Annotated in this window: 108 protein-coding genes and 2 tRNA genes (1 of these 110 running past the window's edge); 44 read left to right on the top strand and 66 right to left on the bottom strand. The window is 32.6% G+C overall.

From position 1 onward, the window contains the following. A protein-coding gene (locus tag IEW40_RS00550; RefSeq protein ID WP_188616126.1) for a BlaI/MecI/CopY family transcriptional regulator crosses the window boundary here: on the bottom strand, positions 1-325 show its 5' portion. 35 nt of this gene lie to the left of the window's left edge; 325 of the gene's 360 nt are visible here — the first part of the coding sequence; it begins with the start codon at positions 323-325; its stop codon lies off the left edge, out of view. 177 nt (positions 326-502) lie between these two features. After that, positions 503-1,915, bottom strand: a complete 1,413-nt coding sequence (locus IEW40_RS00545; RefSeq protein ID WP_188616125.1) for a CotH kinase family protein — start codon at positions 1,913-1,915, stop codon at positions 503-505. Between the two features lie 225 nt (positions 1,916-2,140). On the opposite strand from IEW40_RS00545, the gene IEW40_RS00540 reads away from it, so the two are divergent. From IEW40_RS00540 to IEW40_RS00495, 10 genes are all read left to right on the top strand, one after another. Then, positions 2,141-2,213 (top strand) — tRNA-Met (locus IEW40_RS00540). Between the two features lie 52 nt (positions 2,214-2,265). Continuing rightward, positions 2,266-2,505: a GIY-YIG nuclease family protein gene (locus IEW40_RS00535; protein ID WP_229663339.1), complete on the top strand. Its 240-nt coding sequence runs from the start codon at positions 2,266-2,268 to the stop codon at positions 2,503-2,505. 108 nt (positions 2,506-2,613) lie between these two features. Continuing rightward, positions 2,614-3,225, top strand: a complete 612-nt coding sequence (locus tag IEW40_RS00530) for an L-threonylcarbamoyladenylate synthase (protein ID WP_188616123.1) — start codon at positions 2,614-2,616, stop codon at positions 3,223-3,225. Between the two features lie 862 nt (positions 3,226-4,087). After that, complete coding sequence (locus IEW40_RS00525) at positions 4,088-4,609, top strand: hypothetical protein (protein ID WP_188616122.1); 522 nt, start codon at positions 4,088-4,090, stop codon at positions 4,607-4,609. Beyond that, on the top strand, positions 4,602-5,087 hold the full coding sequence (locus IEW40_RS00520) for a DUF4365 domain-containing protein (RefSeq protein ID WP_188616121.1): 486 nt from the start codon (positions 4,602-4,604) through the stop codon (positions 5,085-5,087). The genes IEW40_RS00525 and IEW40_RS00520 overlap by 8 nt, the downstream gene beginning before the upstream one ends. Before the next feature lie 162 nt (positions 5,088-5,249). Then, positions 5,250-5,831 (top strand): hypothetical protein, encoded by a 582-nt coding sequence (locus IEW40_RS00515; RefSeq protein WP_188616120.1) that lies wholly within the window; start codon positions 5,250-5,252, stop codon positions 5,829-5,831. A 1,010-nt stretch (positions 5,832-6,841) separates the two neighbouring features. After that, the gene (locus IEW40_RS00510) at positions 6,842-7,411 is read left to right on the top strand and encodes a hypothetical protein (RefSeq protein ID WP_188616119.1); all 570 of its coding nucleotides are present in this window, start codon (positions 6,842-6,844) and stop codon (positions 7,409-7,411) included. Positions 7,412-7,504: 93 nt separating this feature from the next. Beyond that, positions 7,505-8,266 carry a peroxide stress protein YaaA gene (gene yaaA, locus IEW40_RS00505; protein ID WP_188616118.1) on the top strand — a complete coding sequence of 254 codons (762 nt, stop codon included), beginning with the start codon at positions 7,505-7,507 and terminating at the stop codon, positions 8,264-8,266. A 36-nt stretch (positions 8,267-8,302) separates the two neighbouring features. Continuing rightward, positions 8,303-9,151 (top strand): peptide chain release factor N(5)-glutamine methyltransferase, encoded by an 849-nt coding sequence (gene prmC / locus IEW40_RS00500; RefSeq protein WP_188616117.1) that lies wholly within the window; start codon positions 8,303-8,305, stop codon positions 9,149-9,151. A gap of 478 nt (positions 9,152-9,629) precedes the next feature. Then, the gene (locus IEW40_RS00495; protein WP_229663338.1) at positions 9,630-12,503 is read left to right on the top strand and encodes an alpha/beta hydrolase family protein; all 2,874 of its coding nucleotides are present in this window, start codon (positions 9,630-9,632) and stop codon (positions 12,501-12,503) included. A gap of 62 nt (positions 12,504-12,565) precedes the next feature. On the opposite strand, the gene IEW40_RS00490 is transcribed toward IEW40_RS00495, so the two are convergent. The 5 genes from IEW40_RS00490 to IEW40_RS00470 all read right to left on the bottom strand — a co-directional run bounded on the left by IEW40_RS00490 (position 12,566) and on the right by IEW40_RS00470 (position 19,542). Continuing rightward, positions 12,566-13,231, bottom strand: a complete 666-nt coding sequence (locus IEW40_RS00490) for a rhomboid family intramembrane serine protease (RefSeq protein WP_188616116.1) — start codon at positions 13,229-13,231, stop codon at positions 12,566-12,568. 96 nt (positions 13,232-13,327) lie between these two features. Then, a complete protein-coding gene (locus IEW40_RS00485) occupies positions 13,328-15,904 on the bottom strand; it encodes a DNA gyrase/topoisomerase IV subunit A (RefSeq protein WP_188616115.1) in 2,577 nt (858 codons plus the stop codon). Continuing rightward, positions 15,904-16,404: a hypothetical protein gene (locus IEW40_RS00480; RefSeq protein ID WP_188616114.1), complete on the bottom strand. Its 501-nt coding sequence runs from the start codon at positions 16,402-16,404 to the stop codon at positions 15,904-15,906. Before IEW40_RS00480 ends, IEW40_RS00485 begins: the two co-directional genes overlap by 1 nt. Positions 16,405-16,423: 19 nt before the next feature. Further along, positions 16,424-18,301, bottom strand: coding sequence for a DNA topoisomerase IV subunit B (locus IEW40_RS00475; RefSeq protein WP_188616113.1), 1,878 nt, complete (start codon positions 18,299-18,301; stop codon positions 16,424-16,426). 98 nt (positions 18,302-18,399) lie between these two features. After that, entirely contained in the window at positions 18,400-19,542 is a 1,143-nt protein-coding gene (locus IEW40_RS00470) for a geranylgeranyl reductase family protein (RefSeq protein WP_188616112.1), read from the bottom strand. 104 nt (positions 19,543-19,646) lie between these two features. Between IEW40_RS00470 and IEW40_RS00465 the strand changes: the two genes are divergently transcribed. Then, positions 19,647-21,893 (top strand): FUSC family protein, encoded by a 2,247-nt coding sequence (locus tag IEW40_RS00465; RefSeq protein WP_188616111.1) that lies wholly within the window; start codon positions 19,647-19,649, stop codon positions 21,891-21,893. Between the two features lie 38 nt (positions 21,894-21,931). Here IEW40_RS00465 and IEW40_RS00460 read toward each other — a convergent pair whose 3' ends face one another. The 3 genes from IEW40_RS00460 to purU all read right to left on the bottom strand — a co-directional run bounded on the left by IEW40_RS00460 (position 21,932) and on the right by purU (position 24,951). Continuing rightward, positions 21,932-22,720, bottom strand: coding sequence for a TIGR00266 family protein (locus IEW40_RS00460; RefSeq protein ID WP_188616110.1), 789 nt, complete (start codon positions 22,718-22,720; stop codon positions 21,932-21,934). A 110-nt stretch (positions 22,721-22,830) separates the two neighbouring features. Further along, positions 22,831-23,922, bottom strand: coding sequence for a redox-regulated ATPase YchF (gene ychF / locus IEW40_RS00455; RefSeq protein WP_188616109.1), 1,092 nt, complete (start codon positions 23,920-23,922; stop codon positions 22,831-22,833). Positions 23,923-24,114: 192 nt separating this feature from the next. Next, positions 24,115-24,951, bottom strand: coding sequence for a formyltetrahydrofolate deformylase (gene purU, locus IEW40_RS00450; RefSeq protein WP_188616108.1), 837 nt, complete (start codon positions 24,949-24,951; stop codon positions 24,115-24,117). A gap of 192 nt (positions 24,952-25,143) precedes the next feature. Between purU and IEW40_RS00445 the strand changes: the two genes are divergently transcribed. Beyond that, entirely contained in the window at positions 25,144-26,670 is a 1,527-nt protein-coding gene (locus IEW40_RS00445) for a hypothetical protein (protein ID WP_188616107.1), read from the top strand. Between the two features lie 23 nt (positions 26,671-26,693). Here the strand turns inward: IEW40_RS00445 and IEW40_RS00440 are convergent, their stop codons facing one another. The 7 genes from IEW40_RS00440 to IEW40_RS00410 form a co-directional block, all read right to left on the bottom strand. Then, positions 26,694-28,001: a M48 family metalloprotease gene (locus tag IEW40_RS00440; RefSeq protein ID WP_188616106.1), complete on the bottom strand. Its 1,308-nt coding sequence runs from the start codon at positions 27,999-28,001 to the stop codon at positions 26,694-26,696. 111 nt (positions 28,002-28,112) lie between these two features. Further along, a complete protein-coding gene (gene typA, locus IEW40_RS00435; protein WP_188616105.1) occupies positions 28,113-29,915 on the bottom strand; it encodes a translational GTPase TypA in 1,803 nt (600 codons plus the stop codon). A 178-nt stretch (positions 29,916-30,093) separates the two neighbouring features. Next, positions 30,094-30,825, bottom strand: coding sequence for a T9SS type A sorting domain-containing protein (locus IEW40_RS00430; protein WP_188616104.1), 732 nt, complete (start codon positions 30,823-30,825; stop codon positions 30,094-30,096). Between the two features lie 197 nt (positions 30,826-31,022). Further along, positions 31,023-32,117: a 6-phosphofructokinase gene (locus IEW40_RS00425; protein WP_188616103.1), complete on the bottom strand. Its 1,095-nt coding sequence runs from the start codon at positions 32,115-32,117 to the stop codon at positions 31,023-31,025. 392 nt (positions 32,118-32,509) lie between these two features. Further along, positions 32,510-33,313 carry a hypothetical protein gene (locus IEW40_RS00420; protein WP_188616102.1) on the bottom strand — a complete coding sequence of 268 codons (804 nt, stop codon included), beginning with the start codon at positions 33,311-33,313 and terminating at the stop codon, positions 32,510-32,512. A gap of 136 nt (positions 33,314-33,449) precedes the next feature. Next, positions 33,450-33,896, bottom strand: a complete 447-nt coding sequence (locus IEW40_RS00415) for a hypothetical protein (RefSeq protein ID WP_229663337.1) — start codon at positions 33,894-33,896, stop codon at positions 33,450-33,452. 182 nt (positions 33,897-34,078) lie between these two features. Next, on the bottom strand, positions 34,079-34,624 hold the full coding sequence (locus IEW40_RS00410; protein ID WP_188616100.1) for a hypothetical protein: 546 nt from the start codon (positions 34,622-34,624) through the stop codon (positions 34,079-34,081). A gap of 521 nt (positions 34,625-35,145) precedes the next feature. On the opposite strand from IEW40_RS00410, the gene IEW40_RS00405 reads away from it, so the two are divergent. Beyond that, positions 35,146-37,269 carry a Tex family protein gene (locus IEW40_RS00405; RefSeq protein WP_188616099.1) on the top strand — a complete coding sequence of 708 codons (2,124 nt, stop codon included), beginning with the start codon at positions 35,146-35,148 and terminating at the stop codon, positions 37,267-37,269. Positions 37,270-37,441: 172 nt separating this feature from the next. Here IEW40_RS00405 and IEW40_RS00400 read toward each other — a convergent pair whose 3' ends face one another. Next, complete coding sequence (locus tag IEW40_RS00400) at positions 37,442-38,395, bottom strand: D-2-hydroxyacid dehydrogenase (protein ID WP_188616098.1); 954 nt, start codon at positions 38,393-38,395, stop codon at positions 37,442-37,444. 192 nt (positions 38,396-38,587) lie between these two features. Here IEW40_RS00400 and idi point away from each other — a divergent pair, with 192 nt between their 5' ends. Then, complete coding sequence (idi, locus tag IEW40_RS00395; protein WP_188616097.1) at positions 38,588-39,097, top strand: isopentenyl-diphosphate Delta-isomerase; 510 nt, start codon at positions 38,588-38,590, stop codon at positions 39,095-39,097. A gap of 95 nt (positions 39,098-39,192) precedes the next feature. After that, positions 39,193-40,272, top strand: coding sequence for a glycine cleavage system aminomethyltransferase GcvT (gene gcvT, locus IEW40_RS00390; RefSeq protein ID WP_188616096.1), 1,080 nt, complete (start codon positions 39,193-39,195; stop codon positions 40,270-40,272). 55 nt (positions 40,273-40,327) lie between these two features. Here the strand turns inward: gcvT and IEW40_RS00385 are convergent, their stop codons facing one another. Together IEW40_RS00385 and IEW40_RS00380 are read right to left on the bottom strand one after the other, a co-directional pair. Then, positions 40,328-40,648: a hypothetical protein gene (locus tag IEW40_RS00385; protein ID WP_188616095.1), complete on the bottom strand. Its 321-nt coding sequence runs from the start codon at positions 40,646-40,648 to the stop codon at positions 40,328-40,330. 17 nt (positions 40,649-40,665) lie between these two features. Then, the gene (locus IEW40_RS00380) at positions 40,666-41,016 is read right to left on the bottom strand and encodes an arsenate reductase family protein (RefSeq protein ID WP_188616094.1); all 351 of its coding nucleotides are present in this window, start codon (positions 41,014-41,016) and stop codon (positions 40,666-40,668) included. Between the two features lie 68 nt (positions 41,017-41,084). On the opposite strand from IEW40_RS00380, the gene IEW40_RS00375 reads away from it, so the two are divergent. Then, complete coding sequence (locus IEW40_RS00375) at positions 41,085-41,549, top strand: acyl-CoA thioesterase (RefSeq protein ID WP_188616093.1); 465 nt, start codon at positions 41,085-41,087, stop codon at positions 41,547-41,549. Positions 41,550-41,609: 60 nt separating this feature from the next. On the opposite strand, the gene rny is transcribed toward IEW40_RS00375, so the two are convergent. The 6 genes from rny to IEW40_RS00345 all read right to left on the bottom strand — a co-directional run bounded on the left by rny (position 41,610) and on the right by IEW40_RS00345 (position 46,326). Beyond that, on the bottom strand, positions 41,610-43,181 hold the full coding sequence (gene rny, locus IEW40_RS00370; protein ID WP_188616092.1) for a ribonuclease Y: 1,572 nt from the start codon (positions 43,179-43,181) through the stop codon (positions 41,610-41,612). Between the two features lie 281 nt (positions 43,182-43,462). Next, positions 43,463-43,750, bottom strand: coding sequence for a cell division protein ZapA (locus tag IEW40_RS00365; protein WP_188616091.1), 288 nt, complete (start codon positions 43,748-43,750; stop codon positions 43,463-43,465). Next, entirely contained in the window at positions 43,750-44,052 is a 303-nt protein-coding gene (locus IEW40_RS00360; protein WP_188616090.1) for a hypothetical protein, read from the bottom strand. The genes IEW40_RS00365 and IEW40_RS00360 overlap by 1 nt, the downstream gene beginning before the upstream one ends. Before the next feature lie 176 nt (positions 44,053-44,228). After that, positions 44,229-44,987: a type IX secretion/gliding motility protein PorT/SprT gene (porT, locus tag IEW40_RS00355; RefSeq protein WP_188616089.1), complete on the bottom strand. Its 759-nt coding sequence runs from the start codon at positions 44,985-44,987 to the stop codon at positions 44,229-44,231. 7 nt (positions 44,988-44,994) lie between these two features. After that, positions 44,995-45,711, bottom strand: coding sequence for a bifunctional demethylmenaquinone methyltransferase/2-methoxy-6-polyprenyl-1,4-benzoquinol methylase UbiE (ubiE, locus tag IEW40_RS00350; protein WP_188616088.1), 717 nt, complete (start codon positions 45,709-45,711; stop codon positions 44,995-44,997). Between the two features lie 48 nt (positions 45,712-45,759). Continuing rightward, on the bottom strand, positions 45,760-46,326 hold the full coding sequence (locus tag IEW40_RS00345; protein WP_188616087.1) for a hypothetical protein: 567 nt from the start codon (positions 46,324-46,326) through the stop codon (positions 45,760-45,762). 108 nt (positions 46,327-46,434) lie between these two features. On the opposite strand from IEW40_RS00345, the gene IEW40_RS00340 reads away from it, so the two are divergent. Together IEW40_RS00340 and IEW40_RS00335 are read left to right on the top strand one after the other, a co-directional pair. Then, positions 46,435-47,508 carry a 3-oxoacyl-ACP synthase III family protein gene (locus IEW40_RS00340; protein WP_188616086.1) on the top strand — a complete coding sequence of 358 codons (1,074 nt, stop codon included), beginning with the start codon at positions 46,435-46,437 and terminating at the stop codon, positions 47,506-47,508. Next, on the top strand, positions 47,508-48,719 hold the full coding sequence (locus tag IEW40_RS00335; RefSeq protein ID WP_188616085.1) for a metallophosphoesterase: 1,212 nt from the start codon (positions 47,508-47,510) through the stop codon (positions 48,717-48,719). The genes IEW40_RS00340 and IEW40_RS00335 overlap by 1 nt, the downstream gene beginning before the upstream one ends. A 4-nt stretch (positions 48,720-48,723) precedes the next feature. Here IEW40_RS00335 and IEW40_RS00330 read toward each other — a convergent pair whose 3' ends face one another. Together IEW40_RS00330 and IEW40_RS00325 are read right to left on the bottom strand one after the other, a co-directional pair. Next, positions 48,724-49,482 carry a polysaccharide deacetylase family protein gene (locus IEW40_RS00330; protein ID WP_188616084.1) on the bottom strand — a complete coding sequence of 253 codons (759 nt, stop codon included), beginning with the start codon at positions 49,480-49,482 and terminating at the stop codon, positions 48,724-48,726. A gap of 143 nt (positions 49,483-49,625) precedes the next feature. Continuing rightward, positions 49,626-50,588 (bottom strand): NAD-dependent epimerase/dehydratase family protein, encoded by a 963-nt coding sequence (locus IEW40_RS00325; protein WP_188616083.1) that lies wholly within the window; start codon positions 50,586-50,588, stop codon positions 49,626-49,628. A gap of 177 nt (positions 50,589-50,765) precedes the next feature. Here IEW40_RS00325 and ggt point away from each other — a divergent pair, with 177 nt between their 5' ends. Next, positions 50,766-52,454 (top strand): gamma-glutamyltransferase, encoded by a 1,689-nt coding sequence (gene ggt / locus IEW40_RS00320; RefSeq protein WP_188616082.1) that lies wholly within the window; start codon positions 50,766-50,768, stop codon positions 52,452-52,454. A gap of 38 nt (positions 52,455-52,492) precedes the next feature. Here the strand turns inward: ggt and IEW40_RS00315 are convergent, their stop codons facing one another. The 8 genes from IEW40_RS00315 to ribA are packed head-to-tail and all read right to left on the bottom strand — an operon-like array spanning position 52,493 to position 59,143. Next, on the bottom strand, positions 52,493-53,920 hold the full coding sequence (locus IEW40_RS00315; protein ID WP_188616081.1) for an SDR family oxidoreductase: 1,428 nt from the start codon (positions 53,918-53,920) through the stop codon (positions 52,493-52,495). Then, on the bottom strand, positions 53,917-54,423 hold the full coding sequence (locus tag IEW40_RS00310; RefSeq protein ID WP_188616080.1) for an SRPBCC family protein: 507 nt from the start codon (positions 54,421-54,423) through the stop codon (positions 53,917-53,919). Before IEW40_RS00310 ends, IEW40_RS00315 begins: the two co-directional genes overlap by 4 nt. Positions 54,424-54,426: 3 nt before the next feature. Continuing rightward, positions 54,427-55,152, bottom strand: a complete 726-nt coding sequence (locus IEW40_RS00305) for a lycopene cyclase domain-containing protein (protein ID WP_188616079.1) — start codon at positions 55,150-55,152, stop codon at positions 54,427-54,429. A gap of 51 nt (positions 55,153-55,203) precedes the next feature. Next, on the bottom strand, positions 55,204-55,671 hold the full coding sequence (locus IEW40_RS00300; RefSeq protein ID WP_188616078.1) for a sterol desaturase family protein: 468 nt from the start codon (positions 55,669-55,671) through the stop codon (positions 55,204-55,206). A 3-nt stretch (positions 55,672-55,674) separates the two neighbouring features. Next, on the bottom strand, positions 55,675-56,133 hold the full coding sequence (locus IEW40_RS00295; RefSeq protein ID WP_188616077.1) for a hypothetical protein: 459 nt from the start codon (positions 56,131-56,133) through the stop codon (positions 55,675-55,677). A gap of 12 nt (positions 56,134-56,145) precedes the next feature. Further along, positions 56,146-56,988, bottom strand: a complete 843-nt coding sequence (locus IEW40_RS00290; protein ID WP_188616779.1) for a phytoene/squalene synthase family protein — start codon at positions 56,986-56,988, stop codon at positions 56,146-56,148. Positions 56,989-57,048: 60 nt separating this feature from the next. Then, a complete protein-coding gene (gene crtID, locus IEW40_RS00285) occupies positions 57,049-58,527 on the bottom strand; it encodes a bifunctional phytoene desaturase/3,4-desaturase (RefSeq protein ID WP_188616076.1) in 1,479 nt (492 codons plus the stop codon). Between the two features lie 19 nt (positions 58,528-58,546). Continuing rightward, positions 58,547-59,143 carry a GTP cyclohydrolase II gene (gene ribA, locus IEW40_RS00280; protein WP_188616075.1) on the bottom strand — a complete coding sequence of 199 codons (597 nt, stop codon included), beginning with the start codon at positions 59,141-59,143 and terminating at the stop codon, positions 58,547-58,549. Between the two features lie 94 nt (positions 59,144-59,237). On the opposite strand from ribA, the gene IEW40_RS00275 reads away from it, so the two are divergent. The 9 genes from IEW40_RS00275 to IEW40_RS00235 all read left to right on the top strand — a co-directional run bounded on the left by IEW40_RS00275 (position 59,238) and on the right by IEW40_RS00235 (position 67,404). Continuing rightward, the gene (locus tag IEW40_RS00275; RefSeq protein ID WP_188616074.1) at positions 59,238-59,894 is read left to right on the top strand and encodes a TetR/AcrR family transcriptional regulator; all 657 of its coding nucleotides are present in this window, start codon (positions 59,238-59,240) and stop codon (positions 59,892-59,894) included. Further along, positions 59,894-61,210 (top strand): ABC1 kinase family protein, encoded by a 1,317-nt coding sequence (locus IEW40_RS00270; RefSeq protein ID WP_188616073.1) that lies wholly within the window; start codon positions 59,894-59,896, stop codon positions 61,208-61,210. Before IEW40_RS00275 ends, IEW40_RS00270 begins: the two co-directional genes overlap by 1 nt. Position 61,211: 1 nt before the next feature. Continuing rightward, entirely contained in the window at positions 61,212-61,367 is a 156-nt protein-coding gene (locus IEW40_RS00265; RefSeq protein WP_188616072.1) for a DUF2256 domain-containing protein, read from the top strand. Beyond that, a complete protein-coding gene (locus IEW40_RS00260) occupies positions 61,319-62,626 on the top strand; it encodes a DASH family cryptochrome (protein WP_188616071.1) in 1,308 nt (435 codons plus the stop codon). Before IEW40_RS00265 ends, IEW40_RS00260 begins: the two co-directional genes overlap by 49 nt. 231 nt (positions 62,627-62,857) lie before the next feature. Then, positions 62,858-64,327, top strand: coding sequence for a cryptochrome/photolyase family protein (locus IEW40_RS00255; protein WP_188616070.1), 1,470 nt, complete (start codon positions 62,858-62,860; stop codon positions 64,325-64,327). Further along, entirely contained in the window at positions 64,324-64,602 is a 279-nt protein-coding gene (locus IEW40_RS00250; protein ID WP_188616069.1) for a TIGR03643 family protein, read from the top strand. Before IEW40_RS00255 ends, IEW40_RS00250 begins: the two co-directional genes overlap by 4 nt. Before the next feature lie 130 nt (positions 64,603-64,732). After that, the gene (locus tag IEW40_RS00245) at positions 64,733-65,431 is read left to right on the top strand and encodes an SDR family NAD(P)-dependent oxidoreductase (protein ID WP_188616068.1); all 699 of its coding nucleotides are present in this window, start codon (positions 64,733-64,735) and stop codon (positions 65,429-65,431) included. An 8-nt stretch (positions 65,432-65,439) separates the two neighbouring features. Further along, positions 65,440-66,084 carry a MarR family winged helix-turn-helix transcriptional regulator gene (locus IEW40_RS00240; RefSeq protein ID WP_229663336.1) on the top strand — a complete coding sequence of 215 codons (645 nt, stop codon included), beginning with the start codon at positions 65,440-65,442 and terminating at the stop codon, positions 66,082-66,084. Positions 66,085-66,102: 18 nt separating this feature from the next. Continuing rightward, the gene (locus IEW40_RS00235; RefSeq protein WP_188616067.1) at positions 66,103-67,404 is read left to right on the top strand and encodes a cryptochrome/photolyase family protein; all 1,302 of its coding nucleotides are present in this window, start codon (positions 66,103-66,105) and stop codon (positions 67,402-67,404) included. 2 nt (positions 67,405-67,406) lie between these two features. Here IEW40_RS00235 and IEW40_RS00230 read toward each other — a convergent pair whose 3' ends face one another. Together IEW40_RS00230 and IEW40_RS00225 are read right to left on the bottom strand one after the other, a co-directional pair. Beyond that, positions 67,407-68,255, bottom strand: a complete 849-nt coding sequence (locus tag IEW40_RS00230) for a diacylglycerol/lipid kinase family protein (protein ID WP_188616066.1) — start codon at positions 68,253-68,255, stop codon at positions 67,407-67,409. Positions 68,256-68,274: 19 nt separating this feature from the next. Beyond that, entirely contained in the window at positions 68,275-69,075 is an 801-nt protein-coding gene (locus IEW40_RS00225; protein ID WP_188616065.1) for a DUF3298 and DUF4163 domain-containing protein, read from the bottom strand. A 127-nt stretch (positions 69,076-69,202) separates the two neighbouring features. On the opposite strand from IEW40_RS00225, the gene IEW40_RS00220 reads away from it, so the two are divergent. Next, positions 69,203-69,439 carry a TM2 domain-containing protein gene (locus IEW40_RS00220; RefSeq protein WP_188616064.1) on the top strand — a complete coding sequence of 79 codons (237 nt, stop codon included), beginning with the start codon at positions 69,203-69,205 and terminating at the stop codon, positions 69,437-69,439. Between the two features lie 53 nt (positions 69,440-69,492). Here the strand turns inward: IEW40_RS00220 and IEW40_RS00215 are convergent, their stop codons facing one another. The 7 genes from IEW40_RS00215 to IEW40_RS00185 all read right to left on the bottom strand — a co-directional run bounded on the left by IEW40_RS00215 (position 69,493) and on the right by IEW40_RS00185 (position 82,982). Next, the gene (locus IEW40_RS00215) at positions 69,493-71,385 is read right to left on the bottom strand and encodes a DUF3858 domain-containing protein (protein ID WP_188616063.1); all 1,893 of its coding nucleotides are present in this window, start codon (positions 71,383-71,385) and stop codon (positions 69,493-69,495) included. A gap of 55 nt (positions 71,386-71,440) precedes the next feature. Then, positions 71,441-73,375 (bottom strand): DNA topoisomerase (ATP-hydrolyzing) subunit B, encoded by a 1,935-nt coding sequence (gyrB, locus tag IEW40_RS00210; RefSeq protein ID WP_188616062.1) that lies wholly within the window; start codon positions 73,373-73,375, stop codon positions 71,441-71,443. Between the two features lie 189 nt (positions 73,376-73,564). Further along, a complete protein-coding gene (locus tag IEW40_RS00205; protein ID WP_188616061.1) occupies positions 73,565-74,308 on the bottom strand; it encodes a hypothetical protein in 744 nt (247 codons plus the stop codon). Positions 74,309-74,449: 141 nt separating this feature from the next. Then, on the bottom strand, positions 74,450-75,877 hold the full coding sequence (locus IEW40_RS00200) for a glutamate synthase subunit beta (protein ID WP_188616060.1): 1,428 nt from the start codon (positions 75,875-75,877) through the stop codon (positions 74,450-74,452). Positions 75,878-76,047: 170 nt separating this feature from the next. Further along, positions 76,048-80,535, bottom strand: coding sequence for a glutamate synthase large subunit (gene gltB / locus IEW40_RS00195; protein WP_188616059.1), 4,488 nt, complete (start codon positions 80,533-80,535; stop codon positions 76,048-76,050). Positions 80,536-80,763: 228 nt separating this feature from the next. Beyond that, entirely contained in the window at positions 80,764-82,461 is a 1,698-nt protein-coding gene (gene lysS, locus IEW40_RS00190; RefSeq protein WP_188616058.1) for a lysine--tRNA ligase, read from the bottom strand. 131 nt (positions 82,462-82,592) lie between these two features. Then, entirely contained in the window at positions 82,593-82,982 is a 390-nt protein-coding gene (locus IEW40_RS00185; protein WP_188616057.1) for a c-type cytochrome, read from the bottom strand. Positions 82,983-83,193: 211 nt separating this feature from the next. Here IEW40_RS00185 and lipB point away from each other — a divergent pair, with 211 nt between their 5' ends. Beyond that, the gene (gene lipB / locus IEW40_RS00180) at positions 83,194-83,907 is read left to right on the top strand and encodes a lipoyl(octanoyl) transferase LipB (RefSeq protein ID WP_188616056.1); all 714 of its coding nucleotides are present in this window, start codon (positions 83,194-83,196) and stop codon (positions 83,905-83,907) included. A 65-nt stretch (positions 83,908-83,972) separates the two neighbouring features. Here lipB and IEW40_RS00175 read toward each other — a convergent pair whose 3' ends face one another. Beyond that, positions 83,973-84,263, bottom strand: coding sequence for a putative quinol monooxygenase (locus IEW40_RS00175; protein ID WP_188616055.1), 291 nt, complete (start codon positions 84,261-84,263; stop codon positions 83,973-83,975). Positions 84,264-84,392: 129 nt separating this feature from the next. On the opposite strand from IEW40_RS00175, the gene IEW40_RS00170 reads away from it, so the two are divergent. The 9 genes from IEW40_RS00170 to IEW40_RS00130 all read left to right on the top strand — a co-directional run bounded on the left by IEW40_RS00170 (position 84,393) and on the right by IEW40_RS00130 (position 90,603). Continuing rightward, on the top strand, positions 84,393-85,715 hold the full coding sequence (locus IEW40_RS00170; RefSeq protein ID WP_188616054.1) for a dihydrolipoamide acetyltransferase family protein: 1,323 nt from the start codon (positions 84,393-84,395) through the stop codon (positions 85,713-85,715). Between the two features lie 215 nt (positions 85,716-85,930). Beyond that, positions 85,931-86,539, top strand: coding sequence for a hypothetical protein (locus IEW40_RS00165; RefSeq protein ID WP_188616053.1), 609 nt, complete (start codon positions 85,931-85,933; stop codon positions 86,537-86,539). A gap of 3 nt (positions 86,540-86,542) precedes the next feature. Next, positions 86,543-87,019: a GNAT family N-acetyltransferase gene (locus tag IEW40_RS00160; protein WP_188616052.1), complete on the top strand. Its 477-nt coding sequence runs from the start codon at positions 86,543-86,545 to the stop codon at positions 87,017-87,019. Positions 87,020-87,211: 192 nt separating this feature from the next. Beyond that, the gene (rpsF, locus tag IEW40_RS00155) at positions 87,212-87,553 is read left to right on the top strand and encodes a 30S ribosomal protein S6 (protein WP_188616051.1); all 342 of its coding nucleotides are present in this window, start codon (positions 87,212-87,214) and stop codon (positions 87,551-87,553) included. Positions 87,554-87,579: 26 nt separating this feature from the next. Further along, complete coding sequence (gene rpsR, locus IEW40_RS00150) at positions 87,580-87,882, top strand: 30S ribosomal protein S18 (protein ID WP_188616050.1); 303 nt, start codon at positions 87,580-87,582, stop codon at positions 87,880-87,882. A gap of 73 nt (positions 87,883-87,955) precedes the next feature. Next, positions 87,956-88,438 (top strand): 50S ribosomal protein L9, encoded by a 483-nt coding sequence (rplI, locus tag IEW40_RS00145; RefSeq protein ID WP_188616049.1) that lies wholly within the window; start codon positions 87,956-87,958, stop codon positions 88,436-88,438. A gap of 139 nt (positions 88,439-88,577) precedes the next feature. After that, complete coding sequence (locus tag IEW40_RS00140; protein ID WP_188616048.1) at positions 88,578-89,249, top strand: DUF4197 family protein; 672 nt, start codon at positions 88,578-88,580, stop codon at positions 89,247-89,249. Between the two features lie 70 nt (positions 89,250-89,319). Next, positions 89,320-89,628 carry a DUF493 domain-containing protein gene (locus IEW40_RS00135; protein ID WP_188616047.1) on the top strand — a complete coding sequence of 103 codons (309 nt, stop codon included), beginning with the start codon at positions 89,320-89,322 and terminating at the stop codon, positions 89,626-89,628. 75 nt (positions 89,629-89,703) lie between these two features. Next, entirely contained in the window at positions 89,704-90,603 is a 900-nt protein-coding gene (locus IEW40_RS00130) for a TIGR01777 family oxidoreductase (RefSeq protein ID WP_188616046.1), read from the top strand. A gap of 29 nt (positions 90,604-90,632) precedes the next feature. Here IEW40_RS00130 and IEW40_RS00125 read toward each other — a convergent pair whose 3' ends face one another. The 13 genes from IEW40_RS00125 to IEW40_RS00065 all read right to left on the bottom strand — a co-directional run bounded on the left by IEW40_RS00125 (position 90,633) and on the right by IEW40_RS00065 (position 106,266). Then, a complete protein-coding gene (locus IEW40_RS00125) occupies positions 90,633-90,977 on the bottom strand; it encodes an ArsC/Spx/MgsR family protein (RefSeq protein ID WP_188616045.1) in 345 nt (114 codons plus the stop codon). A gap of 36 nt (positions 90,978-91,013) precedes the next feature. Beyond that, the gene (locus tag IEW40_RS00120; RefSeq protein ID WP_188616044.1) at positions 91,014-91,628 is read right to left on the bottom strand and encodes a deoxynucleoside kinase; all 615 of its coding nucleotides are present in this window, start codon (positions 91,626-91,628) and stop codon (positions 91,014-91,016) included. Positions 91,629-91,691: 63 nt separating this feature from the next. After that, positions 91,692-92,444 carry a hypothetical protein gene (locus IEW40_RS00115; RefSeq protein WP_188616043.1) on the bottom strand — a complete coding sequence of 251 codons (753 nt, stop codon included), beginning with the start codon at positions 92,442-92,444 and terminating at the stop codon, positions 91,692-91,694. Positions 92,445-92,545: 101 nt separating this feature from the next. Further along, positions 92,546-93,568 (bottom strand): glutaminyl-peptide cyclotransferase, encoded by a 1,023-nt coding sequence (locus IEW40_RS00110; RefSeq protein ID WP_188616042.1) that lies wholly within the window; start codon positions 93,566-93,568, stop codon positions 92,546-92,548. An 85-nt stretch (positions 93,569-93,653) separates the two neighbouring features. After that, positions 93,654-94,079, bottom strand: coding sequence for an SRPBCC family protein (locus IEW40_RS00105; protein ID WP_188616041.1), 426 nt, complete (start codon positions 94,077-94,079; stop codon positions 93,654-93,656). Positions 94,080-94,140: 61 nt separating this feature from the next. Next, the gene (locus IEW40_RS00100; RefSeq protein WP_188616040.1) at positions 94,141-94,584 is read right to left on the bottom strand and encodes a VOC family protein; all 444 of its coding nucleotides are present in this window, start codon (positions 94,582-94,584) and stop codon (positions 94,141-94,143) included. A 25-nt stretch (positions 94,585-94,609) separates the two neighbouring features. Beyond that, complete coding sequence (locus tag IEW40_RS00095) at positions 94,610-95,062, bottom strand: VOC family protein (protein ID WP_308421277.1); 453 nt, start codon at positions 95,060-95,062, stop codon at positions 94,610-94,612. A gap of 48 nt (positions 95,063-95,110) precedes the next feature. Continuing rightward, entirely contained in the window at positions 95,111-95,566 is a 456-nt protein-coding gene (locus IEW40_RS00090; protein ID WP_188616039.1) for a DUF1569 domain-containing protein, read from the bottom strand. 102 nt (positions 95,567-95,668) lie between these two features. Further along, positions 95,669-96,229, bottom strand: a complete 561-nt coding sequence (locus IEW40_RS00085; RefSeq protein ID WP_188616038.1) for a Crp/Fnr family transcriptional regulator — start codon at positions 96,227-96,229, stop codon at positions 95,669-95,671. Between the two features lie 95 nt (positions 96,230-96,324). Next, on the bottom strand, positions 96,325-97,524 hold the full coding sequence (locus IEW40_RS00080) for an ABC transporter permease (RefSeq protein WP_188616037.1): 1,200 nt from the start codon (positions 97,522-97,524) through the stop codon (positions 96,325-96,327). Between the two features lie 26 nt (positions 97,525-97,550). Beyond that, complete coding sequence (locus IEW40_RS00075) at positions 97,551-98,510, bottom strand: HlyD family secretion protein (protein ID WP_188616036.1); 960 nt, start codon at positions 98,508-98,510, stop codon at positions 97,551-97,553. A 26-nt stretch (positions 98,511-98,536) separates the two neighbouring features. After that, complete coding sequence (locus IEW40_RS00070; RefSeq protein ID WP_188616035.1) at positions 98,537-99,943, bottom strand: TolC family protein; 1,407 nt, start codon at positions 99,941-99,943, stop codon at positions 98,537-98,539. A 380-nt stretch (positions 99,944-100,323) separates the two neighbouring features. Then, positions 100,324-106,266 carry an alpha-2-macroglobulin family protein gene (locus IEW40_RS00065; RefSeq protein WP_188616034.1) on the bottom strand — a complete coding sequence of 1,981 codons (5,943 nt, stop codon included), beginning with the start codon at positions 106,264-106,266 and terminating at the stop codon, positions 100,324-100,326. A gap of 18 nt (positions 106,267-106,284) precedes the next feature. On the opposite strand from IEW40_RS00065, the gene IEW40_RS00060 reads away from it, so the two are divergent. Genes IEW40_RS00060 through IEW40_RS00045 form a run of 4 tightly spaced genes read left to right on the top strand, consistent with a single transcriptional unit; the run spans position 106,285 to position 108,979 of the window. Continuing rightward, a complete protein-coding gene (locus IEW40_RS00060) occupies positions 106,285-107,103 on the top strand; it encodes a UbiA prenyltransferase family protein (protein ID WP_188616033.1) in 819 nt (272 codons plus the stop codon). Then, positions 107,104-108,186, top strand: coding sequence for a DNA replication/repair protein RecF (gene recF, locus IEW40_RS00055; RefSeq protein ID WP_188616032.1), 1,083 nt, complete (start codon positions 107,104-107,106; stop codon positions 108,184-108,186). It abuts the gene before it with no gap. Positions 108,187-108,220: 34 nt separating this feature from the next. Continuing rightward, positions 108,221-108,655 (top strand): hypothetical protein, encoded by a 435-nt coding sequence (locus IEW40_RS00050; RefSeq protein WP_188616031.1) that lies wholly within the window; start codon positions 108,221-108,223, stop codon positions 108,653-108,655. A 33-nt stretch (positions 108,656-108,688) separates the two neighbouring features. After that, entirely contained in the window at positions 108,689-108,979 is a 291-nt protein-coding gene (locus IEW40_RS00045; RefSeq protein WP_188616030.1) for a hypothetical protein, read from the top strand. On the opposite strand, the gene IEW40_RS00040 is transcribed toward IEW40_RS00045, so the two are convergent. From IEW40_RS00040 to IEW40_RS00030, 3 genes are all read right to left on the bottom strand, one after another. Next, positions 108,957-110,990: a transporter-like protein gene (locus IEW40_RS00040; RefSeq protein ID WP_188616029.1), complete on the bottom strand. Its 2,034-nt coding sequence runs from the start codon at positions 110,988-110,990 to the stop codon at positions 108,957-108,959. The two genes, IEW40_RS00045 and IEW40_RS00040, sit on opposite strands and share 23 nt — an antisense overlap. A gap of 3 nt (positions 110,991-110,993) precedes the next feature. Beyond that, the gene (gene mtgA, locus IEW40_RS00035) at positions 110,994-111,641 is read right to left on the bottom strand and encodes a monofunctional biosynthetic peptidoglycan transglycosylase (protein WP_188616028.1); all 648 of its coding nucleotides are present in this window, start codon (positions 111,639-111,641) and stop codon (positions 110,994-110,996) included. A 64-nt stretch (positions 111,642-111,705) separates the two neighbouring features. Continuing rightward, entirely contained in the window at positions 111,706-112,752 is a 1,047-nt protein-coding gene (locus tag IEW40_RS00030; RefSeq protein WP_188616027.1) for an ABC transporter substrate-binding protein, read from the bottom strand. Positions 112,753-112,802: 50 nt separating this feature from the next. Between IEW40_RS00030 and IEW40_RS00025 the strand changes: the two genes are divergently transcribed. Continuing rightward, positions 112,803-112,876, top strand: a tRNA-Arg gene (locus IEW40_RS00025). A 44-nt stretch (positions 112,877-112,920) separates the two neighbouring features. On the opposite strand, the gene IEW40_RS00020 is transcribed toward IEW40_RS00025, so the two are convergent. The 4 genes from IEW40_RS00020 to IEW40_RS00005 all read right to left on the bottom strand — a co-directional run. After that, a complete protein-coding gene (locus IEW40_RS00020) occupies positions 112,921-113,388 on the bottom strand; it encodes a PEGA domain-containing protein (RefSeq protein WP_188616026.1) in 468 nt (155 codons plus the stop codon). 24 nt (positions 113,389-113,412) lie between these two features. Beyond that, complete coding sequence (locus IEW40_RS00015) at positions 113,413-113,796, bottom strand: hypothetical protein (RefSeq protein WP_188616025.1); 384 nt, start codon at positions 113,794-113,796, stop codon at positions 113,413-113,415. 81 nt (positions 113,797-113,877) lie between these two features. Continuing rightward, the gene (locus tag IEW40_RS00010; RefSeq protein ID WP_188616024.1) at positions 113,878-114,810 is read right to left on the bottom strand and encodes an SPFH domain-containing protein; all 933 of its coding nucleotides are present in this window, start codon (positions 114,808-114,810) and stop codon (positions 113,878-113,880) included. Positions 114,811-114,853: 43 nt separating this feature from the next. Beyond that, the coding region (locus IEW40_RS00005; protein WP_188616023.1) for a hypothetical protein at positions 114,854-115,343 on the bottom strand (490 nt) is incomplete at its 5' end.

Here is a 115,343-nt window from a genome sequence, read left to right as displayed (position 1 = left end):
CTTCTACGCTCATTTCGTTTTTTTCAATCAAAAAAGAAACCGCATTTCTATACGAACCCTCAAAATAGTTTTTCACCAAACTTTTGATCGATTTACCACTGTATGTTTCCTTAGAAATTAGAGGAAAATACTCGTGTTGTCTTCCGTGAACTTTGTGCCCTACAAATTCTTTTTCCATCAAAATTTTTAAAATCGTGGAAACGGTATTGGTATGAGGTTTTGGCTCAGGGAAAAGTTCTAAAATATCTTTCAGGAAACCACTTTCTATTTCCCAGAGATACTGCATTACTTGTTCTTCTGCTTTGGTAAGGGTCTTTGTCGCCATATTTTAAATCATTATTGAGATTAGAAAATCAATTACTTCTAACATCAAAGTTAATAAAAAAGAAATCATAACTAATTATTTAGTGATACAAATTTAGTAAAAAAACTAATCTATCACTAAAACATTAGTTAAAGTTTTGTTAAAAATAATTAATCCTCTGATTTTCAGGGCAAAAATCTAATTCTTTGGAATACTTGAAGCTTTTCTTATGAAATAATTATCATCTGCACTGCTGCCCCTTAGTCTATAAAAACCACAATTTCCCCAGTTGGCCGGCACATCTTTTATCTCCATATCTTCACCGGTATCATTAGAAACATAAGAAGCGATGCTATTTTGCCAATTCTGAATTCTTTGTTGAGCATAATTGACATAAAAAAGGTCATACTTCTTATCCATCAAATCATTAAGGTATTTGATATACTGCGTTCTATATTCTGGAATAGATAAAACCTTAGCCACTAAAGGATGCTCCACATTATTTCCCCAATTAAGTGGATCTTGAATGCCAGAATCTTTCATCATCAAAGAAGTACCCAGCGTGTTATCATAATCATAGGGTATGAAATAAAACTTACCCGCTGCATCAAAATAAAAATAGAAATTATTAGAATTACTCCAATAATCATCCCACATACCTACCGTAACGTTCACTGCATAGGTTTTTAAGAATAGGTTGACATCCATTTTTTGGGAAATATAATTTTTAAAATCATCACCTGTTTTAGAATTTACTTGGGTAATAAAATCAGACAATTGAGTTTTAGCAGCTGCTAGATTAGATTTACTGCCCTTGTAGTCATAAATTGGAGTATAATTAGAAGTTAAAGTAATGTTTTCTATCCCCATATTTGATTGAGATGGATCTTTGAGGGTAGCTCCCCAATTGGCTTTCCAAAGATTTCCTGTGGTCGTAAAAAAACTCGTTCTATTGTTTAGATAGGTATCATCTACAGGCTCAATCATTTGATAGACCCCAAAATAAGCTGCTTTAGCTCCTCCGGCTACTTTAATTGTAAGTCTACAATAGCTGGATTGTGGTGCCGTCCAAACGCCAAATTTCTCAAATAAATCATAAGAAAAAACTTCTCTAGCGTACATAGCATCGTCTTTAAACCATTTTAGAATCAGTTTTTCTGATTGATGAAACAATTGTGTTTTATTAAATTTCTTAAAACTCACTGTAAAACTAGCATGGTGCCAATCTGGATTGGTCGCATTATGCATTTCGCCACGATTTCCTTCTGGCCTTCTTCTGCTGGTATTTCCTCTTAGTCTGAAACCAATATTGTCTAAAGTCTCTGTAGTTCCGTTTTTTATAAATGCAAACTTTCCTGAAACATATTCTTCATTATCAGGATTTTGATCGTAATAACTTAAAAATTTATTCCATTCTGTAAGTGGTACTTCAACGGTAATTTCAGGCAAAGCAGCATTGTCGTAAATAAATTTCTGAGAATCTGTAAGAAGGTAAGGCTTTTCATAAGGCTGTTGTACTTGTTCTGGAACTGGTGGAGTAACTACCACCTCATTATAATCTCTACAACCGATGAGTAAAACTAAAACTGAAAAAAAGAATAGTCTTTTCATTATATAAAATTTTTGCTAAGGTATAACATACAAACCAGACCATAAAACATTATTAAATGACATTTAACCATCTTTAACGTAATTACTATAAGTCTAAACAAACCAAAAAACCATTTGTAACAATTGCATTTATATATTTATCTAACTGATTAATAAAGCATTAACGTGAAATTCAAATAAATATTTGCAAATTAAAAAAATAGTAGTATCTTTGCACCACAATATCGCGAGATGGAGCAGTAGGTAGCTCGTCGGGCTCATAACCCGAAGGTCACAGGTTCGAGTCCTGTTCTCGCTACAAAGACAAGAGGATTAATTATTTAATCCTCTTTTTTATTATGGATAATTTTGTGGTTTACATACTGTTTTCAGAAAAGTACAGCAAAACTTATGTTGGCTGTACTTCTAATCTTATTGAGAGGTTTAAGTCACATAATTATCTTTCAAAAGATGGTTATACAAGAAAATTTAGACCATGGTCTGTAATTCATGTAGAATTTTTTGAAGACAAAAAAGAAGCCTTAGCTAGAGAAAAATATTTAAAAACTGGTAAAGGTAGAGAATACATCAAAGGGCTCATATTCGCCTAGGCGAACACAGGTTCGAGTCCTGTTTCGCTAAAGCGAACACGTCTCGCTACTAAATTATAAGAGAATCAAATATTTTGATTCTCTTTTTTTATTCCTTAACTTTGAAGTATGGCAAAAATCCTAAAAATATACCCCAATAATCCTCAGGAGAATTATATCAATGAGGTGATTAAAACTTTAGAAAACGGTGGATTAATCATCTATCCATCAGACACGGTGTATGCTTTGGGATGCGATATCAACAATATAAAAGCCATGGAAAAATTGGCCAAACTAAAGCACACTAGTTTAGACAAAGCCCAATTTTCTATTATTTGTAACAATCTGAGCCATCTTTCGGAGTTTACTAGGCCTATAGAAACTTCTACTTTTAGATTGCTTAAAAGTAAAATCCCAGGTCCTTTTACCTTTATTCTAGAAGCCAACAAAAACTTACCTCTCGCTTACAAAGGCAAAAAAACAGTAGGAATCCGTGTGCCAGACCACCCTATTCCGCAGTTGATTGTAGAAAAGTTGGGGCATCCTATCGCTTCTACCTCTATCAAGGATGACGACGAGGTGGTAGAATATTCTACAGACCCTGAGTTGATTGCCGAAAAATATGACCATCTGGTCGATATCGTCATCGATTCTGGTTATGGAGACAATGTAGCCTCTACCATAGTAGATTTAACTAGTGGTGAACCAGAAATCCTAAGAGAAGGAAAGGGTGAGTTGTAAGTAAATTCTTATTTTTAGTGGCTTCTAGCGTGTATACTATTACTTCTACCCTCTCTTATTTTATATTCTAGAGTTTGTATAAAGTTAAGTACGCTAAAGATTATCCTTTATTACTATGGCTTTCATTTTATTGGTGTCTTCCTTTATGGGTACCACCCACATCTGAAGTCTGTAGATGATCTTCTTAATTTTTAATTGTTTACGCTACCTTTTTAATTGGCTTTGACTATTAGAAGACATGACTTTGACTTTAGCTTGACTAGACTTTAGTATACTACAACTATACTACAACCCTTCTTTTGATGTGACTCTAATTAGCCTATGAGATGGGACGATGGGTGATGAGTGATGAATGATGAATGATGAGGTGTTGGTTGCTGGGTACGAGGTGCGAGACACGAGATACTAGGTGCGAGATGCGAGATGCGAGATGCAGGATGTAAGGTGCAAGGTAAGAATTACAAAAAACAGCATTTTGTAATGCAAAGAAGGCTAATTAAAGGATAGAATAAAATCTTATTTAAAAGTAAAAAAGTGAAATTTTAGAAAAGTAAAATATGACAGATACAACAAAATAAATACATCACCTTACAAAAAACCGTATTGTTATCTTAAAAAAAATAATTACATTTGATTTAAAATACAAGCAAAGAAAAAATAGTAATAAAAAACATTTGCGCAAAAAAATATTTATAGTTGCGTAAAAAAATATTTTTAATTGCGTAGAAAAAATATTAATAACCCAAAAACAAGTATAACTCACAATATATCAATCTTTTAAAATTACTCAAAAATACTTTGGCTTTTCCTAGAGTTGCGTATATTTGAGAGTTATGTGGCATTTTAAAGACCGACACCACGAATGATAATTGAAGCAGAAATAATAAGTCAACCATACTCTGGAGAATACACCGAAAGAATTTACGACAATGAAAGTGCGTGGAATTCTCAAAGTTGGACTTTTATAAAATTTACCAATGACGACTATACGGAATGGTGCGGACAATTTCGTGGGTTTCCAAGACAAGTTGCTATCTCGACTTTTAAGAGTATTATATTGGTTTTGACTTCGGACTACCTATATCAGCTTGACAGAGAAACAGGAAACTTAACAGATTTTGAAGACCAACCTCAATACCAAAATTTGACAGTTGCACCAAATGGAGATTTTATACTTGCTGACTATTACAATTTTGAAAAGGTAATTACAAGTATCAAACATAAGACATCAATTGAAAGCCCAATCCAAATGGACATTATAGAGTTCAAAAATTGGGAAAACTCAAAACTCGAATTTACTTGTGACGAATTTCTAAATTGGGACAGACATTTAGTAATGACATACGATAGTCAAACAAACAAAATTGAAATTAAGAATGGCTAAAAAATTTCCAATACGACACGAAAACCATACACTTGAAGAAAAATCAATCATTTTTTTTCGTAACTATTTACCGAATGATTGGAACGTAAACTCAATTGATAGAGATTACGGACAAGATTTGAATATAGAAATTGCGGAAGATGGAGTTTACAAAGGGCTTGAGTTTATAGTGCAACTTAAGAGTTCTCATTTGCCTGATATAAATGGTGATGACGAAAGACAAACGTTAAGAGTTGCGACTTACAATTATCTATGGGATAATTTAAGAGTTGTGCTACTTGTAAAGTTTGTTGAAGAAGAAAACGAAGCTTATTGGATTTTATTGAAAGACGTTCCTGAACCAAGCCAAGACAATGAAACATTTACAGTCAGGATACCAAGACAAAACAGACTTACAGAACTTAATTGGAATGAAATTGCTGACTATGTTAGAACAATAACACATAGAAAACTAAGAGCTGCTAGACCGAATGAATAGAAAAACGCCACATAACAAGGTATTGCCAAAAGCGGGGCTGAACGGCTTCTATTGGGCATTTGTACAAGGTTCAACACTTGTTCTTCGATTGAACTTTTGTACTAAAAATCCCCGCCTTCGGCAATACCCAAACCGTTATCTGCAATACAAAAAAAAACGCTAATGAAAATAAAATTTATTTTATCAACCATTTCTTTAATTATGACAGTATTAACTTATGGTCAGCAAAAAAATAGATATCATAATGATAAAATTGAATGGACAATTTCTTTTCCGGAAAGTTTTAAAGATATGAACTTTAACAAACAACCTGTTCAAATTGTCGTAGCTGAAAATACGACTGAACAAAAACCAAAAATCTCTAATAAAAAAAATGAGATTGAAGAAATCACATATCAAGGTTCAAAATATAACTTTTTCTATACAATAATTGAAAACAACAAAGAAAATATTGACCTTAAGAAAAAAGCCGAAGACCAAAATAAATCATTAATTGAAGCGTTAAAAGTTTCAAATCCAAAAACAAAATTTGAAACTAAATACTCAACTGAAAAAATTGATAATGTAAATTTTTACAAATCTGAGTTGACTATGGATTTAGGAAATAGTATTTCACAGCATTTCATAATATATTTTGCAAAAATTAAAAATTATTACGCTAATTTTTCTATTGTTTATGCAAATGAAAATGATGAAACAAAAGAAATAATTGCGGCTTTTAAAAATTCTAAATTTGCAAAATAAAAGTGCTGCAGATAATAACTAGAGTTTAGCTTCGCTCAGTTCGGCTATCGCCTCATGTCGTCTTGTCCGAAGGACACGAGATGAATTGAAAATCGACGAAGTCAAACTCCTGTTGAACCCTTCGACAAGCTCTGGGCAGGCTCGCTTTGGGAGCTCTTTTCAGGAGTTATGGGGTTGTCGTAAAATTTTTAAATGATATTTCAAAGAGAACTGGTGGTTCTCTTTTTTTTTTAGAAAAATTAGTTGAGTTTATAAGATACTTTGATGATTTCTGAACCAAACCTTTCTGCGTTACTATTTTTGTGGTTAGAACGCAAAAAGGGTAATCACCAAAAGCATTTTCTTCTTTTCCCCTGCTCTAAAGGGAGGAAGAAAATGGTCTTTAAAGCGAGGAACAGAAACAACCTCTAAAAGGTGCAGCGGCAATGACCTAAGAACCTTTTGGAGGTTAGGGGACTACTCTATTTTTTTAGTAAGAATTAGAAGTCGGATATCTTTAATTTTTAATAAGAAAAAAAACACCCCGTCATCCCGAGAATCGGGATGACACCCCTTTTTTAGAGGGGAATCGTTAAAAGACACTTCTTAATTTTTTTTACTCTGATTGTAAATTAGAAAGATTGATTGGTAAAAAAAACATTTTCTTCTTTTCCCCTGCCCTAAAGGGAGGAAAAAAAAATGGTTTTTGATTCCCGCAGATTTATGCAGATTATTGGGTGGTGGTATTGTTGTGTGAAGACTCACGGATTGAAAATCCGCGAGATCTGGTTAAGAGCATTAAGTTTCGCCTTTGGCGATGGTGGATGAAATGGATTGGAAATGATATTGTTTTTTTTCATTCTCGCGGATTTTGCGGATTATGCAGATTTTTAGGCGCGTTTGTTAGTAAAAATTAGGAATTGAAAACATTTTTCTTTACCCCAACCCTAAAGTTTTTATATTCGTTTAGTTTAAAAATTAGTTACATTGTGTACTTTTTTAAATGATTACTATCAAATTCAAAATAATTAATGGAAATTGAAAGAAAAAAATTAGTTAGGCTCAAAATACAAGAAAAATATACTAACGATATTTTAAGTCCATATTCCTATGAGGAAATTGAGAACATCAGTGATTCTAAATTCACAGATTACAAGCAAACAATTGGTTTAAAAATATCTGAAAGCAATTTTTTTCCAATTTTGTTTCTAATTTTATCTATTCTTTTTCTTTCTAAACTTCTATATGATAAAAAAGAAGTAATTAATGATAATCATCTAATTTCTTTTTTCTATTTGATAAATTTTTTCTTATTAATACACTCATTATATTCTATTTTTTTAAAAAAGAAGAAAACATTTTTAGAGGTTAAGGAAAATTCATTCGTGATTAATGAAAAAAGAGAAATAAAGTGGACTGATGTACTTGTTACCGGAAAATTAATAGGAGGAGGAAAATTTACAACATATTATTTGATTTTAGGATTATCAACATTAGAAATTCTTCGAATTGACATGAATGGAACTAAAATTTCAATCAATGATTTTATTAAAATTATCCATTTGAATCAAAAAAAATGTAAAAGCTCCTTTCTTTTATAGTCGGAGCGCAAGTTCCGTCTATTAAAGAAATAGGCTGTAAAAATCAAAATTTGTTTTATTTTTGAGGTTTCAAATTCAAACTTCAAATTTCCAATGAAAATCATTACTTCACCTGCTAAATTGATGAATGTAGAAAATTCTACAGAGTTTTTAAAATCAACTACTCCAAAATTTATAGAAGAAGCAACTCTGATACAATCTTATCTCAAGGAAAAATCGCCTAAATATTTATCAGAATTGATGGAAATTTCGTCCAAATTAGCAGATGAAAACTGGCAACGCAACCAAGTTTGGAAACCCAAACCAAGCGCCAAAGAATCTTGTCCAGCTCTTTTTGCCTTTACCGGTGAAGTTTACAGAGGTTTAGATGCCAAAACTCTTGATAAAAGTGCTGTCGATTATTTACAGAAAAACCACAGAATACTTTCTGGTCTCTATGGATTGCTAAAACCATCTGACAAAGTAATGCTTTACCGATTAGAAATGGGTAGAAATTTTGAGTTTGAAAACTATAAAAACTTATATGAATTTTGGACAGATAAAGTAACCGAGCAACTCAATTCTGAGCTTAAGAAAAATGAAATATTGCTGAATCTTGCTAGTAATGAGTATGGAAAAGTTGTGAACAGAAAAAAAATCACAAATCCCATCATCGATTTTGAATTTTACCAAACTCAACCCGATGGAAAGTTGAAAACCATTGTGGTTTATACCAAACATGCGAGAGGTTTAGTGGCTAGATTTTGTGCAGAAACCCAAGCCAAAACCTTAAATGACGTGAAAGCTTTTAACTTGGAAGGTTATCTCATTAACGAAGAAAAATCTACCGAGAATAAATTGGTTTTTACACGATAATTTTCAATTCTCCATTTTCAATTTTTGATTCATCAAATGACCATTCTAGAATTTAAAAGACATTTCAAGGGTGAACTTTCGGCGCTATATACTGAGGCTGAAAGTGCCCAACTCTACTCTATTTTCTTGTATGAAAAAACAGGATTTGATAAGTTTCAGCAACGCAGGTTTGCGCATCAAGAACTTTTGATAAGCGATGAGGAAGAACTGAATGAAATTGTTCTAGAATTAAAAACAGGTAAACCATACCAGCAAATTTTGGGTTACACAGAATTCTACGGGAAGAAGTTTTGGGTGGATGAAAACGTCTTGATTCCGAGGCCAGAAACCGAAGAGCTGGTGGAATTGGCAATTAATACGTTACAAGTTGAGGGTTACGAGTTGCGAGGTTTAAAAATTTTGGATATTGGTACCGGTTCTGGAATTATACCGATTACTTTGAAGAAACATTTTAAAAATGTAGAAATCTCGGCGATGGATATTTCTGAAAAAGCATTGGAAATTGCCAAAAAAAATGCAGATTTTCATAAAACAGAAATTAATTTTATACAAAAAGATTATCTAAACACAGAACTTACCGAAAATTACGACATCATCATCTCAAATCCGCCATACATTGGCATCGATGAAAATATTGAAATCGAAGAATCTGTAAAAGGTTTTGAACCCAATATAGCTCTTTTTTCGCCTACTTCAGATGAGCTTATTTTCTATCGCAAAATCGCCAAAGATGGTGAACAATTCCTCAACGAAAACGGAATGATTTTTCTTGAAATCAATCAAAAATTAGGAAAGGAAACCTTGGAATTGTTTGGGAATTATTCTGAAGCTCATTTGATTAAAGATTTATCAGGGAATGACCGATTTGTAATGGCTAAAAAATAGCTTATATTTTCTTCAATTCATGAAAAAAAAAATTTTAAACTACAGCAAAGGAGACAAAAGAAATGATTGGAAATAGCATTTCAAAAGTAAAAAAAGAGGAATGTTTTGTTTTTCAATCTAATTGTAAGATAAAAATCTTTATTTTAAATCTAAGAAGCAATAGTTTATAAGTCTTAAAAAAATCGTTTTATGATATAGAGCCTGTTTAAATTATATCGAAAAAAAAGTTTATAACTCTTAAAAATTATCTTTACATTATTTTTTTGCTCTTTTAAGCCTATTTTTCACTTTTTATTTTTGATTTATCCCGATAAATCTGCAATTAAAAAGCAAAAAATCCTTCTTAAAATAGTTATAAAAAATAATTGTAATAAAATTTAAACAGGCTCATAAAAATAGACGGAATTTATGATTTAATTTTCTGTTTTTTTTGAAAGTTTTACTTATTTTTATGGCATCATCTTATAAAAATAGTATTATGCTGAAATTAAGACCCCTTATTCTTTGTACCTTTCTACTCATCATTAATTATATTTCTGCACAGAAAAAACCACTTGACCACAGCGTTTATGATGCTTGGCAATCTGTTGGGAGCAGATTAATGTCTAACGACGGAAAATGGTTAGGCTATTATGTAGACGTGCAGGAAGGAGACGGAAACCTCTATTTGTACTCTACCACCCAAAAAACTCAACAAAAATTCCCGAGAGCTAGCAAATTATTCTTCACCAGCGATTCTAAATTTGCGCTTTTCACGGTAAAACCATTCTACAAAGACATAAAGGCGGTAAAAGACAAAAAACTCAAAAAAGATAAACTGACCAAAGATTCTCTCTACATTGTGAATCTTTCTACCCAAAAAACAGAAAAATTAGCTAATATCAAATCTTATAAAGCGCCATTAAAAGGAGGTTCTTTTATTGCGTACCTCTTAGAAAATTTAAAAGACAAATCATCTGACGCTGCAAAAGACGATGACAAAGAAGATGCGAAAGAAGATGATGATAAAAATATAAAGCCATCTGAATTGGTGGTGGTGAATTTAGCCACCGGAAAGAAACAAAGTTTCCAGAATGTGGTAAAATATCAGTTCAGTGAAAATGGAAAACAATTGGCTTTTGTAACACAAAAACCAGAAGAAAAGAAAGACCCGAAAGATAAAGACAAGGAAAAAGACAAGCCCAAAGATAAATCTCAACCCAAGAAATATGCGCTGCAAAGTGTTAATTTGGTGAATTTAGAAAACTTTGGCGTCAATAAATTGATAGAAGAAGAAGGAAGTTTTGCACAATTGACTTTTGATCAATCAGGAACTCAATTTGCATTAACCGGTACTACTTCTGCTGAAAATGATTTGGTGAAAGATTATCACTTGTACTATTTTTCTAAAAACAAGAAAGCTGTCTTGAATCAAAAATCTCCAAAAATGCCAAAAGATTGGGTGATTTCTGAATATCAAGCGCCAAATTTCAGTAAAGACGGCAAACAATTGTACTTTGGAGTTGCACCAAAACCTATTGCCAAAGACACTGCGCTGATTGTGAATGACCATGCCATTTTAGATGTATGGAGCTATAAAGATGATTATCTAAAAACCATTCAGCTTAAAAATCTAAATAAAGATTTGAAAAAATCTTATGATGCTGTTCTTCAAACCGAAAAACCAGAAACGTTGACCGCGCTTTCTCACCCTAAAATGGATTCTATTGCCATTATTAATGAAGGAAACGCACCCTATTCACTTGGTATTTCTAATAATGATTCCAGAGCAGATTTTCAGTGGACCGGCGTAGAAAAGAAAACCTATTACCTTGTTAATAATATCTCTGGAGAAGCTACAGAATTTTTAAAAAACCATAACGGAATAATTTATCCTTCGCCATTGGGGAAATTTATGGTTTATTTTAACCGAGAAAATGGCAACTGGTACGCTTATGATATTGATAAAAAATCTACCACTCAACTGAATAAGGGTTTAGCCGTAAAATTCACAGACGAAGAATTTGATATGCCAGATTATCCCAATGCTTATGGATTGGAAGGATTTACAGACAAAGATTATTCCGTAATTATTAAAGACAGATATGATCTTTGGGAATTCTTTTTGGATGGAAAGACCGCTCCGAAAAACATTACCAATGGTTTCGGAAGGAAAAATAAAATTTCGTTTGACACCTATCAACTCGATAAAGACATTAGAAGTTTCAATAGAACTAATGACATGTATCTTTTTGCCTTTAACGAAGACAATAAACAATCTGGAATTTTCAAAACGAAGATTGCTACATCCAAAAATCCGGAATTATTGCAAATGGGCGATTTCTACGGCTATAAAAATTTAGTTAAAGCCAAAAATGCAGAAGTGTATACATACACCAAAGAAACGTATCAGCAAGCACCCAATGTTTACATTTCTGATCATTTCAAAACTGAAAATAAAATTTCCGATATTAATCCTCAACAAAGTCAATACAATTGGGGAAGCACAGAACTCATCTCTTGGACAACGCCAAAAGGTTACCCATCTAAAGGAATTCTGTACAAACCAGAAGATTTTGACCCAAATAAAAAATATCCGATGATTGTGTATTTCTACGAAAAACTTTCAGACGGATTGAACCGATATATTGCACCCGCTCCTACTCCATCTCGATTGAATATTTCCTATTTTGTGAGCAATGGATATTTGGTTTTTGCGCCTGATATTTCATATGAAGACGGACATCCTGGGCCATCTGCCGTAGAATACATTAATTCTGGAGTAGAATATTTAAAGAAAAATTCTTGGGTCAATGGCAAAAAAATAGGAATTCAAGGGCAAAGTTGGGGAGGTTATCAGGTTTCTTACCTCATCACGCAAAACGATTTATATGCCGCAGCATGGGCAGGTGCTCCTGTAGTCAATATGACCTCAGCGTATGGAGGAATACGATGGTCAAGTGGTATGAACCGTCAGTTTCAGTACGAGAAAAGTCAGAGCAGAATAGGGAAAACCCTTTGGGAAGCACCTGAATTGTATTTAGAAAATTCTCCGCTTTTTCATTTAGATAAAGTCACTACCCCTGTGGTAATTATGAGCAACGACAAAGATGGCGCAGTTCCTTGGTATCAAGGGATTGAAATGTTTACTGCATTGCGCAGATTAGACAAAAAAGTATGGTTACTGAATTACAATAATGACGACCATAACCTGACCAAAAGACAAAACAAAAAAGATATTCAAATCCGTGAACAACAGTTTTTTGATTATTATTTAAAAGATACCAAAGCACCCGTTTGGATGACCAGAGGAATACCTTCTACCCTAAAAGGCAAAGATTGGGGATTTGAATTGACGGATGAGAAGCCGTAGAAAAAACAGAAAGTCGGAATTTAGTTTCCGACTTTTTTTATTTTAAAATTGACATATAAAATTTACCCTATCCTTTTCTTCACAAAAACCTGATACGCCATATACAACAAAGGCAAAGACATTACGCCTAGAAAGTAAATATTGCTAAAGGCAACTTCAGGTTCTGTAGCTACCGCATAAACCAAACCAAAAGCAGCACCGCCCAAATGCGCAGCGTGACCAATATTATCATGCGGTTTAGGATTAAGCATCATATAAACGGAGTAGGAAAAATAGAGCAGCCCGAAAACAAATCCGGGAATACTAAATTCTGGTGGCAAAAAGATAATTCCAATACTACTCTGAACAGGATTCATTGCAACACTTGCAAAAACAATTCCAGAAACGCCACCACTTGCACCAATAGCAGAATACCACCCTTGATTTTTATAGATATACAAAGAAAATAAATTCCCTAATATAATTGCTCCAATATATGTTATCATAAAACCACTCACTCCAAAATAATAAAGTGCACCAAATGAGAATGAGTACAAAACATACATATTCAAAAACAAATGCATATAATCTGCGTGTAAAAAACCAGCAGAAAGTAGTCTGATGTATTCTTTTTTGTATTTGATGGCGCTAACATTAAATTTATATTTTTCAAATACAGAAATGTTTTGAAAACCTGCTAAACTGATAATGACGGTAATGGCTATAATTGCTATTAAAACTGGATGCATATTTTATTTGTTGATGGTTGATGGTTGATAATTGAAATTTAATTTTTTCAAACAAATATAAAATCATCAATCCAAAATCGTAATTCAAAAATTATTTTATTCTTCACTAGAGAACAAGTCACCTATTTGTCCTTCTTCTGGTATTTCGTCATCAGATTCTGGTGTTTCTTCTAATTCTGGTTCTTCTATTTCTTCTACAGGTTCTGGAACGGTAATATTGATGGTTTTCACTTTGTCTTTTACAAACTGATTTCCCATGGCTTTAATGCCTTTTATCGCAATAAATTCATCAATATTAATGGTTTCTGGTTCTTTTTCTTTGCCATTTTTATCTTTAGCAAAAATAATTTCTGCGGTGCAATTATCCGAAGTCCCCACAAATTCTATAAAAGATTTAGGATGTTCACTTGGCATAAAAGTCTGCACATTGGTGGTATTTTCTAGCAAGAAACGTTTGATGAAATAAATGCCTTTTTCTCCATCAAAATAGATACAAGAAACCGCTTGTTCTGGGTTCCATTTTTCTAAAATCAGGTATTCGTCATCAAATCTATTGCTAAGGTCAAAAGAAACCAATTTGGCTTCGCCGTTTTGATTGATGGTAAGAATTTTATCATCTCCTTTGAAACTTCCGAGAAGCGTACCTCTTCCATCAGCATTGAGACGGCGAACGGTATCATCAAACCATATTTTTCTAGGTGCTAAAGTAGAAACGCCTTCTTCTTTTAAATCTACTTTTTTCACCGCATATTTGGTTACTAAATTTCCTCTAGAATCACGCCCTTTAATTGCTAATTCTGAGAAATCGATATCAATTTTGCTTTTTCTTACTCTAGAATTCGGTTTTAATAGAACGGTTACCGTTTCTGCTTCCCCATTAGGATTGGCAGAAAAATACAACATTTCTGACCCTTTTTTATCCGAAGCCAACTTATAATCGGTATTTCTGGTGACACCCGTTACAGAGAAACGTTTCATATAATATGGTCCGTCTTTTCCTTCTCTATAAATCATATTGTAGACCGTGCGTTTGTCTCCTTTTTTGAAAACGCCTACGTGTTCTATATTTTTACCGATAAAGGTTTTGGCTTCTACTTTTACCACCTTCATGGTACCATCTTTTTGGAAGGTAATGATGTCATCAATATCAGAACAGTCAAATACATATTCATCTTTTTTGAGGGAAGTTCCTATGAAACCTTCTGCACGATTGACATAGAATTTTTCATTCGCCAAAACTACTTTGGTAGCGTCTATGGTATCAAAAATTCTAAGTTCAGTTTTGCGTTCTTTGTCCTTTCCGTATTTTTTCTGAATATTGGTGAAATAATCAATCGCATAAGCAATTAAGTTGGCCAAATGATGCTTCACTTGTTCCATTTTACCTTCTAGAGCCAAGATATTTTCTTCGGCTTTGTCTCTGTCATATCTAGAAATACGCATGAATGGAAGCTCTGTAAGACGAATAATGTCTTCTGTAGTAACCTCGCGTTTTAGATTTTTTGTAAATGGTTTTAATGCCTTATCAATGGCTGCATATACCTCTTCCTTAGAATTTTTACCTTTAATTTCTTGATAGATTTCGTTTTCTATAAAAATTCTTTCTAGGGAAGCAAAATGCCATTTTTCTTCGAGTTCGTTCAGTTCAATTTCTAGCTCTTTTTTAAGCAAAGAAACGGTGTGGTCTGTATTTCTTCTTAGAATTTCAGAAACGGTAAGAAACTCTGGTTTATCGCCTACAATTACACAAGCATTAGGCGAAATAGAAACCTCGCAATCTGTGAAGGCATAGAGTGCATCTATGGTTTTGTCTGGAGACACATCATTATTCAGCAGAATATTGATTTCTACTTTATCAGAAGTATTGTCTTCAATTTTTTTGATTTTGATTTTCCCTTTTTCATTGGCTTTGATGATGCTGTCTATCAATTCGCCAGTATTTTTAGAAAAAGGAAGTTCGGTAATGCAAAGGGTATGTTTATCTTTTTGGATGATTCTGGCTCTGGCACGCACTTTACCACCACGTTGACCCTCGTTATAATTGGTTACATCTAGCATACCAGCGGTTTGAAAGTCTGGATAAATTTCAAACTTTTTACCTTTCAGGTATTTAACAGAAGCTTCTAATAATTCATTGAAATTATGGGGAAGAATTTTAGTAGAAAGTCCTACCCCGATACCTTCTACGCCTTGCGCTAAAAGGAGTGGAAATTTCACAGGAAGGTCTATAGGTTCATTATTTCTACCATCATAAGACTTCGCCCAATCTGTAGTTTTGGGATTAAAAACCACTTCTAGAGCAAATGGAGTGAGTCTGGCTTCTATATAACGGGCTGCTGCTGCAGAATCTCCGGTGTAGATATTCCCCCAGTTTCCTTGGGTATCGATGAGGAGTTCTTTTTGTCCTATTTGCACCATAGCATCGGTAATAGAAGCATCACCGTGAGGGTGATATTTCATGGTATTACCTACAATGTTGGCCACTTTATTGTATCTGCCATCTTCCAGCTCGCGCATAGAATGCATAATTCTACGTTGTACTGGTTTGAAACCATCAAAAATAGACGGAATTGCTCTATCTAAAATTACATAAGAAGCATAATCTAAAAACCAGTCTTTATATAGACCAGAAACTTTTTTTAGGGATTCTTCTTTGTGGGTATGTTCTTCCATTATTGTCCTTGCGTTTTACCTTCTCTTTTTTCTTCTCTATTGGTTTTCACGATTTTATTTAGGGAAATTTTCAAGTCTTTAATTTCTTTTATCGTGAGGTAAGAAATATCATATTTCAATACAATTGCAGCATGGTCTTTCTTACTTTTAATTTTTATGTAAAGTCTTTTAAAAAAAATAGCATTTACCACTTCATAAGAAATCAACTTATACTTAGGAAATTCATCTCTGGCTTCTTTACTTAGAAATGGGATGATGTTCCTATTTTTAAAATTGATTGCTTCTCCGTCACTATCATATTCAAAAATTTGTCGGCCTCTGATTAAGAATAAAACCAACAATACAAATGGTATCAAGACAAAGAATAGTTCTTCGTTACCAAACATTGCCAATCTTGTTTTTTCTAAAATAAAAACAAAAACGCCAAGCACAATAAGCACGTTAATTAATGTAAGAATAAAATTATAATACGGGGCTTTGTTTCTATTGCTTAGTCTCATGTGTTTTTATTTTAGGTTATTAATCAGTAGCGTTTATTTCTTTGCTTTCAATATTTGCTTCTTCAACCACCAAATTTTCTAGAATAAACATTTGTCTATCTGGTGTATTTTTCCCCATATAAAATTCTAAAAGATTTTCTATGGTTTGGTCTTTCCCTAGAACCACAGGTTCTAATCTTATGTCTTTACCAATAAAATGTTTGAATTCATCTGGTGAAATTTCTCCCAAACCTTTGAATCTTGTAATTTCAGGATTTTTCCCAAGTTCATTCAGTGCTTTTACTCTTTCAGCATCACTATAGCAATAGCGAGTTTCTTTTTTATTTCTCACCCTGAAAAGTGGGGTTTGCAAAATATATAGGTGACCGTTTTTAATTAAATCTGGAAAAAATTGCAGAAAAAAAGTAATCATCAAAAGTCTGATGTGCATACCATCTACATCGGCATCTGTAGCAATCACCACTTGGTTGTAGCGCAAATCCTCCATAGAATCTTCGATATTGAGGGCTGCTTGTAAGAGGTTAAATTCTTCATTTTCGTAGACTACCCTTTTGGTAAGACCATAACAATTGAGTGGTTTACCTCTTAGAGAAAATACCGCTTGAGTTTCTACATCTCTAGATTTGGTGATAGAGCCCGAAGCAGAATCACCTTCGGTGATAAAAATCTGCGTTTCGGCTTTTCTAGGCGCTTTTTGGTCGTTGTAATGCTGTCTACAATCTCTGAGTTTTTTATTGTGAAGAGAAACTTTCTTGGCTCTTTCTCTCGCTAATTTCTGAATACCAGAAAGTTCTTTTCTTTCTCTTTCAGAAATGATTATTTTTCTTTGGATGGCTTCGGCTACTTCTGGATTTTTGTGTAAGAAATCATCTAGTTTTTTCTTTAGGAAGTCTATGATAAAAGTTCTTACCGTAGGGCCATTGGGGCTGATATCATTAGAACCGAGTTTTGTTTTGGTTTGAGATTCGAAAACCGGTTCTTCTACATTGATAGAAACCGCAGCGATGATGGATTTTCTAACGTCTGCTGCTTCAAAATTTTTATTAAAAAATTCTCTAATGGTTTTTACATACGCTTCACGGAAGGCATTGAGGTGAGTTCCTCCTTGTGTGGTATTTTGTCCGTTTACGAAAGAGAAATAGGTTTCAGTTTGAGATTTATCAGAATGGGTGATGGCTACTTCTATATCTTCGTCTCTTATGTGAATAATGGGATAGATAATTTCACCTTCTAGTTCTTCATTTAATAAATCTTTTAATCCGTTTTCAGAAAAATAGGTTTCGCCATTGAATATAATTTTCAAACCTGGGTTCAGGTAAGCATAATTTCTGAGCATACGCTCTATGTATTCTTTTCTGAATTTAAAATTTAAGAAAATATCTTGGTCAGGAACGAAGGAAATTTCGGTTCCGTTTCTATCAGAAGTATCATTTTCAGGAAAATTTTCTACAATATTACCTTTAGAAAACTCTGCTACTTTCATTTTACCATCACGAAAGGAACGCACTCTGAAATAATCTGAAAGGGCATTTACGGCTTTGGTACCCACTCCGTTTAGACCTACAGACTTTTTGAAGGCTTTAGAGTCATATTTACCTCCGGTATTCATTTTAGAAACAGCATCTACCACTTTTCCGAGTGGAATTCCACGTCCGAAATCTCTGATGGTCACTTTGCCTTCATCTACTTTAATTTCGATTCTTTTACCCGATTTCATACGAAATTCATCGATAGAGTTATCGATAATTTCTTTTAATAAAATGTAGATACCATCATCGGCAGAAGAGCCATCTCCTAACTTCCCGATGTACATTCCGGGACGAAGGCGAATGTGTTCTTGCCAATCTAGTGTGCGTATATTTTCTTCGGAGTAGTTTACTTGTAAATTCTCACTCATATTCCTTCTTTTGGCTTAAATGATTAAAAAAACCAACAACTCACAAATTTAACGAAACTAAAGTTATTTTAAAAATTTTGTGGATAAATAATGGTTGATTACATCCAAGAAAAAGTCATTTTCAGTTTTTCTTGCAATTTTTTCTTGTAATCTGAGGGGTAAGTAGCATTTCCTAGGAAAACTTCTGTTAATCTCTCTGCGGCTAAAGGGCCTAATTTTTTCAAAAATAAATTTCTAATGCTGGTATTTTCATAGAAAAACTTCGCCAGTTTTATTCCTATTTTAAGTTCTGGAATCAATCTCTCATTAACTTTTTGAAGATACACTTCTTTGGTTTTTTCTACCTCAGAATTACCTTCTGCTATGGCTTCCGCAATGATTTTACCACTTAACAAAGCGTTAGAAATACCTTCTGCTACGATAGGGTCTGCAAAACCTGCTGCATCACCTATCACAAAGCAATTGTCTTTTACCAAATCTGTTCTAGGCGTAATAGGAATAACAAAACCGTGTGCAGATTCAGAAATTATGGTATTAATTCCTAAATCTTTCATGTAAGTTTCGCAGTAATCTTTTAGTTTAACTTTTGCCTTGGTTTTAAGAACCCCTACTCCTACAGAAAGGTGATTATTTTTTGGGAAGCACCAGCCATAACCAAAAGGCGCTGCATCAATATCAAAACGAACCGATTTTGAGAGTTTTTCAAAATCTTCTTTGGGAACTTCTATTTCGTATTCTAAGGCAGGAATAAGCAATCTATCATCTTTGAAACCCGCCAATTTAGACACTGGGCTTAGCGCTCCATCTGCAATAACAATAATTTTCGCCTCAATTTCTAACTCTGAATTTGCAAATTTTAAAACTCCATTTTCTATGGATTTCACTTCGGAATTTTGTAAGAGTTCTGCACCAAATTCTTGGGCTTTTTTCACCAAAAGTTCATCAAAACTATCTCTCATCACCATGCTGATAACTGGCAGGTCTCTTTCTGGGGAGAAATGAACATCTTTGTCTTTTACAAAAATATCTACTTGATTAAATTGTCCTTCTAGAATTTCATCGATGTCAAAATCGAGCATTTTTCTGCCTCTGTAGACCAGACCACCACCACAGATTTTATATCTTGGCAATGTCTCCTTATCAATAACAACGGTAGAAATGCCTTTTTTAGCTAAGTTATAGGCTGCAAATGCACCAGACGGACCGGTTCCGATGATTGCTACTTCATAGTTCTTTTTCACAAACAGTTTTTAACAAAAATAGAAAAAAGTTTTTAAAAACATTTCTAAATACAATTTTCATCGTACTTATTTTTAGTTCATAAAACATTATTTATCTTTATCAAATGAATTATCAAACTGAAATTAAAAGATTTACCAACAGTCACTTCATCTATGCGGGGTTTAGAAATGCATTGGCTGTCATCTTTCCATCTATATTATTGGTATACACCGGAAGATTTCAAGATTATTTTTTATTTCCACTTGGCACCATCCTTATAGCTTATGCTGATATTACAGGCTCTTACAAGGAAAAAAGAAAATCATTTTTAAAAATATCAGTTTTATACTTTTTTGCAGCACTTGTCCCTAGTTTATTAAAAGACAATCTATTTTTCATCTACATAGAAATTATACTTTTTGGCATTATTCTAAGCATGTTAGGCGTTTTTGGCAAGTGGATGGATATTGTAGGTTCTCTTACACTTTTGGTATTTGCCATTTTTATAGATGGGATAGCAGGCAAACACTCTGCACTCTACAATGCTGTTGTTTTTTTCGCTGGCACGCTTTGGTTCATTTTGGTTTATGTAGTAGATTACCTATTGAGACCTCACCAACAAGCAAGGAGAATGATTGGTGAAAACTATATCGAAATATCGAAATATTTAAAAATTAAATCAAAATTTTACAATTCCAAAACTGATTTTGACGGAGTATTTAAGGAAATCATTCAGCAGCAAATAAAAATAAAGGAATACCAAGAGGCTACTAGAGATATCGTCTTTAAAACCAAAGAAATGGTAGAAGGAAACAAGCCTTCTCATGATTATCTGTTACAAGTTTTTTTATACAGTTTTGATCTTTATGAGAAAATAATTCTTACGACAACTGATTATAAAAAAATGCAAGAAACGTTCGCTGATAAAGGCATTTTAAACGATATAGAAAATTACCTTCTAATTTTTTCAGAGGAATTGAGAAAATTTGGAATTTCGATACAATCAGGAAAGAAGCCTCATAAAATACTTTATTTAAAAAATGAGCTTAAATCATTACAAAAACAATATTTTGATTTTGTAGAAAAAGAATTTCACCAAGACCGATTAGAAGACCTTCTGTCTATAAAACAAATCCTTCTGAGAATTACAGAAATTACAGAAGAATTCAGAAAGGTAATTAAACTAAATCCTATTTCTGGTCAAGATACAAACAATATCAAAAAAGATTTGCAATTGCATGAATTTATAGAATTTGACAGAACGTTTGATTTCAAATACTTGTTCAGTCAATTTAGTTTTAAAAACAACCACTTTAAGCACGCCATTAGAATTACATTTGCTCTTCTTATTGGTTATTCTTTAGCACAGATTTCAGCACTTCACATAGAGAGGCCATATTGGGTTTTAATCTCTATTTTGGCCATCATGAAACCCGCTTACAGCATTACTCAAAAGCGATATTTTTATAGATTGTATGGCACATTAGCTGGCGTAACAGGAGGATTTTTAATTATTTATTTTATAGACAATCATTACTTGTTGCTTTTCTTATTTCTCATCAGCCTTACATTTACCCTTGGCCTAATGCAAAAAAAATACTCTGTAGCGGTATTTTTTATGACCATTTTTGTTTTTATATTATTAGACTTAGCAGGTGCTGTACCGAATAAAGTAGACATTTTCAAAGAAAGACTATATGACACTCTTTATGGGATTTTTATTGGCTTCATTGTTTCATATTTAGTATTGCCAGCCTGGGAAATCAGAAAAACAAAATCTCATTCTACATCTTTGGTAGAAGCTATTAGAGATTATTTCAATATTGTAATTGACCTAATGTTAGAAAAAAAAGTCAACATTCACGAATATAAGCTCAAAAGAAAGAGTGCTTTAAATTCAATAGCTAATTTGGCAGATAACTTTCAAAAAATGTTTATTGACCCAAAATCAAAACAAAAAAACATAGACTATCTGTACCGATTTCTCAATAGTTCTAACTTACTAACCTCTTATATAGCCTCTCTCTATCAATATTCTAAAAATAATAATTCTTATTCAGAAATAGATTTTAAAATCTGGAAAGAAAAAATAAATCAAATTTTTGAGCACTCTATTTTGTGTATTAAAGATGAAATAGCTCATGAGCAAAAAGGTCAGCCCCTTATAGCGGAAGAATTTTTTGAAACAAAAAAGCAGTTGATTGAAGAGTGGAAAAACGAGTTATTGCATCAGCAACTTGAAGTCAATGAAAATCACGAAAAAAATTATTTTACCGAATTAAATAGTATCCAAGAGCTTTTAAAGCTTTTATACAGAGAGGCATCTGTGCAAAATCATCTTTCTATCAAAATATTTTCAAATAATCATTGAAAATATTTTGATAGCATCTCCTCATAAAAATCTTTTTTTTAAAACCTATCTCCATCCAGAAGGTTTCCTAATCCTCCAAGAATACTTCCTTCTTCTTTTCTACCTGCAGGGCTAGCATACTGTAAAACTCTACTGGCTAGTCTGCTGATTGGCAAAGTCTGAATCCACACTTTTCCTGGCCCTCTAAGTTGAGCAAAAAACAAACCTTCGCCACCGAAAATAGTGTTTTTAATTCCACCCACCAACTGAATATCGTAAGAAACGGTATTGGTAAAAGCAACGATACAACCGGTATCTACTTTCAAAATTTCGCCAGGTTGTAATTCTTTTTCCACCACATAACCACCGCTATGTACGAAAGCCATTCCGTCTCCTTCTAATTTTTGCATGATAAAACCTTCCCCCCCGAAAAGTCCGGTTCCTAATTTTCTTTGGAATTCTATACCAACAGAAACGCCTTTTGCAGCACAAAGAAAACTATCTTTTTGGCAAATGACCCTTCCGCCTAATTTTGATAAATCTAGAGGAATAATTTTACCAGAATAGGGAGCGGCAAAGGTAATTTGTCTTTTTTGACCAGACGTATTGGTGTAAACCGTCATAAAAAGATTTTCGCCTGTCAAAATTCTTTTCCCTGCCGAAAACAATTTGCCCATTAATCCGCCAGTTTCGGTACCATCTCCAAAAAGGGTTTGCATTTGGATACCATCGGTCATCATCATAAAACTTCCAGGTTCTGAGATTACTGCTTCTTGAGGGTCTAGTTCAATTTCTACACATTGTAGTTCTTCACCATGAATTTTATAGTCTATTTCGTGATTTTGCATTTTTTATAATTTTTAGAATTAGTTAAGAAAAATGATAAATCGTTACAAAAAAATCGAGCAAAATAATTTGCTCGATTGAAGTTTTATCTATATTGAATTTAGTTTTTGTTTTATACATTAAAACGGAAATGCATTACATCACCATCTTTTACGATGTATTCTTTACCTTCTACACGCATTTTACCCGCTTCTTTTACTTTAGCTTCAGAGCCGTAGGTTACAAAGTCATCATAACCAATTACTTCTGCTCTGATGAAACCTTTTTCAAAATCAGTGTGAATTACCCCTGCAGCTTGAGGAGCAGTCCAACCTTTACCAATGGTCCAAGCTCTTACTTCTTTCACCCCCGCTGTAAAATACGTTTGAAGATGCAATAAATCGTAAGCTTTTCTGATGAGTCTGTTCACGCCTGGTTCTTCTAGACCTAGTTCTTCTAAGAACATTTGTCTTTCTTCGAAAGTTTCCAGTTCATTGATGTCAGCTTCTATTTGAGCTGCTAAAACCACCACTTCAGCGTTTTCTTTAGCTGCCATTTCTTCGATTTTGGCAATCCATTCGTTTCCGTTTTTGATGGAATTCTCATCTACATTACAAACGTAAAGCACAGGTTTTTTGGTCAATAAATGCACCTCATCAATAATCGATTGTGTAAAATCATCGGTTGGGAATTCTCTTACGTTTTTACCATCTTCTACGAATTTTTGTAAATTCTGTAGCGTTTCGTAGGTTAAGATATCTTCTTTTTTTCCAGATTTAATGAATTTCTTCGCTTTATCTACCACTTTACCTAGTGTTTCTAAATCTTTTAATTGAAGTTCTATATCGATAATTTCTTTATCTCTGAGAGGGTCTACCGAACCTTCTACGTGAACGATATTACCATTTTCGAAACATCTTAAAACGTGAATAATTGCCTCACATTCTCTGATATTTGCCAAAAACTGGTTGCCAAGACCTTCGCCTTTAGAAGCGCCTTTTACCAAACCTGCGATATCTACAATTTCTACCACTGCTGGTAAAACTCTCTCTGGATTCACTAATTTTTCTAGTTCAAAAAGTCTAGTATCAGGAACAGAAACGGTTCCTAGGTTAGGCTCAATCGTACAAAACGGATAGTTGGCAGATTGAGCTTTTGCGTTGCTTAAACAGTTAAATAAGGTTGATTTACCTACGTTTGGTAAACCTACAATTCCACATTTCATAGCGTACTTGTTTATTATATTATGGGGCTATGCAATCCTAATGGATTTCATATTTGCTAATTGCTTTTGGCAGTTGGCTTTTGGCTTTCTGCTTGTTAAAAATTAAAGGTTTGCAAAGATAGGGTTTTAAATTGAATATTATATTCAAATCATAAATTCTACGTGTATAAATCTTTAATTTACAATAAAATCTTACTCAAAAATCACTGTCTTATTATCATCGATAAAAACTTTATCATTGAACACCAATTTCAAAGCTTCGGCTAATACTTTTTTCTCTACTTCTTTGCCCAGTTTGGCTAAATCTTTGGCGTTTTGTGCATGATTGACCTTGATGATGTCTTGATAAATAATTGGGCCTTCATCTAAATCATCGGTTACGAAATGTGAGGTTGCGCCAATCATTTTCACACCTCTTTCGTGGGCTTGTTTGTAAGGATTTGCTCCGATAAATGCTGGCAAAAACGAATGATGGATATTGATGATTTTATGTTTGAATTTTTTGACAAATTCAGGCGTGAGGATTCTCATAAACTTTGCCAAGACGATATAATCAAAATCGTATTGTTGTAGAATTTCTGCAATTTTCTGTTGGTGTTCTTCTCTGGAAATATTTTCGGCAGGAACGTAATGGAAAGGAACATTGAATTTTTGGGTTAAGTTTTTCAATGTTTCATAATTACCAATTACCGATAAAACATTGAAATTCATTTCGTTAAATTCGTTCCTAATCAATAAATCAGAAAGGCAGTGGTGTTCTTTGGTAACCAAAATCACGACATTTTTCACCTTTTTAAGAGACAATTCTACTTTGGCATCTTCAGGTAAAATATTTTGAAGTTTGGTTTTCAAATCATCTACTTGGCAATCCCCAGAAAACTCGGTTCTCATAAAGAAAAGATTCTTTTCGGCATCTACAAATTCGTCATTTCTTTCTACATTAAAACCTTCTTCGAAAAGGACATTCGAGATTTTATAAATTAAGCCTTTTTGGTCAGAGCAAGAGATTCTTAGGATGTGTTTTTGCATTAGATCGTGTATAAAAATAAAATGATTTGATATTTAAGAAAAAAAATTTAATCATTGTTAAAAATTTATTCTCTTTTTTTTGTTTATTATTCAAATTTAGTAAAAAAGGCTTCACCAAAGAAAAAGAGCCACTATTTTATTTATTTTACCGTGAAATCTTCTTATATTTGAATCTTACTTTTAATCAAAACCATGAAAAAATTAATCACTTTTATTGTAGTGCTTTTTAGCACTTTTATTTTTGCCCAAACTCAAGACCTTTATTCTTTAGCAAAAGGAGATTACTTAGGATTTAATGCACTTTTTGACGACAACAGCAACCTCTATGGCTATATAGCATTATATGGATATGGAAAATCTGGAGACAAAACTAAAAAATTTGAATATGTGATTTTAGACAAAAACTTAAATCCGGTAGCCAATAAAGAATTTGAGGGTGATATTACCACTAAAGACTATTTCGGGTACATCGATTTCAGAAAAAAGTTGGTCTTATATCCTACAACAGACCGTTTCGTCGTAAAAGATAAAGATTTTTTCTATCCACGTTCCAAAGAAATAAATCTTGCAGAAAACTCTATCAAAAACAAAATCTATTATGATTATAAAGATGGTAAATTTACCGAAGAGACAGAGCCTAAAAACGTGAGAGACTCTAGAAAAGAAGATAAGGCCGAAAAAAAACTTAAAGGTTACAATTATATTTCTGTAGTGTATGAGATTAAAGAAGGAGGATTCTTAGTTTTTGAATTTAATGACTATGGAAACTATACCAACAACGAAAATCTATTAAGATATGACGAAAACAAAAACCTTTTGTGGACTTATAAATACAACACAGAAGGTAATAAAAAGAACTCTGAATCGATAAGAATTTTCGAAAAAGATGAAAATTACATTTATTGTATTCTCACCAAAGAAGTAAAAAGAGAAAAATCTTTTTTTCTGCAAATTATGGATATAAAAACCGGAAAAGTAGTATCTCAACAACCTATCGTTGGGCTTTCTAAAGAGAGCTTGGAAAACATGACCCATGTATACTCTTATATTGAAAGTGTAGATAATGATAAAACGTTTGATGATAAAATAGTAATGGTTTTTAAGAACTATCAAAACATTTTCAGACATACTGGTTTTGTAAGATTTGTACTCGACAAAAAAAACTTAGATTTTAGTATTCAAGAATTAAATTACATTGATTTAAAAACAACCGTCCCAGAGATTAATGAGTACGGAGAAGTTGGAAGTGGCTATCGCCTAGACATCAAAGATTTTTATTTCTTAGAAGACGGAAGTGTGGGTATTTTAATGGAAAAATTGAAACCAGAAGGAGAATATAACGCACCTAAAACCACAGATTTGGTATATGCTTACACAGACAAAGATTTCAAACTGAGTGGAGCAAAAGTATTCAAAAAAGAAAAAACAAAATGGGCAATCAATGCAGATTACCTTTTTTCTCAATATTTAAATGATGGAAAAGATGTCGTTTTCTTTTATCGAGATTTACAAAAAGATGAAAATACAAAAGAAAAAAACTGGAATCTCTTCATCAATACTTTAATAAACGGACAGTTCAATCAAGAAAAAGTACAAATCTCTGAAAAAGACAACTTTACCGTAATTCCATACGTTGCAAAAGATGGATATATTCTTTTGAGAGAATTTAACGAAAAAGAAAAATTCAATAAAATTAGGTTAGAAAGATTAAATTACTAACTAACACATAAAAAAAGGAGCTTCTAAGAAGTTCCTTTTTTGTTGTAAAAATCTGCAATATTTTTAATATCATCTATACTTAAGTTCCACATAAAATTGAGAAATTGCTGATAACTTTTGCTCTGTTTCGTGGGCTCTACCCTATCTAAATATCGGTTGAGGTTGTAATTTTTACGGGCAAGATATATCTTATCAAAAAGCTTCCCCAGCCACATTTTATAATATTCTTCTTCTTCTTTGTCTTGCAAAAACTGCATAGAAACATAGACTGCTATGCCATAATCTTCGGAATGAAATAAATTGGGCAAAATCTCCATTCTGGCAATCTTCTGTAAATTTTCGAAATTAGCATCTGGTTTCAAAGGAGCTTCAGAAGAAGTAAGTTCTTTAAAGTTTTTTTGAAGAATCTCTATTCTCTTAGACATCTCAGGATGTGAAGCCAAAGAATCTTTATCTAATTTTTCTTTGTAAAAATCATAATTATAGAGAGAAAAATCTTCTGACTTCATCCATTTTTCTTTAAAAGGATGATTGGGAACATCAAAAAGCATTTTATAGGTTTCTACTTTAAGTTCTCTTGGCGAGATAGAATCAAAATCTTTAAGATTATTAAGGGCATTCAGAAATTCTATTTTCTTAAATCCTGAATTTTTAAAAAGTACATATCCCAAAGAATCTGCTTTTACTTCTTGCTGTCTCTTTTCTATTCCTTTTTTGTAAACTCTGTTTTTAAAAATTTCAAAAGCAGTACTAGACTTGTTTACTGTAACAGATTTTAGGTTTTCGATGGTGGTTTTATCGTTGGTATCTTCTTGTATTTGCTCTACCAACAAATTCAAAGAATGTTCTAGAATATTATGTGCTATTTCGTGGCAAATAACACTCGCCACTTGGTCTTTATTATTTAACCAATTAAACAAACCCATATTGATGATAAAAGTTCCATCTGGCATGCAATAAGCGTTGGGCATATTATCTTTGGCAATTAGAACCTTTAGATTCTGAGGAATTTGAGAATTATTTTTTTTGAGCTCTGCAATTATCGCATCTATTTCTCTATCAAAATCAGATTTAAAAGTATAATCTTTATTTTTAACATCTTTTTCAAACTCAGCAAAGAATTCGTTGTAATATTTTTCTAGTTTATTAACAACTTTGCTTTGATACCTATTTTTAAAACCTTTGATAAGGATGTTATTTTTGTCTTTTGCAATTTTCAGAAAATCATTTCTTAAAATGTAATCTGCTGTATCTATTGGTTTATAAGATTGCGAGAAACCGCTATAAAAAGTAAAAAAGAGGATAAAAAGGAGTAGCTTTCTATGGTTCATATTGTTTTTTTGAATTTTGATTTGTACAAAGTTACTTATTTCCAATAAAAAACAAATAGAAATTTGACAATAAAAAAGGCGATTCTTATGAGAGAATCGCCTTTTGTTTATTTATTTTGCTTGTCTTTCGGCACGTTTTCTATCTTCTTCAGAAAGTATTTTTTTACGCATTCTGATGAAGTTTGGCGTCACTTCTATACATTCATCTGCTTGGATGTATTCCATACATTCTTCTAGAGAGAATAAGATTTTTGGAGCAATGTTTCCGTCTTTATCTTTACCGGCAGCACGCATATTGTTTAGCTGTTTTGCTTCCACAATGTTTACCACCAAATCACCAGGTTTGTTTTGCTCACCAATAATCATCCCTGCATAAATTTCTTCGCCCGGGTCTACAAAAAACTTACCTCTATCTTGCAATTTTGCGATAGAATATTCTGTACAAGGACCTTGCGTTTTAGAAATCAAAACCCCATTATTTCTTCCCGGAATAGCACCTTTGAAAGGCTTATAATCTGTGAATCTATGCGCCATAATCGCTTCACCTGCAGTTGCAGTCAACATCTGAGAACGCAATCCGATTAAACCTCTTGAAGGAATTTCGAATTCTAAGTGTTGCATTTCACCTTTGGTTTCCATAATGTGTAGGTCACCTTTTCTTTGGGTAGCCAAATCGATTACTCTAGAAGCGTATTCGTCTGGAACATCTACCACCAAACTTTCGTAAGGTTCGTGGTTTTCTCCGTCTACATCATGTAGAATAACTTGTGGCTGACCAATCGTCATTTCGTAGCCTTCTCTTCTCATTGTTTCAATAAGAACCGACAAGTGAAGAATACCTCTACCAAAAACTAGGAAAGTGTTTGCATCTTCGGTTTGCTCTACTCTTAAGGCTAAGTTTTTCTCTAATTCTTTTTCTAATCTTTCTTTCAGGTGATTAGAAGTAACATATTTACCATCTTTACCAAAGAAAGGAGAATTGTTGATAGAGAAAGTCATATTCAGTGTAGGCTCGTCAATAGACAATCTAGTCAATGGTTCTGGATTTTCTAAATCTACGAAAGTATCCCCAATTTGGAAGGCATCAAAACCAACTACAGCACAGATATCACCCGCTTGTACTTCAGTAACTTTTTTCTTACCTAATCCTTCGAAAATATATAATTCTTTTACTTTTCCTTTTAAGATATTGCCATTTTCTTGTGCTAAACCAATCCATTGAGATTCTTTGATAGAACCTCTGGTTACTTTACCTACGGCTATTCTTCCTAAAAACGAAGAATAATCTAGAGAAGTCACTTGCATTTGAAGGCTACCTTCTTCTACTTTTGGTGCAGGTACGTATTGTAAAATACCATCAAGAATTGGTAAAATATTATCTGTAGGCTCTAAAGAAGTATTGAACCAACCTTGTTTAGAAGAACCGTAGAACGTAGGGAAATCTAATTGTTCTTCGGTAGCATCTAATGCAAAAAACAAGTCGAAAACTTTGTCGTGAACTTCATCTGGACGACAGTTTTCTTTATCCACTTTATTGATTACCACAATTGGTTTAAGACCCAATTCTAAAGCTTTATGCAAAACGAATCTGGTTTGAGGCATTGGTCCTTCGAAAGCATCTACCAATAGCAAAACCCCATCAGCCATTTTAAGCACACGTTCTACTTCACCACCAAAATCGGCGTGTCCTGGCGTATCGATTACATTGATTTTAGTATCTTTATACGTAACAGAGATGTTTTTAGAAAGAATGGTAATTCCTCTCTCTCTTTCCAAGTCATTGTTATCCATAATCAAATCTCCAGATTCTTGATTCTCTCTGAAAACATGAGTAGCATGGATAATCTTATCAACCAAAGTGGTTTTACCGTGGTCTACGTGAGCAATAATTGCGATGTTTCTAATATTTTGCATATTCATTTTTTGAAGGTGCAAAAGTACGGAAAAAAGTTGGAAGTTGGAAACCTATGACCAGAAGATTAATATTAAGTTAAAATACTGATTATGAATTTGTTTTGAAAATCGAGAGTTTTGAAAATAAACTTCCGAATTAAAAATCCTTGGCATTAGAAAAATTTTGTACGGCAAGATTTTATTCTTTAATTACTTTAATCAGTACATCCATACTATCTTTATTAGATAATTTTACAAAATAAATACCTTTTGGTTGTGTTACATTAAGTTCTATAGATTTGGTATTATCATAAGATTTTTTAAGTAATATTTTCCCAGACATATCTAATAAACTTAAATCTATTGTAGAGATGGTTTTATTAAATTTAATATTAAACATATCTTTTACTGGATTTGGATAGAAAACTATGTTATTTTTTAAAATATTATTATCTAACCCTAGATTACTTATTATGGAACAATCAGATTCAGAAAAAGAAGGAGTACTATTTCCTAACCAGCCTAAACAACCTGGCTTGGGTGTATCGCTAGTATTTAATGATAGGTTAGATGAATAATCAATGGAAGTAGCCATTCCTTCATATGTTAAACCTGCTTTTAACAAACACTCTCCCAAAAACCATTCTGCAAGTGAACCGTTTCCGTAGTAAAATCTCTGCCATTTCCAATCACTACCAGTCCACAAAATCATATAAAATTCTTCATTAACACCAGCACATTCCCATTCGGTAGTAATTAGACTGGGATCTGAAATTAATTTTATATAACTGGGTTTTCCATTGATTGTATTATAAAATTTATAAACTCCTAATGCATTGTTATAACCACTAGTTCCGCCTACTGTAATATCTGATTGCGCAAACGAAAAGACAAATTGCATAAATGCTAAAAAGAATAATATTTTTTTCATATTTTGATAATTTTAAAACAAAAATAACAAATTTTTATTAACAATAAAACCATAAAACAGCAATATTTCCATCATTTAGAAAAAACTAATAAAAACAAAGCCAACTTCATTATCCTGAAGTTGGCTTTTATATTTTTGAACTCTGGAAGTATTTTTTCCAGTGTAAAATTATCTTATGAAATAGAAATTTGATGGAACTAATCTCCAAAACTAATGCCTACTCCTTTTGCGGTTTTCACCATATCACAATTTGGGTCTACAAAGTTAGGACGGTCTATCGCTTCTTTGAAAGGTACCGAAATAATATTTGGATGACGGTAAGCTACCATCTGACCATACTCTTCATTCAAGACCATTTCAAATGCTTTTACCCCAAACTGAGTGGCTAAAATTCTATCATAAGCCGTAGGTGTACCTCCTCTTTGTAAATGTCCTAAAACTGTTTCGCGCATATCTGCCTCAAAACCTATAGATTTCAAATCTCTGACTAATTTATGAGCTACTCCTCCTAATCTTAAATTTTCGTAGCCTACTTCATCACTTACTTCAGAGAGTAAACTTCCCCCTTTTGGTATGGCACCTTCTGCAATCACTACAATAGCATTTCCTTTACCTTTGTTGTATCTATCGTTTAGTCTTTTTACTACTTTTTCGATATCATAAGGAATTTCAGGAATCAAACAAACTTCTGCACCACCTGCAATGGCAGCGTGCAAGGCAATCCAACCGGCATATCTTCCCATAACTTCTAATACCAAAACTCTGTTATGACTGGCAGCTGTAGTCACCAATCTATCTACCGCTTCAGTAGCAATTTGTACCGCAGTTTGAAAACCGAAGGTAAAATCGGTAGCAGACAAATCATTATCAATCGTTTTTGGAACCCCAATGATGTTGAGTCCTTTTTCGTACAATTGTTGAGATATTCTTTGTGAGCCATCACCACCAATGCTGATTACCGCATCTACGCCAAGATATTGCAATTTGCGCACCATTTCATCTGAACGGTCTACTGCTTCCCAAACACCATCTTTATTTTTATAAGGCCACGCAAATGGTCCACCTTTATTGGTAGTACCTATAATGGTACCTCCATCTTTATGAATTCCGGCTACGGTTTTATCATCTAAAACCATAATTTCTGTTGGTTCTTTCAATACTCCATCATATGCATTGATGCTTCCTACCACTTCCCAATCTTTTTCTTGAGACGCTCTTTTTACTATACCTCTCATTACAGCATTTAATCCTGGACAATCTCCACCTCCTGTTGCTACTAATACTCTTTTCATTTTAATATTAATTTTTTTGTAAGTTTTATCAACTTTTTTCACTTCTAAATTATTGAAAATTTTTGCTTTTAAAAATTTTTCAAATTTACTATTATATTTTTGTTTATAATTTATTTTTTCAAAGATAATCTCCTGATTTTTGACAGTATTTTTTTGAAAATGAAAGTTTTAATGTATTTGGGGTAACAAACCAAAAAAATGATAGATGAAACGGTAGTAAATACTAATAATTATGATAAGTGGTTGATGATATTGAGCTGATGTATTTACGGTGATTAAACCATAACAAAATTTTGTTATGATTGTTTTGCTCTAAGTTGCAAACTTTATTAGTGTTTTTTAATCTGCTCAAAGTTGCAAACTTTGGAGAGCAGGATTATTATCAACAGTCTTTATTTGTAATGAAATAGCAATTCCATTTCACTATTTACTGGAGTCCCAACTGCTGTTGCGGGTTTCCATTTTGTTCTATTTATAAATTTTTGTATTTGTTCTTCAATTTCAACTTTATATTTTTCATTTTCTTTATTTTGAAATGTAGATTCTATTTTCAAGTTTGTTATTCTTCCATCTTTCCACAAAATAAAATAGGCATTGGAATAGGAATAGTATTTTTCATTTTTAAATTTAAAATTTGCAGGATATTTAAAGGTTTTGAAAAAATCATTTTTGTAATTTTCTAAAAATTCTGAATAATCGTCTGTTCCTGGATATCTAGATGTCATATCGCAATCTTGAAATTTAAAAACATCGTTTCTATGCTTGTGCATATAAATCTTTTCAGCAACCTGTCTTAAAGAGTCAATAAATTTTATTCCATACCTTTTTTGAATTTCTTTTTCCATCACTTTTCCATAGCAATTTTGTTGATTCCAAGGAATAGTGCAATAATATCCATCAGTTTTGATGCCGATTGAGTATTTACTTAATATTGAGTCCATTTCCATATCACTTCTATACTCATCGACCATTCCATATAAATGAGTGTAGAATATCTTATTTTTCTTAATATCTTCATTAGCCTGTCTTGTTTGGGAGTTACACAATGAATCCCAATATTTTTTTTCTTCGTCTTCCATTGGAACAGAAACACTTGCAATAGGGGTGTATTCTGATTTTCCATTAGAATTCTTTTTGGCTCTGCAGCAAAATAGAGTTAAAATAAAAAATAATATTATTGATATGCGATTTTTCATAAGATTGCCGATAACATCCGCTGCTCAAAGTTTCATGACTTTGAGCCAAACTTACACATCATCGTTTGTCTGCTTTTTAAATTCATTTTTGTTACTTTAAGTAGAAAACTTTGCACCACTAAAATGTAATTTATTTTTAATTAATGTTTAATAATGAATAATACATTTGATATTTTTTATGTTTATCCAATCTAATTTTAAACTTTACAATCTCTTGTTTTTTATAAAAAAAATATTTTTTTTTATAAATTAATTTATCGAGAACTAAAATAGAACTACCATCTCTATTTTTTTCTAAATTATAATTTTTAGTACCTGTTTCTAGAGAATAGTTAAAAGAATACCCTAGAAGATATACATCAAGCTTACGTTGCTGATTAAATTCAGAAAAATTATTTAAATCAAATGAAATAATATTATTCCCAAACTTGTAACTGATAGAATTTTCAGTCTTCTCTATTGGCAAAACTAATGTGTTTTCATTGTGCTTTATTTTATAATCATTAATAATTAACATGAACAAATTAAAACCTTTGAAAAGAACGAACAAAATAATCAAAATTGAAATATACTTCTTGTACATAATAATAAACTTAAATAAATAGAATCTTCCTTAATGCGAAAAATTAATCGATACACATTCTATGACTTTGAGCCAGTCTTTTCATCATAATTACTATATTTCCAAAATTCATTTGTTACTTTTTATCATGGCTCAAAGTTGCAAACTTTGCAGAGCGGGTTAAATGTTCTTTCTCTAAAGTCTTAGTTGTCATTAAATAGTCGCACTAAAAAGTCCTTAATTTTTGTTTCAGTCCATTTTTCTGAAGTCCCTGAAAAGTTGTAAGCGAAACCATTTTTACAACCAAAAAGAAAAATTGTATTCACGTTTTTCTCATCGCTTTTTGCTTGCCACAAAATGTAACCTTTGTCCGCTTGGTTGTCAACAGTCGTAACCTTCAAGCCTATTTTTTGCCAATACTCTGCGTCCCATTTTACAAAGTCAGTCACAAATTCATTGTCTGTCTGGTTATTTTTATAAAACGGATATTTATCCTTTGGATTTTTAGTTACTGCAATTGTTGTCGATTCGTTGTTTGTAAAGAAATGCTGTTTGCTTACTTGATTGTAACTTGTTTTTGCCCATTTTTCTGGAAAAACAATATTACCATAGGGCAACAAAGTCAAAGTTGTTTGATTTTTCTTTTCGTCATAACTGTCAGCGACAAGCACACTTGTTTGTGTCGTCTTGCAGGAATTCAACAAGACTAATAAGATTCCAATTAAGAAATTTAAATTTTGTCTATTCATTTCTGTTAATTTTCGTTTTACACTGACCGCTAACTCAAAAATACAAGAGACACGATACTAAATTATTGATTTATAACAAAATATTCGTTTGTAAAAAATTGTAAATATTTTATTGGTTATGATTTTGAGTCAATGCTTATTTGTTTTTTATCAAATTTAAATAAAATTTATGAATGCGAAATACGGGAAGTCGGAAAATTGATGAAATTGATGAAAATCATTGAACCTAAATCCCCAAAAACAAAAAATTTTCTTGCATTTCTTTTGGTCTTGTTCGAGACTTCTTCGGAAAAACGTCTCTTTTTCCGAAGAACACCCGAAGAAGTCTCGAAGAAGACTCGAAAGATTCTAAAAGAGGGGTGGACAAAACTGGACAAAACTGGACATTTGCGGACATTTCTGGACAATAGTGGTCAATAGTGGTCAATAGTGGTCAAAACTAGACAATTCTGGACAATTTAATCCCTTGCATTGATTTTTCTAAAAATCCCTCGTATTTTAGCACCTCGAAAATTGATACAATGACCGCAGAACAATACATAAAAGAACGTTTACAACTCCCTACCAAAAGCATAGAGAACACCCTTCAGTTGCTTTCTGAAGACTGCACCATTCCTTTCATTGCCCGTTATAGAAAAGACAAAACAGGCAATCTGGACGAAGTAGCCATCGAACAAATCTATAAACTCAATAAAATTTTTGATGAAATTGTAAAGCGTAAAGAAAGCATTTTAAAATCGATTGAAGAGCAGAATGCTCTTACGCCAGAACTTTCACAAAAAATTAATCAAAGTTTTGATTTACAGGAAATTGAAGACCTCTATCTTCCCTACAAAAAACGTAAAAAAACCAAAGCTGATGCTGCCAGAGAAAAAGGTTTAGAACCATTGGCCAAAATCATTATGTCTCAAAAATCTGATGATGTAGAATATCTTGCCACTAAATATTTGAGCAAAGATGTAGCCGATGAAGACGAAGCTTTACAAGGCGCAAGAGATATTATTGCAGAATGGCTCAATGAAAATCTATACATCAGAAAAAATCTGAGAAGACTATTCCAAAGAAAAGCAGTGATAGCTACCAAAGTAGTGAAAACCAAAAAAGAGGAAGAAGATGCCCAGAAATTCTCCCAGTATTTTGATTGGCAAGAACCGCTCAATAGAACGCCTTCTCACCGACTTCTCGCCATGCTAAGAGCAGAAAATGAAGGTTTTGTAAAAGTTTCGGTAGATGTAGAAAAAGACGAAGCTCTAGAAATGATGGAAAATGCGGTGATAAAAACCAATAACGATTGCGCCCAACAAATAAAATTGGCGATTGCAGATTCCTACAAAAGATTGTTAGAGCCCGCTATTTCTAACGAAGCGTTGCAAGAAGCCAAAGAAAAAGCGGACATCAAAGCGATAGATGTTTTTGCAGAAAATCTGCAACAATTGTTATTGGCCGCTCCGCTTGGTGAAAAAAGAATTTTGGCAATTGACCCAGGCTATAGAACCGGTTGCAAAGTAGTTTGTCTGGACGAAAAAGGCGATATTTTGCACAACGAAACCATATTTCCGCACGCTCCACAAAACGAAGCTGGAATGGCAATGAAAAAAATAAAATCTCTCGTCAATTCTTGCCATATAGAAGCCATTTCCATAGGAAACGGAACGGCAAGTAGAGAAACAGAGCAGTTCATCAAGAAAATTGGTTTTGATAGAGATTTACAGGTTTTCGTGGTTTCTGAAGCGGGAGCTTCTGTTTATTCTGCGAGTAAATTGGCAAGGGAAGAATTCCCGAATTATGATGTTACGGTTCGTGGTGCGGTTTCTATTGGCCGAAGACTTTCTGATCCTCTTGCTGAACTCGTAAAAATAGACCCAAAATCAATTGGCGTTGGCCAATATCAACATGATGTAGACCAAACTAAACTCAAAGAAAAACTAGATAATACGGTGATTTCTTGTGTAAATTCTGTAGGCATTAACCTCAATACCGCAAGTAAATCTCTTCTCTCCTACGTTTCTGGAATTGGTGAAAAAATGGCGGAAAATATTGTGAATTTCCGTGCTGAAAATGGTGCTTTCACCTCCAGAAAAGATTTGAAAAAAGTACCGAGATTGGGCGAAAAAGCCTATCAACAAGCAGCAGCTTTCGTAAGAATTAAAAATGCTAAAAATCCGCTAGATAATTCTGCGGTGCATCCCGAAGCTTATGCTTTGGTAGAAAAAATGGCGAAAGATTTGAGTTTGAAAACCGAAGAACTCATTGCCAATAAAGAAAAAATTGACCAAATTAACCCTGAAAAATACATTACCGAAGACATCGGAATTCTCGGAATTAAAGACATTTTAAAGGAACTTTTAAAACCCGGACTCGACCCAAGGAAATCTGCCAAAGTTTTTGAATTTGATAGAAATGTGAAAACCATCAAAGATTTGCACATCGGAATGATTTTACCCGGAATTGTGAACAATATCACGGCTTTCGGTTGTTTCGTAGATGTAGGCATTAAAGAAAGTGGTTTGGTGCATATTTCTCAACTGAAAGATGGTTTTGTTTCGGATGTGAATGAGGTGGTGAAACTGCATCAACACGTACAGGTAAAAGTGTTGGAAATAGACGAACAAAGAAAAAGAATTCAGTTGACCATGATTTTATAAACAAAATTACGCATTAGACAATAAATGTTATATTTTATGTAAATAGGACTTTCGTCCTATCCTTTATTAAATCGTCCCTTTGGGACTTTCTATATTCTAATGAGCAATTTGGCATAAACAAAAAAGTGCTTGATAATCAAGCACTTTTATTATATAAAAGGGTTATTTTCTTTTATTTCAAAATAGCAGAAATCTGCGCTGCCAATTCTGTCCCGATTCTGTCTTGTGCCTCTTCTGTAGCAGCACCAATGTGTGGTGTAAGAGAGATTTTAGAATGAGAAAGCACTTTAGCAGATGGTGTAGGTTCGTTTACAAAAACATCTAAACCAGCGAAAGAAACTTTACCAGAATCTAGCGCCTCCATCAAAGCTTCTTCATCTATTACACCTCCTCTAGCACAGTTAACCACCGCTACTCCATCTTTCATTTTAGCAAATTCTTCTTTGCCAAGCAATGCTCCATTTTTCTGGGCAGGAACGTGCAACGTCACAAAATCAGATTCGTTTAACACATTTTCTAGAGGTTCAGTTTTTATAGGAATAACCACCGATTGATTGTTAGGGAAATCAAGTTTAATTTCTACATTTTCTATAAAAGCATCTGCTGCTTTTACATTCATCCCAAGACCGAAAGCTATTTTAGCCACTTCTTGACCAATTCTACCAATACCGACAATACCTATGGTTTTACCACGAAGTTCCATTCCTTTTTCGTAGTTTTTTTTCAGTTTTGCAAACTCTGTATTTCCAGAAACAGGCATTTTTCTATTAGAATCTTGTAAAAATCTCACTCCTGAAAATAAATGTGAGAAAACCAATTCTGCCACACTTCCAGACGAAGCTGCAGGCGTATTAATCACACTAATTCCTTTACTTTTGGCGTAATCTACTTCTATGTTATCCATTCCTACACCACCTCTACCAATAATTTTGATGGAAGGACACTCGTCTATCACTTCTTTGGTCACTTGGGTAGCGCTTCTTACCAAAAGTACAGCTACTTGATTTTCATTAATGTAATTGATTAAATTTTCTTGAGGAACTTTATTGGTAATTACCTCAAAACCATTTTGTTGTAAAGCATCAACTCCAGATTGATTCAAACCGTCATTTGCTAAAATCTTCATTTTATTTAATTTTTATTTTTTTAAATTTTGAGACCTCAAAGTTATAGAAAAAAGTATAAAAAACTCCTCAAAGAACTGCTCTATATGTTAATTAATTATTAACAAAACTGCAAAAACACTAGAGAAAAGAGAAAGGACAAAAATAATTCTCTATCTCATTTATAATAATTAAATTTGGGAATTCTAATATTTATGGAAGAAAAAGTAGTTTTAGTCAACGAAAAAGACGAAGTTTTAGGTCTTATGGAAAAAATGCAAGCCCACGAAAATGGAATCTTGCACCGTGCTTTTTCTGTATTCCTTTTCAATTCTAAAGGCGAAATGCTTTTGCAAAAGAGAGCTGCCGAAAAATACCATTCACCCAATCAATGGACGAATGCTTGTTGCTCTCACCCAAGAGTTGATGAGACCTACGAAGAAGCTGCCCACCGAAGAATAAAAGAAGAACTAGGGATAGACTGCCATTTGGAAGAAAAATTTTGGTTTATCTACAAAGCTGATGTAGGGCAAAACCTATGGGAGCACGAACTAGATCATGTTTTTGTAGGAAACTATGAAGCAGATTTCCATCTTAATCCAGAAGAAGTGTCAGAAGTAAGGTATATTTCTATGCAAGATTTAGACGAAGAAATGAGAACCCACCCTGAACATTTCACAGAATGGTTTAAAATTATTTTGGAGGAATATCAACATCATTTTTGATGGTTGATGGATGATGGAAGATGGGAGATGGGAGATGGAAGTTTTAAAATTGCAAATTAAAAAAATAATAAATCTTAAATAAAAAATAGTTTAAAATGAATAAAACTGCGTTGTATAACAAACACGTTTCACTAGGTGCTAAAATAGTTCCTTTTGCAGGTTTTGAAATGCCTGTGCAATATTCTGGGGTTACCGAAGAACATTTTGCGGTAAGAGAAAAAGTAGGAATTTTTGATGTTTCGCATATGGGGCAATTCTACGTAGAAGGGGCTTCTGCTAAAGATTTGTTGCAATATGTAACCAGCAATAACGTAGAAAATCTAGAAAACGGTAAAGCGCAATACTCTTGTCTACCTAACGGAAATGGCGGAATTGTAGATGATTTAATTGTCTATAAAATAGAAGACGAAAAATATTTTGTGGTGGTCAACGCTTCTAATATTGAAAAAGATTGGAATCATATTTCTGCTTACAATGAAAAATTCGGGGCGAAAATGACCAATGTATCAGAAGAGACTTCACTCATCGCGATACAAGGTCCGAAAGCAACGGAAACATTACAAAAATTAACCGAAACCAACTTATCTGAAATTCCTTATTATCATTTTACCGTAGGAAGTGTAGCAGGTGTAGAAAACGTGATTATTTCTAATACAGGCTATACGGGCAGTGGTGGTTTTGAGATTTATTTCAAAAATGAATTTGCAGAAAAACTTTGGGATGAATTAACCGTTGCTGGCGAAGAATTTGGGTTGATTCCTTGTGGATTGGCAGCTAGAGATACATTGAGATTAGAAAAAGGGTTTTGCCTTTACGGAAACGATATCGATGACACTACCTCTCCGCTAGAAGCAGGATTAGGATGGATTACCAAATTTGATAAAGAATTTGTAGATAAAGAATTTCTTTTAAAACAAAAAGAAGAAGGCATTTCCCGAAAACTAGTTGGTTTCGAAATGCAAGAAAAAGCCATCCCAAGACATGATTATTTGGTGGTAGATGCAGAGGGAAATGAAATAGGAAAAGTAACTTCTGGTACCATGAGCCCAATGAAGAAAATAGGCGTAGGTTTGGCTTATGTAGCTGCACCACATTATAAACTAGGCAGTGAAATTTTTATACAAATTAGAAATAAGAATATTCCAGCAAAAGTGGTGAAATTGCCGTTTGTTTAATCAGCAAATTTCGATCAATAAAAAAAACGTTCAAGATTTACACTTGAACGTTTTTTTATGGTTGATGTTGATAGCAATAATCATTTCCTATTCTTGTATAATGTTTACATCTTTTTCCAGATTTTGTAACTCCTTTGCATCTGTTTTTAGAATTTACTCCGTTCACTTTTTTGGGTTTAGAAACAATACCATAAACGGAAGAAATAGGAGGATTACAAATTTTACAAGGGGACAAACCTAATTCAGATGCTTTAGATAAAGAAATTTCAGAAGAAACATTTTTTACCATTCTGCAAGAAGCTAAATGATATTTACTCCCGGAAGGTGTTTTATATACCGTTTGAGCTTTTAATTGAAGTCCAAAAAACAGTATCAAAAACAGAAATTTGTACATTACGATGCAAAATATCTTTTAAGATTAGATATATTTTCTTTATCATTTCCAATAAAAATTTCTTTATCTGTTACAAAAACAGGACGTTTCAAGAAGGTATAGTGGTTCATTAATAATTCTTTGAAATCTGCTTCTTGCATTGATTTTAAATCTAATTCTTGAAGTTTTATTTGGGTAGATTTTTTATTGAAGAGCGCTTCGTAGGATTGAGAAACTTTGTACATTTCTTCTATCTCTTCTTCTGTAATGGGCTGTGTTTTTATTTCTCGTTTTTCCCAGTCGTTTAAATCAAATTGCTTTAAAATTTTAAGACAAGTATCACAAGTTTTTAGGTAAAATACTTTTTTCATCTGTCAAATGTAAGATTTATCCTAGTATTTAGAAAATTATTGAATATCTTTATTGAAAATTTTTAGGAATGACCAACAAAACGATTTTTCAATTCATCTCAGAACCGGGAGATGTCAACTATGGAGGGAATGTACACGGTGGCAGTGTAATGAAGTGGATAGACCAAGCGGGATATGCCTGCGCAAGCTCTTGGAGTTCTAGTTATTGCGTCACGGTTTATGTTGGTGGCATTAGATTCTTTTCTCCTATCAAAATTGGGCATATTGTAAAAGTAGAAGCCGAAGTCATTTACACTGGCAAGAGCAGTATGCATATCGCCATTAATGTATTTTCAAGGAATATAAAACGCAAAGATTTTGAGAAAAAAACGCATTGTATTATTGTTTTTGTTGCGGTAGATGATGAGGGCAATACGGTAGAAGTACCAAAATTTGTCCCAGAAACCGAGCAAGAAAAACAGTTGGAACAATACGCCATCAAGTTGATGGACCTGAGAAAACAGATAGAAGACGAAATGAAGCCATTTCTGTAAATAAAAAAACTCCTTCCAAAAAAATGGAAGGAGTTTTATTTTAACAACTGAAAGCCATCATTATCTAGCGATATTTACAGCTCTAGTTTCTCTAATTACGGTTATTTTCACTTGACCAGGATAGGTTAATTCATTCTGAATTTTTTCAGAAATGTCATATGAAAGTTGGTGTGCAACTTCGTCTGTTACTTTCGCAGATTCTACCATTACTCTCAGTTCTCTACCAGCTTGGATGGCGTATGCACTAGACACTCCCTCGAAACTTAAAGCCGCAGCTTCTAGGTCTTTTAATCTTTGGATGTATGATTCTAGCACTTGTCTTCTGGCACCTGGTCTAGCCCCAGAAATACCATCGGCTACTTGGATAATTGGTGAAAGAAGAGAAGTCATTTCTACCTCATCGTGGTGAGCACCTATGGCATTTACCACTTCAGGATTTTCGCCATATTTCTCAGCCCATTGCATTCCTAACAAAGCGTGAGGAAGTTCTGATTCTTGTTCAGGAACTTTACCTATATCGTGTAATAGACCAGCTCTTTTGGCTAATTTCACATTTAATCCTAGTTCAGCAGCCATAGTAGCAGCAATGTTTGCAACTTCTCTTGAGTGTTGCAAAAGGTTTTGTCCGTAAGACGAACGGTATTTCATTCTACCCACAATTTTCACCAATTCTGGGTGTAAGCCATGAATTCCTAAATCTATGATGGTACGTTTACCGATTTCTATAATTTCTTCGTCTATTTGTTTTCTGGTTTTCTCTACCACCTCTTCTATTCTAGCAGGGTGAATTCTACCATCTGTCACCAATTTGTGAAGCGATAGTCTTGCAATTTCTCTTCTTACAGGGTCAAAACAAGAAAGAAGAATAGCTTCTGGCGTATCATCTACGATGATTTCTACACCGGTTGCAGCTTCTAATGCACGGATATTTCTACCTTCTCTACCAATGATTCTCCCTTTTACCTCGTCTGATTCAATATTAAAAACAGAAACAGAGTTTTCTATGGCTTGTTCTGTACCAATTCTTTGGATGGTCTGTATCACCACTTTTTTGGCATCATTTTTAGCATTCAGTTGGGCTTCTTCCATGATGCTCTGTACGTAAGCCTGAGCTCTGGTTTTGGCTTCTGCTTTCATAGATTCTACCAATTCGTTTTTAGCTTCTTCGGCAGAATAGTTAGAGATTTTTTCTAGCATTTCCACTTTCTGAGCGGTAGCTACATCTAGTTCTTGTTGTTTTTTTACAACAATTTCATGTTTTTTGTTGTATTCAGCAACTTGTCTTTCAAGGTCTTTTTCTAGTTTACCTGTTTTGCTCAGTTCGTCATTTAGTTTTTGTTCTTTGTCTCTGATTCTTTTCTCAGCTTCTTGCATTTTTTTCTCGCGAGATTGAATGTTTTCGTCATGCTGAGATTTGAGTTCTAAGAATTTTACTTTTGCCTGAGCTTCTTTTTCTTTTTTAATGGCTTCAGCCTTTACATTCGCATTTTCTATAATGTTTTCAGCAGTTTTTTTAGCATCTTTTACGATAAATTTTGCTTTAGAATTCAGTGAGCTTTTGGAAAGTACAAATCCAATAACAAAACCTACAACTAAGCACACAATGCTGATAATAATAGCGGTTAGTGTCATATATATTGAGTTTTAATTGTCTATATTTTGTTTCGAGTTCCGAGTTTCGGGTTTCGAATTATCTATTCTTTTTTTTAATTTTAATTCAATAAAAAACCTACAACAGTTCAATGATATAGAGTAAACTCCTAATCAACACGATTTGAACTGATTTCTATGCTTTGTAATCTGCGATATGCAGCACGCCATTGCAAAGACATTTGTTCGGTAATTGTTTAGCGTTGAGTTTACCTGTAATGTGTTAGAACTATTGTAGGCAATATTTTATAGAAAAGAAAAATCTACTTTTCTATTTCATCTAATAATTGATTAAGTTTCGTTAATCTTTCATTAGTGTTATTTATTATTTTTTCGTTATTTAATTGATGTACTTCTGCATTAGCTCCTAATTTTAGAGCGCACATGGCTAGTGCATCTTGCTTATCTTTTACATCAAAATTGGCTTCAAACTCTCTAATCATCGTTTCAATTTGTTTACCTACTCTACGAAGGGTTTCTTCTTCGGTAGCAGGTACATTGAGCGGATAATTTCTTCCTGCAATGTTGATGGTAATTCTTCTCATTTCCATTACAGACCACTATTTTGAAGTTGAGCAATACAAGAATCTATCTCTTTTACCAATCTATTGATGTGGTTTTTCATCAATCTATTGTGGTCAGGATTTCCTGATATTGCTGAAATTAACTTTATCTTTTTTTGTTCATCTACTAACTCCTGATTCTTTTTATGCTCTTCGTCGTATTTGGCTTTTAATTGATGATAATCACTAGCCAAACTTGCATATTTTTCTAAAAGATCTTTTTGGTTTTTTCTCACCTCATCAATCTTTTTTTCGAGCAAAGAAAAATTGGTTTCTAATTCTTTAAGCATTCAGGTGTTTGTTCTAACTAATGCAAAAATATAAAAAAAACAATTCAAATAAATAGAAATTTAATGTTAATTTAAAGTTTTACTTTAAATAAAAAAGAAGACTCTTCCGAATCTTCTTTAAATCAAATGTTTAAGTATTTTTAATTTATCCTTTGGGAGATGATAAAATTCTTTTTTTATTCAAATTTTAGGACAAACATAAACGCTCTGGTCTGTATGGTGTTCATAGCAGCTGCCCAATATGGTGGAGTGCCTGGGTTATCTGCCACCAATTCATTATTAAAGAAAAAAGTACCTCTAAAACCTGGGGTCAACTTAAATCTAGAAAAATAAAATTGAATGCCCATTTCAGCAGACCAACCAAAGTTATGAGTGGTAGTTCTGAAAATGCCTTGTTGGTTATCATCTGAAGCACTAGAATTGGATTGCAAATTCATCATATAATTTAATCCACCAGCTACATAAGGTCTAGAATTATACCATCTATCCACATGAAATTCTAGTAAAACAGGTACATCTACATAGGTAGATTTTACCCTTCTGATTTTGTCTGCATCGGTAAGAACTAATGCACTAGAATTAACTTGAGTATTGAATGTAAGTTCTCTATCTACAAATTGCAAACCTGGTTCTACCCTTAGGTCAAAATATTCATTAAGGCGCATTTTACCAATTAGCCCCGCTCCGAAACTATAAGTAGGCTTAGACTGAACTAGATTTTGCTTGTTGTAAATACCGTATTTTGGGTTTAGGACTATTTTATAATCATAATTATTCATATTGAGAAAGAAACCCCAGCTGTAGGTTTGTTCATCAAATGCCTCTAGATTATCTAATCTGTCTTTGTTTCTAAACAATTGAGAAATCTGCGCATTGCTCAAAAAGAACGTTTGCAATAGACTTACGAATAATATTTTTACAAATAGTTTCTTCATTACGTGTTTATTTAGTCGCTTTATAAATGGTGGCAATACCGAAGCTTTGCTTTTTGTATTCTACCTTTTTAAAACCTGTATCTAATAAAATTTGTTTCATTTTTTCACCAAAAGGAAATGCGTTTACAGAATCTGGAAGATAGGTATAGGCTCTATTGTCTTTAGAAACTAATTTCCCGATTTGTGGTAAAATGTTCTTGAAATAAAACATATAAAAAGGGCCTAAAAAACCTTCAACTTTAGAAAATTCAAGAATATAAACGCTTCCATTTTCCTTAACCACTCTTCTGAGTTCTGCCAAACCTTTTTCTAGGTTTTCGAAATTCCTTACTCCAAATGCAACGGAAACAGCATCAAATTTATTATCCTCAAAGGTAAGATTTTCTGCATCACCTTTCACCATGGTGATTTTATTAGAGAGATTTATTTTCTTGATTTTGTCTATTCCTACGTTTAGCATCTGCTGAGAAAGGTCTAGTCCTACCACTTCGGCTTCTAAACCTTTTTGAACTGCTATTGCTAAATCACCCGTTCCTGTAGCCACATCTAAGACCAATTTAGGAGCATCTTTTCTCATCCATTTTACCAAATTATTTCGCCACAAGACGTCTATTTTCATTGATAAAACGTGGTTGAGTAAATCATATTTCGGAGCTATGTTATCGAACATATCTTCTACTTGTGTTTTTTTGCTTTGGTCTGTATTATAAGGGGTTACTTGCATGGTTTATAATTGATGATTGATGATTGATGGTTGATGGTTGATAATTGATTATTGATAATTTTCTTTGTAGAAGTTTTTGAAATCCTCTTTTCTATAAATTTTGGTTCGAGATTCTATTTTATCTATATTTTTGATGACTTTATCATAGTCTTCATCTAAATTGTAATAAAAGTCTTCAATATACAATTTTTTATGATGAATAACGTGACCTGGCAATTTTTCTCCATCTAACTCGAAACTGCTGGAAACCAAAAGAGAGTCTTTATTGGGTACATAACCGTAAAATTGGCGATGGATATAATAATCACTATTGGTAATATTAATCAATCCTCTGTATTCTTTCACGGTAAAAGCAGAATCAAAAAGAAGTTTCTTATTCTCGTCAAAGACTTTAATCTCATTTTTCTTACCTCTGTTCAGGTCTACTTTTATGTATTGACCAGATGTAATAATTTTTTCTTCTCCGTTATTTACTTTAAAATAAAAAGTTTTAGAAGTAGGATTGTCTACCAAATACTCATTTTTCTTCGCTAAAAAGAAAAAATAGATAGCAAATGCAATAAGCATCACTCCGAAAGCTACTAAAAAGCCAATTAATGGCGCATTTTTTTTCATAAGTTCAATTAATAGACTTTTTGCAAATTTAATAATAATTTTATTTGTGGTTGTTATGATTTTAATTTATAAATTTGTGCCCTATTTATTTAAAAAAAACAAAAAAATATGCCAAGTTCAGTTATAATTGGATCAGGAAGTTGTGTGCCAAAAAGAATAATAGATGGTTCGTATTTTATGAATTCTACATTCTACACAGATGCTGGAGATCTAATAGACAAACCTAATGATGAAGTAATCAAGAAATTTGTAGATATTACAGAAATTGAAGAGAGAAGGTATATAGATGAAGACAAGATGAACTCTGATTTGGGCTACGAAGCCGCAAAAGAAGCCATCTATGATGCAGGAATAGAACAAGAAGAAATAGATTATATCATATATGCAAGTAATTTCGGTGAAGTTTCAAAAAATGGAATGCCGAATTTCATGCCCAATATGGCTGCTAGAGTAAAACATAAATTGGGCATTAAAAACAGAAAATGCATTACTTATGATATGATATTCGGTTGCCCAGGCTGGGTAGAAGGAGTAATTCTAGCAGATGATTTATTAAAATTAGGCAAAGCAAAAACTATTTTGGTGATAGGAGGCGAAACGCTAAGCAGAGTAACAGACCCTTATGATAGGAATAAATTAATTTTTGCTGATGGTGCTGGCGCTGTTGTTCTACAAAGAACCGAAGAAGATAATATAGGGATTATTGCTACCAATACAGTTTGTGATAATGCAGAAGAATTGAATTATCTAGAATGCTCTAAAACATTGAATCCTAGTGCTGATGACCAAGACAAGCTGTATATAAGAATGCATGGTAGAAAAATCTACGAATACGCCCTTAAAAATGTACCAGCAGCGGTAAAGGAAACTATGGACGAAGCAGGTATTACCGATGAAGACATTGATAAAATCCTAATGCACCAAGCCAATGCAAAAATGGATCACGCGATGGTTTCTAGATTATTTAAGCTTTTCGGTAAATCAGAATATGATGAAGCGGTTTCTCCGATGACCATTCAAAAGTTTGGAAATTCTTCTGTAGCTACCATCCCAACCATGTATGATTTAATAGCAAAAGGAGAAATGAAAGGACACGCCTTCAAAAAAGGAGGTTATATTGTGATGGGCTCTGTAGGTGCTGGTATGAACATTAACTGCATTGTTTACAAAACCCCTTCTTAATGTCTGTACAAAACAGATTTCTATTACTTTTTGGAATACTTTTTCTGATAGAATTTTATGTCTATCAGGCTTTTAAAAACCTGGTTTCTAACTCTTGGTTAAGGTTTGGCTATTGGGTGATTACGCTATTGATATATGGTTTTACGCTTTACCAGATGCTCACTTTCAATAGAGCTTCTAGAGACCATCATCAGGTTCAGTTGTTGCTTTCTTTGGTGATGATTTTTATGCTTCCAAAGTTTATTGCATTAATTTTTCTTTTAATAGGAGATATTTCCAGAATTTTTGAATTCGGATTCAAGTATTTCACTTTAGAGCAAAAACATTTCCCAGAGCGCCGAAAATTCATCAGCACCACTGCTCTAGCTACTGCAGGAATTTTTTCTGCTTTGGTGATTGATGGTATTGTCTTCGGAAAATACAGACACACTGCCAGAAAAGTAAAACTTAAACTTAAAAACCTACCCGAAAGTTTCAAAGGTTATAAAATTGTACAAATTTCAGATGTACACAGTGGTAGTTTTTTTAACCCCGAAAAATTACAACCTGCGATTGATTTAATTAATGAGCAAGATGCAGATTTGGTACTTTTTACGGGTGACATGGTCAATAATTATGCTGAAGAATTTTTACCTTTCGTTCCGTTATTCAAAAGTATTAAGGCAAAAGATGGCAAATTCTCTATTCTAGGAAATCATGATTATGGAGATTATGGTGCTTGGAACTCTAAAGAAGAAAAAGCCCAAAATATTCCCAATTTAAAAAAATACGAAAAAGAAGCTGGATTCACCTTACTGAAAAACGAACATATTTCTATAGAAAAAAACGGAGAAAAAATCTATATTTTAGGTGTTGAAAACTGGGGTATTCCTCCATTTCCACAATTTGGAGATTTAGACCAAGCAGCTAGAGGAATCCCAAGAGATGCTGTAAAAATATTAATGAGCCACGACCCTACTCATTTTGATGAAGTGGTAAAACACCATCCTAGTAATATACAACTCACGCTATCTGGTCATACCCATGGAATGCAATTTGGCATCGATTTAAAGAATTTTAAATGGTCTCCTGTAAAATTCAAATACCCAAAATGGGCAGATTTGTATGAATCTGCTGGTAAATATTTATATGTCAATAGAGGTTTTGGCGTTTTGGCATTTCCGGGAAGAGTGGGTGTAAAACCAGAAATTACGGTTTTTGAACTTTCTTAGAGGGTTAGAAAAAGAAATCCTTCATTCTATTCACGGCCCATTCACTTTCTTCTAAAAACAATAAAAACCGACCGAGTTTTTCTTCCATTTGTCTTCCAAGATTGTATTTTCTATACAATGGAAGTCCAAATTTACTGTGATTGAGCTCTACAAATTGCCAAGAATTGAGATAAATAACAATATATTCATCATTTCCCTTCATAGAATTATTAATCATATTTTTATAAAAAAATAGCGGAATCATCTGAAAGGTAAAATCATTATAAGGAAGTTTAGAATAAGGAGACCAACTATCTGGCACGATGACCAATTCGTTTTCTTCGTAGACTGTTTTTTTCTCGAATCCCTTATTATCTAACCAAAAAATATTTGAAAAATACATTGAAGAATGGTAACTGAATTTCATTCTTTTCACCACATCAGATTTGTGTTTAAACTGCGGAAATTGTCTTATCCCGCTTACAAATTTACCTGTAAATTCTTCTGCTTTCAACTTAGCTTTCAGAATTTCCTCTTCAGTAGAATGTTGGTTCAGAATTCCTAGTTCGTGACCTTTTTTAATGATAAGCTTTAACAATTCTGGCATTTTTTCAACCAAAGAAACCTCTACAAAAAAAGTACAAAAAACAAAATGTTTTTCTAGCACGTCTATAATTTTTTTGGTTCCATTAAAAGTAATTTTCAGCAATTCTTCTTCTGAAACCAAATGCTTATCCTTTAGAGGAATTTCTGGAGCAATTATGTTAAAACTTAACAATACCATTTTGTAAAAATAAAAAACTTTGCCGAAAAAACGGCAAAGTCTATAAAAGATAGAATTAATATGATTAACAGATTTCTATAACTTATTATAAAAAATCTATTAGAATTTGAGTTCCTAAGATAAGCATTTTTTTGAAATCACAATTACTTGCCCAATTTTATTTTTAAATTCTTAATCATCTCTTTAGTCATGGTGGTTATATCATAATCATAACTTAGTCCCCAATCATTTTTTGCTCTGCTATCATCTATACTTGCAGGCCAAGAATCTGCGATGGCTTGTCTGAAATCTGGTTCATAAGAAATCTCAAAATCCGGCATTTCCTTCTTAATTTCTGCTGCTAATTCAGCTGGTGTAAAACTCATTCCGCCTAGATTATAAGAACTTCTTACGGTAAGAGCATCTTTATCAGCTTCCATCAGTTTAATTGTGGCAGAGATGGCATCGTCCATGTACAACATAGGCATTGCAGTGTTTTCTGCAATAAAGCTCTTGTACTTTCCTTTTTCAACCGCTTCGTAGAAAATCTCTACGGCGTAATCTGTAGTTCCACCACCTGCAGGAGCTTTCCAAGAGATTAAGCCAGGATAACGAATACTTCTAACATCTACACCATATTTATCAAAATAATATTCGCACCACTTCTCTCCTGCCAATTTAGAAATCCCGTAAACAGTAGTTGGATTGAGCACCACGTCTTGTTCTACATCATTTTTAGGAATTCCTTTCCCGAAAACAGCGATAGAACTTGGCCAAAATATCTTTTTAAGGTAGCCATCTTTTGCCAATTCACAAAGATGAAGTAATGGTTCTAAATTAAGTTTCCAAGCAAAAAGAGGTTGCTTTTCTGAAGTTCCAGAGAGCAAAGAAGCCAAATGATATACGGTAGTAATTTTTTGTTCTTTTATGAAATCTTCTAGCAATTTATAATTGGTTACATCTATTCTTTCGTACCAACCTGCTGCTGTATTACCTTCTCTCCATTTTTCGATTCCCGATGCAATCACATTTTCTTTGCCGTGGATTTCTACTAATTTTGAGGTGAGTTCTGTACCGATTTGGCCTAAAGCTCCAGTTACTAAAATTTTTTCTGTGGTAGTTTCCATTTTTACTTTTTGATATTTTACAAATTTAAAAATTTTGAAATACCATCAAAATTCTATTTAATAAATATTTATCATCTGCTTTACAAATTCACCATGATTAAAATGAAACATTCTGCAAAAGCATTTCATTTTTTTTATCAATCAAAATAATTTAGTTTATTTTTGAAAAAAAAATCAATGAAAAAATATTTTTTCTTCCTTGTTATTTTAACACACTCTATCTCTGCGCAATATACCAACATTAATATTGTAAAAGAAATTCATTCTAGAGACAAGGGAATGGTGGTTTCTGCCCATCCACTAGCCAGTGAAGTGGGGGCAAAAATTCTAAAAATGGGAGGAAATGCTTTTGATGCGGCTATTGCCACACAATTTGCCTTAGCTGTGGTTTATCCTCAGGCTGGTAACATCGGTGGAGGTGGTTTTTTGATTGGTTACACCCAAAAAGGAGAAAAAATTGCTTTGGATTATAGGGAAAAGGCTCCTCAAAAGGCATCAAAAGATATGTATTTGGATAAAAATGGAAACGCCAACACCGATTTATCACAAAACGGAAGGCTAGCAGTTGGGGTTCCCGGTTCTGTTTCGGGGATGTATCTTACCCATCAAAAATATGGAAAACTTTCTATGTCAGCACTTATACAACCCGCAATTGATTTGGCCGAAAAAGGATTTGCCATCACCGAAAGAGAAGCTAATCTACTGAACGCCACCAAAGAAGATTTCTTAAAACACAATTCTCATCACACCGCATTTACCAAAGAAACTCCATGGAAACAGGGAGACATTTTAGTTCAGAAAGAATTGGCAAATACTTTAAAACTAATTCAAAAAAATGGTGAAAAAGCTTTCTATGAAGGCAGAAACGCTCAACTTTTGGTAGATGAAATGAAACGTGGAAACGGCGTTATCTCTCTAGAAGATCTTAAAAATTATAAAACTAAAGAAAGAAAAGCTTTAAGTTTCGACTATAAAAACCACGAAGTGATTTCTATGCCGCTTCCTTCTAGTGGAGGACCACTTTTGGCGCAAATGCTGAAAATGTCTTCCTATGAAAATTTAGAAAAATACGAACACAATTCCCCAGAAGCATTGCAAATCATGGTAGAAGCAGAGCGCCGTGCCTATGCAGACCGTGCAGAATATATGGGCGATCCTGACTTCATTACTAACCAAACCGAAATGCTGATTTCTGATGAATACCTCAAAAACCGTTGGAAAAATTTCAGTTTCGAAAAAGCTACCCCAAGTGCCGAAGTTGGTAAAATCGTAAATCAACCGAAAGAATCTGAACAAACTACCCATTTATCCATCATTGACAAATATGGCAATGCCGTTTCTGTAACTACCACGCTCAACGGACTTTATGGCAGCAAAGTCGTGGTAAAAGGAGGTGGTTATTTCCTAAATAACGAAATGGATGATTTCTCTGTAAAACCTGGTGTTCCTAATATGTATGGTGCGGTAGGCGGAGAAGCTAATTCTATAGCCCCTAACAAGAGAATGCTGAGTTCTATGACCCCGACTATTGTTTTAAAAAATGGTAAACCTTTTATTGTTGTAGGTACTCCGGGCGGAACTACCATTCCTACTTCTGTTTATCAAAGCATTGTCAATGCAATTGATTTTAAACTTAGTCCTAATTTTGTAATTAATGCTCCGAAATTCCACCATCAATGGTTGCCCGAAGTGGTTTTTGTGGAGAAAAATTTTCCTCAGACTACTTTAAAAGTTTTAGAACAAAAAAATTATAAATTCGAAAAACGTGGCGGTATTGGTAGAACCGAAATGATTATCATAGACGAAAAAGGCAATGCAACTGCTGTAGCAGACGGGCGTGGAGATGATTCTGTAGCGGTAGAATAATTGTGTTGGAAGATGGAAGACGAATTATAGAATTAAATTTATTTACCAGCTAATTTTCTGAGCATCCCGTTAAAAATTAATCCGTGGAATGGCAAAACAGAGTACCAATACAATCTGCCTGATAAACCCAATGGTCTAAAAGTAGCCTCTTGGTGCAACTCGCCATCTTTTATATAAAATTCTAACCAAGCTTCTCCAGGAACTTTCATTTCTGCAAAAAGCAAGAGTCTTTTTTCTTCTTTATTGGCATATAAAACGCGCCAAAAATCTACAGAATCTCCTGCTTCTAGTTCGTTTTGGTTTCTGCGACCACGCCTTAAACCTACCCCACCGATTAATTTGTCTAAAAACCCTCTAATTTTCCAAAGAAAATTGGCATAATACCAACCTGTTTTACCACCAATACTGAAAACTCTTTCCATTGCCAAATCATCATCATCTACCTTCATTTTTCTAAAATCTGTGAAACAACCTTTCTCTGGAACTTCCAAATATTGCCATACATTTCTGCTGTGAAACTGACTGGTAAAAGAATCATACCAACTGCTCAAAACATCATTTTGCTTGATTTTATCAAATGCCATTTTTATGGCTTCCTTGTAAGAAAATAAGTGAATTCCCAAGTCTGAAGCCAGAGAATTTGGTTTAGCCACCACGTCAATTTTCATACTATCTACTAAATTTACCGCCAAAGAATAAGAAGTAGAAGTAATGAAATACAACCAGTAAGAAGACAGTTTTGGGGTCATTACAGGAACGGTAAAGATCCATCTTTTTAGCCTTCTAACTTCGGCATATTGCAGCAACATTTCTTTGTAAGTCAAGACGTCATCACTGGCAATATCATAATTTTGATGGTAGGTTTTTTCTACGCCTAAAACTTTTGTCAAAAACTGAATTACGTTTCGGATGGCAATGGGTTGACATTTGGTTTTCAACCATTTAGGAGCGACCATTATGGGTAATTTTTCTACTAAATCTCTTATAATTTCGAAAGAAGCACTACCAGAACCCACGATAATTCCTGCTCTGAGACAAGTTAAAGCATAGTGATTGCTTTTTAGAGCTTGTTCTACATTTTTTCTAGATTGCAGATGTTTAGACAATTTTTCTTCATTGATAATCCCCGTGAGAAAAACCACTTGTTTTACTGAAGTATTTTCTAGTGCTTTTCTGAAATTTTGGGCAGAAATTTTTTCTTTTTCTAAAAAATCACCATCACTAGAAGACATAGAATGCACCAAATAATAAGCGTAATCTATATCTTTTGGGATATTAGCCAAAGTATTTTCGTCTAAAAAATCATTCTCAATAATTTCTATTTTATCCAAATGATTATGGTATAGTTTTAGGCTTAATCTTTTTTTATCTCTTACAGAACAAACCACTTGATGACCTTCTTCTAATAATTGTATGAGAAGTCTTTTTCCGATGTAACCAGTAGCTCCTGTAAGAAATATTTTCATGTCTTTAATATTTGCTCTAATATTTTGTATCTGCTTTCGAAAATAAATTTCACTTTATTTTTCACAAACTTACCCGCCATAAAATCTCCCAAAATGCCCATTGGTAATTTAAAATTGACAATATCTATCATTTTTACCTTTCCATCTGTTGTTTCTTCGAAATGGTGTTCGTGATGCCACATGGCATATGGTCCGAAGCGTTGTTCGTCTACGAAAAAACCTTTTCTATTTTCATTTTTAAGAGGGCTTTCAAAATAAGTAATTTCTGTTACCCAATTGCTTTTAATCATGGGTAAAACCCCGATTTTATAAGTAATGATTTGACCTAAATACGTATTATCAGGGGGATTATTAGTAATTTTAAAATCCATTTCACGAGGCGTAATTTTGTCTAAATTGGTGGGTTTACTAAAAAAATCCCACGCTTTTTCTAATGAAATAGGTAAAATCTGTTCAGAAGTAAGGGTATAAATTCCCGATTGCTTGGTTATGTTGATTTTCATTTTTTAGTCATTTAATTTTAAAGACATGTTCTTAGAATAATTCCATTTTATTCTAAAATATTCGAAGAGTAAAACACTACTATACAACATTGAAAAACAGTAAAAGCTGTCTTCTAAAGGCATAGTTCCTACTCTAATTCCTAAATTTTCTGCATCATCATAAAACACCACTGGTTCCTGAGAATAACTGCCGGTCAATGCAGAATTCACAAAAAAGAAAGGAATATAAATCACGATAAAACTCATATAAAATCTTCTGGCGTACTTCCATTGAAAAAGCAGTTGAAAAAGCATTAATAAAGCAAACAAACCAAAACTAGAGGCGGTATATATTTTATCTAAATTCCAAACAAATACGCCAAAACTCACTACAAAAAGAAAAATGGTAATACCTTGAGTTGCACTTTTTGATAATTCTAATTTTGGAAAAAAATATTCCAAAGAGTAATGAATAAAATTGCTAGCATAGGGAATTAAGAGGAAAAACAACCACTCTTCTAGAGGCAGTTTAAACCATCTGATCCCGATGAGATAATCATCATTAAATCCCCAGACGTTTTGGTAAGCAAAATAAATATCCCAAATGATAAAAAATAATCCTACGATAATGATTGCTAGAAAGAAAGGCTTCCAAAAACGGATAAAATTCATCCATTTTTTCTCAAAACTGAAAAGAAATGGAATTAAAAAGCTGAAAACATTAAGTGCTATGTAATAATAGTGTTGCAATTGGTTGTTGGTTGATAGTTGTTGGTTACTGCAAAACGATGATTAAAAAATTTAATTTTCAATTTTCAATTGTTCTTTGAAGTATTTAAGAGGAACAAACAACATCCCAAAACATTCTCCATCTTCTTTTCCTAAATGCTTGTGGTGCATTTTGTGAGCTTTTCTCAGTCCGCGTAGATACCAATTATTGGTTTTATCAAACCATTTGAATCTTCGGTGAATCAAAACATCATGTACTAGAAAATAGGCTATGCCGTAGAATAAAATTCCAAGGCCTATGAAAAACTTCCAATTGAGTCCGTTTACCGTTCCGAAATAAAACAAAAGAATGCTAGGGATAGCAAAAATAACAAAGAAAAAGTCATTTTTTTCAAAAACATGGGGATAACCAGGTTGATGATGGTCTTCGTGAAAATACCAACCCAAACCATGCATAATATACTTATGCGTAAGCCAAGTTACGCCTTCCATGGTAACGAAAACAGCTAAGGTAATGCCAATATATTGTAAAATTTCCATTTTTTAAAGTTTAAAATAGTTTTTAATATAAGTTTTTAAGTTTTCGTCTTTCGTGTTTTTGTATTCACTTAGAATAAACCTTTTGTCTTCTTCTAGATGGTCTTTATAGCCTAAAAAACTCGGTGTTTTTTCTTGGCAAATGTAGCGCATAAATCTAATTTCTAGATTTTTTGGTTCTTTTTTTATCGCTTCAGAGAGCAGTTTTTTTCCTTTGTTGAAGTGGCTATACTTAGATATAGGATTACCACCATGTTTTGCCATAAAAAAGTGACCAACTGCTGCCAGTGCTTCATAAATAGGAAGTTTGGTTTTCTCGTATTCCGCTTTAGATTTTTCTAAAAGAGATTTTGCTACAGTTTCGGAACTTTCTCCTTTTTGCATCATCGCTCGAAACTCAGACAAATTCTGAGAAAAACTGAATAAAGAAGTCATTAAAAAAACAAATAAAAAAAACTTTTTCATTGGGTTTAGATTTTATCTCACTAAGTTAAGATTTTTACTTAAAATCATTTCCATTAGAAGATAAACTTTTCTGGCATTAGAAACTCTGATTCTTTTGGTCATTAGCACTTCTGCTCTGCATTTTTTGATTTTCTTAAACAAGTTGGTGTAGTATTTATACGCCATAAACACGGCCAATCTGCTTTTCATAGGTAACATTTTGATTCCAATTAAAGCTTCTCTGAAATCTTCTGCGATATCATCTTCTATGGCCTTTTTATCTTCTTCGCTGAAGTGTAAAAAATTAACTTTCGGGAAATAGGTTCTATTCAAGACGTAGAAATCTGCTCTGATATCTCTCAAAAAATTGATTTTTTGAAAAGCAGCGCCTAATCTTTTGGCATAAGGTTCTAGTTTTTGATAGTCTTCTTGGTTTCCATCTACAAAAACCTTTAGGCACATTAGTCCTACTACTTCTGCACTGCCATAAATGTAGGCATCATAATCTTCTTTGTTTTCATATTTGATGTCACCCAAATCCTTGTACATAGAAGAGATGAAAGCATCTACCAATTCTTGGTCTATGTCATATTTTTTGATGGTTTGCACGAAAGAATGCAAGATAGGATTTAAGGAAATTCCTTTTTCTTTGGCATCAAAGTATTGACGCATAAAATCGTCTAATAAATCCTTTTTGGGATAATCATGAAAGGTATCTACAATTTCGTCTGCAAAACGCACGAAACCATAAATGTTATAAATTGCTTCTCTAATTTCTGGAGGAAATAACAAAATCGCTCTAGAAAAAGACGAGCTGTAAGACTTGGTTACCAGCTTACTGCAATCGTTGCTTACTTGATTATGTAAATTCTGTATCATATTTTTTTGGTGTAGCTTAAATTGAATGTTATTAATTTTTAAAATTTCACAAGATTTTTAATTTTGTTTCAAAATTTTCTGTTGATTTTTCAAAATATAATCTGTTACCACTTTCCCAGAAATCAATGCTGGAGGAACTCCTGGTCCGGGAACGGTTAACTGTCCTGTATAAAATAAATTTTTTATCTTTTTATTATCAATTTGTGGTCTTAGAATCGATGTTTGCAATAATGTATTGGCTAAACCGTAAGCATTTCCTCTGCACGAATGGTATCTTTCTTTGAAATCTCTTACTCCGAAAGATTTTTTAAACAATACGTGTTTACGCAAATCTACATCAGTATTTTTTTGTATCCTATCCATTATTAATTCAAAATATCTATCATGTACATCTTGATTATCTTCTAAATCTACTGCCACTGGTATCAAGAAGAAACCAACTTCTTTACCTTCTGGTGCTAAATCTGGGTCTGTAATCGATGAAAAGTTAGCATAAAATAATGGCTTTTTGGGTAATTGAGGCTCGTCATAAATCTCTATTGCATGCTGCTCAAAATCAGTATCAAAAAACAAATTATGATGTAATAATTTTTCTACTTTTTGATCAAATGCAACATAGTATAAAAATGAAGAAGGCGCAAAAACTTTTTTTTGCCAGTATTCGTCTGAATAATTTTTAAGGTTAGGGTTTAGCAGTTTTTCTGTATGTGCATAATCAGCTCCAGAAATCAGTACATCTGCTGTGTAAATACCATTTTTTGTAATTACACTGCTTACCTCATCACCATTATTTTCTATTTTTAAGACTTCTTCATTTACTAAAAATTTAACGCCTAATTCCTCTGCTAATTTTGCCATCCCAAGTGCCACTGCATTGAAACCTCCTTTAGGATACCAAGTTCCTAGCCCAAAATCTGCATGGTTCATAAAATTGTAAAATGCAGGGGTATTGTTAGGTTTAGCGCCCAAAAACAAAACCGGAAATTCTAGAATACTCTGCAACTTTGGATTTTTGATGTTTTTTCTAACCGTTTGAGAAATATTTTGTACAAAAAGATTGAGTCTTTTGGCTGTTTCTAAGCTCATGAGTTCTATTAAAGATTTCCCTGGGTTGTAAACCAAATCTTGCATGGCAATCTCATAATTTTTACGAGATTCTTCCATAAACTTCCTTAGATGTTTACCACTTCCGGGTTCTATCTTTTCGAAAGTCTCAATAATTTTTTCGGGTTCATCTGCGATATCAATGTAATCATCTTTGCCAAAATAAACTCTGTAACCTGGAGAAAGTTTTTCTAATTGATAATAATCTGAAACATTTTTGCCAAAATCTGAAAAAAATCTCTCAAAAATGTCGGGCATCCAATACCAACTTGGTCCCATATCAAATTTAAAACCTTGCATTTCTAGCATAGAAGCTCTTCCGCCAACTTGTTCATTTTTTTCTAATACTGTTACAGAAAAACCAGCTTTTGCCATATAACAAGCTGATGCCAATGAAGAAAATCCTGAACCAATGATAATTACACTTTTCACTTATTGCTTTTTTTAAAAATTATGTCAATGATGTTTCAAAAAGATGTCCGAAGTAGGATTTTTTAGTAGCCAAATAAGAGTAATTGGTTTCATTGGCCTTAATATTCAGAGGAATTCTTCTGTTCAAATGAATATGGCTATTCTCTATAGAACTCATTTTCTCTGGATTATTGGTCAAAAGATTAATCTTATCAACGCCCAAAATATCTAAAATCTCTACTGCTGGACTGAAGTCTCTGTCATCTGCTGGTAAACCCAACTTCAGATTAGCTTCTACGGTATCAAACCCTTTTTCTTGTAATTGGTATGCTTTTATCTTATTGATGATACCAATATTTCTACCTTCTTGACGAAGATACAAAATAATTCCACCGTTTTCGCTAATATATTTCATCGCAGCATCTAATTGCTGTCCGCATTCACATTTTCTAGAGTGAAAAATCTCACCTGTGATACACTCAGAATGAATACGAATATTGGTAACCGTATCTAATTCTGTACCTTCTGCTATTAGTGCCAGATGTGGCATCCAATCTTCTTCTTTTTCAGAAAATGCCAAGAGTTTGAAGTTTCCAAAATCTGTAGGCAATGTGGTTTGTGCTTGTAGTTTCAACATTATATTAAATTTTAAATCGTTACGATAGTACAAATTTATACTTTATTTTATTACAAAGTAAATTATTTTACTATTTTTGTCATAAATAAATTCTATGATGAAAAACAAGAACATTAACAAAGAAAAACTATTGTCGCTTTACGGTGATTATATATTAAGTAATGGAGAAAGACCCAAAAACATTTATCTCTTTGCTAAGGAAAATAATTTTGAGGAAGAAATTTTTTATCAGTATTTTACTGGTTTTGAACAAATTGAAAAAGAAATACTCAATCATTTCTTTATTAAATCTCTTGAATTATGTGAGCAAACAGAACATTGGAACGAGATGAATTCTAAAGAAAAACTTTTGAATTTACACTTCACATTTTTTGAAAATCTCACCATGAATCGTTCATTAGTTCTGATGATTTTAGGGGAAACCAAAAGAAAAGAATGGGTTATTCTGCAAGAATTGAGAAAAAGTTTCTTAGAATTTACCAAACAATTGACTTTTGAAAATTTAGAAATTTTAGAAAAAGCAAAAGAGTCCATCAAAAATTTCAATGAAAAAACGCGAGAAGAAGCCCTTTGGTTGCATTTCATTTCTATTATTGAATTTTGGAAAAAAGACCAATCACCATCTTTCGAAAAAACAGATTTGTACATCGAAAAGACCATAGATACAGGTTTTGAATTCATCAACAACGAACCCTTAAAAAAAGTAATGGATTTAGGAAAATTCCTTTGGAAAGAAAAATTTAAAGTCTAATGAAAACGCTTGACAAAATCCCAACTGGTAAAATAGAACGTGCTTCCAATTTATTGAAAGCCGGCGCTAAAGTGGGCGTAAATTATCTGAAATATTACGGAAACAAAATCACCAAAGATGAAGACGAAGCTAAAAAAATCCTGCACGAAGACAACGCATCTGACATCTATGACAGCCTAAAGGAACTGAAAGGTTCTGCCCTGAAAGTTGCCCAAATGTTGAGTATGGAAAAAAACATTATGCCTGCTCAATATGTAGAAAAATTCTCGCTTTCGCAGTTTTCTGTTCCGCCGCTTTCGGGTGCTTTGGTAAGAAAAACATTTAGAAAATATTTCGGAAAAAATCCTGAAGACATTTTTGAGGAATTTTCCCCAGAATCGGTGAATGCAGCTAGTATTGGTCAGGTTCATAAAGCAAAAATTGCGGATAAAGAATTTGCCGTAAAAATCCAATATCCAGGTGTACAAGAAAGTATTTCTAGTGATTTGAAATTGGTAAAACCCATTGCGATGAAAATGTTCAACATCAGAAAAGAAGGTTCTGAAGCGTATTTCAAAGAAGTGGAAGATAAATTGTACGAAGAAACCAATTATATTTTGGAATTGGAAAGAAGCCAAAATATCGCCAATAATTGTGTGCATATTCCAAACCTAAAGTTTCCGCATTATTATCCTGAATTTTCCAGCGAAAAAATCATCACGATGGATTGGATGCACGGAAAACATTTTTCAGAATTCATCAAAGAAAAACATTCCCAATCTGATCTCAACCAAATCGGACAAACACTTTGGGATTTTTATATGTACCAAATGCACATTCTGAAACAAGTTCATGCCGATCCGCATCCGGGAAATTTTTTAGTTTCTAAAGCAAAAGAATTAATGGTGATAGATTTTGGCTGCATCAAAGAAATTCCGATGGATTTTTACGAGCCTTATTTCGAATTGGCAAAAAAAGAAAATCTTCAAAATCCCGATTTTTTCAATCAAAAACTATACGAATTAGAAATCCTCAGAACCGAAGATTCAGCGGAAGAAAAACAGTTTTTCAGTACATTATTCCACGAAATGTTGGAATTATTTACCCAACCTTTTAATACAGAATATTTTGATTTTTCTGATGAACATTTCTTCCAAAAAATTGCAGATATCGGACAAAAATACGCGAAACTAAATGAACTGAAAACGATGAATACCAATCGCGGTTCGCGCCATTTTATTTATCTGAATCGTACTTTTTTTGGTTTGTATAATATGATGCACGATTTACGAGCGAAAAACATAGAAATCAACCGATTTAAAAATTACATAAAATAAAATGCCCAAAAATTTGCCTTCCAAAAAATGTATGGTTTGTGGTTTACCCTTCAATTGGAGAAAAAAATGGGCAAAAAATTGGAATGAAGTAAAATATTGCAGCGAAAAATGCAGGAAAAACAAAAAATCAATATCGTCTGGTTCAGAAACGACTTAAGAACTACAGACAATCCGAGTTTATACAAAGTTTCAAGAGAAGAATTGCCTTTTCTTGCGGTATATGTTTTGGATGTCGATTTTTTGAAAAAAGAGCAATTTGGTTTCAAAAAAATAGGGAAATATCGAGCGAAGTTTATAGTAGAATCTCTTGAAAACCTAAAATATAATTTAGAAAATCTCGGAATTCCATTTTTTATCAAAGTCAATAAAACGGAAACTGTTTTTAGAGAAATTGCAGAGAAATTTAATATTGAAAAGATTTTTCTACAAAAAGAATGGACCTCTGAAGAAGAAATAGCAGAAAAAAAAGTAGCGAAACTACTCCCAACTTCTCAATTGAATTACTCTTTTGGGCAGTTTTTAATAGAACCAACTTTGGTAAAGGAAAAATTTGACAAGATACCAGAAATATTTACCCATTTTAGGAAGAAAATAGAAAGTCAATTGGAAATAAGAGCCGAATTTGAAACGTTTAAAAACACAACTCTTCATAAAAAACTCTTTGAAAACCTAAAATCTGATGTACTTAGTTTAAAGTCTTTAGGCTTTGAAGCGTTTAAAAGTCACTCAAATTCGGCATTTCCTTTTGATGGTGGAGAAACAACAGCTTGGAAAAGATTAAAAGATTATTTTTTCGAGCAGAAATTTTTAAAAAATTATAAAGAAACCAGAAACGGATTGATTGGTTCTGATTATAGCACAAAATTCTCTGCTTGGCTCACAAATGGAAGTATTTCCGCAGTTTCTATTTATCATCAAATCAAAAAATTTGAAACCGAATTTGGAGCTAATGAATCTACGTATTGGCTGTTTTTTGAATTGCTTTGGAGAGATTATTTCAAATACATTTCACTAAAACACGGCAACGAAATTTTTAAGAAAAACGGCATCAACAATAAGTTTGAAAACCATCAGAAAAATAATAAAAACGCCATCAATGCATGGATTAATGGAAAAACAAACTCGGATTTCGTGAACGCCAATATGATAGAACTGAAAAATACTGGTTTTATGAGCAACAGAGGCAGGCAAAACGTGGCTTCGTATTTCTGTAAAACCCTAAAACAAGATTGGCGAATTGGTGCAGCGTATTTTGAAGAAATGCTCATTGATTACGATGTACACAGCAATTACGGCAATTGGATGTATGTTTCCGGTGTAGGAAATGACCCTAGAAATAGAACTTTCAATCCGGAAAAACAAGCCGAAATGTATGATAAAGAAGGAAATTTTAGAAAATTATGGAATCCTAAATAAAATGAAAAATCTGCGGGAAAATAAAATTATAGAGGTCAAAAGATAAGCACATATCGAAAAAACTTTAATCTCTCGCTGATTAAGCAGATTTTGCAGATATTCAGCATCTATTCATCTGCTGAATCAGCCCAATCTGCGATAGTAAAAAAAAACATTTTAAATTTAGAATTTGCATATATGAAATTATCTTGTGACCTCTGTAAAATTATAAAGCGGTTTAAATAATAAAAAATGAAAAAAGCACAGCTCATCTTTCCAAATCAATTGTTTCAAGACATTTCTCCTCTTGAAAAGGAAATTCCTGTGTTTTTGGTGGAAGAGTTTTTGTTTTTCAAGCAATATCAATTTCATCAGAAGAAACTCGCTTTTCACAGAGCAACGATGAAATTTTATGAAGATTTTTTAACCCAAAAAGGATTCAATGTTCATTATATTGATGCACATACCGAATTTTCGGAGTGTAGAAAACTCATCAAAAAACTAGAAAACGACGGTTTTGATACCATTAAAATAATAGATGTTTGCGATGATTGGTTAGAAAAAAGAATTTCAAAAACCACTCTCAATATAGAAACAATAGAAAATCAATCTTTTATCAATACGAAAGAAGATCTAAAAATGTATTTTGAAGGTAAAGAACAGTACCACCAAACCGATTTTTATAAACACCAACGAATTTTCAGAACACTGTTGGTAGAAAACGGGAAACCAGTTGGCGGAAAATGGACTTTCGATACCGAAAACCGAAAAAAATATCCTAAAAATAAAACCGCACCTTTTATTCATTTCCCAGAAAATAATGAGTACTATGAAGAAGCAAAAAAATATGTAGCAACTTATTTTCCTGAAAACCCCGGAAAAATTGGCGATCAACCACTATACCCAACTTCTTTTAAAGAAGCCGAAAATAGTTTGGATGATTTTCTACAAAATCGTTTTTTAGAATTCGGAACGTATGAAGACAGCATCGTAAAAGACGAGCATTTTTTGCATCACAGTATCTTGTCGCCCCTCATCAACATTGGTTTTTTAACGCCAAAATACATTATTCAGAAAGCCATCGGTTTCGCTTCTGAAAATACTATTCCGATGAATTCTTTGGAAGGTTTCGTAAGGCAAATTTTGGGTTGGCGAGAATTTATCCGTGGAATTTATCTTTATAAAGGAGTTTTCCAACGAAATCAAAATTTTTGGAAACACCAAAATCCGCTTCCGAAATCGTTCTACACTGGCGAAACAGGAATTGCGCCGATAGACAAAACCATTAAAAAAATTCTAAAAACGGGTTATGCGCATCATATCGAACGACTGATGTTGCTTGCCAATTTCATGAATCTGTGCAAAATACATCCTCACCAAATTTATCGGTGGTTTATGGAACTATTTATTGATGCGTATGATTGGGTGATGGTTCCGAATGTTTACGGAATGAGCCTTTTTGCTGATGGCGGAATGATGAGTACAAAACCGTACATCAGCGGAAGCAATTATGTATTGAAAATGAGCGATTATGCTTCCGGCGAATGGACCAAAACTTGGGACGCTCTTTTTTGGAATTTTATTGATGAAAACGAAATTTTTTTTAAGAAAAATCCAAGATTAGGAATGATGCTGAACAATTGGAACAAAATGAACGACACACAAAAAGAAAATCATAAAAAAACAGCCGAAAATTTTCTAAAAAAAACGTTTCAACAATGAAAGAATTAGAACTCAAAGATATCGACCGAATTTTAGAAATGGCTTGGGAAGACCGAACGCCTTTTGAAGCTATCGAATTTCAGTTTGGGCTGCCCGAAAGTGAAGTCATCAAATTAATGCGCACCGAACTCAAAAGAAGTTCCTTCAACCTTTGGCGAAAGCGGGTAAATTCTGGGGTCAGTCAAAAACATTTAATGAAAAGAAATCCAGAGATAGAAAGGTTTAAATGCAGCAGACAAAGAACTATTAGTCATAATAAAATTTCGAAAAGATGAGCGAGATACGGGATTCGAGATTTGAGATTTGAGATTCGAGATTCGGGATCTGTGTTATCTGTGAAATCTGTGAGAAATAAAATAATCCGTGAGAAATAAGAAAAATCCGTGAAAAAAAACAAATAATAATATGAAAAACATTGTCATCATCGGTTGCGGAAGCGGCATTGGATTAGCAACCGCAAAAGAACTTCAACATTCCCATCACGTTTTGGGAATTTCTAAGACCAAAACTCCTGAAATGGAACAAATGAATATTCAATTTTTTGAAAAAAATATTTTGAATGATTCTTTGGAAGACATTCCGTTTCCTGATGTTATCGATGGTTTGGTTTATGCGCCTGGAAGCATCAATCTTAAGCCTTTCAACAGACTGTCTGAAAACGATTTCAGAGATGATTTTGAAATCAATGTTTTAGGAGCGGTAAAAATCATCCAAAAATTATTGCCGAATCTGAAAAAATCAGAAAGTGCAAGTGTGGTACTTTTTAGTTCTGTTGCTGCCAAAACAGGAATGCCTTTTCACGCTTCCATAGCTTCTTCTAAAGCGGCTATTGAAGGTTTAACCAAAAGTTTGGCGGCAGAATTAGCTGCACAAAAAATAAGAGTAAATGCCATCGCTCCCTCACTAACAGACACCAAATTGGCTGCACAATTACTTTCTTCGGAAGAGCGCAGAGAAGCTTCTGCCAAACGACATCCGCTTCAGAAAATAGGAAATGCCGAAGAAATTGCAAAAATGGTTGTATTTTTACTCTCGGAATCTGGAAATTGGATAACGGGACAAGTAATAGGGATAGATGGAGGAATAGGAAGTCTAAAAATTTAAATTGAAAAATGATGAATACCAACTTTTTAATTAATGTAATTCTTGAAATTGATGAATTTCAAAAAGAAAAAAACAAAACCAACGCCACAATCGAAGAATTTAGAATTTGGTTAAACGAAAAAGCGTATAATGCAGTGAACCCTACTGAATTATTCAAAAAAGAAAACCAAAAAGTTTTTGATTTAGAAAACGAAATTGCCAAACAAGTCATTCTTTTAGGCCGATTCACCAAGCAAATGATAAGACGTGGTTTGAAAGATTTTCCGCAATTGGCAAACGAAGAATTCACCTATCTCTACCGATTGATGGACGAAGAAACTCTTACCAAAATGCAATTGGTAGAGCGAAACGCCCACGAAAAACAAACCGGCATAGAAATCATTAAAAGAATGGTAAAAAACAATCTGGTAGAAGAATTCCCGGATGAAAATGACAAGAGAACTACCCGATTAAAGTTGACCGATTTAGGAAAAAAAATGTTTGTAGAATCCATCAATGATGTTACGGTAACTTCTAGAGTTTTATCTGCCAAATTAGAAGAAGAAGAAAAAGAAAATTTATTGAAGCTTCTAAGAAAACTCAATGAGTTTCATTTCCATATTTATCAAGAATATAAAACCGCAGAAATTGATGAAATCAACTCATTAATTTAATTCTTTATTAAAATTTTGATGAAAACAAGGCTCAATTTATTTTGGTTCAGAAGAGATTTACGGTTAATCGACAATAACGGTTTGTATAAGGCTTTACAATCTGGGCTTCCCGTGTTGCCAATATTTATTTTTGATACCGATATTTTAGAAAAACTTGAAAATAAAGAAGACAAACGGGTAGATTTTATTTTTCAAGCTCTAGAAAAACTCAATGAATACCTAGAAAAACAAGGTAAATCTATTCAGATTTTCTTTGGAAAACCTATAGAAATATATGAAAATCTGAGCCAACAATATGACATTGAAAGTGTTTTTTGCAACGAGGATTATGAACCTTATGCCATTAAAAGAGACCAAGAAGTAAAAGATTTTTTAGCTTCAAAAAATATAAATTTTCATCAATTCAAAGACCAAGTAATCTTCCAAAAAGACGAAATTGTAAAGGCAGATGGTAAACCATACACCGTATATACCCCTTATTCTAGACAATGGCTTTTAAAATTTCAAGAAAAACCTTTGGAAATCTTTCCTTCTGAAAAAAAAATAGAGAATTTATTTGAAATCAAAGCGCAAAACTTCACTTTAGAAAGTATAGGCTTCAAAAAAACCAATTATCAGTTTGAACCGCCAAAAATTAATCTCGAAATTCTAGAAAAATACCACGAAACCCGAAATTTACCTACCAAAGAAACCTCTCAAATGAGTGTTCATCTGCGTTTCGGGACCATTAGTACTCGAAAATTAGTGAAATTGGCGAGTGAACTTCATGATAATACGTATTTAAAAGAATTGATTTGGAGGGAATTTTTTATGCAAATTTTGTGGCATTTTCCGAAAGTGGTTCATCATTCATTTAAAGAAAAATATGATAACATAGACTGGGAAAATAATGAAGTGATGTTCCAAAAATGGTGCGAAGGAAAAACAGGCTACCCTATTGTAGATGCGGGAATGCGTGAACTAAACGAAACCGGATTGATGCACAATAGAGTGAGAATGGTCTGTGCTAGTTTTTTGACCAAACATTTATTGGCCGATTGGCGTTTGGGTGAAGCCTATTTTGCAGAAAAATTGATGGATTACGACCTGAGTGCCAACAATGGAAACTGGCAATGGAGCGCAGGAAGTGGTTGTGATGCAGCACCTTATTTCAGGGTTTTTAATCCGGAGGAACAACAGAAAAAATTTGACCCAGATTTTATTTACATCAAAAAATGGGTAAAAGAATTTGGAACTTCACGTTATCCCAAACCTATTATAGAACATAAATTTGCAAGAGAACGCGCTCTGGAAAGGTATAAAAAAGGGTTAGGAGATTAATTTTAGACTAAAATCCTCAAACTTTTTGGTAAAACTTTTACTTTGATAGGAGACTCAATATTGTTGAACTCGCCGTCTAAATGCCATAAATTAGAATTTACCGAAAATTCAATTTCTGAGACAGAAATGTATTTTAAATACTGATTTTCTACCAATTTTTTGGTAAACATTCTGTAGGCAAAAGTGGCAGCGTGTGTAAAAGGAAATTTTTTGACCAAAGCAATTTCTAGCAAACCATCGCTTTTGCTAGCTTGTGGAGCGATATAGGCATTATTCCCGAATTGGCGTGTATTGGCAATATTCATCATTAAATATTTGCCATTGTATTTTTTGTATTTTTCTTCAAAAGTAATTTTGATAGGTTGGTACTTAAAATACGTCTGTATAGACGTTTTGATATAATTTTTAAAACCTCTGGAAGTCTTTTCGAAAGCCTCTACTACTGCCCCATCAAAGCCTACTCCTGCAACATTAATCGAAAATCTACCATTCACGGTAAAGGTATCAATTTCTTTAAAATCTTGAGTTTCTAATTTTTGGAGAAACTGGTCTAATTCAATATTAAATTTAGTTTCATTGGCAAAACCGTTACCAGAGCCCGCAGGAATAATTCCTAAAATTTTATCACTGTTAATAATGCTTTTAGCCACGGTAGAGATTGTACCATCACCACCAATTGCTACAAAAACCTCAACATTTCCCCAATTTTTTTTGATAAAATCATCAGTTCCGTTGATGGAATCTGAAATATAAACCAAAGGATTTTCTATCTTCTTCTTTAGTTGTTCTAGAAGTGGTTGATAATTTCCTTTGGAGGAAAATGGATTGATAATGAAGGCTATTTTTTGCATAGGTGCAAAATTACGGAAATTATTTTAGGTTATTTCTAGAAATAAAATCAGGTTTTAAGTAGGGTTTTAAATCTGAAAACGGAATTGTAATTTCTACTACACCTGCTGCGTAAGCCGTAATTTCATAGTGATTGTATACGAAAGTGATGCTTTCATCATCAAAATAAAAATTATTATTGGCTGTAATTTTTTGTTCTAAAAGCATCTCTTTTTGTTCTTTGTTGGAAAAATATTTCATTAACAAATCACTTATCTCTTGGCTTTTAGCATCTTTAAAAACATCAGAAACTTGAATGACCGAATTTTTTTTAAGATCAAAATTTTTGTACAGAATATTGTAGTAGCCGTGCGCACCACCACTGTAACCGTCATTTTGATACATTATAGTCAAAATATCATTTTTTAAAGAATGAAAATCCATAGATGAATTTTCTTCCCAAGTTTGCTTAAAACTAGGTTTAAAGTCTTTAGAATTTTTTTTAACAGAATCAAAATAAGCCTCTTTTTGGGCTTGCAATTCTAAATCCAAATTTCTAAAATTATAATCTTTTAGTGGATTGATCTCTGCATAATGATAAATACTATCCGCAATTTTTTTATTGTTCAAATTTGAGAATATTAAAATTTTTGAAGAAAACTTAGCTGTCAAAACTTCGTTTATTCTGGTAGAATCATCAATTTTAATAGAATCTACTGCCGATAATTCTTTGGGTAGGGCTACTTTATTTTCAGGAATAATAGTGATGGGTTTGGTTTGATTCATTTTATTACAAGAACTTGCAATAAGTAGTAATGAGAAGAAGTAAAATATTTTTTTCATTGTGTTGATTTTATGAATCAAATTTAGCAAAAACCTTACCATAGTTTTAAAGATTCAATAAAAATTACCATTATTTTATGGAATATGAATTAAAATTAATTATTTTTGAAAAAACAAAATTGAGAAAATGGAAAATCAAGAAAACAAGAAGGTATTGGCTGGTGTATTGGCTATATTATTAGGAGGCTTTGGTGTACACAAATTCATACTAGGTTACACAAAAGAAGGTATTATTCAACTTATTTTAGGACTAGCATGCGGAGTTGGCGCTTTGATAGGATTGATTGAAGGAATTATTTACCTTACAAAATCAGACGAAGACTTTTATAATACTTACCAAGTCGGTAAGAAGGGTTGGTTCTAAAAAACAAAAAGAAGCATTTTTCAATGCTTCTTTTTTTCAACATTATTTTTAATCTAATTCTTATTTAGGATAATACTTTGGTTTTCTGAATTATTCTTTACTTCAAAAAATTGTTTAAATATCGGGTAATATTCTTTGGGATAACTAGAACTTAAGATCTTCATTTTAGAAACAATTACCAAAGTTCTTTGATTTAATTGTACATCATACTCATAAACTAATTCGCCGTCATCTGTTTTTATTTTTTTTGGCTTTGGTATTTCTAAGACATCATAATCATCTGGAATTCTAAAAATAATTTTAGTTACTTTATTTATGGGTGATAAAAATTCTATAGGGTATTTTCTTTCATTAGTTTGATTAAAATTATATGAATTAGAATTGAGAAGTAATATTGGATTCAAAACTAATTTTTCATTAAATTTATCTATAATTTTTAATGATTTTAATTTTGCTGAAAACTCAAACTTATCATCAATAAATTCTTTAATATTAATATTTTCAAGATTTTGATTATAATATTCATTTAGCTCATCAGTCTTATTATCAAACATTTCTTTGGCTTGTAATGCTAAACTAGCACTTTTATGATTTGTAAGGTTTGCTAAAATATCATTCTGATTATCAAGTGTTAAATCATAAGTTGTAAAATCATCACTCAATGTTTCGTTATAAATATGAATAGGAAATCCTTTATCTTCTCTCAATACATATCCAAACGAGTTCCAAGCTCTAGTTGGCAATAAGTTTTCGTAAGAATTTTTACTTGTTGCATCATATAAATATATTTTTCCATCTAACTCTAGACATGCAATAATATAATTAAAACTGTATAAATTAGGAGTCTTAATATTAGGTAGACCATAATCAACAGTTGCTGTAATAGCAGGATTGGCTTTTAATTTTGCTTCACGCATTGCTGCCACTAGAAATAAGTTTATATCTGCTACATTACCTACTTTATCACTAATTAATGTCTTAAAACCATTCTCAGCGAAAATTCCGTTATTATTATTCCAAACATATTCATTCTTAATTTTTTTAAAAATTTTATTTGCTTTTATCAATGGATTTTTTTCTTTCTTAATATCATCATCTATAACTTTTCTTGCAACATAAGATTTGTTGAGAAGTTGACCGAAGTTTTCATTTTTATATAATTCATTTTTTACATAATCCCAAGTAACATTATAATTAAAAAGTTCGAAGTCATAAATATTTACAGAACTTAGAATTGATTTTATTTGAGTTTTGTAATTATCTATATTATTTACAAAATTTTCAAATTTAATAGGCTTTATATTTTCAAAAGTATATTTTTCAACACTTCCAAACTTTGTTTTCTCTTTTGTCTTTTTTGTTGGGGCTATTTCTCCTGAGTAATTTACTATATAATTAAGCAAATCTGTATTGTATAAAAGAAACTCAGATTTTTCTATTGGAATTTCAGATTCTACGTAAAAGATGGGAAGACTCCTTATGAATGGAGATTTAATTTCATAACTGTATTCTATTACAGAACCATTTTTAATATTAGGGAAAGCTATTTTTGTTAAAGCTACATTCTTACCTTCTTTTTGTACAAATTTAGACGTATCATCTATGGGCATTACATCTAATTTACCTTGGTTTAAATTATATATTTTTGCTTCAAAAGACAGAATTTTTTCCTTAATATTATTTTGATTATACAAAGGAATGCTCATATTAAGCCATTTCTCGGAACGATTTTTATCATAAATTTTAATTCTTCTAAAATATTTTTGATACACAACTCTATCATCAATATCTATTTTATAAGTTACAGAATTATAAACTATTTCAGCAGGAGCCTCTTTGTCTATTAGTGAGGCTTCTTTTACCATAATTTTGGAATCAAAAGAATTAAACTGAGAAAAAAAAAATTGAGTAAAAAGTGTTAATACAATAAATAAGAAATTTTTCATGGTTATTTTAATTTTAAAAAAAACCGACTAAAAAGTCGGTTTAATTTATATTATTTTACGCATCAATATTAGCATAGACTGCGTTTTTCTCGATAAATTCTCTTCGTGGTGGAACTTCGTCACCCATCAACATAGAAAATACATTATCTGCATCTGCCAAGCTTTCTATGGTCACTTGTTTCAGAATACGGTGTTCAGGATTTAGTGTAGTTTCCCAAAGTTGCTCTGCATTCATCTCTCCAAGACCTTTGTAACGTTGTATTTCTACGCCTTTGCCATCAGTAGACATTTCAGCTATCATGGCCTCTCTTTCTTTTTCGTTGTAAGCGTACATTTCTTTTTTTCCTTTTTTCAATAGATACAAAGGTGGTTGAGCGATGTAAACATAGCCTTGCTCTATCAATTCCTTCATATATCTGAAGAAGAAAGTAAGAATTAAAGTAGAAATGTGAGAACCATCAATATCAGCATCGGTCATAATTACTACTTTGTGATATCTTAGTTTAGAAATATTAAGAGCTTTGCTATCTTCTTCAGTACCTACAGAAACCCCAAGTGCAGTGTATATATTTCTGATTTCTTCATTATCATACACTTTGTGAAGCATTGATTTTTCTACGTTTAAGATTTTACCTCTCAATGGAAGAATCGCTTGGAAATGTCTATCTCTACCTTGTTTAGCAGTACCACCTGCAGAATCTCCCTCTACTAAGAAAATTTCAGAAATTTCAGGGTCTTTAGAAGAACAATCTGCCAATTTACCTGGCAAACCAGAACCTCCTAATGGAGATTTACGTTGTACCATTTCTCTAGCTTTTTTAGCAGCTTGTCTTGCTTTAGCCGCCAAAACTACTTTCTGAACTATGGTTTTCGCTTCGTTTGGATTTTCTTCTAAGAAATTGGTTAGCATTTCGCCAACGATTTTATCTACCGCTCCTGAAACTTCGGAGTTTCCTAATTTGGTTTTGGTTTGACCTTCGAACTGAGGTTCCATCACTTTTACAGAAATTACTGCAGTAAGACCTTCACGGAAATCATCCCCTGTAACTTCTACTTTTTCTTTTGCAGGAAGTCCTAATTCATCGGCATATTTTTTAAGCGTTCTTGTAAGAGCTCTTCTAAAACCTGCAAGGTGAGTTCCTCCTTCGTGTGTATTGATATTATTGACATAAGAGTGAAGATTTTCGTTAAAAGAAGTATTGTAACGCATCGCCACTTCTACCGGAATATCGTCTCTTTCGCCTTCCATAAAGATTACGTGCTCCATAATAGACTCACGATTACCATCGATATATTCTACAAATTCTTTAAGACCACCTTCTGAGAAAAATCTTTCAGTTTTGAATGATCCATCTTCATTTTTTACTCTTTCGTCTGTAAGAACAATATTGATTCCTTTATTTAAAAAAGCCAATTCTCTAAGACGAGAAGCTAATGTATCATAATTGTAAACCAATTCTTGAAAAATAGAATCATCTGGTTGAAAGAAAACTTCTGTACCTCTTTCTGCAGTGGTTCCTATTTCTTGCACATCTGCTAGTGCTCTACCTTTAGAATATTTTTGTTGATATATTTTACCATCTCTAGAAACAGTAGCTACTAAAGAAGTAGAAAGTGCATTAACACAAGACACCCCCACACCGTGAAGACCACCAGAAACTTTGTAAGAATCTTTATCAAACTTACCACCAGCACCGATTTTGGTCATTACCACTTCTAGCGCAGATTTTTGTTCTTTTTCGTGGAAATCTACAGGAATACCTCTACCGTTATCTTTTACAGAAATTCCGTCACCTTCGTGAATCGTTACAGAAATAGTGTCGCAATGTCCTGCCAAAGCTTCGTCTATAGAGTTATCTACTACTTCATAAACCAAGTGATGAAGACCTCTTACCCCAACATCACCAATGTACATAGAAGGTCTAAGACGTACGTGTTCTATCCCTTCTAACGATTGAATGCTACTTGCTGTATATTGTTTTTGACTCATAATAAATGCTTTCTGCTTTCTGCTTTTGGCTTTCAGCGAGTTTATTTTATATAATTATTGATTAAATTTTTGCTTTTTTCAAAGACTTACAAATATCGGAAAATTTAACGAGATACGAAAGCAAAAAAGAGGAAGTTTTCCACAGAAAACTTCCATATCAATATCTACCAAAACTGACTGATAAACAAACTATTTTTTGTACTCATCCACTACTCCATTCCACATTTCTTTAATCTGAGAGCTGAGTTTTTTAAAAGATTCTTTTTCAGTTTCAATCCTTAAGTTATCTACTTCATCTTGTTTTTTCCATGCATTAGATGTTTTATTTTGCTCTGCTGTAGCTTCTGCCAAACCGTATAAATATTCCGTTTGAACATCAAACAAAGCAGCAGATGCTGTGGTTCTTACTTTTACATTTTTATTTTTGAGGTAACCCAATGAAAATATATTTTGAGGTCCATAATTTTTATTATCTATACTAAATTGACTGTCAAAAGTATAAACCAAAAGCATACTCGCTTTCATTTTTGCTGCAGCTAATCTCAAATCTTTAATTGTTTTGTAATTATAGGGTAAAAGCAATTTATTGAATGGCGAAATCTGCTTAATCCCTTTTAGTTTGCCCAATTCTGCAAACGAAACCTCTTCATCTGCATCACGTGTAAGAATCATACTGAAATTTTGTCCCGAATTTTCGGTTCTAGCATACCTATTTTGGTACACATAATTGGTATAATTAGGAGCTTGAATTCTTGCAACAGCAATATTTACAGGAAATTCTGCTGAAGGTTTATTTTGAAGAATTTTAGAAATATCTTCATCGGCTAAATTTGAAATTTTAACATCACCACCAGGCGTTGTATAATTTACTGCACAAGAAATTGCTATTACACTCAGTAGTATAACAGCTAGAAAATTGTTGTATTTTTTCATTGGGAAATAGTTTTAGTTTATAAAAACATTCAATAATTATACCAAAAACTAGGAGAAAAATCAACTCAAAATTTAATTAAAAACAAAAGAGGAAGCTCTCCGTAGAAAACCTCCCCTCAAAAAATATAATTTGATTTAGGATTATATCAAAAATGCATCTACTTTTTCGGCGCACTGCAAACCTTCGCTTATTGCCCAAACTACCAAAGATTGCCCTCTTCTGGCGTCTCCACAACTGAAAACTTTCTCTTGATTGGTGCTATATTCTCCTTCTTTACCGATTAAATTTCCTCTTGGGTCAAGATTGATTTCTAAATCTTCTACTATTCCTTTTTGTTCTACGTGTAAGAAACCCATTGCCAAGAAAGCCAAATCACATTCTATGGTAAATTCTGTGTCTGGTTTTTCTACAAATGTGGTGTATCTTTTTGTAACAGGATCTTTGCTCCACTCTATTTCTACGGCTTTTAAACCTTTTAGATTTCCTGCTTCGTCTTTTATAAATTCTTTGGCATTAATCGCCCATTTTCTAGTGCAACCTTCTTCGTGAGAAGTGGTGGTTTTCAGAATCATAGGATACATTGGCCAAGGCATGGTTTCATCACGTTGTGAAGGCGGAGTTGGCATAATTTCAATTTGATGAACTTCTGTTGCACCTTGTCTATTCGCTGTTCCGATGCAATCTGAACCCGTATCTCCACCACCAATTACCAACACTTTTTTACCTTTAGCATCTATATTATCTTCCGTAAAAGCAATATTACTTACTTTCTTGTTGTTTTGACGGAGATATTCCATCGCAAAATAAACGCCTTTTGCATCGCGATTTGGGATAGGTAAATTTCTAGGGACGGTAGAACCCATCGCTAAAACAATTGCGTGAAATTCTCTATTGAGTTGTTCTGCAGAATAATCTTTGCCCACCAAAGTATTGGTTTTGAATTCAATCCCTTCTGCTTTCATTAAGTCGGCTCTTCGTTTTACCACAGATTTATCTAATTTAAAATCTGGAATTCCGAATCTCAACAAACCACCCACTTCAGATTCTCTTTCAAAAACAGTTACCGAATGTCCCAATTGATTCAATTTTTCGGCTGCTGCTAAACCAGAAGGTCCAGAACCAATTACAGCTACTTTTTTGCCCGTTCTTTTTAAAGGAAGCCTAGGTTTTACATAACCGTTTTGATAGGCAATTTCGATAATATTTTTCTCTACTTCTTCTATTGTTACTGGCAATTCGTTAATTCCTAAAACGCAAGAACCTTCGCAAGGAGCAGGACAAATTCTTCCCGTAAATTCTGGAAAAGGATTGGTAGTGCTTAAAATATCGTAGGCTTTTTTCCACTCTTCTTTATATACCGCATCATTAAATTCTGGAATTACATTTCCGAGCGGACAACCACTCATACAGAAAGGAATTCCGCAATTCATACATCTTGCAGATTGCTTGTTTAATAATTCTGCTGATGGCAAATGTTGAAATTCTTTGTAATGCTGAACTCTATCTGCTACTGCATCTTTAGTTGGTAATTCTCTTTTATATAATAAAAAACCGTCTGTTTTTCCCATTTTTTTAAATTTTTGTAATTCTGATGATTTTTTTTATTCATTGGAATAAATTGATATCGTTCGTTCCTATTATTCATTGGAATGAATTCCAATGCTATGAAATCGTTCGTTCCTACGGAACTCATCGAACAATTTCAAACGATTTTAAACCCATTCAAACTTTATTAATTCTAAAATTCCACGCCTTGTTTTTCCAATACTTTTTTGTAATCTCTCGGGAAAACTTTCACGAAATATTTTAAATTTTCTTCAAAATCTTGCAACAAATATTTCCCTAAATCACTATCGGTTTCCTTCACGTGTTCTTCCACTAAATTTTTGATGGTGTTTTTATCTTTTTCCGTCAAACCTTCTAAATCTGCCATATCAGGATTGAAATTTTGTTTCAAAGTTTCGTTCACATCCCAAATATAAGCGATTCCGCCACTCATTCCTGCTCCGAAATTTTTACCAACTCCACCTAAAACCACTACAGTTCCACCAGTCATATATTCGCAACCGTGAGCTCCTACTCCTTCTACAACAGCAGTTGCACCAGAATTTCTTACGCAGAAACGTTCTCCCGCCATTCCGTTGATGAAAACTTTTCCGCTGGTTGCACCGTATAAAGCTACGTTTCCAATAATACTGTTTTCATTGGCTTTGAAAGTAGAACTTCTATCAGGATGAACTACCAATTTACCACCAGAAAGTCCTTTTCCGAAATAATCGTTTCCGTCGCCTTCCAATTTCATCGTAATTCCTTTGTTGCAGAACGCCCCGAAACTTTGTCCAGCAGTTCCTTTGAAATTAAACCTCAAAGCATCTTCTGGCATTCCTTCGGATTTGTAAATTTTGGTTAATTCGTGAGAAAGAATCGTCCCAACCGTTCTATCTGTATTGATGATATTGAATTCTGCTTCACATTTTCCGTTATTTTCGATGGCGTTTTGAGCCGCTTCAATCAATTTCCAAGACAATGAATCTATCAACTCATCTTCTTGAGGTTCAGCTTTTGTTAGAGGCAATTCAGTGTCCATTTTTTGTAAAAACGCACTTAAGTCAACGGTTTTAGCTTTCCAGAATTTTAAATCTTCTCTTTTGGTTAAACATTGGTATTGCCCTACCATTTCATCAATTGTTCTAAAACCTAAAGAAGCCATAATTTCTCTGGTTTCTGTTGCCAAGAACGTGAAGTAATTCACCAAATGATCGGCATTTCCTGTGAATTTTTTTCTCAATTCACCGTTTTGAGTTGCAATACCAACTGGACAAGTATTTTCGTGGCATTTTCTCATCAAAATACAACCTTGAACGATGAGTGCAGAAGTGGCAATTCCCCATTCTTCAGCGCCCATTAAAGTTGCCATTACAATATCTCTACCTGTTTTTATTTGTCCGTCTGTTTGTACGGTAACTCTTTGTCTTAATTTATGTTTAATTAAAGTTTGATGCGTTTCTACCAAACCTAATTCCCAAGGTAAACCAGCGTGACGCACCGAACTTAAAGGCGATGCACCAGTTCCGCCATCGTAACCAGAAATCAAAATATGATCTGCTTTTGCTTTTGCAACACCAGCTGCAATGGTTCCCACTCCTGCTTTTGACACCAATTTTACAGAAATTCTGGCGTGTCTATTCGCATTTTTAAGGTCGAAAATCAACTGTGCTAAATCTTCAATAGAGTAAATATCGTGATGTGGCGGCGGAGAAATTAAACCAACTCCAGGCGTTGAGTGACGGGTTTTCCCAATCCAAGCATCTACTTTATCGCCAGGTAATTGTCCGCCTTCACCAGGTTTTGCACCTTGCGCCATTTTAATTTGAATTTCATCAGCTTCTGCTAAATATCTTGCTGTAACACCAAATCTTCCCGAAGCCACTTGTTTAATCGCCGAACGAAGATTTTCTCCTTTTTCGTTGAGTTGATAACGGATTTCGTCTTCTCCACCTTCTCCAGTGTTACTTTTTGCACCAATTCTGTTCATTGCAATTGCTAAAGTAGAATGCGCTTCGTAAGAAATGGAACCAAAAGACATTGCACCACTCGCAAAACGTTTCAGAATATTTTCTACAGGTTCTACTTCCTCAATCGGGATGGCTGGTCTATCGTTTTTAAATTCTAATAAACTTCTGAGAGTTGCTGCATTATTGGTTAAATTATTGGCAGCTCTAGAATATTTTTTGAAAGTTTCGTAATCGTTATTTCTTGTAGCTTTTTGTAATAAATCAACGGTTTGAGGGTTGTACATATGGTACTCTCCTTTTCTTTTCCATTGATAAACACCGCCTTCATTTAAGACAGGTTGTTCAAATTTAGGAGCATAAGCATCAAAATGTTTCGCTAATGCTTCTTCTGCCAAATCATCGAAACCAAGTCCTTCAATTCTAGAAATTGCGCCAGTAAAACAAGTATTTACTACTAATTTATTTAAGCCTATAATTTCAAAAATCTGCGCTCCTTGATAAGACATCAACGTTGAAATTCCCATTTTTGAGAAAATTTTCAGCAAACCATCACCAACAGATTTAATATAATTTTTCTTTGCTTTAGGATAATCTTCGCCTTTAATTTCGCCAGAATTCACCATTTCTCTGATGGTTGCCAACGCCAAATATGGATTAATTGCAGTTGCACCAAAACCGAGTAAAGTTGCAAAATGATGAACTTCCCAAGCATCGCCCACTTCTACCACCAAGCCAACTTTTCTACGAACTCCCATTCTTATTAAATGATGATGAACCGCAGAACAAGCCAATAAACTTGGGATTGCAGCGTGATTAGAATCTATAGCTCTATCTGAAAGGATAATTACATCAAAACCATCTTGCACCGCATCCATCGCATAACGGCAAAGTCTGTCGATTCCTTTTTTCAAACTACCTGATTTTCCGTCTGCTTTGAAATAGGTTTGTAAAGTTTTCGCTTGGAAATCTCCTGTATCAATACTTCTTAATTTTTCTAATTGAAGATTATCCAAAATTGGATTATCTAAGGTTACACTATGTGCAAATTTTTTGTCACCTGTTAATAAATTTCCGTTTCCACCGATAATTGTAGTAAGAGACATTACTAATCTTTCACGAATTGGGTCGATTGGCGGATTGGTAACTTGTGCAAATAATTGTTTGAAATAAGAACTTAAATGCTGTGGTTTTTCGCTTAAAACCGCAATTGGAGAATCAAATCCCATAGAACCAATGGGTTCTTTGCCAGATTCTGCCATTACTTTAATCACTTTTTCTATATCTTCTCTAGAATATCCGAAAGCTTTTTGGAATTTAAGAACATCTTGCCCCTGAATCCTTGTAAATCTCATTCTTGGTTCAGGAAGTTCGTCTAGTTTAATTTGCTTTTCTTCTAGCCATTGCTGATACGGTTGAGAAGTACAAATTTCTTTTTTCAACTCATCATCATTAATGATTCTTCCTTTCTTTAAATCTACCAAAAACATTTTCCCTGGTTGCAATCTACCTCTTCTTATCACTTTTGCAGGATCTACAGGAAGCGCACCAGATTCTGACGCCATTACAATGGTATCATCACTTGTTACGCAATATCTAGAAGGACGAAGTCCGTTTCTATCAAGAGTTGCCCCAATTACTTTTCCATCTGTGAAAGAGATAGAAGCTGGTCCGTCCCAAGGTTCCATCACACAAGCGTGGAAAGCATAGAAATATTTTTTGTAATCTTCCATATGCTTGTCTCCGTCCCAAGCTTCAGGAATGAGCATCATCATTACGTGTGGTAAACTTCTGCCAGAATGCACCAACAATTCTACCATATTATCTAAGTATGATGAATCTGATTGATTTGGTTTGGTTAAAGGCAAAAGCATATCCATTTCTTGTTGAGTAAAATATGGACTTTCTAGATTTTTTTCGCCAGAACGAAGCCAGTTTAAATTTCCTTGAACCGTATTAATTTCGCCGTTATGTGCTAAAAAGCGGAATGGTTGTGCAAGATTCCAATTCGGGTTGGTATTGGTAGCAAACCTAGAGTGTATCATTCCGAAAGCGGAAGTGAGTTTAGGGTCTGTTAAATCTTTGAAATAATTTCTAATTTGCACGCTTCGCAACTGCCCTTTATAGATTAATTTTCTACAAGACATAGAAGCTACATAGAAACCAATTGGGTCATTTTGGGTAATATTGGCAATTTGGTGAGAAATATAATTTCTAAAAACAAACAATTTTCTCTCGAAATCATCGTCTGAAGTTACATCAAACGGTTTTTCGATGAAAATCATTTCCATTACGGGTTCTACAGATCTCGCTGTTTCGCCAATTTCGAAGTTATTAACAGGTACAGAACGAAACCCTAAAATCTTATAATTGAGTTTTTCTGCAGAATTATAAATAACTCTTTTGCATTCATCTCTCAGCGCGTCATCTTTAGGAAAAAATAACATCCCTAGTCCATAATCACCTACATCTGGCAAATAAAAGCCATTCTCTAGTGCTTTTTCATAAAGAAACTCGTGCGGAATCTGAATCTGTATTCCTGCACCATCACCAGTACTCTTCTCATAGCCTGTTGCTCCTCTGTGTTCCATGTTTTCTAACATGGTAATAGCATCCGAAACAATCTTATGGCTTTTCACTCCTTTTAAATTGGCCACAAAACCAACTCCACATGAATCAAAATCAAACTGTGGTAAATATAATCCGTTTTTCATCCCCATTAAATTTTAGGCAATGCTACGAAATACATATTATAATTCATAGCAATTATTTTAATTTGCGAAATATTTTAATTATTAATTTTATTATAATTAAAAATATAAACTTTATAGCAGTTAATATTTTTAACTTGATAAAAATAATTTATCTACAAATATACAAGGTTTAAACAAAAAAAGCACTCCGATTCGGAATGCTTTTAGATTTTTTTTATTGATTTAACATTAAATTAATATCATCATCAAATTTTCGTTAATTCTTTCGACTTTGATTAAATTATTTTTTGTTAAATTTTTTGTGGCTTTATCCCATTTTTTTCCAGACAATTGAGATTTTTCTTTAACTATTGACAATTCCATCGCTTCTGATTGCGAATTCAATATTTCCATTATGACTTTTTCGTCTTCACCTAGCTCTACAGTAGGCATTTTTTTCTCTGGTCTCATTTGCGGAAAGAACAACACTTCTTGAATAGACGCATTGTTGGTCAAGAACATAATTAATCTATCCATCCCAATTCCTAAACCAGAAGTTGGCGGCATACCATATTCTAAAGCTCTCAAGAAATCTTGGTCTATAAACATTGCTTCATCGTCACCTCGCTCAGAAAGTGCCATTTGAGATTCGAAACGTTCTCTTTGGTCGATTGGGTCGTTTAATTCTGAATATGCATTGGCAATTTCTTTACCACAAACCATTAATTCAAAACGTTCTGTAAGCCCTTCTTTGCTTCTGTGTTTTTTGGTAAGTGGAGACATTTCGATAGGATAATCAGTAATGAAAGTTGGCTGAATAAAGTTTCCTTCACATTTTTCTCCAAAAATTTCATCAATTAACTTTCCTTTACCCATGGTTTCATTCACTTCAATTCCGATAGATTTTGCAAAGTCAGCCAATTCTTGTTCAGATTTTCCCGTAATATCAAAACCAGTAAATTTCTGAATGGCCTCCGTCATAGAGACTCTTGGATATGGAGCTTTGAAATCAATTTCGTGTTCCCCAAAAGTAGCTTTGGTAGTTCCGTTTACTTGAAGCGCACAGAATTCTAGTAATTTTTCGGTGAAATCCATCATCCAATTGTAGTCTTTGTAAGCTACATAAATTTCCATTGCGGTAAATTCTGGATTATGGGTTCTGTCCATTCCTTCGTTACGGAAATTTTTAGAAAATTCGTAAACGCCATCAAAACCACCAACAATCAATCTTTTCAGATACAATTCGTTAGCAATTCTCATATATAAAGGAATGTCTAAAGCATTATGATGTGTAATGAAAGGCCTAGCAGCAGCACCACCAGGAATTGCTTGCAAAATAGGCGTTTCTACCTCGAAATAACCTGCATCATTAAAGAAAGTTCTCATGGCGTTGAACAATTTTGTTCTTTTCACAAAAATTTCTTTTACGTGAGGATTTACAGTTAAGTCAACATAACGTTGTCTGTAACGCAATTCAGGGTCGTTGAAAGCATCGTGCACCACTCCATTTTCATCAGTTTTAGCTAAAGGAAGCGGACGAAGAGCTTTGGTTAATAATGTAAAATTTTTAACCATTACCGTCATTTCTCCCACTTGCGTTTTGAACAATTCACCTTCAATACCGATGATATCACCAATATCTAAAAGATGTTTGTAAACTTCATTATACAATGTTTTATCTTCGCCAGTACAGATTTCATCACGGTTAAAATACACCTGAATTCTACCATCAGAATCTTGTAATTCTGCAAAAGAAGCTTTCCCTTGAATTCTTCTTGACATTAATCTACCGGCAAGATTTACCTTCTTCCCTTCTTCGAAGTTTTGTTTTATAGATTGGGTAGTATGTGTTACTTTATATTCATCTGCTGGGAATGCGTTGATTCCCATTTCTGTCAATTTCTGTAATTTTTCTCTTCGGATGATTTCTTGTTCTGTTAAAGACATTGTTTTTTCTATTTTTTGGAAATGCAAAAATAAGGAATTTTTATGAACTTTTTTTGTAATAAATTCAATTTCAAACACAAAAAAAGCAACCTCTGTAGAGATTGCCTTCTGTTAAAATTATAAAAAACTGTTTATTTTTTAAGTGTCAAAATGTATTTTACCATTTTTTTAGCATTTTCTTTATCCATACCTGGGTGCGGCGTCATCATTACATCTCCCCATACTCCACTGCCTCCGTTGATAATCTTATCTGCTAACATATCAATATCAGCTTCAGAATATTTTGCAGCAACTTCTGCATAAGAAGGTCCAACCAATTTACCTTCTTCTTTGTGGCAAGTTAAGCAATTCGCTTTTTCTATTAAATCTTTCCCTTCTTCTTCAGGAGTTTTCGCTGCAGTTACTTCTTGTTCTGTAGGTTCTTTAAGCATGGTATTTGTTTCACTTTTTGGAGCTTCAGTTTTAGAACAAGAAACTAAAAACAGAGTTCCAAAAATCGCAGAAGTTAATATATTTTTCATACTAGATAATTATTTTTTTGTTGTTAAATCAACCTTGTAATTGCATTTGAAGGCCGTGAAAATTTCAAAGAAAAAATATTTTCATAACAAATATAATTAATATAATCTTTTGATTTTTGAACCTGCCAAATGTCATTAAAAATATTTTAAAAATTATCCATTACATAGTTCTTTTAAAATTCATATTTTTGCTGTCTTAAATTTAAAATAAATGTCTTTAAAAAATAAAAAGGTAAAATTCGAAGAATTAGGCTTAAAGAATTATTTAGAAGCTTTTGAATATCAACAGAGTTTGATGGACGAAATCATCAAAATAAAAACCCTAAACAGAGATTTACCCGAAGAAAAAGACCACGAAGTCACTCCAAATTATTTACTTTTTGTAGAGCATCCTCACGTTTATACCTTAGGAAAATCTGGTGACGAGCATAATATGCTTGCCAATGAAGATAAATTAAAGGAAATAAATGCCACTTTTGTAAAAACCAACCGAGGTGGAGACATTACTTATCACGGTTTTGGGCAAATTGTAGGTTATCCTATTTTGGATTTAGATAATTTCAAAAGTGACATTCATCTTTATATGAGAAATCTGGAAGAAGTTATCATAAGAGTGATTGCAGAATATGGTTTAAAGGGAGAAAGAAGTGCTGGCGAAACGGGTGTTTGGCTAGATGTAGGAAAACCTTATGCAAGAAAAATCTGCGCTTTAGGCGTAAAAACTTCAAAATGGGTTACCATGCATGGTTTTGCTTTAAATGCGAATACCGATTTAAGATATTTCGAATACATTATCCCTTGCGGTATTAAAGATAAGGCAGTCACTTCTCTTAAACGTGAACTAGAGCGTGAGGTGAATGTAGAAGAAGTAAAAGAAAAGATTAAAAAACATTTTCAAGATGTTTTTGAAGCAGAACTTTCTTAGGTTTATTTAAAAAAATTCCCCGAAAAATAAAAAAGCGAAACCTATAAAAGTTTCGCTTTTCATATTTAAAAGATTATCATTCCTTTATAGACTAGATTTTGAGATTCCATCATTGGCATTGCATTTTTTCTGAATTCTAAAATATGGTCTTGTACACTATGCTTATGCAAGTGTTCTTCGGTTTCCCAAAGTTCTACCATAAAAAAGTGGCCTTTGTTTTCCTTATCTTCTATCAAGTCATATTGTAAACAACCCTCTTCTTTTCTGGTTTCAGAAACTAATTTTTTTAACAATTCTATCGCATCAAAAAGATGATTTTCTTTAAACTTCATCAGTGCAACTACGTGTATATTCATTATTTTTATAATTTTCTACAACAAAAATAGTAAAATTAGCATTAGAAATTTCACAAAAAAAGTATCTATTTTTTATTAATCTTCAATTACAATTTTTTTTTATATTTGTAAAAACTCTAAAAAAGTAAAATGGCAGAATATAAATTATTACTTCCATCTATGGGAGAAGGCGTGATGGAGGCTACTGTAATCACGTGGTTATACAATGAGGGAGACACCGTAAATGAAGATGATTCTGTAGTAGAAATTGCTACAGACAAGGTAGACTCTGATGTTCCTACCCCGGTTTCGGGAAAAATTATTAAAATTTTAGTTCAAAAAGATGAAATTGCAAAAGTAGGAGAACCTATCGCTATTTTAGAAATTGAAGGTGAGGGAGAAAATAATTTAGAAACTCCAATTTTAGAAGAAACTCCAACTCCAGAAATTGAAGTTGAAGTTGTAGCAGCATTAGAAAAACCACTTCAAGTTGTAACGTCTAGTCCACAAGAATTTTCAGGTGAAATCTATCTTTCTCCTTTAGTAAAATCTATTGTTGAACAAGAAAACATCTCAGAAGATGAACTGAAATCCATCAACGGAACTGGTTTAGATGGCAGAATTACCAAAGAAGACATTCTAGCATTTGTTAATAATAGAGGAAATCAAGAGATTAAGATTGAAGCAAAGACAGAACCAATCAAAAATACTATTTCCGAAGTTATTTCTGCTCCTAGTACTCCACAGACCATTTCAGTTTCAGGCGGTGACGAAATCATCCCGATGGATAGAGTTAGAAAAATTATTGCAGAAGCAATGGTAAATTCTAAAAAAACTTCTCCACACGTTACCTCTTTCATAGAATCAGATGTAACCAATGTGGTAAAATGGAGAGCAAAACACAAAGATGCTTTCGAAAAACGCGAAGGACAGAAACTCACTTTCATGCCAATTTTCGTGAAAGCAGTGGTAAAAGCGATTCAAGATTTTCCAATGATTAATATTTCTGTAGATGGTGATAAAATCATCAAAAAGAAAAACATCAATATCGGTATGGCAACAGCTTTACCAGACGGAAACCTCATTGTTCCTGTGATTAAAAATGCAGACCAACTTTCACTTTCAGGTTTAGCAAAAGCAATTAACGATTTAGCTTACAGAGCAAGAAACAAAAAGCTAAAACCAGAAGATACGCAAGGTGCTACGTACACCATTTCTAATATCGGAAGTTTCGGAAATTTAATGGGAACACCTATCATTCCGCAGCCGCAAGTTGCGATTTTGGCAATTGGCGCCATTGTAAAAAAACCAGCAGTTTTAGAAACCAAAGACGGAGACGTAATTGCAATTCGTCAACTGATGTTTATGAGTCATTCTTACGACCATCGAGTTGTAGATGGAAGTTTAGGCGGAATGTTCCTAAAACACGTACATGATTATCTCCAAAATTGGGATATGAATACGGAAATTTAAAAAAATCGAAAGACGGAAGACAGAAGTCAGAAGTTTTGAAATTTATAATACAACAACCTTCGAAATTTTTCGGAGGTTTTTTTGTAGCTATTTCCCGCTTTTCGCTATATCTTTTTCTTGCCCTCGCTTATTCCCTTTCAAGAAAAAGGATGCCGCTGCAATCGGGGCTAGTTACGCTTTCGTTAAAAATCAGTATTTTTGATTAAAAATTAACTATGCACATACATCAAAAGCCATATCATTATCTCATCTCCAAACAAGAAGAACAGATTTTGCAAGAAATTGTCTCAGAACGCTCAGATGAGTATGAAATCTCTTTTGATAATGAATCTACTTTTGATTTCAAAAAATTTGAAACATTTCAGCATTATTCAGATATTAAAATACTTTTCTCAATTAATTTTAACTCTCAATTTAAAATTCTAATTATCAATATTGAACATCATTTTATTGGTGGAAGACATGGAGACTCTCATCATAACGAAAATCAGATTTTAGGAATTAAAAAATTAGAACAAAATTATGGTAGAATACTCATTCGTGAAGAAAACGTTTTTGATAAAATGCTAGAAATATTCAATAAAACAGAAATAGATTTCAGAGATGACAAAGAATTTAGTAATAGATTTTTTGTTGTAGCAGATAACGAAAACAAAGCAAGAAGTTTTTTGAATCCAGAAGTTAGACATTACTTCAATTCAATTCCCAAAAAAGAAAATTTCACTATAGAAATATTAAATAATCAATTAATCATTAGAAATAAAAAAAATCTTAATCCATTCAATTTCAATCAAATAATTCATTTTCTAAAAAACAATTTTTAAATCATGCCCAACTTCCACATCCGAAAAGCAACACCAGAAGATACACCAACCATCTTCAATTTAATTTACAAACTCGCTGTTTACGAAAAATTAGAAAACGATGTTATTACCACTGTAGAAGAACTCCGCACCAATATTTTTGAGAAAAAATTCGCAGAAGTTCTCATTGCTGAAGAAGACCAAAAACCAATAGGTTTTGCACTTTATTTTCATAATTTTTCTACGTTTGTTGGTAAACCTGGTATTTATCTAGAAGACCTTTTTGTAGAACCAGAAATGCGAGGAAAAGGTTATGGAAAAGCACTTTTGGTAGAACTGGCCAAAATTGCCAAAGAAAGAAATTGTGGCAGATTAGAATGGGCGGTTCTAGATTGGAATACGCCTTCTATAGAGTTTTACAAATCTCTCGGGGCAAAACCTATGGATGAATGGACAGTATTTCGCTTAGACAAAGAAGGAATAGATAATCTAGCAAAATAAACTAGAAGTACGAAGTAAAAAGTTGGAGGTTAAAAATTGAAAGTTCAAAATTGCAACTAATAATCAAACTATATTAAACCATTTTCAAACTATTTCAAACCACATCAAACAAATTACTGCATTAATATTGTGTATTTTAAAAAGATTCATTACTTTTGCACCTCGAAATAATTAACAAATATTTTTAACACTATGAACAATTACGAAACTGTTTTCATTTTAACTCCCGTTCTATCTGACGCACAGGTGGAGGAAGCAGTAAAAAAATTCGAAGACTTTTTGAAAGAGCACAATTGCGAAATCGTTACCAGAGAAAACTGGGGTCTTAAAAAATTAGCTTATCCTATTCAATTAAAAAAGAATGGATTCTACACTTTGATCGAATTCAAAGGTGAAGGTACTGTAGTAGCAGGTCTTGAAACTGCTTTCAAACGTGACGAGAGAGTTATCCGTTACTTAACAACTAAGCTTGACAAACATGCAGTAGAATATGCTGTAACTAGAAGAGCGAAGTTAAAATCTTCTAAAGCTTAATTTCTAACCCTTAAAAATTTAAAAAAATGGCAATCGACGAAATGGCACAACAAGCCGCAGCAGGTGGCGAATCTGAAGTAAAATTTCTTACTCCACTAGATATTACTACAAAATCTGAAAAGAAATATTGTAGATTCAAAAAATTCGGAATTAAGCACGTAGATTATAAAGATGCTGACTTCTTATTACAGTTCGTAAACGAACAAGGTAAAATCTTACCAAGAAGATATACAGGTACTTCTCTTAAATATCAAAGAAAAGTTTCTGCAGCTATCAAAAGAGCTAGACACTTAGCTTTAATGCCTTACGTAGCAGATTTATTAAAATAATTATTTAACAAAAATAAATTGTTGGTTTTAGTTTATTCTAAACCTAACTTTTTAATTAAAAAAGGACAACAAAATGGAAATTATCCTAAAAAAAGATGTAGAAAACTTAGGACTTGAGTTTGATACTGTAAACGTAAAACCTGGTTATGCAAGAAATTTCTTAATTCCTCAAGGTTTTGCCCTTCTTGCTACCCCTAAAAACAAAGCAGCTCTAGAAGCTACTTTAGAAGCTAGAAAAGAAGAAGAAGCTAAATTAGTAGCTGCAGCTACTGCAATAATTGAAAAACTTAAAGCTACTCCTGTTACTATTACAGCTAAAGCTGGTACAGGTGATAAACTTTTCGGTTCTATCAATAATGCTAACTTAGCAGAAGCTCTTGCTAAAGCTGGTGTAGAAGTTGATAAAAAATACATCAAAATTCCTGGTAATACTATTAAGAGAACTGGTAAATTCTCAGCTAAGGTAAGACCACACAGAAACGTAGAATACGAATATGAATTCGAAGTAGTTTCTGACGCTCCTGTAGCTGAAGCAGCTAAAACAGAAGAGGCTTAATAAAATTAAACATATTACTAAAACCGCTCATCAAAATTTGATGAGCGGTTTTTAATTACCTTAATGTCTAATTCATTTATATTAATTTAATAACTTTGGCTCAATATTTGGAAAAGATACTATAACAATAAAAAACTCTATGAAAAAATATCTTCTAATGGCTGGTTTAGCTCTAGGTGCTACAGGAACCATAGCTACCACTACCCAATCTTGTGTAGCTGTTGCTACAACCGTTGGTTTATCAGTTATAAAACAAATACTTATTGGTGGAATTACTAAAGGTTTAGGAATTTTCAAAGATAAAGATAGCTTTTTAGCAAATGGTTTAATTGACAAAGCGTTGCCAGAACAATTAAAGAGCATTAACTCTACTTTAGAAAAACTCGGATTAAGCAATTTAGTATCTAAAGAAAAATCATATATAGCAGATGCTGCTGCATTTATTGCTCCCATTGCAGAACCTATTTTGGTAAATACCGTTCAAAATATGACTTCTGAAGACGCACAAAGAATTGCAAACGGCGGAAAAGGAGCTGCTACAAACTACCTTAGAGAAAAAGCAGGTTCACAATTGATGGCTGCTATTGCACCAAAAGTTGATGCCAAATTAAACGAATATGGCATTGTAAAAACCATCAATACCGCTCTCAAAGGAAACAGCTTATTAGGCGCACTTACGGGTAACCCAAACACTACTGCTTCTAGCGGACTTAGCTCGCTAGCTTCAGAGCAATTGGTCAACGGGCTTTTCAACATTATAGAAAATTACGAAAAGACAAGTCCACAAAATCCAATGAATTTTGTAAAATAGTTTAAATTAAATATTATAAATTCGTCTTGTCTAATAGATTAGACGATTTTTTATCTCAAAACAATTCAAAATGATAGAAGTAACAGGAAACGAACCATTTGACGAGCAAGCAGAATTTTATGCTTCGCTAAAGGTAAATTTAGAGAAAAATCATAATTTCCCAGAAGATTACCTCTATAAATTTATTATCTTAAATGATAAGGAAAAACTGACGGAAATTTATAAAGTATTTGACGGAACCAAAAACACTTTCACCACCAGAGAAAGCAGCAACGGAAAATACATCAGTTGCTCTATTCTATGCTTTGTTTTAGACGCAGACCAAGTCATTAGACTTTACCAAGAAGTAGCCAAAATAGAAGGTGTGATTATGCTATAAATGATGGTTGATGGATGATGGATGATAAATGATGGATGATAGTTCATTGGTTTCAAATTTAAAAATTGTAGTAAAATGAAAATTTTAATAACTGGAGCAAGTGGTTTAATCGGGAAATCTTTGGTTAAAAAACTCATCGAAAGAGGACATTCTGTGAACATTCTTGTCAGAAAAGAAACAAATGAACCTAATGAATTTTTGTGGAATTTGCAAGAAAATTTCATCGAAGACGAAGCTTTTTTAGGGGTAGAAAGCATCATCCATTTAGCTGGAGCTACCATTGCAAAAAGATGGACTACTGATTACAAAAAAGAACTGTACACCTCTAGAATAGATACCGCTAAACTTCTAAAAAAATATGCATTAAAACATCATTTACAACTCAAAAGTTTTATTTCTGCTTCTGGTGTTAATTACTACGGAACGTTTACCAGCAACGAAATTTTAACCGAAGATACCCCCATCAAAAAACTAGATTTTTTAGCAGAATTATGTAAAAATTGGGAAGAAGCTGCCTTTGATTTTAATGATATTTCCGAACGAATCATATGCCTAAGAACATCGCCTGTTTTAGCAAAAAAAGGAGGTACTTTTGAGCCTTTAAAAAAAATAACAGACCTCAACCTAGCTTCACCCATAGGAAGCGGAGACCAATGGATGAATTGGATTCACATAGATGATTTGGTAGAATTGTATGTTATGGCGGTAGAAAACCAAGAAATGAATGGCTGTTACAATGCTGCAGCAGAAGAAATCCCTAGCAATAGAAACTTTATGAAAGAATTGTCTAGAAAATCTAAAAAATTTTTCATCCCAATTCCGGTTCCTAGATTTTTAATTAAATTAATGCTTGGCGAAATGTCAACCATCATTTTAGAAGGAAGTAGGGTGAGCAATCAAAAAATAAAATCTTTAGGTTTCGAGTTTAAACATCCATTTTTAGGAGAGACTTTTGAGAACCTTTTACAAAAATAAAGCGGAATTGATTAAATTCCGCTTTTTTATCAAGATAAAAATTGTTCTAATCTTTCTAAATCTCGGGCTATAATTGCTTTATTTCCTATAATTACAATTGGTCTTTGTAATAGCTTTGGATAATTTGCTAAAATGGAAATTAACCCTTGTTGTGAATAACTCACCGAAGAAAATTTTTCTTTCCAGAGTTCTTCATTCTTTCTAATCAAGTCATCAGCAGAAAGTTCTAACTTTTCTAATAAATCTTCAATTTCTACTTCAGACAAAGGATTTTCTAAATAAAGTCTCGTTTCAAAATCTATACCTTTACTTTCTAAAAGCTGTAGAGCAGCTCTAGATTTACCACATCTGTTGTTATGTAAAATTGTAATCATTTTAATACAGATTTTAGGATTTATTTTTCAGTTTTTTTAAAAAAGTCCGTGCAATTCTGCTTCAATTTTTTCCAAAATATAGCCGAAATCTTCTGGTCTATCTACAAAATCTAAATCATCTACTTCTATTACCAAAAGTTTACCTTCGTTGTAATTAGAAATCCATTTTTCGTACTTTTCATTAAGCTTAGAAAGATATTCTATACTGATGCTTGCTTCGTACTCTCTCCCTCTTTTATAGATTTTTTTAACCAAATTAGGCACATCAGACTTTAGATAAATTAATAAATCTGGTGCTGAAACAAAAGATTTCATCAAATGAAAAACAGAGGTATAATTATTAAAATCTCTCTCTGTCAGTAAATTCATGTCATATAAATTTTCTGCAAAAATATAGGCATCTTCATAGATGGTTCTATCTTGGATAATGTTTTTTCCGCTTTCTCTAATTTCCTTTACCTGACGAAATCTACTACCCAAAAAATAAATTTGGAGTGCAAAACTCCATTTATTCATGTCTGCATAGAAATCTTCTAAGTAAGGATTGTGGTCTACATCTTCGAACTGAGCATCCCAATTATAATGCTTAGCAAGCATCGTAGTTAAAGTTGTTTTTCCTGCGCCTATATTTCCAGTTACTGCAATGTGCATATAATTTTATGATTTAAAATTCACAATTTAAGATGTAAAAGCAACCAACAAAAGTTACTTTTCTTATTTAATTTTGTAAAGATAAAATTTGTCAGCTATCAAAGCCAAAAAATGGAGATGGTTTTTATCCACAATTTTTGCTTCACTGCTGCTAAACACCATTTTAAATTCTTGCGATGGAAAAAATTGATATATTTTTTGTGAAGAAACAATATAAATATCGTCATTTTCTCGGCTCAATCTTTTTCCATTTTCAATAGTAAATTCCGACAATTTTTCTGAATTAAAATCATACACTTCAAAGCTATTTTCCCTCAAAACAAATAATTTCCCATTATATATCAGAATATCTTTTATACCGTCTAAATTAAAACGAATAGGGAAAGAATTCATTAAAATATCATCTCTAAAATTGTAATACAAAAGTAGATTTTGGGATTCATCTATGAGCCAAACTTTTTGTAAATCTTCAACATAAGCCTGACTGATAGACCCGAATTTTTGTTTTAAATCGATGGTTTGTATCTCGTTTAGGTTTTGGTCGATTAACTTTATTTCTTGTACATTTTCAGAAAAAAGTACAATATTCAAAGGATTTTGTGCACTCTGAATTTTGAAGGGATTCACCAGCATCATCTTCCCGATTTGATTACCCAGAGAATCATATTTCACAAAGCCAAAATCTTTGTTTTTAAAAGCATAAATATTACCATAATCGTCTGTTAAAAAATCTTTTACACCTTTTAATTCTAAATTTTTCTGACCAAAAAATTGAGTGAAAATTAAAACAAAAAACAACAAGGATATTTTATACATTTCGAAATATAATTTTAGTAAAAGTAGTCAATAATTTTGAAAAATATTAAACAAAAAAAGCACCATAAAATGATGCTTTGTATTTAAAAGAAGTTGAAAAACTATTTAATCTTTACTTCGTAGATTTTGTCCCAATTTTTACCAGTAATCAGCATATTTTCTCCTTTGAAAGCAATTCCGTTTAAGACAGCTTCAGAATCTATGTCTGTATATTTTTTAGCGATTGCAGAAAAATCAAATTTCCCTACCACTTCGCCTGTTTTAGGGTCAATTTTTAGAATGATTGGTTTATGCCAAACATTTGCATAGATATATCCTTTGTAATATTCTAGTTCATTTAATTGGTCGTAAACCTCATTATTTCCTGCCACAGAAATATACTTTACTAATTTCGAAGGCGCTGAAGAATTTAAAAAGTATAAATTTTTAGTTCCATCAGAAGCAATTAGGTTTTTACCGTCATAAGTTAACCCCCAACCCTCTCCCATTACATTAGGATATGGAAATTCACTTAATAATTTCAAATCAGATTTATTGTAGACAAATCCTTTTTTGTTTTGCCAAGTTAATTGATATATTTTATCTCCTACGATTGTACTACCTTCAGAAAAAACATCCGCAGGCTGTTGAGTAGATGTAATAGCATCAGTAGAACCTAATGTATATTTTAAAATTTTAGACTCTCCGTTTTGCCCATCACTTTCATAAATTGTATTTCCTTCTAATTGAAATCCTTGAACAAAATTTTTAGAATCATGCGGGTATTCTGCTACTATTTCGTAAGAATAATTTTTTTCAGGATTTTTAGCAAATACATTAATGGTAGCATCCTGAGAAAGAATTTTGCCATCTCTTGTAATATTAATGGTTACTGCATTATCTCCTAAAGTGAAAAATTTTGGGTCTATTACCAAATCACTGGTTTCTTTGTCTCCAAAACTAATGCTGATGCTTTCTGCATTTTCAGTTACTTCTTTCGGGAAATCTATTTTGTCACCGAAATGATACCCTTTGGTTTCCATTGCAGTGTTGTATTCATTCAGAGAATTCAAAACTTTTTCATCTTTGTTACAAGAAGCCAAAATAAGCAGTGCAAAAAAGCCTATAAAAAATGATTTTTTCATTTATTTTAAAAATTTACGTCAAAACTACAAAAAAAGCACCATTTACTAAAAATGATGCTTTTATTTTTGAAAATTTTATAAAAAATTAATTTTCTACGAATTCTTTCAGAGATTTTCCTACGATATCTTCCCAGCCTTTTCTGAAACTTTCTGGATAAAAATCTTCTCCTAGATGATGAAAGTTTTCTAAACCTTTGTGGGTAAGGGTTACTATAGTACCTTCATGCTCTGGCTTCAGCTCCCATTTTACAATGGTTTTTTCTTTGGTAACATCTGGATAAGTCCAAGAATGTTTAAATTTTTCATGCGGAACTACTTCTGCTATTTCACAATGATGATGAAATTTTCTCTCTTCACCTGGCTCAAAAAAATTGAATGCATTACCTTCTTTTAGTTCGAAATCTGGTATATCAAAATACCAATTTTTCATTTGCTCTTTGTTAGTTAATGCATTCCAAACTTTGTCTACTGGTGCATTCACTTTTACGCTGATTTTAACATTCTCGTGCATGGCGTTATATTTTTAGAGATTTAACAATTAATTCATATCAAATTTACAAAAAATTAATATACTAATGTTGCTGAGTTTTATCAGGGTCATCATAGTTCACCATCCAATTAATTCCGAATTGATCGGTCCACATTCCGAAATAAGCTCCCCAAAATGTATCTTGCAAAGGCATGGTTATGCTTCCTCCATAAGAAAGTTTATTGAACAAAGAATTGGCTTCCTCTTTTGAATTTGCGTTGATAGAAATGGAGAAATTATTACCGAAGGTAACTTGCTGTTCTGGTGTTAAAGAATCACTCCCATACAAAACGGTTTCTGCACTTATCGGAAATTTCACGTGCATAATTTTTTGTTTGTCTTCATCCGTAAGTTCTTGACCTTCTTGAGGAGGCATTTCTCCGAATTTCGAAAGCATTTCAAAATCTCCGCCAAAAGCATTTTTATAAAATTGGAATGCTTCTTCACAATTACCGTTGAATACTAAATATATGTTGACTGTTGCCATAATTTTTGAATAGGTTTTGTAAATTTTATCTATGTTGGTCAATTAAGATGGTATTTCCATCTGGATCTTTTAGAATGATATATTCTGGTCCTTTAGACATTTCATTGGCTTCTTTTTCAATTTTAATATCTTTAGTTTTTAATTTTTTCTGAATTTCTCTTACATCCATGAAAGGATTGACATTTTGAGCAGATTGATCCCAACCTGGATTAAAGGTAAGTGTATTCCCATCAATATGTCCCTGAAACAAACCAATTACAGTATTTCCATTATTAAGAATCACCCAGTTTTCGTCTATATTTCCACCTTTGAAAGTAAAGCCTAATTTCTTGTAAAATTCAAAAGATTTTTTGATATCATTTACTTTAAGGCTTATAGAAAACGCTCCTAAATCTAGATTCATATCTTTCTTATCGTCAATACCTTGCGAAAACACAAAACTAGAAATTAACAGAAGAAATAAATTCAATTTTTTCATAACATTAAAAATTGCAAAATTAGGATTAGTTATTTTTTCGCCTAAAATTTAAACTCCAAATTGAGATAAATGATGATTAAGGTGTTTGGCGTACATATTGTTCCAATCTTGAGCTGTCATTTTCCCAAAATTAATATTTTCTTTGCCTTCGAAAGCGTCTCTACCTAGTTGTTGCACTCTTTGAATGTTTCCGATTAATTTTGCTTTTTCTTCATCAAAATTTCTTTCATTAGCTATAATAAAAGCTGGACTTGTAGGTAAGCTTTGTTTATACGGAATTTCATTGGTGATTTTTGGTTTTACAAATCTTGAAAGTAAAAATTTTGCAATAAAACTTGGTTTGGGGAATTTTTCGGGGTAGAAAGTTAAATCATAAGCTACATTTAGATGGGCTAGAACTTGATCGACAGTCATTTTCCCCCATTTTCTTTGAGTTTCTGGTGTTAGCAGATTAATTCTATCAATGTACTGCTGTGCATCTTTAGCATCAAAAACATTTTGCATTATTCATAATTTTTTAACAGAATATAAAGTTAAATCTATTTTTTTATATTCTGCATTTTTTAATTCATAAAACTTAGTTAAAAATATTCTTGGTAGAAGATGCTAAATTTCGCTTCTGATTCTGCTTAGTGTTTCTTGTGAAATTCCTAAATATGATGCTATCATCCCTAGTGGAGCACGAAGTATAATATCGGGGTTTTCCTCTAATAAATTTTTATACTTTTCTTTAGCAGACATATGCTGTAGATATGTAATTCTATTTGCCATTTGAAGCATTAAATTTCCTAAAATATATCTACTAAAATTGGCAGCAGTAAGAGATACAGCGCATAATTTTTCTAGTTGCTCATAATTACAGCTGGTTATCACAGATTTTTCTATGGCTTCTATACTGTATCTAGAGGGTTGATTTTTAAAAAGTGTGTCAATATTGGCAGAAATTTTACCTTCAGAATAAAAATTAGCGGTAATATCTTTATCATTTTCTTGATAAAAACTTCTCAATAGTCCTTCGTCTACAAAATAGATACTTCTATTATATTTGTTGTGCTTACTTAGTATTTGACCTTTTTCAAAAACATTAGTTTCACATTCCTCGTAAAAGAATTTTTCTATCTCTGCATCTATTTTTATGTGTTTTTCAATTTCTTGAAGAATCCTCATGCCTCATAATTTCTGCAAAAATACAAAAAAAGAGCGCATCAAAATTGTATTTGAAACGCTCATAACAAACATCAAAATATTGAAAACTTAATGATTTAACTATCATCTGATTGGTCATCATAATCCTCACTTATATGGTACTCTTTGAATAAATAATGAATTTTTATCTTCAAGGCAATCCATCCTAATACAAAAAATACCCAAGCGAGAATAAATAAATGCCAAAAATACTTGTATGTAAGGTAATCTGACCCTTTTTCTACGACCATGATTTTCAAAGCTTCTAAGTAAGGCGTAAGAGGTATAATTTTAGTGAAACTGCTTATAAAATCAGGCATAGCATAAGTAGGCCATGTAAAACCACTGATAATAAATGCAGGTGATGCTATAACCATCAAAATTTGAGTCGCCTTTAGAGCATCTGGTATTATAATACTTACAAAAACACCTAAATTAGTAGCTGCCACAACAAAAACGGCAGTAATTAAAAAGAAATTCCATACATTTTCTGGAGCTGGTATTTTAAAATAAATACTACACAGATAAAAAATAAGAATATTGAAATTAGAAAAAATCCAAACAGGTAAACACTTGATGGCCATTACCAAAACGGCAAATTTATGCTTCCCAGCGAAATCTTTTACAAAAGAATCTCTTTTAAATTCTTCTGAAAAAGTAACCGCCATTGCCAATAGAATTACTTGTTGTAACACCACTGCCATTAATGCTGGCCACATAAAAATAAGATAATTACTTGTGGTATTAAAAAGGGTAATATAATTGGTTTTGAAAGGTTCTATGCTGGCTTTGGCTTGGTCTGCATTCATGCCTCTTTTTTGCAAAGCTTTCATTTCTGCACCTGCAGAGAATGTACCTAAAGTTAATTGAATTGCTTTAGAGGCAAAATTAGCCGTCAGTACATTAGAAGTGTTGATATAAACATTTACCTCAGGGTATTTTTTTTGTAGCAAATTGGCTTCAAATCTTTCTGGTATCACCACCAGCGCTCCTGCTTCTGTTTTAATCACTTCATCTTTCACTATTGCAGGTTCGTCTACATAATTCAGAATTTTCAACGAACTATTATCACTTAGCATGTCTACTACTTGCTGAGAAGTAGGCGTTTTATCATGATTAACTACAATTACAGGAATATCTGTCACCTTTCCACTTTTGTAAGTAAACCCCATTAATAAAGCATAAAAAATAGGTGCTACAAAAAAAACGGAAAGCATGGTTTTATTGGTAAAGAATAACCTAAACTCTCTTCTCAGAAGGTATCTTAACTGTTTCATAATCAATTATTTTAAAAAAGCTAAGATTACTCCAAAATCACGCTAGAATTTACCAAAAGGCTATTTACTTTAGCATTATCATTAGGCACCACTTTAATTTCATAGACGGCATCCTCAGGCTGATAATCTGGAAACGCGGTCGTTATATCAGCATATCTAGTTAACTGTTTAATAGAAACTATTTTACCTGAAAACTGTAAATTTCCATAAGTAGATTTCATATTTACAATCATCCCTTTTTGATATTTAGCAATCTTACTTTCGGGAATGGTAAATCTAAAATAAGTAGAATTAGGAATATAACCATTAAAAAGGGCATAACCTGCTGTAGCCAACTCTCCTACATTTAAAGAAATAGTTTCAATTTCCATGTCATTGGTGGCAATAATGTATCTTTCAGAATAAGCAACATTGGCTTCCTGAAGTGCACCTCTCGCTTGATTTTCTTGTCCAAGAGCCATTTCTATTTTTTCAATTCTGGTGCCAATTTCTACATCATGCAATTCTGCATTTACGGCATCAAATTGAGCTTTTGCGCCTTGCAATTTAGCGTATATTTCATCATAGCTTTGAGGAGATAATAAACTATCTCTGTACATATTTTGTGCTCTATTAAAAGATTTTTGAGCATATTCATATTGTTCTTTTAAACCTTTATATTTGGCTTTTAACTGGCGAAGTTGGTCTGCAGTAGCGCCATTTTTTGCCATTTGTGCTTGTGCTGTTGCTGCTTCAGTTGCTCCTTTTGCTTGTGCTATTTTTGCAGAAACTTCAGGTACGTCTAACATGGCTAGGGTATCTCCAGCTTTCACAGTTTGTCCTTCTTTTACATAGATTTTTAGAATTCTACCCGTAACTTTCGGTGCGAAAGAAACAATTTCTTTCTTTGTTTTTCCTTCGGTTAATTTCTCGGGAGTTTCTTTTTTACAAGCGACTAAAGAGAGAACACTTGCAACAGCAACAATTTTTAAAGTATAATTTTTCATTTTATATTGAGGTTTGTTTGTTAACATTAAAGTTTTTCGATGGATAAATTCTGAGTAGATTTCATCAGTTCTACCGCAGCTCTCCTTTGATTAAATATCGCCGTTTGATACTCTAATTCTGCATTTTCTACATCGTTTTCAGCTTCTATTAATTGAGTAGATTTTATCAAACCATATCTGAATTCTTTTTCTGCTTGTTTTAAAGCATTTTTAGCTATTTGTTTCGCTTTGGCTTTCATTTCAATCTGTGAAGAGGCAATATCATAGTTGGTTTGATTGTTTGCTAGATTAAGTTGTAGTTTTTTCTCTGCATCAGATTTTTTACTTATCAAAATTTCTTTTTCTATTTTTGCTTTTTCTATTTCATGTTTTCCTTCGTTACCATCAAAAACATCCCATTTAAAACCTATCCCAGCCTGAAAAACAGGAAATAAATTTAAATTGGTAAGGTCTAAATCTAACTTTGTGCCTGTTCCCGGTAAAATGCTTTTTGAAGAGGAAATATTGGTATTATAAAACCCTAAATAAGATAAAGAAGTCATGGCTTGAACTTTAGGAATCCACCATGTTTTTTCTGCTTTTATTTTGGCGTCTATAGCTTTCATTCCGTAATCTAGAGCAGACAATTCAGCTCTTTTTTGTATAGATTGGTCAGCAACTAAATATTCTATTTTTTCTAAAACTGGTTTTATAAGCGCAATTCTCTCTTTATCTATCCCAGTCAATAAATGCAATTGGGTGATTAGTAATTCTTTTTTACCTTCGTATTCTACCATTTTAGAATTTAGCGTGGCTTGTGCTAATTCTATTTTTTTATAATCGTAAGGCGTAATTAATCCGTAACCAAGAGCTTTTTCGGCAGTTTTTTTATTGGCATCTAACCTTTTTTTACTTTCGTCTAAAACATTTTTACTTTCAATAATGAGTGCAAATTGGTCATATGCTTTAGAAATTTCAGTAATTACTTCATCTTGATTTTTGGCTTGCATAGCCAGATTAGCATTATTTTTTTCCTCCAGAGCTTGTTTTAGATACTTTACCTTACCTCCAGAATAAATTACCATTTTAGCTTCTGCTTTTGCAGCAGCATCAAAACCAGATAAATTAAAATTATTATTAAAAGTACCTTTTGGAAAAATAGCACCTGGGAAAATTGGCTGTAAAGCTGGTAATGCTATTTCAGGGGAAATAAATCTTGCTGTCGCATTTAGATATTCTCCCTTCCCAGAAATTTCTACCTTAGGAAGAAAAACATCTTTCAGCATTTCTTGATCCAATTCATTAAATTTTGATTGTAAATTTTGTTGTTCTATGGTTGCATCTTTTGTCATTGCAGCATCTATGAGCTCTTTCAACGAAGGGGCAGATTGTGCCATAGAAAAAATAGAAAATCCCATAATGATGGTAATTATAATTTTTTTCAGTGTTTTCATCTATTTTTAATTTTCATTAAACAAAATCAGAAATTGTATTAATTATCTTTATTCAATAGTAGATTAATCTACAAATTACTGCTTTGAATTGATGTTTTGTTTTGTTGATACAAATTTGAGGAAAATTATGTTACGTTTATTTGATATTTATCAAAAAAATATTGTTTCATAAAACTAATGTATAGGTGTTTTCATTATGAAGTTACTACTTTAAGCACAACAAAGAACTTTTAAAATTTCTTGTAAAGGGTTAAAAACATTGTAAAATTTAATTCATTCTTTTTTTTTAAATAAAAATCATAGAATTTGTCAAAAACTAAAATCATAGCATAAAAAAGTCGAGCTAAAAGCCCGACTCTCATATTGATTTTAATAATTAATTATTCCGAAATCGAAACCTTAGTTCCTTGTGTATGCGCATTCATTTGAGGTGCGTAATAATTTTGCAAAGTAGTAATTCCATTGCTGAACGTTCCTGCAGCATTACAAATATAATCGTACTCGAAAACGTATTTTCCTTTTGGCATATATTCTATGTAGAAATTGGTAGAAGCATCTTTGGTGACTTGATAATAGCCCAAATTATTTTTCCATTGATAGCCAGAAAGCACATCAAGTGGCTCAAAACCTGCAGCTCTCATATCTTTCAGGTGGATAAATTCCATATTTCTATCGGTGTTCAGAATCATTCGAACGGTCACTTTATCACCGATTTTTAACGGCGAATTTTCTGTAATTTTTTGCAATTCTTCACCATTTACCGTTTTCACTTTTTTGTACAATTCTTTGGTGATAGAAATGTAACTTTCCGAAGATTTTATTTTGTCTAAATCCTCGTAATATTGCCAGAATAAACCGCCTTGCACAATTCCAGCACCTGGCTTTGTTATGGTTACAGTTGCCAAATTTTTATCCAATTTATCTGAATTTACCGCAGATTTCACATAACCCGTCGCTTTTGTATCAGGATTGGTAAGTTCTTTTCCTCCCCAAATAATCGTGGCTTTATCGCTTTCCGCAGAAGTCCAAGATTTTCCTGAATTTAAAATGGTATAAATTACTTCGGCAGTACTTCTAGAAGTATCCCAATTAGAAACTTCTTTTTGGGTAATGAGCCAAATTTTCATTTCTTCCACAAAATTTTGGTCGGATGTTAATTTATTGAAGGCTTCCAAAGCACCTGCGTGATTGACGGTTTTAGAAGAATACCAACCCCAATCATTGAGATTTTGTTTCCAATATACACCTTGTGATTCACTTTGTACAGAAGTTTCTTTCAGATAAGTCATCAATTTTTTAGAAATATCTTTTAATTGATAAGCATCAAAAAGCAACGCTGCTCTATGCAAACCAAAAAAGGAAAAATCAGTAATCTTTGCTGTTTTCGCTTTTGAAATCACTAAATCTTTCATTTTTTTACCATCACCTTTCAATGGAAATTCTTTTTCCCAATAATGACGAGTATCCAAATAGTCTAACACATAATTGCTCCAAACATTTTCTTTTTTCACCTCGAAATAACGCCCAACTTCATTATCTAAATATTTCACCAATTGAGAAACCATTTCTTTTTGTTCGGAAGACTGATAATCTGCCAAATTTCCTTTCAACCATTCATTAATTCTGCCTAAATTTTTCAAAATATACAATGAATTGTAGTAAGAACTTGGGTAACCTGAGTACCAAGAAAAACCGCCATCAGGATTTTGCAATTTTTTCAGTTCGCTCCAATCATCATTGATGGAATTTCGCATCGTATTTGCATCAAACAATCTTGCCAATTTCTGCATTTGTTCGGTTTCGTTTTTAGAATCTAAAACCCAAGGTGTTTCTTCTAACAATAATTGTTTCAATTCTTGGTTTTTCTCGAGATTAGAATTGAGTAAACCTTTACTTTGATATTCATCAAAAACGGTTTTCATTTTCGGATTGGCTTTGAAAATCTCAGACGCCAAAACATCAGCAAACCATTTATTGAAAACCACATCAGCCGAAAGATTGTTGTCATTTTTAAGACTTGGCAATGCAAAAATCACTTCCCAAATTGGATTGGTTGTGAGTTCTAAAGTATTGGAAACATTGGTTGCTGTTTTAGAAGAATTATTTTTCAAATTTTCTAAAACAAAAGTTTTGGTTTGTCCTTCTTTCACAAAAATAGGAACAGCATCAGTAACCAGCATTCTATTCGGAAGAACTGCGATTGCTTTTTGTTCACCATCAGAAAATTCGCCTGCTTTTGCTACATTTTTAATGATGATAGAAGAAACTCCATTCGGAACTTTTACATTCCATTGAACGGTTGTACTTCCGTTGGCATTTAATGTAAATGTTTTTTGAATGTCATTCAAATTAAATTTTAAAGAAATATCTTCGTTAGTAAACGCATCTAAAATTTGTAAAACCGCAAAACCGTTGAGTTGTTGAGTGGTTAAATTGCTCAGTTTCGATTTGAAAATCAATTCATCGCCTTCACGTAAAAATCTAGGATAATTCGGCGTTACCGAAAATTCTTTTTGCGTAACAATGTTTTTTTCTAAAGTGGCAGATTGTGCATCTTTAGTATGCGCAAGAAACATCAGTTTCCATTGAGTCAAAACTTCTGGAGAAGTAAATTCAAAAGAAACATTTCCGTCTTTGTCTGTCATTAAATTTGGATAGAAAAATGCGGTTTCGTTGAGATTTTGGCGGACTGGGATTTTGTCTAAATTTTCTTTATCAATTACACTAGATCCCGTCATTGACGTTTTCTTTTGAGTTTGATAACCTACCATTACAACTTCATCTACTTCTTTAGATTTTGCTGAATCCATTCTTTCTGCATTTGCCATTGCAACAGGAGCTGGTGGAGCATTTGTAGCAGATATCATACCTTCAGAAACAATACCATATACTTTTCCTTTTAATCGATAAGTAATTCCACCATCAAACCAGTTAAAATCTGGGATTTCCACTTGCTTATAACCGAAATATTTTAATCTTTTATTGTAGCTCAATTGTTGTAAACCATCATTCATCGCATATTGAGAAACATAAAAAGGTCTGTCATAAATCTTTTGCCAAGAATAGGTGTTTATTGCAAATTGGTCTAAAGATTTATCGTACATATTGGCTAAAACTTCGGCTGTTACTTGCTCTTTGTCTTCACCAGAAATTTTTACCGTCCATTTTTCTTTAGAATTCGGTTGCAATTTATCTCTGAACGTAACCAACTCTATTTTCAACGGCTTTTTGTCTGATAAAATCGTTAAGTTTTTAGAAATTGTTTGTACATCATTATACGCTACCAACTGAAACTGAACATTCAACTGATTGATGCTTTCATCTTTTGGAAGCGCAGTTTCATACACCAAAACACCATTTTTAATACTTTTTTGTTCATAAATCGTTTCACCGTTTCCGTTTTGAACATAAATATTAACCAAAGCATTCGGAATAGCAGAATAAACATAGAATTTCGCTTTTTCGGTTCTTTTCAATTCTGTTTTTTCCTGAAGAACTTTTAAGAAAGGTTTTTGGTTTTCAGAAAGTTGGGTTTTATCAAAAACTTCAAAAATTTTCTCGGTTTTAATCGTGTCTTTTTCTTCGATGTTGAAGAGTTCGAGTTTGTATTTTCCTGCAGGAAGCTTGCCAATTTCTAAGTTGCTTGAACTTCCTTGCTGACTAATTAGTTCAGAATTAAAACTTGTCATTCTAATAATTTTAGAATCTGGAGTTTTTTCAAAAACAACTTTTTCAACTTTATTTTCCTTTTCAGATTTATCAAAATAATCATTCGGGAATTTTTGTACAAAAGTTTCTTTATTCAAAACAGGAAAGTCTTGAATTTGGCTTTCAAAATTGTTTCTGAAAATTCTTTCCTCTGGTTGTAAGGAAGATAATTTTGCGGTGTACGATTTTTTCAGATTTTGTCCGTCATAATTTTTGGTTGCCACCGTCAATTTCAGATTTTCATCAGAAAAATAATGTTCCTTGGCATCAGCAACTTCGATATAATGCGAAACCGAAGCTACTTTTATGTTGGTTTCGGCAGATTGCGTTTCTCCGTTGATGTCTGTTACCGAAGCATTGACCTGATAATTATCTACCTGAATTCCTTCTAAATTTTCATCTTTTTTAAGGTCTAGTTTTATGGTAAACTCCCCTTTTTCATTGGTTTTGGTTTCGCCCAAAATAGAATTTTCATTATCATTTCCACGAGGATACCACCAGAAATATCTCCATCTGATGTTTTGTTTTTTAATTTCGTAATTTACTGTAGAATTACTCAAAGGAACACCCGAAAACATCATTGCTTTTCCTTTGATTTCAATGGTTTGTCCGTATTTGTATTCTTCTTTCAAAGGTTCAAATTCTACTTCAAATTTCGGACGTTTGTATTCTTCTACTTGGAAATATTTTATACCTTCAATCGAATAATCTGTAATTTCGTCATCATCATTATCAACCTCAATGGTAAATTGTCCGTTTAATTTCCCATTAGGAAGCGTAAAACTACCATTCACAGAACCAAATTCATTGGTTGTTAAAGTTTGTTTGCTTACTTCTTCATCATTTACATCTTTTAAAATGACATTCAATTTTACTTTTTGTATCGCCTTTTCCTTATTTTCATCTCCATCAAAAGACGTAGCAATTGCTTTAAAATAAACAGTTTGCCCAGGTCTATAAATGGCTCTATCTAAGAAAATCTGAGCTCTTTCTTCGTTATGAATTTTATTAGTTCTATCACCATATTGATTTCCATAAACATTGATAAAATTGAAATCATTCGTTTTTGGCTGTCGAACCAAGAACAAACGGTAATATTCTTTCTGCAAATTTTCAGGAATTTTAAAAACCCCAGCTTCATTGTTAATCATCGAAACTTTTGGCGAGAGTTTATTATTAACAAATTCATAGAGTTCTAGATTTTCTTTTGGTAGAATTTTACCATTTTCTCTGTTGACCAATTTCAGTTCATCTTTTATAGACGAAAGGTCATTTTTCTTTTGATAAATAATAATCGACTGACTGGCAACCAAAAAGAAATTTCCTTGCACTTTTCCGTCTACCAAATATTCTCCCACATAAATTCCTGAAGGAAGCGGCTTGAGCTCTAATGAAGTTTTGTGCGTTTTATAATCTTTAGTTACTGGCAAATGATAGACTTCTTTTCTTACTAAGGATTTCTTGATATTGGTGAAATTTTCCTTTTGCCAATTGTTTCTGACATATAACAGAAAACCTTGATAATCTTCTTTTACTTCGTAAATATTGAGTGAAAATTCATTTGCATTTTTATAATTGGCCACCAAATGAATGGGTTTATTTGGAAGAGTATATTGCTCTAAACTTAAGCCAAGAGTAGGTTGCAAAACGGTATTTTCTAGATTTTTGATATTCTCTAAAAAAGGAGATTTAGGATACGCTTTTTTTACTTTTGCAATCCAAGAAAGGGCTTCTTCAAATTTTTGATTATTGATTAAATCTTCTATAATTTCTTTTGAAATCTCCACCTTATAATCTCCTTCTGTAGCAGAATTATAAAGCGCCAAAAGTTGCTCTTGTTTATTCTTGCAACGACTAGAAGCGCAATCTGTATTCAGTTTTTGGTGTTCGAAATAAAGCTTCGAATTTCCTGTATTTTTAGCGATGACGTATTGATAAATATCTGAAACTTTAGATTGATTTTCTTTGAGTTCATTTTTGGTAAAATAATTATAATTTTTGAGAAAATCTATGTTTTTCAAGGCATTATAATCATAAAAACTAGGGAAATAGTCTATATTTTCGGTTTGATTAAATATCTCAGCGTATTTTGCAGTTTTGATGTTTTGAAGTGCTTCACTTTGTTTTTCTAGTTTGGCAAAATGTTGGGTAAAGAAATTTTTGAAATCGAGTTTACTCCACGTTTCTATTTGTGCAAAATCTTGATTGTTGACATTGGTTCTTTGGTTAATTTTCCACTGATTTTCATTATAATAATCTTTGAAAAAATCACCCAACAAAACATTGAAAACCAGTTTACTTTCTCCAACCAATTTTTGGTCAAATGTTTGTAATTTTTTAAAAAACTGAGAAGCCGCATCGTTTTGCGAGTCATCATGAGTAAGATTCACGATGCTAAATTCTGCTTTCAAAGATTTAATCAATTGAATTGCATTTTCTTCTTTAATCGCTCGATTTTGAAGGTCTAAAATTAAAGGCAAATTGCTTTTATAAGTACCTTTAGAATAATTATCAGCAATTTTTTTCCACTGGGTATCGTAATAATTTTGTGCTTTCATCTGTGAAAAAAAACAAATTAGAGTAAAAAGGAATAAGATTTTGGTCAGATTTTTCATAAACTTTATTTTTGAAAAATGAATTATATAAATGTACTAAAAAAATTGGTCATAAAGTCGCAGTTTTATGTTTCTTTTTGCGCCACCTTATTGGGGATTTTCGTTCTGAAAGAACAAGAATCTTACCAAAACTCTTTGGCCGTGGTACTTTTCATGACTTTTTGGAACGGATATATCTTTACAGTGTTTCATAAAAAGAAAGATGCAATATTTTGGAATTTGGTTGGATTTGCCATCATTAGTTTTTTAATTTTTAAATATTTTAATTTTTTATTTTACTTCAAATGGCTCATTATCTTATTATTAGGAATTTTATACAATGCAGATTTTTTTAAAATCAACCTCAGAGAATTTTCATTGGTCAAGACATTTTATGTAGGATTTGTTTGGGCAATGACTTTGGTTTGGTTGCCTTTTAATAATGATTATTTTTGCAATAATGATTTTTCATCGGACTTTATCCAAAGCTTTATTATGTCGTCACTTCGTGACTTCCCAATTCATTGGTTTTTCATTATCTTTTTGTTTATTTCTGCCATTACTTTTCCGTTTGAAATTCGGGATTTAGAAAGAGATGATTTCATTACTTTACCGAAGAAAATCGGCATTGAAAACACTAAATATTTAAGCTACTTTTTTCTATTTTTAAGTTCGGTTTTGGCAGCCTTTTCATTGAAATTTGAATTTGCTATTTCTTTTTTCTTTACCTCAATTTTTGCTTCTATTTTGATTTATTTTTCTGATAGAAAAAGAGAAGATTGGTATTATTCTTTTTTGATGGAAAGTTTGAGTTTATTGCCGTTTTTGATTCTCATTTTATTGAAGTATTTTTGCTAAATGTTCGTTAAAAATTTAAAAATTATCAATTTTAAAAATCATCCAGAGAAAATTTTCGATTTTTCTGCGGATATTAATTGTTTTGTAGGGAACAATGGCGCTGGCAAAACCAATATTCTAGATGCTCTTCATTACATTTCGATGGGGAAAAGTTTTTTGGGAAATTCTGATTTTCAAAACATCAAAGAACAAGAAGAATTCTTTTCAGTTGAAGCAGAAATTGAAGGTGAAGAAAAAAACGACATCATTAAAATTCTTCTACAAAAGGAGGCGAAAAAAATCATCAAAAAAAACGATAAAACCTACGAAAGAATGGCAGATCACATCGGTTTTTTGCCCAGTGTAATGATTTCTCCGTATGATGCCAACTTAATTTCTGATGGTGGAGAAAGCCGCAGAAAATTTCTAGACGCGATGATTTCTCAGACCGATTCTGATTATCTTTTCCATCTTATTCAATACCAAAAAACACTTCAACAAAGAAATGCTCTATTAAAATATTTCCAGAAAAATAGAACTTTCGATGCAGATTCTTTAGAAATTTATAATGAACCCATTACCAAATTTGGGACACAAATTTTTGAAAAAAGAAAGCTTTTTGTAGAGGCTATTTTGCCTACCATTCAGCATTTTTATGAAATTATTTCAAAAGGAAACGAAAAGGTAACGGTGACTTATGAAAGTCATTTGAATGAACAAAATTTTGAAGAAATTTTAAAAGAAAACCTCGAAAAAGATAGATTGCTTACTTACACTTCCAAAGGAATTCACAAAGATGATTTGCGTTTCGAAATGAATGGAAATTTGATTAAAAAATTCGGAAGTCAAGGTCAACAAAAATCGTTTCTTATCGCCTTGAAATTGGCTCAAATCAAGAGAATTAAAGACATTACCAATAAAAATCCGATACTTCTACTCGATGATATTTTTGATAAATTAGATGACCATAGAGTTTCGCAATTGATAGAATTGGTAAACGAACAAAATTTCGGACAAATTTTTATCACAGACACACACAAAGAACGTACAGAATCTGTGGTAAAAAGGATAAATGAGGAAAGTAGGATTTTTGAGATAAATTAGCCACGAATGAACGAATTATAATAAATAGAATTATATGAAATATTTTAAATACATATTTTTATTATTTTTCACAGCTTTGTTAACAAGTTGTATGGAAATTAATTCTGAAAACCCAAAAGAAATTTTTGAATTATGGACAGGTCATCAACAACCAAAGGAAATAACATTAGTAAATGGAAAATACTGGCAATCTGCACACTGGACAAAAGAATACGAAATATATGCTGAAATAAAATCTACCGAAACTTGGTGGAACGATTTTAAAATAAACAACCAATTAAGTGATTTTAAATCTTTATTCAATAATGAAATTCAAGAAAAATTTTATAAAAATAAAAATGAAGAGATTATAAAACAACCGAATTGGTTTAATCCCGAAAAATCTTCTGAAATTTTCATAAAAGGTAGTTCAGAGTTTTTTTGGAATTCAAAAACAAAAACTCTTTTTGTACACGCAATACAATTATAAAACTACAGATTTCTACGCTAGGCTTCGCAAGACATGAAAAAGAAAAGAGAATATCAAAGTTCAGAATTGGTGAAAAGTTTTGCCAAAATCTATGGTTTTGAAGATAAACTTCTGGCTTTACAAGTAAAAGATTTTTTGGAAGATTATCTAGACCAAGCTCTTTTTAAAGAAATAGAAAGTGTGAACTTAAAAGAAAATATTTTAGAAATAAAAATAAAATCTGCTCTTCTGAGGAATGATTTCAGAATGAGGAAATCGTTTTTCTTGAAGAAATTCAAAGAAGAATTTGGCTCAGAAAAATTTAATGATTTGTACGTTTTGTAAATTCTTCCATTAATTTTTTTGAACTTTCATCTAAACTAGAACGTATTGGCAAAAAGAAAATTAAAGGATGTCTTAAAAAGTATCTAATAATGTGTTTATTAATAATCTTAACCTCGCCAAATCTCACTTTTCTAGACCTGAATGCTAAAAACATCGATAAACCAAAACTCACAATAAAATTACAAAAACCAATTAAAAAAACGGTTACAAAAGAAATCCAAAAAGTATATAAATCTACCGAAAACTCTTTGCCATAAAGACCTATAGCAAAATTACCTCCTGCAAAAGTAATGTGTCTGATGTCTATATCTAAATTAAAAAAATGGGCAACGGTAGCGGTAGAACCTAAGAAAATCCCCAACCAAAAATTAGACATTATACCCGCCCAATTATTAGAATAATATCTGGACAAACCTTCAGCAAAATTTTTCCCAAAAATATTTTTGATGTACGGATTATTTTCTATTCGTTCTGGTATTTTATAAAAAACTGACCTATTGCCTACATTACCCGCAATTACACCAGAAATAAACAAATAAACACCCGCTAAAGAAGCATGTAAAAGAGCTTTTGATTTGAATGGATCTAGGTCGTGAATGAGTTTAGAGGCTTTTTCGCCCGCTGCAAAATTATACCCAAAAAGAACATCTAAACCGTAAATAATAGCTAATGCTACAGGAAAACTCCATAATACGTTTCCAATAAATGCGATAAACTGACTTCTGAATAATTTAGAAACCAAATGTGCAAATTCTGTGTAGTTTTTTCTGGTATTTTTAGAATCCGAAAGCACTTTTGCCATGGTAGCAGCCGTCATTGCTGGTTGTTTGGTTGCCAATGTGAAATTCATTAAATAAATCATAATGAACCCCATAGAATAATTGAAAGAGTATAAAAAAGCATGGTAAAAATCACTGCCGGGGAAATAAGCGTAGAGCATCTTCATTACACACAATGCACCTACAATAATTCCTCCACCACTCGCTTTTTTCAGCATTAGCCAATACTCTTTTTTAGAAGTTGTAATATAATTGGTGCCCGTTTCAGCGGTATGAGACGTGATAAGGTGAGACATGAGCGTAGTGCTGTCATACACCAAATCTCTGATATTATTTCGGTGAGATTTATACTCTAAAATACTTGTTACTAAAGCTTTAGAATTTACAGAAACATCTGATTCTTTGTTAATTACCAACAATTCTAAAATTTCAGAAATCCTTTGCAATTGTTGTCTAATCTTCAGCAATGCAAGGTTTATTTTACTAGAAATACCATAAGTAGATGCATTTTTAAAAGCAGTATTCACAAAAGCAAAACCTTGTTTTAAATAGATTTTAATTTGTTTATAATGTACATTTTTAGAATCTAAAACAATACTATTATCTTTTTCAAAATCTTTAAAATACCATTCTAGTTCTTTTTGTAAAGCCAAAAATGGATTGTCAAAATCTTTATATTCTGGTGCCATTTTTAGTACATCAACTTCCAAGGCATTTCCTACAACTCTCCATCCTAAAATATTCATCGAAAAAATTAGTTCTTTTTTCACTCTCGGCAGCATGATTAGTGTATCTAACCTTAGGAGTTTAAAAAGTTCATCAGATTGTTGTCTGTATATTTTTTTAATGTATTTAAAATCTGCTTTATCCCGAAAAAAAACTTCAGAAATAACTTCAGAAACTGTATTTGCTTCCTCTACTGGAGGTAAAAACTTATCTAAAATTCTTTTTCTCAGTTCTGGAAAAAATGCATTTTCAGAGAGAATATTTGCCTCTGTCAAAGATAGATTGAAGGCTCTATTTTCAAAAATATTCTTAATATAGTAAATTAAATTCTCTTTAATCTCCGAATTTGACTTCAAAAAATCGATTAACTCATTTACATCTTCATCTTGCAAAGCTTTAAAAATCTGAGCGAATGGTTGTAAGTCACGCGTTTCGTTCTTGAAAGAAAAATATCTCTCAAGAAGTTCTTTGCTGCTTTCTTTCTCAAAAAATTTTCTAAAGTTCACTTATTAATCTTCTAAAGTCATGTAATTCATTTGTTTCAAAACCCTAGAATGTTTTCTAATCATTGCTCTGGTAGGATTTTTGGGGTCATATTTTTTAGGACTTGGCAAAACCACTGCAATCCAAGCGGCTTCAGATTTGGTCAAGTTTTTGGCACTTTTACCGTAATAATATTGCGATGCTGCTTCTATTCCGAAAACACCTTGTCCCATTTCTATTGAGTTTAGATAACGTTCAAGAATAATTTTTTTATTCCAGGCTTTTTCTATGGTAAACGTAAAAACCGCTTCTAGACCTTTTCTGAAATACCCACCACCATTCCATAGAAACAGATTTTTAGCAGTTTGCTGAGAAATGGTACTACCGCCTCTTATTTTCTTCTTTTTTTGATTGTCTTCGTACGCTTGTTGGATGGCTGTAAAATCAAAACCATTGTGTTTATAAAAATTTTGGTCTTCACTAGCAATTACCGCTCTTTTTATATGGTCACCCATTTCATTATAGCTGATGTAATCTCTGTCTAATTTTTGGTATTTTACCAATCCTTCTATCTGGATAATGGTGATTATGGGATTAAAAAATCGCCCCCAAATTAAAGAAAGTACATTGATTATGACTAAAATATAAAATACACGTTTGATGAATTTCCACATAAATTTTATAAATTATGATTGATAAATATTTATTGATTTTTAGATTTCTAGTACAAAAATAGAATTATTTTAATCTTTTCATATACTTTAAGCCATCTTTTGGGAAAATTTCTGGATGAAAAATGCTAATATAATCCTTCAAAACCCAATCTGCATGCACTACTCCGCTTTCAAAATAATCGTTGGCACTTCCTTTTTCGCTTCCACCAATGGTATAAATCTCACCAGATTGATAGACTTTCATTTTTTCGTAATTAGGATTTATAGTAAGCAATTCTCTCTTATTTTTATGATTGCCTACATTTACCCAAAATTGAGCATTTTTTGCTTTAGCAAAGACTTCTTCGAAGCTTTTTGGGGTAGATTTTGATTCTGTATTATCTCCGAAAATATACTTTGCACCAGCATCTTTTATAAAATGAGCAATTTGCGTTTTTCCGCCCGCTACAAACCATTGACTGCCATACATTTCATTGGTTAAAACTTTTGGTTTGATCTCTGATTTCTGCGCTAATTTTTGGTAATGATAATAGTTTTTTTCAATACTTTTGTACAATTCTTCCCCTTCTTTTTTCTTTCCTAAAAGTTGACCAAAAACCTTGAGATAAGCTGATTTTTCTAAGGGTTTTTCTTCTAAATATTCATCTAAAAATATGATTTCAATGCCATTTTTTTTCAAAACTTCATAGGTATTTTCAAAACTAGCCACATAATTGGTAAAAATAGCGTCTGGGCGAAAAGCAATAATTTTTTCCACATCATATTTTTGTTCATTTCCTATATTTTGAATTTTATTTTCTTTAATAAGTTGATGAATTTTGTCTGAAAAAATATATTCTGGGCTAGTAACCCCTATGACTTTTTCTTCTGCACCTAATCCTATGATGTAGCCCACTAAACTGGCATTGAGCAACATTATTTTCTTGAAAGGCAATTTAGAATGAGGAATTTTATAGGTGAATTTCCCTGATTTTAAAGTTAAAAAATCTGCATTTTCTTGAAAACGAACGTTTTTCGAAATCAAAACCTCATCAGTTTTTAATTGGTAAGTTTCTTTCTTACAAGAAAAAACAAAAAAGAAACAGAGAATAATAAAAAAAAGCTTTTTCATACTGTAAAGAAAGCAAAAAAGCATTATATTTGCAAACCGAAATTTGTAATGGACGCATAGCTCAATTGGATAGAGCGTCAGATTACGGCTCTGAAGGTTGAGGGTTCGACTCCTTCTGCGTTCACAAAAAATCCCGAGAAGTTTCTCGGGATTTTTTTATTGAAGTTGTTATAATTTTTCTAGTTGACCTATTTTTTTCCAATTTGGGTCTTTTTCAAGAGAAACGGCGATAAATATATCCTTTTTATTAGATTTATTAGTTAAGGTACCTTCTTGCAATTGAGCATTAACTTGATCTGGAGACAACTCATAAATAGCTCCGGTAATTGGGTCAATTACTATACCGATTAGCCCTCCAAAAATAAGATTTCCTAAATACCAAGCATTAAATTTCTTAGTCAACTTAGTCTCATAAGGTTTGTATCCGTCTAATTTAATAACTACAGAATGTTCTTTTTTTCTTTCTAATTTAGTCTGAAATGGGGTTTTTCCTACTTCTACTTCATTAATATAAATACTAGCATTAGTAGGTGTAGAATTAAAGCTAACATTTTGTTTACTTCCACAAACAATTGTAGCACAACTAGATAACATCAAAGTACTTAGTACTCCTAAAGAAAAGATAATTTTTTTCATTGATTTTAATTTATATTATAATAATTAGTTTTTTTGTAATTGTATTTGTCTTATACTAGAAATATCACCATTGTATTTATAAAACTCTATTTTCATCCTTTGACAAGTACTTATAATGTCTGGAGATTTGGATTCTATAATTTTCACAATATTAGCACCTATTTCTCTTGCTCTCTTTCTAGCCTTAGATAGATTAGAATAAAAATCGCAGTCTGTAGAGAAACCACTATCTGCAAATTTAATAGTACCCAAAAGTTCTGATTTTTCTGGAATAGGTTGATGAACATCTAGAATTGCTATTTGAGAATCAATAGGCAAAGAATCATACCTCTTTGTAACACTTTCTCTAACAACAGCATTACAAGAAAATAAAACGAATAAAATAGTAGAATAAATAAATTGTTTCATGGTTAATTGATTTAACAAAGATAAAAAAAACTTTTGCTAAACGCAAAAAAAATCCTGTCTAAAAACAGGATTCATATTATTTTAATGCGTATGGTCTTTCGGTGGTTTGGGATAATTAGTTTTATCTGCTTCTTCTAATTTCGAAGCTGACACCATGGCTGCCATCATATCATTCAGCATGTTGCTAGCCGCAGTTGGCGAATTTGGTAAAAGGACCAAATTACTTCTGTTGTTAGCCCCGATAGAATGCAGGGTATCGTAATGCTGGGTAACCACAATCAGCGATGAAGCTTCTTGCGAACCAATATTCACATTGTTGAGCATTCTTACAGATTCTTCTAGACCTTTGGCTATTTCTCTACGTTGGTCTGCAATCCCTTGGCCTTGTAATTTTTTAGATTCGGCTTCAGCTTTTGCTACAGCTACTATTCTTATTCTTTGTGCTTCAGATTCGTATTCAGCTGCCGTTTTTTCACGTTCTGCAGCGTTGATACGGTTCATGGCATGTTTTACTTGTTCATCTGGGTCTATATCAGTCACCAAAGCTTTTACAATGTCATAACCATAACTTTGCATCGCTTCTTGTAACTCACCTTTTACCGCAATTGCGATATCATCTTTTCTTACAAAAACATCATCTAATTTCAGTTTCGGAACCTCTGCTCTTACTACATCAAAAACGTATGAAGTAATTTGATTTTCAGGATTTTCTAATTTATAAAAAGAATCTGCCACCTGTTCTTTAATCACTTGATATTGCACCGAAACTTTCATTCTAATGAAAACATTATCCAAAGTTTTGGTATCAATCATCACATCTAATTGTTGAATTCTAAGATTCATCCTTTTAGCGACTTGGTCTAAGAATGGGATTTTGAGATGTAAACCAGCGTGTCTCACTGAATGAAATTTACCCAAACGTTCTATAATAGCTGCTGTAGCTTGCTTCACGGTAAAAAAAGAAGCGAATAATGTTACTAGTCCTAAAAAGACTATAATTCCTAAATATCCCATAGTTTTTATATTTTATTGGTTAGTGGATTAATTTTTAATAAAGTTACAAAAAAGATTTTGTTTTAAATAAAATAAAAACTGAAAGAACTAAAAATATGAAACCAAAAACAGAAAAAATGATAAAACCAGTAAAACTATTATCCTCCATTCTATCATTCTCAATCTCTAAATTGTAATAATCATTTCCCTCTTTTGTTTTAAATTGAGCAATATAAATAGTTGAATAATTCAAATATTTATCTTTAAAGCTTAATGGTAAAATATGAGTTATTTTTTTCTTATAATCTTCTGAAGTAATTCCAATATTTATTGTATCACCTTTTCCATAATTATTCATCAAATATTCATTATAACCACTATCTTTGAAAGTAAATATTGGAAAATTTTTCAAATTTATTTCCATTGAATTCGAACCTTTACTTCCCTTTATTAACTTTACATTTTCATCCAAAACATCCTTAATATAAACAATGTCTTTTTCAAAAATTGGTTTATAATAATAAATATTTACTGAAAATAAAAAAAATATTACT

This window comes from Cloacibacterium rupense, from assembly GCF_014645495.1.
In the GTDB taxonomy this organism is placed as follows: domain Bacteria; phylum Bacteroidota; class Bacteroidia; order Flavobacteriales; family Weeksellaceae; genus Cloacibacterium; species Cloacibacterium rupense.
Note: the sequence above shows the minus strand (reverse complement) of the source record. Positions and strands in the feature narration are given on the sequence as shown.

What these genes read in the sequence shown, in the direction of transcription:
- IEW40_RS00545 (WP_188616125.1), bottom strand. Translation starts at nt 1,915, where the DNA reads ATGAAAAGACTATTCTTTTTTTCAGTTTTAGTTTTACTCATCGGTTGT.
- IEW40_RS00530 (WP_188616123.1), top strand. Translation starts at nt 2,614, where the DNA reads ATGGCAAAAATCCTAAAAATATACCCCAATAATCCTCAGGAGAATTAT.
- IEW40_RS00525 (WP_188616122.1), top strand. Translation starts at nt 4,088, where the DNA reads ATGATAATTGAAGCAGAAATAATAAGTCAACCATACTCTGGAGAATAC.
- IEW40_RS00520 (WP_188616121.1), top strand. Translation starts at nt 4,602, where the DNA reads ATGGCTAAAAAATTTCCAATACGACACGAAAACCATACACTTGAAGAA.
- IEW40_RS00515 (WP_188616120.1), top strand. Translation starts at nt 5,250, where the DNA reads ATGAAAATAAAATTTATTTTATCAACCATTTCTTTAATTATGACAGTA.
- IEW40_RS00510 (WP_188616119.1), top strand. Translation starts at nt 6,842, where the DNA reads ATGGAAATTGAAAGAAAAAAATTAGTTAGGCTCAAAATACAAGAAAAA.
- yaaA (WP_188616118.1), top strand. Translation starts at nt 7,505, where the DNA reads ATGAAAATCATTACTTCACCTGCTAAATTGATGAATGTAGAAAATTCT.
- prmC (WP_188616117.1), top strand. Translation starts at nt 8,303, where the DNA reads ATGACCATTCTAGAATTTAAAAGACATTTCAAGGGTGAACTTTCGGCG.
- IEW40_RS00495 (WP_229663338.1), top strand. Translation starts at nt 9,630, where the DNA reads ATGCTGAAATTAAGACCCCTTATTCTTTGTACCTTTCTACTCATCATT.
- IEW40_RS00490 (WP_188616116.1), bottom strand. Translation starts at nt 13,231, where the DNA reads ATGCATCCAGTTTTAATAGCAATTATAGCCATTACCGTCATTATCAGT.
- IEW40_RS00485 (WP_188616115.1), bottom strand. Translation starts at nt 15,904, where the DNA reads ATGGAAGAACATACCCACAAAGAAGAATCCCTAAAAAAAGTTTCTGGT.
- IEW40_RS00480 (WP_188616114.1), bottom strand. Translation starts at nt 16,404, where the DNA reads ATGAGACTAAGCAATAGAAACAAAGCCCCGTATTATAATTTTATTCTT.
- IEW40_RS00475 (WP_188616113.1), bottom strand. Translation starts at nt 18,301, where the DNA reads ATGAGTGAGAATTTACAAGTAAACTACTCCGAAGAAAATATACGCACA.
- IEW40_RS00465 (WP_188616111.1), top strand. Translation starts at nt 19,647, where the DNA reads ATGAATTATCAAACTGAAATTAAAAGATTTACCAACAGTCACTTCATC.
- IEW40_RS00460 (WP_188616110.1), bottom strand. Translation starts at nt 22,720, where the DNA reads ATGCAAAATCACGAAATAGACTATAAAATTCATGGTGAAGAACTACAA.
- ychF (WP_188616109.1), bottom strand. Translation starts at nt 23,922, where the DNA reads ATGAAATGTGGAATTGTAGGTTTACCAAACGTAGGTAAATCAACCTTA.
- purU (WP_188616108.1), bottom strand. Translation starts at nt 24,951, where the DNA reads ATGCAAAAACACATCCTAAGAATCTCTTGCTCTGACCAAAAAGGCTTA.
- IEW40_RS00445 (WP_188616107.1), top strand. Translation starts at nt 25,144, where the DNA reads ATGAAAAAATTAATCACTTTTATTGTAGTGCTTTTTAGCACTTTTATT.
- IEW40_RS00440 (WP_188616106.1), bottom strand. Translation starts at nt 28,001, where the DNA reads ATGAACCATAGAAAGCTACTCCTTTTTATCCTCTTTTTTACTTTTTAT.
- typA (WP_188616105.1), bottom strand. Translation starts at nt 29,915, where the DNA reads ATGCAAAATATTAGAAACATCGCAATTATTGCTCACGTAGACCACGGT.
- IEW40_RS00430 (WP_188616104.1), bottom strand. Translation starts at nt 30,825, where the DNA reads ATGAAAAAAATATTATTCTTTTTAGCATTTATGCAATTTGTCTTTTCG.
- IEW40_RS00425 (WP_188616103.1), bottom strand. Translation starts at nt 32,117, where the DNA reads ATGAAAAGAGTATTAGTAGCAACAGGAGGTGGAGATTGTCCAGGATTA.
- IEW40_RS00420 (WP_188616102.1), bottom strand. Translation starts at nt 33,313, where the DNA reads ATGAAAAATCGCATATCAATAATATTATTTTTTATTTTAACTCTATTT.
- IEW40_RS00415 (WP_229663337.1), bottom strand. Translation starts at nt 33,896, where the DNA reads ATGTACAAGAAGTATATTTCAATTTTGATTATTTTGTTCGTTCTTTTC.
- IEW40_RS00410 (WP_188616100.1), bottom strand. Translation starts at nt 34,624, where the DNA reads ATGAATAGACAAAATTTAAATTTCTTAATTGGAATCTTATTAGTCTTG.
- IEW40_RS00405 (WP_188616099.1), top strand. Translation starts at nt 35,146, where the DNA reads ATGACCGCAGAACAATACATAAAAGAACGTTTACAACTCCCTACCAAA.
- IEW40_RS00400 (WP_188616098.1), bottom strand. Translation starts at nt 38,395, where the DNA reads ATGAAGATTTTAGCAAATGACGGTTTGAATCAATCTGGAGTTGATGCT.
- idi (WP_188616097.1), top strand. Translation starts at nt 38,588, where the DNA reads ATGGAAGAAAAAGTAGTTTTAGTCAACGAAAAAGACGAAGTTTTAGGT.
- gcvT (WP_188616096.1), top strand. Translation starts at nt 39,193, where the DNA reads ATGAATAAAACTGCGTTGTATAACAAACACGTTTCACTAGGTGCTAAA.
- IEW40_RS00380 (WP_188616094.1), bottom strand. Translation starts at nt 41,016, where the DNA reads ATGAAAAAAGTATTTTACCTAAAAACTTGTGATACTTGTCTTAAAATT.
- IEW40_RS00375 (WP_188616093.1), top strand. Translation starts at nt 41,085, where the DNA reads ATGACCAACAAAACGATTTTTCAATTCATCTCAGAACCGGGAGATGTC.
- rny (WP_188616092.1), bottom strand. Translation starts at nt 43,181, where the DNA reads ATGACACTAACCGCTATTATTATCAGCATTGTGTGCTTAGTTGTAGGT.
- IEW40_RS00365 (WP_188616091.1), bottom strand. Translation starts at nt 43,750, where the DNA reads ATGGAAATGAGAAGAATTACCATCAACATTGCAGGAAGAAATTATCCG.
- IEW40_RS00360 (WP_188616090.1), bottom strand. Translation starts at nt 44,052, where the DNA reads ATGCTTAAAGAATTAGAAACCAATTTTTCTTTGCTCGAAAAAAAGATT.
- porT (WP_188616089.1), bottom strand. Translation starts at nt 44,987, where the DNA reads ATGAAGAAACTATTTGTAAAAATATTATTCGTAAGTCTATTGCAAACG.
- ubiE (WP_188616088.1), bottom strand. Translation starts at nt 45,711, where the DNA reads ATGCAAGTAACCCCTTATAATACAGACCAAAGCAAAAAAACACAAGTA.
- IEW40_RS00345 (WP_188616087.1), bottom strand. Translation starts at nt 46,326, where the DNA reads ATGAAAAAAAATGCGCCATTAATTGGCTTTTTAGTAGCTTTCGGAGTG.
- IEW40_RS00340 (WP_188616086.1), top strand. Translation starts at nt 46,435, where the DNA reads ATGCCAAGTTCAGTTATAATTGGATCAGGAAGTTGTGTGCCAAAAAGA.
- IEW40_RS00335 (WP_188616085.1), top strand. Translation starts at nt 47,508, where the DNA reads ATGTCTGTACAAAACAGATTTCTATTACTTTTTGGAATACTTTTTCTG.
- IEW40_RS00330 (WP_188616084.1), bottom strand. Translation starts at nt 49,482, where the DNA reads ATGGTATTGTTAAGTTTTAACATAATTGCTCCAGAAATTCCTCTAAAG.
- IEW40_RS00325 (WP_188616083.1), bottom strand. Translation starts at nt 50,588, where the DNA reads ATGGAAACTACCACAGAAAAAATTTTAGTAACTGGAGCTTTAGGCCAA.
- ggt (WP_188616082.1), top strand. Translation starts at nt 50,766, where the DNA reads ATGAAAAAATATTTTTTCTTCCTTGTTATTTTAACACACTCTATCTCT.
- IEW40_RS00315 (WP_188616081.1), bottom strand. Translation starts at nt 53,920, where the DNA reads ATGAAAATATTTCTTACAGGAGCTACTGGTTACATCGGAAAAAGACTT.
- IEW40_RS00310 (WP_188616080.1), bottom strand. Translation starts at nt 54,423, where the DNA reads ATGAAAATCAACATAACCAAGCAATCGGGAATTTATACCCTTACTTCT.
- IEW40_RS00300 (WP_188616078.1), bottom strand. Translation starts at nt 55,671, where the DNA reads ATGGAAATTTTACAATATATTGGCATTACCTTAGCTGTTTTCGTTACC.
- IEW40_RS00295 (WP_188616077.1), bottom strand. Translation starts at nt 56,133, where the DNA reads ATGAAAAAGTTTTTTTTATTTGTTTTTTTAATGACTTCTTTATTCAGT.
- ribA (WP_188616075.1), bottom strand. Translation starts at nt 59,143, where the DNA reads ATGTTGAAACTACAAGCACAAACCACATTGCCTACAGATTTTGGAAAC.
- IEW40_RS00275 (WP_188616074.1), top strand. Translation starts at nt 59,238, where the DNA reads ATGATGAAAAACAAGAACATTAACAAAGAAAAACTATTGTCGCTTTAC.
- IEW40_RS00270 (WP_188616073.1), top strand. Translation starts at nt 59,894, where the DNA reads ATGAAAACGCTTGACAAAATCCCAACTGGTAAAATAGAACGTGCTTCC.
- IEW40_RS00265 (WP_188616072.1), top strand. Translation starts at nt 61,212, where the DNA reads ATGCCCAAAAATTTGCCTTCCAAAAAATGTATGGTTTGTGGTTTACCC.
- IEW40_RS00260 (WP_188616071.1), top strand. Translation starts at nt 61,319, where the DNA reads ATGCAGGAAAAACAAAAAATCAATATCGTCTGGTTCAGAAACGACTTA.
- IEW40_RS00255 (WP_188616070.1), top strand. Translation starts at nt 62,858, where the DNA reads ATGAAAAAAGCACAGCTCATCTTTCCAAATCAATTGTTTCAAGACATT.
- IEW40_RS00250 (WP_188616069.1), top strand. Translation starts at nt 64,324, where the DNA reads ATGAAAGAATTAGAACTCAAAGATATCGACCGAATTTTAGAAATGGCT.
- IEW40_RS00245 (WP_188616068.1), top strand. Translation starts at nt 64,733, where the DNA reads ATGAAAAACATTGTCATCATCGGTTGCGGAAGCGGCATTGGATTAGCA.
- IEW40_RS00240 (WP_229663336.1), top strand. Translation starts at nt 65,440, where the DNA reads ATGATGAATACCAACTTTTTAATTAATGTAATTCTTGAAATTGATGAA.
- IEW40_RS00235 (WP_188616067.1), top strand. Translation starts at nt 66,103, where the DNA reads ATGAAAACAAGGCTCAATTTATTTTGGTTCAGAAGAGATTTACGGTTA.
- IEW40_RS00230 (WP_188616066.1), bottom strand. Translation starts at nt 68,255, where the DNA reads ATGCAAAAAATAGCCTTCATTATCAATCCATTTTCCTCCAAAGGAAAT.
- IEW40_RS00225 (WP_188616065.1), bottom strand. Translation starts at nt 69,075, where the DNA reads ATGAAAAAAATATTTTACTTCTTCTCATTACTACTTATTGCAAGTTCT.
- IEW40_RS00220 (WP_188616064.1), top strand. Translation starts at nt 69,203, where the DNA reads ATGGAAAATCAAGAAAACAAGAAGGTATTGGCTGGTGTATTGGCTATA.
- IEW40_RS00215 (WP_188616063.1), bottom strand. Translation starts at nt 71,385, where the DNA reads ATGAAAAATTTCTTATTTATTGTATTAACACTTTTTACTCAATTTTTT.
- gyrB (WP_188616062.1), bottom strand. Translation starts at nt 73,375, where the DNA reads ATGAGTCAAAAACAATATACAGCAAGTAGCATTCAATCGTTAGAAGGG.
- IEW40_RS00205 (WP_188616061.1), bottom strand. Translation starts at nt 74,308, where the DNA reads ATGAAAAAATACAACAATTTTCTAGCTGTTATACTACTGAGTGTAATA.
- IEW40_RS00200 (WP_188616060.1), bottom strand. Translation starts at nt 75,877, where the DNA reads ATGGGAAAAACAGACGGTTTTTTATTATATAAAAGAGAATTACCAACT.
- gltB (WP_188616059.1), bottom strand. Translation starts at nt 80,535, where the DNA reads ATGAAAAACGGATTATATTTACCACAGTTTGATTTTGATTCATGTGGA.
- lysS (WP_188616058.1), bottom strand. Translation starts at nt 82,461, where the DNA reads ATGTCTTTAACAGAACAAGAAATCATCCGAAGAGAAAAATTACAGAAA.
- IEW40_RS00185 (WP_188616057.1), bottom strand. Translation starts at nt 82,982, where the DNA reads ATGAAAAATATATTAACTTCTGCGATTTTTGGAACTCTGTTTTTAGTT.
- lipB (WP_188616056.1), top strand. Translation starts at nt 83,194, where the DNA reads ATGTCTTTAAAAAATAAAAAGGTAAAATTCGAAGAATTAGGCTTAAAG.
- IEW40_RS00175 (WP_188616055.1), bottom strand. Translation starts at nt 84,263, where the DNA reads ATGAATATACACGTAGTTGCACTGATGAAGTTTAAAGAAAATCATCTT.
- IEW40_RS00170 (WP_188616054.1), top strand. Translation starts at nt 84,393, where the DNA reads ATGGCAGAATATAAATTATTACTTCCATCTATGGGAGAAGGCGTGATG.
- IEW40_RS00165 (WP_188616053.1), top strand. Translation starts at nt 85,931, where the DNA reads ATGCACATACATCAAAAGCCATATCATTATCTCATCTCCAAACAAGAA.
- IEW40_RS00160 (WP_188616052.1), top strand. Translation starts at nt 86,543, where the DNA reads ATGCCCAACTTCCACATCCGAAAAGCAACACCAGAAGATACACCAACC.
- rpsF (WP_188616051.1), top strand. Translation starts at nt 87,212, where the DNA reads ATGAACAATTACGAAACTGTTTTCATTTTAACTCCCGTTCTATCTGAC.
- rpsR (WP_188616050.1), top strand. Translation starts at nt 87,580, where the DNA reads ATGGCAATCGACGAAATGGCACAACAAGCCGCAGCAGGTGGCGAATCT.
- rplI (WP_188616049.1), top strand. Translation starts at nt 87,956, where the DNA reads ATGGAAATTATCCTAAAAAAAGATGTAGAAAACTTAGGACTTGAGTTT.
- IEW40_RS00140 (WP_188616048.1), top strand. Translation starts at nt 88,578, where the DNA reads ATGAAAAAATATCTTCTAATGGCTGGTTTAGCTCTAGGTGCTACAGGA.
- IEW40_RS00135 (WP_188616047.1), top strand. Translation starts at nt 89,320, where the DNA reads ATGATAGAAGTAACAGGAAACGAACCATTTGACGAGCAAGCAGAATTT.
- IEW40_RS00130 (WP_188616046.1), top strand. Translation starts at nt 89,704, where the DNA reads ATGAAAATTTTAATAACTGGAGCAAGTGGTTTAATCGGGAAATCTTTG.
- IEW40_RS00125 (WP_188616045.1), bottom strand. Translation starts at nt 90,977, where the DNA reads ATGATTACAATTTTACATAACAACAGATGTGGTAAATCTAGAGCTGCT.
- IEW40_RS00120 (WP_188616044.1), bottom strand. Translation starts at nt 91,628, where the DNA reads ATGCACATTGCAGTAACTGGAAATATAGGCGCAGGAAAAACAACTTTA.
- IEW40_RS00115 (WP_188616043.1), bottom strand. Translation starts at nt 92,444, where the DNA reads ATGTATAAAATATCCTTGTTGTTTTTTGTTTTAATTTTCACTCAATTT.
- IEW40_RS00110 (WP_188616042.1), bottom strand. Translation starts at nt 93,568, where the DNA reads ATGAAAAAATCATTTTTTATAGGCTTTTTTGCACTGCTTATTTTGGCT.
- IEW40_RS00105 (WP_188616041.1), bottom strand. Translation starts at nt 94,079, where the DNA reads ATGCACGAGAATGTTAAAATCAGCGTAAAAGTGAATGCACCAGTAGAC.
- IEW40_RS00100 (WP_188616040.1), bottom strand. Translation starts at nt 94,584, where the DNA reads ATGGCAACAGTCAACATATATTTAGTATTCAACGGTAATTGTGAAGAA.
- IEW40_RS00095 (WP_308421277.1), bottom strand. Translation starts at nt 95,062, where the DNA reads ATGAAAAAATTGAATTTATTTCTTCTGTTAATTTCTAGTTTTGTGTTT.
- IEW40_RS00090 (WP_188616039.1), bottom strand. Translation starts at nt 95,566, where the DNA reads ATGCAAAATGTTTTTGATGCTAAAGATGCACAGCAGTACATTGATAGA.
- IEW40_RS00085 (WP_188616038.1), bottom strand. Translation starts at nt 96,229, where the DNA reads ATGAGGATTCTTCAAGAAATTGAAAAACACATAAAAATAGATGCAGAG.
- IEW40_RS00080 (WP_188616037.1), bottom strand. Translation starts at nt 97,524, where the DNA reads ATGAAACAGTTAAGATACCTTCTGAGAAGAGAGTTTAGGTTATTCTTT.
- IEW40_RS00075 (WP_188616036.1), bottom strand. Translation starts at nt 98,510, where the DNA reads ATGAAAAATTATACTTTAAAAATTGTTGCTGTTGCAAGTGTTCTCTCT.
- IEW40_RS00070 (WP_188616035.1), bottom strand. Translation starts at nt 99,943, where the DNA reads ATGAAAACACTGAAAAAAATTATAATTACCATCATTATGGGATTTTCT.
- IEW40_RS00065 (WP_188616034.1), bottom strand. Translation starts at nt 106,266, where the DNA reads ATGAAAAATCTGACCAAAATCTTATTCCTTTTTACTCTAATTTGTTTT.
- IEW40_RS00060 (WP_188616033.1), top strand. Translation starts at nt 106,285, where the DNA reads ATGAATTATATAAATGTACTAAAAAAATTGGTCATAAAGTCGCAGTTT.
- recF (WP_188616032.1), top strand. Translation starts at nt 107,104, where the DNA reads ATGTTCGTTAAAAATTTAAAAATTATCAATTTTAAAAATCATCCAGAG.
- IEW40_RS00050 (WP_188616031.1), top strand. Translation starts at nt 108,221, where the DNA reads ATGAAATATTTTAAATACATATTTTTATTATTTTTCACAGCTTTGTTA.
- IEW40_RS00045 (WP_188616030.1), top strand. Translation starts at nt 108,689, where the DNA reads ATGAAAAAGAAAAGAGAATATCAAAGTTCAGAATTGGTGAAAAGTTTT.
- mtgA (WP_188616028.1), bottom strand. Translation starts at nt 111,641, where the DNA reads ATGTGGAAATTCATCAAACGTGTATTTTATATTTTAGTCATAATCAAT.
- IEW40_RS00030 (WP_188616027.1), bottom strand. Translation starts at nt 112,752, where the DNA reads ATGAAAAAGCTTTTTTTTATTATTCTCTGTTTCTTTTTTGTTTTTTCT.
- IEW40_RS00020 (WP_188616026.1), bottom strand. Translation starts at nt 113,388, where the DNA reads ATGAAAAAAATTATCTTTTCTTTAGGAGTACTAAGTACTTTGATGTTA.
- IEW40_RS00015 (WP_188616025.1), bottom strand. Translation starts at nt 113,796, where the DNA reads ATGAAACAATTTATTTATTCTACTATTTTATTCGTTTTATTTTCTTGT.
- IEW40_RS00010 (WP_188616024.1), bottom strand. Translation starts at nt 114,810, where the DNA reads ATGGGATATTTAGGAATTATAGTCTTTTTAGGACTAGTAACATTATTC.